At 42.4% G+C, this 107,327-nt stretch carries 77 protein-coding genes, 2 tRNA genes and 2 pseudogenes; 40 read left to right on the top strand and 41 right to left on the bottom strand.

What is annotated here, in order from left to right:
• Nucleotides 1-365: 365 nt before the first annotated feature.
• The 8 genes from ybgF to AAEZ00_RS09120 form a co-directional block, all read right to left on the bottom strand.
• The gene (gene ybgF, locus AAEZ00_RS09155; protein ID WP_351078721.1) at nt 366-1,103 is read right to left on the bottom strand and encodes a tol-pal system protein YbgF; all 738 of its coding nucleotides are present in this window, start codon (nt 1,101-1,103) and stop codon (nt 366-368) included.
• A gap of 54 nt (nt 1,104-1,157) precedes the next feature.
• On the bottom strand, nt 1,158-1,694 hold the full coding sequence (pal, locus tag AAEZ00_RS09150) for a peptidoglycan-associated lipoprotein Pal (RefSeq protein WP_101030573.1): 537 nt from the start codon (nt 1,692-1,694) through the stop codon (nt 1,158-1,160).
• 23 nt (nt 1,695-1,717) lie between these two features.
• Nucleotides 1,718-3,046, bottom strand: coding sequence for a Tol-Pal system beta propeller repeat protein TolB (gene tolB / locus AAEZ00_RS09145; RefSeq protein WP_124014095.1), 1,329 nt, complete (start codon nt 3,044-3,046; stop codon nt 1,718-1,720).
• 42 nt (nt 3,047-3,088) lie between these two features.
• A complete protein-coding gene (tolA, locus tag AAEZ00_RS09140; RefSeq protein WP_101030567.1) occupies nt 3,089-4,051 on the bottom strand; it encodes a cell envelope integrity protein TolA in 963 nt (320 codons plus the stop codon).
• Entirely contained in the window at nt 4,052-4,480 is a 429-nt protein-coding gene (gene tolR / locus AAEZ00_RS09135) for a protein TolR (protein WP_101030564.1), read from the bottom strand.
• A complete protein-coding gene (gene tolQ / locus AAEZ00_RS09130) occupies nt 4,480-5,169 on the bottom strand; it encodes a protein TolQ (RefSeq protein WP_101030561.1) in 690 nt (229 codons plus the stop codon). The genes tolR and tolQ overlap by 1 nt, the downstream gene beginning before the upstream one ends.
• A complete protein-coding gene (gene ybgC / locus AAEZ00_RS09125; protein WP_101030557.1) occupies nt 5,159-5,560 on the bottom strand; it encodes a tol-pal system-associated acyl-CoA thioesterase in 402 nt (133 codons plus the stop codon). Before ybgC ends, tolQ begins: the two co-directional genes overlap by 11 nt.
• A 1,385-nt stretch (nt 5,561-6,945) precedes the next feature.
• Nucleotides 6,946-7,815: a flagellar protein MotY gene (locus AAEZ00_RS09120; RefSeq protein WP_351078728.1), complete on the bottom strand. Its 870-nt coding sequence runs from the start codon at nt 7,813-7,815 to the stop codon at nt 6,946-6,948.
• A gap of 187 nt (nt 7,816-8,002) precedes the next feature.
• Between AAEZ00_RS09120 and rnt the strand changes: the two genes are divergently transcribed.
• Nucleotides 8,003-8,668, top strand: coding sequence for a ribonuclease T (gene rnt, locus AAEZ00_RS09115; protein WP_101030551.1), 666 nt, complete (start codon nt 8,003-8,005; stop codon nt 8,666-8,668).
• A gap of 140 nt (nt 8,669-8,808) precedes the next feature.
• On the opposite strand, the gene AAEZ00_RS09110 is transcribed toward rnt, so the two are convergent.
• Complete coding sequence (locus AAEZ00_RS09110) at nt 8,809-9,414, bottom strand: peroxiredoxin (RefSeq protein WP_101030547.1); 606 nt, start codon at nt 9,412-9,414, stop codon at nt 8,809-8,811.
• A gap of 377 nt (nt 9,415-9,791) precedes the next feature.
• Here AAEZ00_RS09110 and AAEZ00_RS09105 point away from each other — a divergent pair, with 377 nt between their 5' ends.
• A complete protein-coding gene (locus AAEZ00_RS09105; protein ID WP_124014097.1) occupies nt 9,792-11,114 on the top strand; it encodes a Na+/H+ antiporter family protein in 1,323 nt (440 codons plus the stop codon).
• Nucleotides 11,115-11,245: 131 nt separating this feature from the next.
• Here the strand turns inward: AAEZ00_RS09105 and upp are convergent, their stop codons facing one another.
• Complete coding sequence (upp, locus tag AAEZ00_RS09100; RefSeq protein ID WP_124014098.1) at nt 11,246-11,872, bottom strand: uracil phosphoribosyltransferase; 627 nt, start codon at nt 11,870-11,872, stop codon at nt 11,246-11,248.
• A gap of 240 nt (nt 11,873-12,112) precedes the next feature.
• On the opposite strand from upp, the gene purM reads away from it, so the two are divergent.
• On the top strand, nt 12,113-13,150 hold the full coding sequence (gene purM, locus AAEZ00_RS09095; protein ID WP_101030538.1) for a phosphoribosylformylglycinamidine cyclo-ligase: 1,038 nt from the start codon (nt 12,113-12,115) through the stop codon (nt 13,148-13,150).
• Entirely contained in the window at nt 13,150-13,794 is a 645-nt protein-coding gene (purN, locus tag AAEZ00_RS09090; RefSeq protein WP_124014099.1) for a phosphoribosylglycinamide formyltransferase, read from the top strand. Before purM ends, purN begins: the two co-directional genes overlap by 1 nt.
• Before the next feature lie 97 nt (nt 13,795-13,891).
• Here purN and cysB read toward each other — a convergent pair whose 3' ends face one another.
• Entirely contained in the window at nt 13,892-14,869 is a 978-nt protein-coding gene (cysB, locus tag AAEZ00_RS09085) for an HTH-type transcriptional regulator CysB (protein WP_124014100.1), read from the bottom strand.
• 388 nt (nt 14,870-15,257) lie between these two features.
• On the opposite strand from cysB, the gene AAEZ00_RS09080 reads away from it, so the two are divergent.
• Both AAEZ00_RS09080 and AAEZ00_RS09075 read left to right on the top strand, forming a co-directional pair.
• The gene (locus tag AAEZ00_RS09080) at nt 15,258-16,037 is read left to right on the top strand and encodes a hypothetical protein (RefSeq protein ID WP_124014101.1); all 780 of its coding nucleotides are present in this window, start codon (nt 15,258-15,260) and stop codon (nt 16,035-16,037) included.
• 896 nt (nt 16,038-16,933) lie between these two features.
• A complete protein-coding gene (locus AAEZ00_RS09075; RefSeq protein WP_124014102.1) occupies nt 16,934-17,389 on the top strand; it encodes a hypothetical protein in 456 nt (151 codons plus the stop codon).
• Between the two features lie 1,258 nt (nt 17,390-18,647).
• Here AAEZ00_RS09075 and hrpA read toward each other — a convergent pair.
• The 3 genes from hrpA to AAEZ00_RS09060 form a co-directional block, all read right to left on the bottom strand.
• A complete protein-coding gene (gene hrpA, locus AAEZ00_RS09070) occupies nt 18,648-22,523 on the bottom strand; it encodes an ATP-dependent RNA helicase HrpA (protein WP_351088584.1) in 3,876 nt (1,291 codons plus the stop codon).
• Nucleotides 22,524-22,600: 77 nt separating this feature from the next.
• Complete coding sequence (locus AAEZ00_RS09065; RefSeq protein WP_124014104.1) at nt 22,601-23,017, bottom strand: CBS domain-containing protein; 417 nt, start codon at nt 23,015-23,017, stop codon at nt 22,601-22,603.
• Nucleotides 23,018-23,187: 170 nt separating this feature from the next.
• Entirely contained in the window at nt 23,188-24,222 is a 1,035-nt protein-coding gene (locus AAEZ00_RS09060) for an isoaspartyl peptidase/L-asparaginase family protein (protein ID WP_351088583.1), read from the bottom strand.
• A 188-nt stretch (nt 24,223-24,410) separates the two neighbouring features.
• On the opposite strand from AAEZ00_RS09060, the gene AAEZ00_RS09055 reads away from it, so the two are divergent.
• On the top strand, nt 24,411-26,201 hold the full coding sequence (locus AAEZ00_RS09055) for an autotransporter assembly complex protein TamA (protein WP_351088585.1): 1,791 nt from the start codon (nt 24,411-24,413) through the stop codon (nt 26,199-26,201).
• Nucleotides 26,198-30,124 (top strand): autotransporter assembly complex protein TamB, encoded by a 3,927-nt coding sequence (gene tamB / locus AAEZ00_RS09050; protein WP_351088582.1) that lies wholly within the window; start codon nt 26,198-26,200, stop codon nt 30,122-30,124. Before AAEZ00_RS09055 ends, tamB begins: the two co-directional genes overlap by 4 nt.
• A gap of 102 nt (nt 30,125-30,226) precedes the next feature.
• Here tamB and rplY read toward each other — a convergent pair whose 3' ends face one another.
• From rplY to AAEZ00_RS09035, 3 genes are all read right to left on the bottom strand, one after another.
• Nucleotides 30,227-30,514: a 50S ribosomal protein L25 gene (rplY, locus tag AAEZ00_RS09045; RefSeq protein ID WP_101030500.1), complete on the bottom strand. Its 288-nt coding sequence runs from the start codon at nt 30,512-30,514 to the stop codon at nt 30,227-30,229.
• Nucleotides 30,515-30,630: 116 nt separating this feature from the next.
• Nucleotides 30,631-31,182: a peptidoglycan L,D-endopeptidase MepK gene (gene mepK / locus AAEZ00_RS09040; RefSeq protein WP_101030497.1), complete on the bottom strand. Its 552-nt coding sequence runs from the start codon at nt 31,180-31,182 to the stop codon at nt 30,631-30,633.
• 261 nt (nt 31,183-31,443) lie between these two features.
• Nucleotides 31,444-32,871 (bottom strand): L,D-transpeptidase family protein, encoded by a 1,428-nt coding sequence (locus tag AAEZ00_RS09035; RefSeq protein WP_351088581.1) that lies wholly within the window; start codon nt 32,869-32,871, stop codon nt 31,444-31,446.
• 486 nt (nt 32,872-33,357) lie between these two features.
• Between AAEZ00_RS09035 and AAEZ00_RS09030 the strand changes: the two genes are divergently transcribed.
• Nucleotides 33,358-33,633 carry an HU family DNA-binding protein gene (locus AAEZ00_RS09030; protein ID WP_101030490.1) on the top strand — a complete coding sequence of 92 codons (276 nt, stop codon included), beginning with the start codon at nt 33,358-33,360 and terminating at the stop codon, nt 33,631-33,633.
• A 334-nt stretch (nt 33,634-33,967) separates the two neighbouring features.
• Here the strand turns inward: AAEZ00_RS09030 and AAEZ00_RS09025 are convergent.
• From AAEZ00_RS09025 to rnm, 8 genes and pseudogenes are all read right to left on the bottom strand, one after another.
• Nucleotides 33,968-34,053: transfer RNA gene (locus AAEZ00_RS09025), tRNA-Leu, on the bottom strand.
• 217 nt (nt 34,054-34,270) lie between these two features.
• The gene (locus AAEZ00_RS09020) at nt 34,271-34,600 is read right to left on the bottom strand and encodes a hypothetical protein (protein ID WP_101030488.1); all 330 of its coding nucleotides are present in this window, start codon (nt 34,598-34,600) and stop codon (nt 34,271-34,273) included.
• Nucleotides 34,601-34,793: 193 nt separating this feature from the next.
• The gene (gene rluB, locus AAEZ00_RS09015; RefSeq protein WP_101030484.1) at nt 34,794-35,666 is read right to left on the bottom strand and encodes a 23S rRNA pseudouridine(2605) synthase RluB; all 873 of its coding nucleotides are present in this window, start codon (nt 35,664-35,666) and stop codon (nt 34,794-34,796) included.
• A 280-nt stretch (nt 35,667-35,946) separates the two neighbouring features.
• Nucleotides 35,947-36,382: pseudogene (locus AAEZ00_RS09010) on the bottom strand (efflux RND transporter permease subunit); the annotation flags it as partial.
• Nucleotides 36,383-36,809: 427 nt separating this feature from the next.
• The gene (scpB, locus tag AAEZ00_RS09005; RefSeq protein ID WP_351088580.1) at nt 36,810-37,565 is read right to left on the bottom strand and encodes an SMC-Scp complex subunit ScpB; all 756 of its coding nucleotides are present in this window, start codon (nt 37,563-37,565) and stop codon (nt 36,810-36,812) included.
• 22 nt (nt 37,566-37,587) lie between these two features.
• Entirely contained in the window at nt 37,588-38,376 is a 789-nt protein-coding gene (locus AAEZ00_RS09000) for a segregation and condensation protein A (RefSeq protein ID WP_101030480.1), read from the bottom strand.
• Nucleotides 38,377-38,418: 42 nt separating this feature from the next.
• Nucleotides 38,419-39,036, bottom strand: a complete 618-nt coding sequence (locus AAEZ00_RS08995) for an L-threonylcarbamoyladenylate synthase (RefSeq protein WP_101030476.1) — start codon at nt 39,034-39,036, stop codon at nt 38,419-38,421.
• Nucleotides 39,033-39,893: an RNase RNM gene (gene rnm, locus AAEZ00_RS08990; protein ID WP_124014168.1), complete on the bottom strand. Its 861-nt coding sequence runs from the start codon at nt 39,891-39,893 to the stop codon at nt 39,033-39,035. The genes AAEZ00_RS08995 and rnm overlap by 4 nt, the downstream gene beginning before the upstream one ends.
• 448 nt (nt 39,894-40,341) lie before the next feature.
• Here rnm and AAEZ00_RS08985 point away from each other — a divergent pair, with 448 nt between their 5' ends.
• From AAEZ00_RS08985 to trpA, 6 genes are read left to right on the top strand one after another with little or no spacing between them, the layout of a single operon-like run.
• Complete coding sequence (locus tag AAEZ00_RS08985; RefSeq protein WP_502959322.1) at nt 40,342-41,913, top strand: anthranilate synthase component 1; 1,572 nt, start codon at nt 40,342-40,344, stop codon at nt 41,911-41,913.
• A gap of 29 nt (nt 41,914-41,942) precedes the next feature.
• Entirely contained in the window at nt 41,943-42,545 is a 603-nt protein-coding gene (locus tag AAEZ00_RS08980; RefSeq protein ID WP_101034639.1) for an aminodeoxychorismate/anthranilate synthase component II, read from the top strand.
• Nucleotides 42,545-43,588, top strand: a complete 1,044-nt coding sequence (trpD, locus tag AAEZ00_RS08975) for an anthranilate phosphoribosyltransferase (protein WP_351088578.1) — start codon at nt 42,545-42,547, stop codon at nt 43,586-43,588. Before AAEZ00_RS08980 ends, trpD begins: the two co-directional genes overlap by 1 nt.
• The gene (gene trpCF, locus AAEZ00_RS08970) at nt 43,581-44,984 is read left to right on the top strand and encodes a bifunctional indole-3-glycerol-phosphate synthase TrpC/phosphoribosylanthranilate isomerase TrpF (RefSeq protein ID WP_351088577.1); all 1,404 of its coding nucleotides are present in this window, start codon (nt 43,581-43,583) and stop codon (nt 44,982-44,984) included. The genes trpD and trpCF overlap by 8 nt, the downstream gene beginning before the upstream one ends.
• A 57-nt stretch (nt 44,985-45,041) precedes the next feature.
• Nucleotides 45,042-46,253: a tryptophan synthase subunit beta gene (gene trpB, locus AAEZ00_RS08965; protein ID WP_101030461.1), complete on the top strand. Its 1,212-nt coding sequence runs from the start codon at nt 45,042-45,044 to the stop codon at nt 46,251-46,253.
• Nucleotides 46,246-47,049 (top strand): tryptophan synthase subunit alpha, encoded by an 804-nt coding sequence (trpA, locus tag AAEZ00_RS08960; protein WP_101030455.1) that lies wholly within the window; start codon nt 46,246-46,248, stop codon nt 47,047-47,049. The genes trpB and trpA overlap by 8 nt, the downstream gene beginning before the upstream one ends.
• 103 nt (nt 47,050-47,152) lie before the next feature.
• Here trpA and AAEZ00_RS08955 read toward each other — a convergent pair whose 3' ends face one another.
• The gene (locus tag AAEZ00_RS08955; RefSeq protein ID WP_335686303.1) at nt 47,153-49,609 is read right to left on the bottom strand and encodes a hypothetical protein; all 2,457 of its coding nucleotides are present in this window, start codon (nt 49,607-49,609) and stop codon (nt 47,153-47,155) included.
• 224 nt (nt 49,610-49,833) lie between these two features.
• On the opposite strand from AAEZ00_RS08955, the gene AAEZ00_RS08950 reads away from it, so the two are divergent.
• Both AAEZ00_RS08950 and AAEZ00_RS08945 read left to right on the top strand, forming a co-directional pair.
• On the top strand, nt 49,834-51,135 hold the full coding sequence (locus AAEZ00_RS08950) for a dicarboxylate/amino acid:cation symporter (protein WP_351088576.1): 1,302 nt from the start codon (nt 49,834-49,836) through the stop codon (nt 51,133-51,135).
• 347 nt (nt 51,136-51,482) lie between these two features.
• Entirely contained in the window at nt 51,483-52,166 is a 684-nt protein-coding gene (locus AAEZ00_RS08945) for a LysE family translocator (RefSeq protein WP_124014173.1), read from the top strand.
• A 147-nt stretch (nt 52,167-52,313) separates the two neighbouring features.
• Here the strand turns inward: AAEZ00_RS08945 and AAEZ00_RS08940 are convergent, their stop codons facing one another.
• The 4 genes from AAEZ00_RS08940 to AAEZ00_RS08920 all read right to left on the bottom strand — a co-directional run bounded on the left by AAEZ00_RS08940 (nt 52,314) and on the right by AAEZ00_RS08920 (nt 56,559).
• Entirely contained in the window at nt 52,314-53,831 is a 1,518-nt protein-coding gene (locus tag AAEZ00_RS08940) for a PhnE/PtxC family ABC transporter permease (RefSeq protein WP_351088575.1), read from the bottom strand.
• Nucleotides 53,832-53,906: 75 nt separating this feature from the next.
• The gene (locus AAEZ00_RS08935; RefSeq protein WP_351088574.1) at nt 53,907-54,584 is read right to left on the bottom strand and encodes an ATP-binding cassette domain-containing protein; all 678 of its coding nucleotides are present in this window, start codon (nt 54,582-54,584) and stop codon (nt 53,907-53,909) included.
• On the bottom strand, nt 54,584-55,438 hold the full coding sequence (locus AAEZ00_RS08930) for a putative selenate ABC transporter substrate-binding protein (protein ID WP_351074739.1): 855 nt from the start codon (nt 55,436-55,438) through the stop codon (nt 54,584-54,586). The genes AAEZ00_RS08935 and AAEZ00_RS08930 overlap by 1 nt, the downstream gene beginning before the upstream one ends.
• 425 nt (nt 55,439-55,863) lie before the next feature.
• The gene (locus AAEZ00_RS08920; protein ID WP_335686308.1) at nt 55,864-56,559 is read right to left on the bottom strand and encodes a 2OG-Fe(II) oxygenase; all 696 of its coding nucleotides are present in this window, start codon (nt 56,557-56,559) and stop codon (nt 55,864-55,866) included.
• Nucleotides 56,560-56,674: 115 nt separating this feature from the next.
• Between AAEZ00_RS08920 and AAEZ00_RS08915 the strand changes: the two genes are divergently transcribed.
• Nucleotides 56,675-57,925, top strand: coding sequence for a cyclic di-GMP phosphodiesterase (locus tag AAEZ00_RS08915; RefSeq protein ID WP_351088573.1), 1,251 nt, complete (start codon nt 56,675-56,677; stop codon nt 57,923-57,925).
• 357 nt (nt 57,926-58,282) lie between these two features.
• On the opposite strand, the gene corA is transcribed toward AAEZ00_RS08915, so the two are convergent.
• Together corA and yejK are read right to left on the bottom strand one after the other, a co-directional pair.
• On the bottom strand, nt 58,283-59,230 hold the full coding sequence (corA, locus tag AAEZ00_RS08910; protein ID WP_101030429.1) for a magnesium/cobalt transporter CorA: 948 nt from the start codon (nt 59,228-59,230) through the stop codon (nt 58,283-58,285).
• A gap of 542 nt (nt 59,231-59,772) precedes the next feature.
• The gene (yejK, locus tag AAEZ00_RS08905; protein ID WP_101030426.1) at nt 59,773-60,801 is read right to left on the bottom strand and encodes a nucleoid-associated protein YejK; all 1,029 of its coding nucleotides are present in this window, start codon (nt 60,799-60,801) and stop codon (nt 59,773-59,775) included.
• A 182-nt stretch (nt 60,802-60,983) separates the two neighbouring features.
• On the opposite strand from yejK, the gene AAEZ00_RS08900 reads away from it, so the two are divergent.
• From AAEZ00_RS08900 to AAEZ00_RS08890, 3 genes are all read left to right on the top strand, one after another.
• Nucleotides 60,984-61,196 carry a YejL family protein gene (locus AAEZ00_RS08900; RefSeq protein WP_101030423.1) on the top strand — a complete coding sequence of 71 codons (213 nt, stop codon included), beginning with the start codon at nt 60,984-60,986 and terminating at the stop codon, nt 61,194-61,196.
• An 86-nt stretch (nt 61,197-61,282) separates the two neighbouring features.
• Nucleotides 61,283-63,073: a DUF3413 domain-containing protein gene (locus tag AAEZ00_RS08895; RefSeq protein ID WP_335686310.1), complete on the top strand. Its 1,791-nt coding sequence runs from the start codon at nt 61,283-61,285 to the stop codon at nt 63,071-63,073.
• A gap of 313 nt (nt 63,074-63,386) precedes the next feature.
• Nucleotides 63,387-63,463, top strand: a tRNA-Pro gene (locus tag AAEZ00_RS08890).
• A gap of 765 nt (nt 63,464-64,228) precedes the next feature.
• Here the strand turns inward: AAEZ00_RS08890 and AAEZ00_RS08885 are convergent.
• The 3 genes and pseudogenes from AAEZ00_RS08885 to AAEZ00_RS08875 form a co-directional block, all read right to left on the bottom strand.
• Nucleotides 64,229-64,849, bottom strand: coding sequence for a hypothetical protein (locus tag AAEZ00_RS08885; protein ID WP_351088572.1), 621 nt, complete (start codon nt 64,847-64,849; stop codon nt 64,229-64,231).
• Between the two features lie 91 nt (nt 64,850-64,940).
• Nucleotides 64,941-65,321, bottom strand: a complete 381-nt coding sequence (locus AAEZ00_RS08880; protein ID WP_351088571.1) for a DUF2513 domain-containing protein — start codon at nt 65,319-65,321, stop codon at nt 64,941-64,943.
• A gap of 281 nt (nt 65,322-65,602) precedes the next feature.
• Nucleotides 65,603-66,409 (bottom strand): annotated as a pseudogene (locus tag AAEZ00_RS08875) (hypothetical protein); the annotation flags it as partial.
• A gap of 290 nt (nt 66,410-66,699) precedes the next feature.
• Here AAEZ00_RS08875 and AAEZ00_RS08870 point away from each other — a divergent pair.
• Nucleotides 66,700-68,328, top strand: a complete 1,629-nt coding sequence (locus AAEZ00_RS08870) for a methyl-accepting chemotaxis protein (protein ID WP_351088570.1) — start codon at nt 66,700-66,702, stop codon at nt 68,326-68,328.
• A gap of 83 nt (nt 68,329-68,411) precedes the next feature.
• On the opposite strand, the gene AAEZ00_RS08865 is transcribed toward AAEZ00_RS08870, so the two are convergent.
• Nucleotides 68,412-69,191, bottom strand: a complete 780-nt coding sequence (locus AAEZ00_RS08865) for a TetR/AcrR family transcriptional regulator (RefSeq protein ID WP_351088569.1) — start codon at nt 69,189-69,191, stop codon at nt 68,412-68,414.
• Between the two features lie 340 nt (nt 69,192-69,531).
• On the opposite strand from AAEZ00_RS08865, the gene AAEZ00_RS08860 reads away from it, so the two are divergent.
• The 6 genes from AAEZ00_RS08860 (at nt 69,532) to AAEZ00_RS08835 (ending at nt 77,758) form a co-directional block, all read left to right on the top strand.
• A complete protein-coding gene (locus AAEZ00_RS08860) occupies nt 69,532-71,049 on the top strand; it encodes a flavocytochrome c (RefSeq protein ID WP_351088568.1) in 1,518 nt (505 codons plus the stop codon).
• A 5-nt stretch (nt 71,050-71,054) separates the two neighbouring features.
• On the top strand, nt 71,055-71,423 hold the full coding sequence (locus AAEZ00_RS08855) for a cytochrome c3 family protein (protein WP_124014258.1): 369 nt from the start codon (nt 71,055-71,057) through the stop codon (nt 71,421-71,423).
• 54 nt (nt 71,424-71,477) lie between these two features.
• On the top strand, nt 71,478-72,611 hold the full coding sequence (locus tag AAEZ00_RS08850) for a hypothetical protein (RefSeq protein WP_351088567.1): 1,134 nt from the start codon (nt 71,478-71,480) through the stop codon (nt 72,609-72,611).
• A 218-nt stretch (nt 72,612-72,829) separates the two neighbouring features.
• Complete coding sequence (locus AAEZ00_RS08845; protein ID WP_164839556.1) at nt 72,830-73,897, top strand: DcaP family trimeric outer membrane transporter; 1,068 nt, start codon at nt 72,830-72,832, stop codon at nt 73,895-73,897.
• 199 nt (nt 73,898-74,096) lie between these two features.
• Nucleotides 74,097-74,840, top strand: coding sequence for a cupin domain-containing protein (locus tag AAEZ00_RS08840; protein ID WP_124014261.1), 744 nt, complete (start codon nt 74,097-74,099; stop codon nt 74,838-74,840).
• Nucleotides 74,841-75,877: 1,037 nt separating this feature from the next.
• Nucleotides 75,878-77,758, top strand: coding sequence for a methyl-accepting chemotaxis protein (locus AAEZ00_RS08835; RefSeq protein WP_335686325.1), 1,881 nt, complete (start codon nt 75,878-75,880; stop codon nt 77,756-77,758).
• 726 nt (nt 77,759-78,484) lie between these two features.
• On the opposite strand, the gene AAEZ00_RS08830 is transcribed toward AAEZ00_RS08835, so the two are convergent.
• Nucleotides 78,485-80,191, bottom strand: a complete 1,707-nt coding sequence (locus tag AAEZ00_RS08830; protein WP_351088566.1) for an AMP-binding protein — start codon at nt 80,189-80,191, stop codon at nt 78,485-78,487.
• 538 nt (nt 80,192-80,729) lie between these two features.
• Between AAEZ00_RS08830 and AAEZ00_RS08825 the strand changes: the two genes are divergently transcribed.
• Nucleotides 80,730-81,935 carry an MFS transporter gene (locus AAEZ00_RS08825; protein WP_351088565.1) on the top strand — a complete coding sequence of 402 codons (1,206 nt, stop codon included), beginning with the start codon at nt 80,730-80,732 and terminating at the stop codon, nt 81,933-81,935.
• 466 nt (nt 81,936-82,401) lie between these two features.
• A complete protein-coding gene (locus AAEZ00_RS08820) occupies nt 82,402-82,578 on the top strand; it encodes a DUF6435 family protein (protein ID WP_124014189.1) in 177 nt (58 codons plus the stop codon).
• 53 nt (nt 82,579-82,631) lie between these two features.
• Here AAEZ00_RS08820 and AAEZ00_RS08815 read toward each other — a convergent pair whose 3' ends face one another.
• Nucleotides 82,632-83,096 (bottom strand): lysozyme inhibitor LprI family protein, encoded by a 465-nt coding sequence (locus tag AAEZ00_RS08815; RefSeq protein WP_351074761.1) that lies wholly within the window; start codon nt 83,094-83,096, stop codon nt 82,632-82,634.
• Nucleotides 83,097-83,416: 320 nt separating this feature from the next.
• Between AAEZ00_RS08815 and AAEZ00_RS08810 the strand changes: the two genes are divergently transcribed.
• Nucleotides 83,417-83,746 (top strand): hypothetical protein, encoded by a 330-nt coding sequence (locus AAEZ00_RS08810; RefSeq protein WP_101030374.1) that lies wholly within the window; start codon nt 83,417-83,419, stop codon nt 83,744-83,746.
• A gap of 12 nt (nt 83,747-83,758) precedes the next feature.
• Here AAEZ00_RS08810 and msrQ read toward each other — a convergent pair whose 3' ends face one another.
• Together msrQ and msrP are read right to left on the bottom strand one after the other, a co-directional pair.
• Complete coding sequence (gene msrQ, locus AAEZ00_RS08805) at nt 83,759-84,364, bottom strand: protein-methionine-sulfoxide reductase heme-binding subunit MsrQ (RefSeq protein ID WP_124014191.1); 606 nt, start codon at nt 84,362-84,364, stop codon at nt 83,759-83,761.
• Entirely contained in the window at nt 84,364-85,401 is a 1,038-nt protein-coding gene (gene msrP, locus AAEZ00_RS08800) for a protein-methionine-sulfoxide reductase catalytic subunit MsrP (protein WP_124014192.1), read from the bottom strand. Before msrP ends, msrQ begins: the two co-directional genes overlap by 1 nt.
• Before the next feature lie 355 nt (nt 85,402-85,756).
• Between msrP and rmuC the strand changes: the two genes are divergently transcribed.
• The 8 genes from rmuC (at nt 85,757) to recD (ending at nt 103,422) form a co-directional block, all read left to right on the top strand.
• Complete coding sequence (gene rmuC, locus AAEZ00_RS08795) at nt 85,757-87,253, top strand: DNA recombination protein RmuC (protein WP_124014193.1); 1,497 nt, start codon at nt 85,757-85,759, stop codon at nt 87,251-87,253.
• Between the two features lie 141 nt (nt 87,254-87,394).
• Complete coding sequence (locus AAEZ00_RS08790) at nt 87,395-89,323, top strand: transglycosylase SLT domain-containing protein (protein WP_351088564.1); 1,929 nt, start codon at nt 87,395-87,397, stop codon at nt 89,321-89,323.
• A gap of 272 nt (nt 89,324-89,595) precedes the next feature.
• The gene (locus AAEZ00_RS08785) at nt 89,596-90,507 is read left to right on the top strand and encodes an AAA family ATPase (RefSeq protein ID WP_101030369.1); all 912 of its coding nucleotides are present in this window, start codon (nt 89,596-89,598) and stop codon (nt 90,505-90,507) included.
• Nucleotides 90,508-90,521: 14 nt separating this feature from the next.
• Nucleotides 90,522-91,640 (top strand): DUF58 domain-containing protein, encoded by a 1,119-nt coding sequence (locus tag AAEZ00_RS08780; protein WP_124014196.1) that lies wholly within the window; start codon nt 90,522-90,524, stop codon nt 91,638-91,640.
• Nucleotides 91,637-93,688, top strand: a complete 2,052-nt coding sequence (locus tag AAEZ00_RS08775) for a transglutaminase TgpA family protein (RefSeq protein WP_124014197.1) — start codon at nt 91,637-91,639, stop codon at nt 93,686-93,688. The genes AAEZ00_RS08780 and AAEZ00_RS08775 overlap by 4 nt, the downstream gene beginning before the upstream one ends.
• Nucleotides 93,689-93,791: 103 nt before the next feature.
• Nucleotides 93,792-97,547, top strand: coding sequence for an exodeoxyribonuclease V subunit gamma (recC, locus tag AAEZ00_RS08770; RefSeq protein ID WP_351088563.1), 3,756 nt, complete (start codon nt 93,792-93,794; stop codon nt 97,545-97,547).
• Nucleotides 97,547-101,347: a UvrD-helicase domain-containing protein gene (locus AAEZ00_RS08765; protein WP_351088562.1), complete on the top strand. Its 3,801-nt coding sequence runs from the start codon at nt 97,547-97,549 to the stop codon at nt 101,345-101,347. The genes recC and AAEZ00_RS08765 overlap by 1 nt, the downstream gene beginning before the upstream one ends.
• Nucleotides 101,341-103,422: an exodeoxyribonuclease V subunit alpha gene (recD, locus tag AAEZ00_RS08760; protein ID WP_351074774.1), complete on the top strand. Its 2,082-nt coding sequence runs from the start codon at nt 101,341-101,343 to the stop codon at nt 103,420-103,422. The genes AAEZ00_RS08765 and recD overlap by 7 nt, the downstream gene beginning before the upstream one ends.
• 384 nt (nt 103,423-103,806) lie before the next feature.
• Here the strand turns inward: recD and AAEZ00_RS08755 are convergent, their stop codons facing one another.
• Nucleotides 103,807-105,138, bottom strand: a complete 1,332-nt coding sequence (locus AAEZ00_RS08755) for a hypothetical protein (protein ID WP_351088561.1) — start codon at nt 105,136-105,138, stop codon at nt 103,807-103,809.
• Nucleotides 105,139-105,995: 857 nt separating this feature from the next.
• Here AAEZ00_RS08755 and AAEZ00_RS08750 point away from each other — a divergent pair.
• Nucleotides 105,996-106,931 carry a DUF4382 domain-containing protein gene (locus AAEZ00_RS08750; RefSeq protein WP_157822162.1) on the top strand — a complete coding sequence of 312 codons (936 nt, stop codon included), beginning with the start codon at nt 105,996-105,998 and terminating at the stop codon, nt 106,929-106,931.
• Nucleotides 106,932-107,327 lie beyond the last annotated feature (396 nt).

Raw genomic sequence — 107,327 nt, 5'->3', positions numbered from 1 at the left:
AACGACCCATCTTGGTTTTGCAAGAACTTATATTCTTACGGGAACAAAAGCCAACTGTCTCTATTTCAAGACCAACTAAACTAACGACCCATCTTGGTTTTGCAAGAACTTATATTCTTACGGGAACAAAAGCCAACTGTCTCTATTTCAAGACCAACTGAGCTAACGACCCATCTTGGTAACTAAAAGGCCATAACTTAAAACACAGAGACTGTAGACTAAGTAATTACCTTCTAACACCCCCAAAAGGCTATGCCGTTCTGAGGGCGCCTATAATACCTTTTTCAATTTCTCATGCAAGCGCAAATGTATAATTTCTTGTTGTTTGCATGAAAAACAGACTAAGAGGCGGTTTTTTGGCTTAACTAGCCTTTTAATGCTAATAATTGCTGTTGAGCTAGTCGTGCAGAGGCACTGTCGGCATACTCTTTGATAACTTTGTTATAAAGCGCTTTAGCACCTGCAAGATCATTTTCTTCTTCTGCAATCATGCCAAGTTTGACCAAACTGTCACCACGCTTATTTGAATCTGCAAATTGACTGACCACTGTGCTAAATGCTTGTTTAGCATCACTGAATTCATTTTTATTGTACAACAATTGGCCTAACCAATAGTTTGCATTAGCTGCATAATTTGATTCTGGGTATTTGGCTATGAAATTACGAAAAGCAGGGATTGCTTCATCATATTTGCGCTCTTTAAGGACCAAATTCACTGCGGCTTCATAGCTTCCTGTTTCACCCAAGGTTGAACTAGCTGCTGCGACCGAAGTGGCATCCGCTTGAACTGGCGCAGCGGGTGTTGATGACTGAGCAGTAAGATTTGCAATATCTTCATACAGCTGTCGTTGACGCTGTAACATTTGATTCATTTGATAATTTTGTTGCTCAGTAATGCCTCTTAAATCCAACACCTCATTTTGCAATACATCCATACGACGTTGCATCTCAAAATCGCCTTGTTGCTTTGCTTTCATGATGCGCTCTAACCTTGAGACTCTGTCATCATTCGAACCTCCTGCAACATCTTCAACAGGCGCTGGAGCGGCACAAGCCGTTACAGTAGTGAAGAACATTGCCGCAACTAATATGGCTTGTTTCATTTTTATCTCCTAAAAAAGGCCAACCGATAACGGTTGGCCTTGTTCTTCATACATTTAGTAAACTAACACACCACGACGGTTTTTACCAAAACCAGTATCGCTACGAGAATAATCTAATGGCTTTTCTTCGCCATAACTGACTACGCTCATTTGGCTAGGCTGTACGCCCATACTCTGCAAATACTTTGCAATCGCTTTGCCACGTCGCTCACCTAGTGCAATGTTGTATTCAGGAGTACCACGTTCATCGGCATGACCTTCGATCAAAACACGAACATTTGGGTTTCCAACTAAATAATTACCGTGTGCTTGAAGAATTTCAGCATTTTCGCTTTGAACTTCACTGCGGTCAAAATCAAAGTAAATGATATTTTGACGACGTAATTCCTGTTCTTTTAAACGCTGCTGTTCTGCAGAACTTAGCACAGGTGCTACACCACCAGTTTCAACACCACCAGCACCATATTCACTACCAGTACCACTCATAGAACCGCTAGCATCAGTTTCCGAGTCTGAAGTTGAACTACAGGCACCCAGTGCCATAAGCGGAACTGCAACCAACATAGCTTTAAACAACTTATTCAGATCCATTTTAAATCCTTATCAATATCTATTTAGAGAAACGGAGACCATGCTGGTGACTTCACCTCGCCCTGGCCGACAGGCAATCTTGCTTTAAATCTGCCATCCATAGAAACAGCAGCTAACACTTGTTTACCTTGATGGGTTGTACCGTAGATAACCATAGTGCCATTAGGGGCAACACTTGGCGATTCATCAAGTTGAGTTGATGAAAGCACCTGCATAAAGCGTGTTGCAAGATCCATTCGAGCAATATGGAACTTACCGTTAGTACGGTTTACAAAAATCATACTACGACCGTCTGGGGTAATTGAACCACCTAGGTTCCATTCTCCTTCAAAAGTCATACGCGAGACTTTATTTGTATCTAAACTTACGCGATATAACTGCGGCTTACCACCACGTTCAGAAGTAAATAAAATTGATTTGCCGTCTGGGAACCAAGAAGGTTCAGTATCAATTGCGTAATGTTCTGTAATGCGTCGAGTTGTCTTGGTAGCAATATCGACGACATAAACTTCTGGCTGACCATCCTTTGACAATGTAACCGCTAACTTTTTGCCATCGGGAGAAAATGCTGGCGCGCCATTAATGCCATCAAAACTACTCACCAGAGTACGAGTTTGGCTATAGATGTCTTGAACAAAAATTTCGGCTTTTCTATTTTCAAAACTCACATAGGCTAAACGACGTCCATCTGGAGACCAAGCCGGTGACATCAATGGCTCTGGTGAACGTAATAACATTTGTTCATTATAACCATCATAATCAGCAATCATAAGATGGTAAGGTGCTTTTTGACCTTGTTTAACCACAACATACGCAATACGAGTTAAAAACGCACCACGGATCCCCGTGAGTTTTTCATAAACAATATCACTTATACGGTGACCATATTGTCTAAATTGGTTTGCACTGATAACGGTTTCACGACTTTCAAGCAATAACTCACTGTTATTCTGAGGCCCTTTTCCCGCTTGAAGCTGTGCTTTGACTAAATCAATCAACTCAAAACTCACTAAATATTTATCAGCGCCATAGGGTTTAACCGAGCCAACAACAACTGCTTCAGCTTCTACATTAGCCCAGCTCTGAGCCGTAAAACCGTTTACTGAAGAAATAGTTGACTGTGGCAATGCACGCACATCAAGCGTTTTAAATGTACCACTGCGAGCCAAATCAGATGCGACCACATCAGAAATAGATTCTGGAGCAGGCCCTTGTCCTTGCCAAACAAAAGGAACTACGGCAATGGGTCTCGCGGCATCAACCCCTTCAGTAATCACAATCTCTAACGCTGCGCGCGCGGGAGTAGTTAACACTATCAATACCAGTGTTAGCCATTTAGCCAAATTTTTCATGGGACTCCTTTTACTCAATTCCATCATTAAATACCATTGATCTTAATTAAATTCCGGTGAAACAGTTAAATTAATTTCTTTTAATTGCTGATAAACAGCCGGTTCAGGCGATACGGGTAACCGTCCAGCTTTATTTATAGACGCTTTGGCCGCTCGACAAACTACCTGATCACCGTCCAACGTTTGGCTTGTAGTAACAAAGCCATCAGACGCTAAACGAATAAATACCCGGCAGCTTTTACCACGCATTGATTCATCAACTACTAAGTTACGTTGAATAGTGGCAATAATCATGGCTTTATACTTATCGACTTCTGACAACACTTGCCTATTACGCGTTTTAGAAAGCGAGTCTTGTTCTGCAGACATTGCCTCTGCCATTTCACGCTCTTGACGCGCTTTAGTGTCGGCTTCGGCTTTGCGTTTACGCTCAGCTTCTTCTTTGCGTTTACGTTCATCATCAGCTCGTTGACGTTCTTGTTGAGCTTTTTTCGCAGCAGCCTCTTCTTGCTTACGTTTTTCAGACGCTAGCTTGGCGGCATCTTCTGCAACTTTTTGTTCCTGCTCTTTCTGCTTACGCACAACTTCAGCTTTGTCTGCCCGATCTTTTTCAAGCCGTTGTTTTGCCTGAGCCGCTTTCGCCGCATCATTGGCCTTTTGAGTTTCCTGCTCTTTTTGTTTACGCTGGATCTCTAATGTCTTAATTTTGTCTTGCTCGCGTTCACGCTCGCGACGCGCTTCCAATGCTTTACGTTCTAACTCAGCTTGACGTACCTTTTCTTGATTAGCCACATCTTGTTTTTGCTTCTTTAATTGCTCAACTCTATCATTTACTTTCTGTTGATCAATCACAATAGCTTGCATGGCCGGCGCACTTGCCGCTGCAGTTTGCATTTGCTTGGGCTTATCATCAAAACTAATGCCTAGAGCAAGGATGACAATAAACCCAATATGAATACCGGCAGAAATAGAAACGGGTACGGTTAAATCTGATTTTCCAGCCACCTATTTCTCCTTCGGTGAATCAGTCATTAACCCAACGGCTGGCACACCAGCACCTTGCAAACTAATCATTAATTGAATAACGCTTTCATAAGGTATGGTGCGGTCAGCTTTGACTACCACGGGTCTTAATGGTTCAAGCTGAATTAATGCTCCGACTTCCGTAGAGACTTGCTCTATGTCCATCGCTTGAGAGTTAGAGCTACTACCAGTATTCAAAAAGTATTGCCCAGCAGCGTCAATTGATGCCACGATTGGAGGCTTACTATCAGGTGGTAACGATTCCGCATTACCCTGAGGTAATTCTACTTTAACCCCTTGCGAAACAATTGGCGCTGTCACCATAAAAATAATCAACAACACCAACATGACATCGATATAAGGTACAACGTTGATTTCTGCAATTGGACGATGACGTTTACGCTGATACATTAAACGGCTTCCTTCTCGCTATATGCTTGACGTTGCAATATGTTGGAGAATTCTTCCATAAAGTTAGCATAAGTCATTTCAATTTTATCAACTTGCGTTGTAAAACGGTTATAACCAATTACGGCTGGAATAGCAGCAAACAAACCCATTGCCGTTGCAATGAGTGCTTCAGCAATACCCGGTGCAACCATAGCTAACGTGGCATTTTCTACCGAACCCAGTGCGATAAAGGAATTCATAATTCCCCAAACGGTACCAAATAAACCAATGTATGGGCTGGTTGAACCAATTGTTGCCAATAGAGGCAAATTGTTTTCAAGTTTTTCCATTTCTCGCGACAAACTCACTCGCATTGCTCGAGATGTTCCATCCATAACGGCTTGTGGAGCTTTACTGTTTACTTTACTCAAACGAGTATATTCTTTGAAACCCGCCACAAACATGGCTTCTAAACCAGAGATAGCACTACCACGTGCAATCAATTCTTTATAAAGACGATTTAAATCAACACCAGACCAGAAAGTGTCTTCAAAACGTAATGATTTAACTCTTGCTGAAGTTAATAATTTATTGCGTTGAAGGATCACGGCCCATGAGGCAATCGATAATGCCAACAAGGTCAGCATAACTAACTTTACCAACACACTGGCTTCTAAAAACAAACCAATAAATGAAATTTCAGCGTGCACTGTCAAACTCCTGAACAATATTTAGGGGAATAGCGCGGGGACGCATACGTGATAAAGATATACACGCAACAACCACTGTCGCTTCACAATAGCAATCACCTTGATGATCAACTAGGCGCTGGTGAAATACCAACGACACTTTTTTTAATTCTATAACCTTGGATTCAACAACTAAATCCTGTTCAAACTTTGCCGCTTTACGAAAATCTATTTCTACATGTTTAACGACAAAAGCAATATCTTCTGCCAACAGTTCTGCTTGGCGGACACCCAGTGCTTTTAACCATTGGGTACGAGCTCGTTCAAAAAATTTTAAGTAATTCGAATGATACACAACACCACCCGCATCGGTATCTTCGTAATAGACTGAAATAGGCCAAACAAACATAATTTGAACATCAATTTTTAGGTTGTAAAAGTTGGCTTACTATACCGAGTACCAACACGCTTGTGAATAATGTACTAAGTGAAAAGCAGACTTTATTTTGCTCAAAATGCGCTTAAACACACGAAAAACCTCAGAAACTGTAAGAGATGAAGCTTTATTAATGTATTTTCCAAAAAAATTAACGACCTATTAAACAAAACATGGCATACAAATAAAACATTTATTGGTGACAACGGCCTAGTTCTAGCCACTTAAAAACCTAAAAAAGCCTTAAAAGCAACGCGGCCAAGGTGAACGTAAACCGCGCACTGCAACTTATCATCCCACGCCCTGTAAAATGTAAACATGAATAAAATATCATCTAATAATATTGGATGCTTACGTTGTCAGTAATCAAGTCTTCAGTGATTCAAGAAGGGAGATTATTCAGCGCGTTTATCACTGGATATGAACTTAGCCTCATAAAGACATTTTCGGAGTTTATTCTGTTTCAGATATAAGTAGCTTGATGATGTTCACCTTGGTTAAGAGCCATACTTATCAACATCAAGAAGATAAACATGCTTTATATCACAGCAAGATATATTCTATTTGTTAAATAATATTGTTTTAAAATTAACTAATCCGAATAATTATGCATTAAATGTATATAACAAACTAAAAAACCACTATATAAGCCGTTCAGCGTATAAAAACCATATTAAGATCACTAAAAAGCATTAGTTTTACTAATCATAATGCGTATTTTTTCTAGTTTGCCAGATAAGTGTATTCATTCTACTATGACCTTGTTTTCAGGACACATCTGATTTAGATGTTGAAAACCAAGAACGCCAAACTGATGTAACCCAATACTTCAGTTATCCTTAGTTCTTATGTTTGACTTCCTTCCTTAAATTTGTTGATTGCAAATTATTTAGCCCACTTGGATTAAGTGGGTCTTTTTTTGCCTTTTTTTCAGTATCTTCATAAACAAACTTATAAGCGAACAAATCAGAGCATTTCAATTCAAGCCATATTAATGGAGAAAAAATTGAGTCTTTTTAATCAATATGGAGGAAAACGAGACACGCTTGCATCGCTTTACTCGTTAGCCTCTAAAGGAGCAACAATCGTTTACAAATGACTCTTTTATATCAGTATTAGCTTGGTCTAACGAATGTTGAATGACCGCCGAGTGAGGCCTTATTGATGAGCGTTGATATAATGCCTTAGCGTGGAAAACCCGTTTATTGATTATTATTTATATCTCAATGGTATCGAGAAAAAGAGGCTACTGTGGCGGAATATACATACAACAACTGAATAAATAGATAGCTAATCTTGTTACGGGCTAAATAGGGTCAATACTGCGCTTAATAGTGCAGCTAATAATACATGAGGTGGGTTTATATCGGCTTGGTTATTTTAATCACAACTCTGCGGTTCATCTTACGTTCTTCAGCAAGGTCATTGCCAGTAACATGACGTTTTTCGCCATGCCCCTCGGTATGAATACGATCTTTAGTAATACCGCTAGCAATTAAAATATTTTTCACTGAGTCAGCCCGTTTATCTGACACCTTTTGGTTAACCAAGCGCCCACCGTAGCTGTCAGTGTAAGCATCAATAAGAACGAGTTCTACTTCAGAGTCATAAGACAAATAGCGCTGTATTTTTTGTAATTGGTGGGTAGAGAAACGCGTCAGATCGACCCCGCCTTCTTGGTAATGTAATACCGTAAAAGCAATATCATCAAAACTGTAAGGCAGCAAATTAGCTAAACAAGCGCGAAACTCACGATATTTACCGCCAAAATTAGCCGACGACAATCCCACTGCAATCTTAGCGTTGTGATTATACCAATCAGCATAGTAAAAAGTGGGTTCCATTCCTTGACTCAATTCATTCAACATCGACCAAGCGGCTTTTTTGGGTACTTCACCATTAAATTGCTTGTTATAAGTCAGTTGGGTGATTTCTTTGGAATTATGCCCAGGACGCCAACTCGGAGCTCGGCTAATTAATGTTGCCTTGGTCACCGCATCAGGCTTAAGCCACATATCTAAGGTGAAGTTTAAATTCAAATCTTTACCTGCCCTACTGGTAAACACCGCGCGACCATAATTAGGAATATCATGTTCAAGACGACACTCTATCGGATTACTCTCACCAATGCGCCATGCTGAGTTTTCGAGCGACGCCACGTAGTGCCTCAAATCAGCATTAGCCGTTGAGCAAAGACACAAACTTGCGAGAATTATCAGTTTTCGCCACATAAAAACACCCTATATACCTGATTACATACTTTCTATCGGCCACAAAGTCAGTTCCTTTAGTCAACAATCATGTTTAATCGATGATAAAAACCACAATCAAACATGACACTGAGCTTGAGTTTGCGCATAATACTCGGCCTACATCATTTGCACCGATGAATGATAGCTATTGAGGATAAAGACTGTAATGACTGATATTTGCGACGCTAACAAGTTTAAACACCGCTTTCGTGGTTATTTCCCTGTTGTTATCGATGTCGAAACTGCGGGTTTTAATGCCAATACCGATGCGTTGCTTGAAATTGCCGTCAGCTTATTAAAAATGAATAGTGATGGGGTCATTGAACTTGATAAAACCCTTCATTTTCATATTGAGCCTTTTGAGGGCGCGAACCTAGAGCCTGAATCTTTAGCTTTTAATGGTATCGATCCCACCAACCCACTTCGTGGTGCGGTAGACGAAAAAGTCGCTTTGTTAGAGATTTTTAAAGAAGTCAAAAAAGCCCAAAAAGCAGTAGATTGTCATCGCAGTATTATTGTCGCTCACAATGCCGCTTTTGACTTAGGGTTTGTGAACAAGGCCATAGAACGAAACGGTTTAAAACGATCTCCTTTTCATCCTTTTGCGAGCTTTGATACCGCAACACTTGCTGGCCTTGCTATTGGGCACACGGTATTGGCTAAAGCGTGTAAAATGGCTGGCATCGATTTCGACAACAAAGAAGCGCATTCAGCATTATATGATACCGAACGCACCGCCGAATTATTTTGCCTTATCGTCAATCGTTGGAAAGCATTAGGTGGTTGGCCATTAGCCGCTGTGGAAGAGAAGAGCGATCCAGCCAGCGAATAATGGATACTAGGTAACCTCCGCTCGAGATAACAATTGCATCTCAAGCAGGCTATATCGCCTTAGAACGGTCGATAAAATATTTATCTTACTCAATAAAAAAGCTGCCGAAGCAGCTTTTTTATTGTCTCTAATCCGCTAGATTATAGCTTGTCAGAGTTATCTCTTAAGTATGCTGCGACACCTTCTGTGCTAGCAGTCATGCCTTTTTCGCCTTTTGACCAGCCAGCAGGACAAACTTCACCGTGCTCTTCATGGAACTGAAGAGCGTCGATCATACGGATCATTTCGTCAACGTTACGGCCTAATGGTAAATCGTTAACCACTTGGTGACGAACTTGGCCTTCTTTGTCTACTAAGAAAGAACCACGGAAAGCCACGCCAGCTTCTGGATGCTCAACGTCGTATGCTTTACAAATTTCATGTTTAACGTCAGCAACTAGTGTGTATTTAACTTGGCCAATACCCCCCTTGTCTACTGGAGTGTTACGCCATGCGTTATGAGTGAACTGTGAGTCAATTGAAACACCAATCACTTCAACACCACGCTTGGTGAACTCTTCCATGCGGTGATCAAAAGCAATTAGCTCTGATGGGCATACAAAAGTAAAATCGAGTGGGTAGAAGAAAATAACCGCAGGCTTACCTTTAATTGCGGTAGCGAGGTTAAATGTGTCAACAATCTCACCAGAACCAAGAACGGCTGCTGCGGTAAAATCTGGGGCTGGACGGCCTACTAATACGCTCATTATCTATCTCCATTTAATGGCTTAAACATTCAACAACGGCAAAGCGTTCTTGCTAATTGTGATCTACTTAACAATTGACTATGCCGTTGGGACTTATATCAGAGGTATACCATACATCTAATTTAGCGGACTTATAAGTTATTTCAAATGAAAATGGGTTTACCTGCTGAAAAATAAAACATGCTGACCCACTAAATAATAACTGTCGAATATTACAAAAATGATTTGCTGACATGACCTAGGCAAACATTATCCACAACGGAAGGTAATATTGATTGAAAAATCGGCATAAATAAGTAAAAAGTCGATATACGCTGGACAAATATGCTGTAGACGGTCAAGAATAGCCGCCTCACTTACTTTTATGAAATATAATTATGAATGCGGTTGTTATCGCGGTTTGCTTAATGCTTTTTTTAAGCTTTATTCGAATTAACGTTGTGGTCTCGTTGACCATTAGTGCTGTTGTGGCGGGTTTAGTCGGTGGATTAGATATTCATCAAACGATAGCAGCCTTTAATGACGGACTCGGCGGCGGAGCTCAAATTGCATTAAGTTATGCATTGCTTGGCGCGTTTGCGGCAGCATTGTCACATTCGGGCTTAACAACGTTAATTTCCCATTCAATTATTAAAAAGCTCGGCAAAGAACCCAATAGTGGTAATACTCAAGTGGTACGTTGGTTGTTATTGGTCACAATACTGTTAATGGCTATTTCATCGCAAAATATTTTACCTATTCACATTGCCTTTATCCCGATCCTTATTCCACCATTATTACATGTCATTTCCAAGCTACATATCGACCGCCGTCTTATAGCCTGTATTCTAACGTTCGGCTTGGTCACCACTTATATGATATTACCTATCGGTTTTGGCGGAATTTTCCTCAATGACATCCTTTTAGCAAATTTGAACATTAATGGTTTAAATGCAGTCGGTGAACAAATTCCTAAGGCAATGTTATTACCTGCTATGGGCATGGTTGTTGGTCTACTCACGGCGATATTTATCAGTTACCGCAAACCTAGACAATATATTATTGAGCAACCTGTGATAAATGACAGCATTTCAACCACGATTAGCCGAAAAAGTCTGTTGATATCATTATCAGCAATAGTGGTGACTTTAGTGGTTCAATTACAAACTGATTCAATGATATTTGGTGCATTAAGCGGATTTATTATTTTCCGTTTTTCAGGAATTATTAAACATGAAGTGAGTAAAGACCTGTTCGACCAAGGTGTGCATATGATGGCCAACATTGGCTTTATTATGATTGCAGCAGCAGGTTTTGCCGCCGTGGTTAAGTCGACCGGGGAAGTCGGCACACTGGTGACGTCTTTAGGCGACATGATAGGTGACAACAAAGCAATAGCCGCATTATTGATGCTTATTGTTGGCTTATTGATTACCATGGGCATTGGCTCTTCGTTTTCAACCATTCCGATTATCGCCACCATTTATGTACCGTTAGCACTCAGTTTTGGTTTTTCTGTGGCGGCAACCATTGCGCTAGTCGGTACCGCTGCCGCGCTTGGTGACGCAGGTTCGCCAGCATCAGATTCGACACTAGGTCCCACAGCAGGTCTTAATGCCGATGGGCAACATGATCATATTCGCGACAGCGTGATCCCAACGTTCATTCACTATAATATTCCACTGCTTGTTTTTGGTTGGATTGCTGCGATGGTGCTTTAACATTCAACAGCTGGCTAAGGCTTATCAAGATAGAAATAAAAACGGGAGCCTCAATAAAGGCTCCCGTTTTTATGGTCTCGCACATGATGTTAATTATACCGAGCCTGGGTATCTACAATCCGTATAACGAATTATTTGGTACCAAATATCTTATCGCCCGCATCACCTAAACCTGGCAAGATATAACCTTTCTCGTTTAAGCAATCATCAATCGCTGCAGTGTACAGTTCAATATCAGGGTGAGCTAGTTCAAGGGCTTTAATGCCTTCAGGCGCAGCAACCAAAACTAAAGCTCTAATTGATGTACAACCACGTTTTTTCAGCAGGTCGATTGTCGCAATCATTGAGCCGCCAGTGGCTAACATTGGATCAACCACTAAAGCGATACGCTCGTCTACATTACTGACTATTTTTTCAAAATAAGGCACAGGCTGAAGTGTTTCTTCATCACGATAGATACCGACAACAGAAATACGTGCACTGGGAAGATGCTCAAGTACGCCATCCATCATGCCTAAACCCGCACGTAAAATAGGCACTACAGTCACTTTTTTACCTTTAAGTTGCTCAATATTGACCGGACCATTCCAACCTTCAATTGTCACCATTTCCGTTTCAAAATCAGCGGTGGCTTCATAGGTTAATAAACTGCCAACTTCTGTTGCAAGTTCACGAAATCGTTTGGTGCTGATATCCGCTTCACGCATCAAACCGACTTTATGACGAACCAGAGGATGCTTTACTTCAACGACTTTCATTTATTTCTCCTAGATTTCTGACTATTTCAGGCAAATTTGATAAATGTTAGACGATTTATCCTATCTATAAAACATAAAGTTTCAAAATTGCAGTAAATCGTGACCTAAACCAATAAAAATAGGTAATTCATCGTTTTATTTATAGGATAAAGTAAAAACATGACTTTCGACTCGGGACACAAACTGGTAGAATATCGGCGCATAAAATTCCATAAAACGATGTACCCTAGAGGATCCTCCGTGACCACTCCTACCCCCCTAAGTTACAAAGATGCCGGCGTTGATATCGATGCAGGTAATGCGTTAGTAAACAACATTAAATCAGCGGTAAAACGCACTCGTCGTCCAGAAGTTATGGGCAATTTAGGTGGTTTTGGCGCATTGTGCGAATTACCGACTAAATACAAACACCCAGTACTTGTTTCTGGCACTGATGGTGTTGGCACCAAATTAAGATTAGCCATTGATTATAAAAAGCATGACACCGTAGGCGTTGATTTAGTTGCTATGTGTGTCAACGACCTGATTGTTTCAGGTGCTGAACCGCTTTTCTTCCTCGATTACTACGCGACTGGTAAACTTGACGTTGCAACGGCGACCTCGGTTGTCAGTGGAATCGCAGAAGGTTGTTTCCAATCAGGTTGTGCATTAATCGGTGGCGAAACAGCTGAAATGCCCGGCATGTATGAAGGCGAAGATTACGATCTTGCCGGATTTTGTGTTGGTGTTGTTGAAAAAGCAGATATCATTGATGGTACAAAAGTAAAAGCGGGTGACTCACTCATTGCGCTTGGTTCAAGTGGTCCTCACTCAAACGGTTACTCGTTAATCCGTAAGGTATTAGAAGTCAGCAAAGCGGACCCGCAACAAGATCTTGCTGGTAAGCCGTTAATTGACCATTTACTCGAGCCGACAAAAATTTATGTTAAACCTTTATTGAAACTGATTGAACAATCAGATATTCACGCAATGGCGCACATTACTGGTGGTGGATTCTGGGAAAATATCCCACGAGTACTTCCTGATGATTGTAAAGCTGTGGTAAAGGGTGACTCTTGGCAATGGCCAGTGGTGTTCGATTGGTTAATGACAAACGGCAATATTGCACAACATGAAATGTTCCTCACATTTAACTGTGGTGTAGGTATGGTTATTGCGCTGCCAACAGACAAAGTGGATGCCGCATTAGCATTATTAACCGCAGAAGGCGAAAATGCATGGTTGATAGGTGAAATTGCCACGCGTCAAGGCGACGAAGAGCAAGTGGAGATCATCTAATGACCCAAAGCTGTCGTGTTGTGGTATTGATTTCCGGTAAGGGCAGTAATCTTCAAGCTATCATTGATGGTTGTGACGATAACCTAAAGGCTGACGTTGTTGGTGTGATCAGTAACAAGCCGGATGCTTATGGATTAATTCGCGCTCATCAAAGCGAAATTGATACCAGTTGCGTTATTCCTTATATCAATGAAGTACGCAGCGATTACGATGCACGTTTATTAAAAACAATAGAGAAATACCAACCAGATCTGATTATTCTTGCGGGTTTTATGCGTATTTTGACCGATGAGTTTGTTCGCCATTTCCTTGGGAAAATGATTAATGTTCATCCATCATTATTGCCTAAGTATACAGGATTACATACACATCAACGTGCTATCGATGCAGGCGACACTGAACATGGCGCTAGTGTGCATTTTGTTATCCCTGAACTCGATGCTGGACCGGTGATATTGCAAGCTAAAGTCCCTATTTACCCTGAAGATGATGCTGAAATATTAGCCAGGCGTGTTCATGAACAAGAGCATGCTATTTATCCTCTGGTGGTAAAATGGTTTAGCTTAGGTCGTTTAGCGATGACTGATGGTAAAGCCTATTTGGATAGCGAGTTAATTGGTGGATCGGGTTACGCGCCAGATTAATATCAATTAATCCGTGATTAAGCCTTTATATTGATTATAAAAAAACCTCGCCGATGAGCGAGGTTTTTTATACGATACACATTACCGATATTCAGTACTATCGTACCGGTAATACCATGTCCGCAAACATTTCATCAATCAGTTGTTGATCTCGAAGCCCGACCGCTTTTTCAACCACGTCTCGGGTTAAATGCGGTGCAAAATGTCGCATAAAGTCATACATGTAGCTGCGTAAAAAACTACCACGTCTAAAGCCGATTTTAGTTGTACTATGAGCAAACAGATGACTCGCATCAATCGCCACTAAATCTTTATCAACAGCAGGATCGATTGCCATAGAAGCGATCACCCCTACCCCAAGCCCCAGACGTACGTAAGTTTTAAGCACATCGGCACTGGTGGCACTAAACACCACACGCGGATCGAGATCAGCACGCTTAAATGACTTTTCAATTTCAGACGCTTTATCAAAACCAAAAACATAAGTCACCAATGGAAACTTGGCTAAATCTTCAATGCTAACTTTTGTTGATTGGGAAGCCAGCGGGTGATCACGAGTCACGACAATTGATCGATTCCAATGATAACAAGGCAGCATAATTAAATCGGTATATAAATGCATAGCTTCTGTCGCAATTGCAAAGTCCGAATCACCTCTAGCGGCTTGCTCACTAATTTGTGAAGGTGTGCCTTGATGCATATGTAAATTCACTTTAGGATAGCGTTTGATGAATTCACCAATAATTTGCGGCAGAGCATATCGAGCCTGAGTATCCGTAGTAGCAATATTCAATTCGCCCTGATTCGGTTTAGTATATTCTTCAGACACCTTTTTAATACTATCGACTTTGCCTAGTATATCATTTGCTATATCAATAACTTGCTGACCGGCTGGGGTTACATGAGTAAGGTGTTTACCACTACGACCAAATATTTGAATGCCCAATTCATCTTCTAACATTCTGACTTGCTTACTAATCCCAGGTTGTGAAGTATAGAGATTCTCAGCCGTTGATGACACATTTAGGTTGTGTTTCACAACCTCTGCAATATATCTAAGTTGCTGCAGTTTCATGGTTTTATCCTTGATTTATCCGTATCTCATCTGCAAAATATGTAAACAAGAACAAATCGAACGTTGTTTTACATAACAAGAACAGTCGTTCAACTATGATAAAAAGTTATATGATGAATGAAATGTAATATAAATAGGAATAACGAGCAAGTAAAATCACCTCCTATCTAATTGACTGAGCTTTTGATGAACATTGTGACTCATCTGTTTAATGAATTATCAACAAAATGACTTATTATTCAACGACAGCCGCGATAACATACGCTAAGATATAGAATCATTTTGATGATATTTTGTCAGGACTATTTATTCCAGCATCAAAATAACTTTTAGTCATAGCTACTTGGCTATATTTACCATGTAATATGAAAGATAAAATGGAACGTTTATGTCCTTAATTTTGATATTAATTCTTATTGGCGCACTATTATTGCTGATTATCGGCTTTAGTATTGTCCAACAGCAAAAAGAGCGGGCAGAAGCCGAGCGTCGAGTAGAAGTTTCTCGTCAGCGAGCCATCATAGATGAAACCGATGCCGTCTTATCTAACACTGGCATGACCCCATCTTCTAGCCATATCATGTTAGTGCTTTATCGCCGCATTCAAGATGCTTTAGAACAATCTATAGTTCGTGCATCAGGCCAATTAAAATCTGATTATGAACGTCGTCTAGCCGACATCAAAATGCAAATAGCCTCAGTGTCTAACTCACCTAGCCAAGTCCCTGCGATTGAGAGCTTTCGTTTACCTGATAATGATAGACAAATTTTAGAATTAGTAAAAACACTAAAAAAACTTAAAGCCATTTTACGTGCGGAACATAATAAGGGAAAAGTTGATCCGTCTATTTTTGCAGAAGAAGAAATACGTATCGACAACCTTCAATTAAGAATAAATGTCGACTCTATGATTAGTCGGGCGCGTGCAGCTTGCTTTATGAAGCAGTACGGTTCTAGTAAACAAATGGTCACGAAAGCCTTAAACACGCTACACATAATTAAAGCGCAAACGCCTAATGATCCTTTTATTGCCCGTAAAGTCGATGAAGCAAAACAACTACTGGATGAAATAATGGGCGCTCAAAAACGTAGTGAACCGAGTGCACCAAAACCGAAAAAAGAAGGTGATGATATTGATATGTTGTTTCAGCCGAAAAAGAAATGGTAAATATCTTTGTCGTCATCACAAAAAATAAAGCCTCGTAATGAGGCTTTATTTTTGCACGTAAATTCGATTCAAAATAAGTCTGCGCTACTTTTTAACCACACAAAAAAAACCCGCAGATACAAGGGGTTAGCAAAATAACTTAGGTTCGTCAACAAGGTTGTCCACAGAATCTGTGGATAACATTAGTGGAATTATCGATTACTTATGATAACGTAATTACCAGAAAACCAATAAGGCAAAGCAATTGCCAATCTGTATTTTTATTAAGGTTAGTGTCACTCAACCTGTGTCACTCAACATGGAGTGCATTGTTAATATATGACATACCAGTTTGACCGCGTCAAGCCATTAGCATCAAAATCATCTCATTAAGCTGCCAATCGAACAAATATTAACTTATTGGGTCTATTTCTAAAAGACGCGACTACCCAGTAGATGTTCAATTTTCGAGATGTAACGCAGCTCCGCAAAGCTACTGTATAAAATACCCTTGTCCTATGAGGGAATTCAGCACAGCCCGCCAAAGCTGAAATCTGCCTGTAAGGAGGTACCCATTGCACTTCAACATGGGCTGACAGGTAAACAAATCTGTGAATGCACATCAAGACCATTACATGGAAAAACTGTCAGGCTGCTGAGTTGGGCTTTAACGGATTAAGATCAGAATAGTCGTGTCCTGATAGTGTTATTGTTATTGTTAGTCGTGATGTGAGTGATAGCTCAATACAGCGCCATCATTTCCATAAACACGTTCTATCAGTCATAAAACAAAAAGCAAATTATGATCTGCGCTACAATTGTTCGTGGTGCCATTATTTATATGGACCTTAACCTTGTAACACTTGCCATAAACCGAGATACTGGTTAAAAATAATAATATTAGCTGTTAAAAATTTATGCTTAAAAAAATTACCTTGATAAAACTTCTCCCATTGTGCCTACTCTTCCTTCTCAGTGCATGCGGCCAATCAAATGAGCTAGGCGAACCTCAACTCACACCAGAACAGGTCTCATTAGGTTTCTTCGAAGCTATTTATGTTGATCGTGATGTTGATAAAGCTAAAAAGTTTGTCTCTCCAGATATCTGGGATGTGATTGACCATTACCATATTGCGTCGGCAGTACAACGGAATGTACTAGGTTTATCCATGAAGCAAGTCACAATGTCTATTGATGAAATTGATATCGATTTCTTCCGCAAATTTACCGACGACGTTACCGTAATAGTTAAGATGCAAGGACTAAAAGGTGGCCAAAAATGGATTGACGATCGCACCATTCGTCTCCATAAAAAAGGTAATACTTGGATTATTGTTGAAATATTACCTGAAAAGGGTCGCATTGAAGGTTAATGTTGGATCGTACCAAGTCGCACATATTGACGACTTTGGTTGAGTGGAGCCATCATCACTGTGTACTGACAATAAAACGCTATGTATTCTTGCTAAAAATTATTGATCCACATTATTGATACAAACAAACAATGAAAAATAACCAATAAAAAATAGCAGCCTAGGCTGCTATTTTTAGTTTCTGTGTCGAAGTATTTAATGCGAGAACTAAATAGCCTTAGCATTAAGATGCTCATTCAATGGTCTTATTCTTCGTCAGAAGGCAAAGACTCTAACACGTCATCTTTCACTTGATAGTAAGCGTTTTCGTATTCATGAACTTCCATAATCACTCCAATCTTTTAAGTCTTTTTGTAGGTGTAGGCATGTCTTTTTATATACAAAAACACGATGTTGAATCCTAAAAACTGACGACATCTTGTTAATGCTGGGCGGGGATGACATTTACCTTACAGAGAGAAGAGTAACAATCACTTTCTTCTTAGAACGAGTATATCAATAGTCAGATCACATTTAAACCGCAATTACGAAAAACTTTCAGTTCTGTTGCGCGAATAGTCTACATAACACCACAAAATGAAGGAAACACTCACTTTTATGAAAGTTTTTCAAGAAAGAGAACATTAAAAAGGGGGTAGATGTCTTGAACTATTGCAGCAATTGCCGACTCTTGTTTTGATAAGATTATGATTCACACCCATTGCATTAGTTGTTTAAGTAAATAGAAATACTCAGTTTTTTATGTTTCTGGCATATTTTTAAAATCATGGTTATTCCTTAAGAGATAGGTAACAAAAAAAGTGGAATGCTTGAGTTGATCCTAAAATACGAGTTTCAGGAACCACTATCTTGAAAAACACCGCTAAGTGTTCAACATTATGTTGGCCAACAACAGCATCAAGACAGGAATAGTTGTCCAGAACAATTCTTCCTACAATCATATTAGTTAAGTTCAGGATAATATACGGTTATCAAATAGCTTGTTGCCTTACTCTGTGTGTTGCATCGACTCGCTATTGACGTGGGGAAAAGCCTTGTTGTCAAAAACGGGTAAGTTTGATATTGCCGACTTGAAATAATCCCGTTTTATCGATTTATCCCATCGCTTATCCAGAGCTGAGGATAGTTACCCAGAGAGCGCCCTATGCCGACTAAGTACTAAATAATTTATCAATTTAGGATAAGCAATAAAAAACCGACATCAGCTAAGTGATCTCGGTTGTATTTATGCCGTCATGCGGAAGATCAATTCATCAGATTACACTTGATTGATATAATTCAACACACGCTTTTCTGAAATGGGATAAGCGGTGCCTAACACCTGTGCAAAACATGATACCCGATACTCTTCTATCATCCAGCGAGCTTCAATCAAGGCTTCAGGAACGGGTTGTGAGCGTGGCACTTTGGCCGATTGGGCCGTTAATGCCTGTTGTACTTTAGCAATGCTGTGCATGTGTAAGCGATCGCGCGCGGGGTCAACTGGCAGCTTTTCTAGTCTATTTTCAATAGCTTTCAGATAACGACCCACATCAGTTAACCGTTGCCAGCCACAGTCGTCCACAAAGCCTTTATAAACGAGGCTATCAAGTTGAGTTTGAATATCGCTCATCGCAAACGCGATATCCAAGCTAATTTTACCTTTCAAACGTTTTTTAATACGTTGATAAATCGTCAAAATTTGCTCTACATTTAGCGCAATAGACTCTGCAGTCGGGTTAAGCTCTTGGCGGACCCAATCTTTTGCTTGTTCAAACTGCTGCTCGTTGCGAATGTCGAGTTGTTTTTGATCTAACAACTGCTGTACAGCAGCATTAATAATATCTTCAATTAATATCTGCACTTGCCCAAACGGATTAAAGTACATCGCCAGCTTGGCCTTATTAGGCAATGCTTGTTGCAAGTGCTTCACTGGCGAAGGGATATTAATCAATAATAATCGGCGCAGTCCGACTCGATGATGGCGTTTAGCTTCATGTTCATCATCAAATAACTTAATCGACACATCGGTTTTATTATCCATTAATGCCGGATACGCTTTGACTTCGTAATTACCTTTTCGCTGTTGATATTGAACCGGTAAATCGCCAAATGACCATGTTGTTATCGCATGTTGCTCGATGCCTTTATCTGCCACTTTACGGATCGCTTTGGCCACAACGCCTTGTAACTGACCTTTTAGCGCTTCTAAATCACGTCCTTGAGCGACTAAACGACCTTGATCGTCTTCAATTTTAAAGTTTATTTTAAGGTGTTCTGCCAGTTGAGTTAACTCAAAATCATCTGCAGAAATTCTGACACCGCTCATGCGCAATAATTGTTTACACATAGTATCAAGCATCGATAACTCAAACGGTTTCATTGCTTGATAACATGCCCGGGCATAGTCCGGAGCAGGAACAAAGTTACGCCGCAGATTTTTAGGCAGTGACTTAATCAATGCAATCAGCTTTTCTTCTCGTAATCCTGGAACGAGCCAATCAAAATCACTGTCATCAATTTGATTAATCAGTGCAACAGGAATATGCACAGATACACCATCATCAACACTAGCCGGCTCAAAATGATAACTGACAGTTAAGGCTAAATTACCTTTATGCCATATTTCTGGGAAGTCGAGTGCAGATATATGGTCGGCACTTCGCTGCATTAATAAAGATTGGCTGTAATCAAGTAAGTCAGGTGTTTGTTGACGTGCTGTTTTCCACCAAGCAAAAAATAGCGGCGCGTTATAAATGCCTGGCGGGATCAAGGGTTCATAAAAATCCACCAGCACTTGTTCGTCGACTAAAATATCTCTACGACGTGACTTGTGCTCTAACGCTTCTATGTCATTCAATAGCTTTTGATTATTAACAAAAAAGGCTTCTTTCGTTTGTAACTGCCCTTCTGCTAATGCACTGTGAATAAAGATTTCTCGGGCTTCTATCGGGTCAATAGGGCCATATTGTACTCGACGTCTGTTGACTATCATCAAGCCATACAGTATTTGATTTTCGAGTGCGATCACACTGGCCGCTTTCGCTTCAAAATGGGGCTCGAGATACTGCTTTTTCACTAAATGAGACGCGAGTGATTCTAACCATTCTGGATCAATTTTGGCGCAGCAACGGGCAAACAAACGTGAGGTTTCCGTGAGCTCGGCGGCCATAATCCACTTAGGACCTTTTTTGGCTAATGGTGAACCGGGGAAAACGAAAAATTTACGGTTACGGGCCCCTAAATACTCATTATTTTCACCTTTAAAACCAACATGGCTTAACAATCCTGATAATAATGCTCTATGTAATTGCTCGTAACTGGGCGCGCTTGCATTAATACGCCATTTCAATTCATGTACTGCTTGTTTTACTTGGGTATACAGATCTTGCCATTCACGTACGCGTAAATACGCGAGATATTCATCACGGCATTGCTTTCTAAACTGACTGGCTGACAACTCAGTTTTTTGATCTTTAACGTGATCCCATAACTTCACCCAACTTGCAAAATCAGAGTCTTTATCGGCATAACGCCGATGGCACTCGTCTGCTGCTTGTTTCTTATCTGTGGGGCGTTCTCGCGGATCTTGGATCGACAAACCGGTAGTAATCACTAATGCTTCGTGTAAACATCCCAATTTATTGGCTTCAATGACCATTCGAGCCAAACGCGGATCGAGGGGAATTTTGGCTAAGTCTTTGCCTAATGGCGTTAAGATTAAGTCATCCCCAGATTTTTTAACCGCTTGTAACTCTTCAAGCAATAAAAAACCGTCTCGAATGTGTTTTTGATCCGGTGGCTGAATAAATGGAAATCCGCCAATATCGCCCAACCCAATCGACAACATATGTAAAATGACCGAGGCAAGATTGGTACGCAAAATTTCAGGATCGGTAAATTCGGGGCGCTGAATAAAATCCATTTCATCGTAAAGTCGAATACAAATACCAGGTCCGACACGGCCACAACGTCCTTGACGCTGATTTGCACTGGCTTGTGAAATGGGTTCTATCGGTAGACGTTGCACTTTAGTACGGTAACTATAACGGCTAATGCGAGCGGTACCGGGATCGATAACAAAGCGGATCCCTGGCACGGTTAATGAGGTTTCGGCAACGTTGGTGGCTAATACGATACGGCGGCCAATATGGCTTTTAAAAACTTTAGACTGTTCACCGTAAGAAAGACGAGCGTACAAAGGTAGAACTTCAGTATCGCGATACTGTTGTTTATTGAGTAAATCAGCAGTATCACGAATTTCACGCTCGCCGTTCATAAATATCAAGATGTCGCCAGGTCCTGCTGCCATCAACTCATCAACGGCACTAAAAATCCCATCACTGACATCTAAATCAACATCGGTATCACGAACTAATGGACGATAACGCGTTTCAACTTCAAAGGTACGTCCAGACACTTCAATAACAGGGGCATTGTTAAAATGTTTTGAAAAACGGTCTACATCGATGGTAGCGGAAGTAATAATGACTTTTAAGTCTGGACGTTTTTTTAATACCTGTTTCAAATACCCCAAAATAAAATCAATGTTTAAGCTTCGTTCATGCGCTTCATCAATAATAATCGCATCGTACTGGTTTAAAAATCGGTCCGAGGTGAGTTCCGCGAGCAAAATACCGTCGGTCATCAGTTTGATGTAACTCTTGTCACTCATGGCATCAGCAAAACGAACTTTAAAGCCAACGACATCGCCTAATGGGCTATTAAGTTCTTCAGCAATACGGTTCGCGACACTTCGTGCAGCAAGACGACGCGGTTGAGTATGGCCAATTAAGCCTCGAGTCCCTAAGCCCAGTTCAAGACAGATTTTAGGTAACTGAGTGGTTTTACCTGACCCAGTCTCCCCCGCCACAATCACCACTTGGTTATTGGCTATGGCAGAAGCAATATCATCTCGTTTTTGTGAAACTGGCAGCTCATCGGGATAATCAATAACCGGTCTAGACTGTAAGCGCTGTTGCGCTTTTGCGAAGGCTTGCTGCGCGGCTTCAGTCAACTGCGCTAACGTTTGGGATTTTTTTTCAGACTCGGCTTCTTTATTGACTCGATACAAACGACGACGAATTTTAGCCGCGTCGGTTTGATAACAAAGATTGAGATACGCCTTAGATAGCGGGTGAAGGTCCGAATTCAAATCTGATTCCCTTGCTTACATCAAAAAAAGCGATCCTAGCAAGGAAAACAGCAGAATGGTATTGATTTTAACAATTGTTAGACTGGAGATAAGTAACACTGTTGCATATAAATATTCATCGCCTTAAGCACATTGGTCCGATTAATGGTACCAATGACTTTCCCCGCGCTCAATACAGGGTAAATCTTGGGTTTAGGCCCTAACATTTGTTCGGCTAATGCCAATATGCTTTCATCGGGCGTAACCGACAATACAGGGCTTTTCATGCAGTCTTGTACTGTGCTGGTCATGTCACAGTGATAGCTACTTTTTAACATCACAGATAAACAATCTTGTTGAGACAAAAAGCCCACTAATAGCCCAGTATTATCAATAACAGGCGCACCATTTTTCTTACTATCAAGTAGTTTTTCTACTGCAATAGCCAGTGACATATCCGCAGTTAATAATACTGGATGCCTGTCCATATAATCTTTAATTTTTATTGAATCCATATAACCCCCTAAATGCACGCTAATTGACTACGTGCATAATAAATCTCGTCAATCAATTCATATTGAATCAACATTCAAGTACTGACTTGATTAAGTTTAGTCAATAATGGTCCAGTGGATAGAAAATAAAACCGATTGTATTAATCGGTACTTATTATCACAGCTAGAACTTACTTGTCACGCCAGATCATAATTGTTGCAGCTTGGCCTTTGCTTCGAGTTGCACGATACATACCTTCGGTATTAAATGGCGTAGCGATATTGCCACGCTGATCAATTGCTATCACGCCTCCAGTTCCACCAGCCGATATTAAGCGTTGATTAATGACTTCATCAGCCGCTTGAATAATCGATACTTGTTGGTATTTAACTTTAGCGCATATGTCACCCGCCACCTGATAACGGATAAAATACTCACCGTGCCCTGTTGCAGATACCGCACAGACGCCATTTTCAGCATAGGTTCCGGCGCCAATGACCGGAGAATCACCAATACGGCCAAAACGTTTTGCTGTCATGCCGCCGGTTGATGTCCCAGCAGCAAGGTTACCTTGCTTATCAAGTGCTACTGCACCCACTGTGCCATATTTATAATTGGCACTTAACTGTTCTACTGACGCCTGATAATCGCCACCGTTATTTTGCTCGGCTTCAATGATACTCGCTTTAGCATCAAGCAACTGTGAATAACGATGTGGGGTATCAAAATGACTGTTAGGCACTAAACTAAATTGTTGTGTTAATGCAAATTCTTCAGCCCCTTGTCCATAAAGCATTACATGAGGTGATTTTTCCATCACCTTTCTCGCTAAATCAATCGGGTTTTTAATATGTTTAACCCCAGCAACCGCACCAGCGTTCATAGTGTTACCGTCCATGACTGAGGCATCAAGCTCATGGCCACCATCAAAGGTATAAACAGCACCAACCCCAGCATTAAACAATGAACTATTTTCTAACACATTTATCGCAGCTTGCACCGCATCGAGGCTGTCGCCGCCTTTATCTAACACTTTATATCCAGCATCAACTGCCTGCTTAAGTTTGTTGCGAATGGCTTTCTCTTGCTCAGGGCTTAGACTGGCTGCTGAAATAGTGCCGGCGCCACCATGGATTGCAATAGCAAAAGGTTTATCATCTTTCGCAAAACTGGTATTGGACGTTAAGCTTAAACATAGCGCAATCGTTAAATATAATTTATTCATGTTAGAAAAATCCTTGAAGGTGGTTTATCTTTGTAACCATTTCTGCTTGTAATTTCAATCATATCCTTGCGACTTTTATACTTTGTAGCGACAATGGTCATCATCATAAATTTTGGGGAAGTTAGCTTAACTTGTCGACAAAACGCCTTAAAATTAGCCAATTCCTATTACTTTCGTTGACCTTACTGATGTCAGGCTTTGTGCTGGCCGACGAAAATTGGTTAACAATTAACGTTACCGGCGTGCCGAAAAAAATTGAAAAGAACATTGTTGCTCATTTAGGCACCTTGCCAGATAACGATGTTCAGCGGCGTGCATTTTTATTTACCGTTGACGATAACACCCATAATGCGCTTGAATCCATGGGCTACTACCATGCAATTTTAGATATTGATGTTAAAGAGAATGATAAAGGCCCTTGGGAGTTAAGCCTCAATATAACCCCAGGAGAACCGGTCATTATTCAATGGGTGGATATTCATTTTCAAGGTGACATGCTCCAAGATAATACCTTTTCACTCTGGCTAAACAGTCTAAAAATTAAGCCTGGTGATACCTTAAACCACGGTGTCTATGATTCGATAAAATCACAGTTAATCACGTTAGCGCTGGCAAGAGGATATTTTGATGGTCAATACACCAAATCAGAAATCAACATTAATCGTGACTTAAATACCGCCCAAATTAACCTACAGTTTAATTCTGGTAAGCGCTATTTATTTGGTGATGTTCACTTTGAAGGCAGTACTCTCAATGATGACATTGTTGAATCATTAATTCCTTTTGATGCTGATGTGCCTTACGCCACACAGCTATTAACTGAGTTTAATCGCAATTTATTAAACACAGGTTACTTCAGTAACATTAAAGTATTACCACAATTAGATAAAATTGATACGGGGGTAGTGCCCATTAACGTTCAGTTAAGTCCACGCCCTAGTCATCTTATTGGAGTAGGTTTAGGTGCTGATATCGGTAACAGTACTGAAAACAGTGTCGATCCTCGCGTGCGAGTCACTTGGCGCACGCCGCAAATAAATCGCTATGGCCATAATCAAGAAACCAGTGCAGAGTGGTCTCCTGAACGACCTAAAATTTTGACGACTTATACTATTCCATTAACCCACCCTTTGGATGATCAACTAAAAATAAAACTAGGAATATTACGTGACACATATGGTGTCACCCAAGATTATGACGCTGAAAAACGTCAATTTAACAATACCGGTCAACTAGAGTCTAGAAAGTACTTAGTTGGATTAACCCGTCAACGGCGCTCTAAAAGCAATTGGTTACATGGTTATTCAGTTGAGTCTATTAGAGAATTCTATAATCAACTCGATACAGATTTCGACCCACGTTTTTATTTATTGGGTTACAACCTCACAAAAACCGTTCGTGGTGATAATAGCCTCGATCCCAAGTCAGGTTATCGTCAAACTTATAGCCTTGAGTACGCTGATCCTTCCTTAGGCTCCACCATTCGGCTTGGCCGTTTACAAGCCAGATTTAAATGGGTTGATACTCTATTTGATAAGCACAGGTTTGTCGCCAGAATGGACTTAGCGGCCAATATTGTTGATAAACATGATATTAACAATATTCCACCATCGTTACGTTATTTCGCCGGTGGAGACCAAAGTATACGGGGTTACAGTTATCAAGAATTAGGGCCTTATATTGACTATACCAACAGCGAAGGAGGCTTATCTCGACAGGTCGTCGGCGGACGCTATTTAGCCATTGGTAGCGTAGAATATCAATACTATCTTACTCCAACCTGGCGCGTCGCCACCTTTGTCGATGCTGGCAATGCTTTTGATACTCAGCAATTTGAACCCGTGGTATCTGTTGGCGGTGGGGTGCACTGGATATCACCCATTGGTCCAATTAGAATGGACTTAGGTTTTGGCTTAAAAGAAACCGAGACGGTCGCACGTTCATATCGTTTCCATTTAACCATGGGAACAGATTTATGATAGATAAACATACTGAGCAAAGTCTTTTGCAAAATAATGAGCAAAATAATGAGCAAAATACTCAATCAGAGGAATCACTCAAGCCAAGTCATAAAAAAGTAAACAGATCAACCAGCCTATCGGCAAGAATTTGGCGCAGTGTTAAGCTTTATACCCGAATACTCATCTATGTCCCTTTGGTGTTATTGATGCTGTTTGCCATCATTATCGGCACCCCATTTGGCAGTAGAATGGGAGTCATACTAGTCAATCAATTTGTCAGCGATGTTGACGTTGAGTATGCCTCTGGCACCTTAAATGGTGAACTCACTTTGCATCACGTGTCATGGTCAATGCCAGGGATCAGTGTCAATGCAGAAAATTTAACATTAGGATGGCTGCCTACCTGTTTGATTAACAGACAAATTTGTGTGACAAATCTCGTTGCATCGAGCATTGATGTAAACATTGTCAGCGATAAAATTCCAGTATCTACAAACGCTAATGAAACAGGTGATATCGAAGACCCTTTTACCGAGCTTGAATTACCCTTTGACATTAGCCTTAGCCACGCCCAATTGGCACACGTTACTGTTGATGTGAATAACATGACATTTTATGCCGATAATTTAACCACTCAAGCCATCTGGAATAGCACAGGGCTTGTGGTTGAATCACTCACAAGCCAAGGGCTAATCGTCAATATTCCTGATACAACATCAGCAAGCCAAACCAATCATCAAGCAGAGAACAAAGCGACTAATCAAACTGCTGACGCCAAAGCAGTTTCATGGCCACTGGCTAATTTGCCACAAGTATTTATGCCTTTTCCTGTCAATGTTAGGCAATTTAATGCCACTGAAAGTCAGCTCATTATCGGTAAACGTGCTGACCATTTTAGCCATATCGCGTTAGCCGCCAGTTTTCGTCAATTTCAACTTGGAATAACCCAACTGGATATTCAACACAATGATGGTGATGTGAGTGTTATGGGGGAAATAGCTTTACTCGACCATTATCCACTCACATTAAAGCTCGTTGCCAATGTGGATAATCTACCTGAATTGCCGGGGCTTAAACAACAACAACTCCAGCTGGATCTCACCCAAGACTTAAGTCGGTTAAATATCAACGCTATTGCTAAGGGCGATACTCATTTTAATCTTGCCGCTGAAATGAATCTCACCACAGCAGCGCTTGATTACCAAGTAACGCTTACCGACGCCGCATTACAGTGGCCGCTAAAAAATCCGCAGTACACCAGCAATATTAGCCGTTTTACCAGTCAAGGTAATATTAAAGACCAAGTGGCGCAGTTTGAAGGGCAACTGACCACGCCTTACCACCCTGCTTTGGCTATTATTGCAGATGTCGTTAATCGTAAGCAAAAACTGACCATTAATAAACTTAATATCCAATCCGTTGCTGGCAATATAGATCTGACAGGACAGCTGTCATATCGAGATAAAATAACATGGCAAGCCAATGTGCTTACCGACGCTATTCAATTGCAATACATTGATTATATTAATCAGCAAACCTCCATCAAAAGTAAATTCGGTGGCCGTTTTAACAGCAGTGGCACCATCGCTGATAAACAATGGAAAGTGGCAGTCCAAGATGCGAACTTAACAGGATATTTAAATGGTTATCCATTGAATTTACAAGGTGATATTTCATTAAATCAAGAGCTTGCTATTAATGCGACCAATCTTCAAGCAAATGCACTGGGGGCTCAGTTAGTCATCAATGGCCAAGCCAACAAAGCTTGGAACATCGCTGCCGAACTTAGCGTGCCCGATGTTAGCCAATGGCTAAAAGGTGGCCGCGGTAATATCTTTGCCAAAGTTGATGTAACCGGCAATAGTGCAGACCCAATAGTTGATATTAATGCAAAGATCAGCCAATTCAGTTACCAAGGCAGTAAAATAGACAGCCTTGATTTACGCGCCAATTACCACCCCTATGCACAGCACAAGTATTGGATTGAACTGCATAATACTAATCTCGTATGGGACAGCTATAAACTGACGGATATCGCATTCTTCAGTGAAGGCAATCAACATCAACAACAAAGTAAGCTCAATACTCAAGGTGATGTGGTCATCAACACTCAAATGACCAGTAGTAGCAATATCGATAAACAACAGTTCAATGCCAAATTAACAGAATTCAGGATCAGTAATGCTCTTGGACAATGGCAACAAGATAAACAAATTACTGCCAGTTGGGATCAACTTAATCATCGTGGCAGCGTGGGCCGTTTTTGCTTAGTGCATCCCCACAATAAATTATGTTTAATCAATGATGTTAATTTGGGTCACACTGGCCAAGCCAATATGACATTTACCGGTAACCCAGGTAAATCATTAGCACCGATGTTGTCTAAAAAAATTACCTGGCACGGTGAAGCGGCATTAACCACTCAAGTTAATTGGGCTAAAGGTAAAAAGCCCACTGCCAATGTTCAGTTTACGCTCTTGCCAGGTAACATTAAGCTTAGCCGTACCAAAAATAATACCATTAGCATCGACTACCAGCAGTTATTATTACAAGCCTCTCTCGATGAAAAACAAATTATTACTTCATTAAGTTTTGATTCGTCCGGCATCGCCAGTTGGCAAAGTCAATTGAGTGTCAACATCACTCCTGATCGCACCATACAAGGTACGATCAATGTTAATGAACTGAATCTGGCTCCTTTTGGAGAGTTCTTCCCTAGGATCGAAACCTTAGAAGGCATTTTATCCAGTCGATTAAGCTTATCCGGCACCCTTATGGATCCTAGTGTATCGGGTAATATTAAACTCAACGACGGTGCATTTTCCTTATCAACCAATCCAACATTGATCGATAAAATCTACTTGTCACTGGCACTAGAAGGCCAACAAGGGCAACTCAATGGCCAATGGCATATGGGTGACGGACAAGTGAGCGCTCAAGGGACCCTCGATTGGCCACAAGGAAAATTTAGTGGTGATATTGATATAAAAGGCACTAATTTAGCTGTTATTCAACCACCTATAGCAATCTTAAATGTCTCTCCAGATATTAATATCACCTTTGATGAGCAACTGTTTGCGATAAAAGGCAACGTCAACGTGCCATCAGGACAAATAAAAATCTCTCAATTAGCAGAAGGAGGCGTTGCAGTATCAAACGATGTGGTATTCAACGATTCCGTTTCTGAAAAAATGGTTAGAACCAGTCCTTACGCCGTTACGGCCGATTTAAATATCAGTGTGGGTAAAAACCTTACCATCGATGGTATGGGTCTTAAGGGGAAGCTAGGAGGTGATCTTGTACTACAGCAGCAAGCTTTTAAGCCTCCCATGCTATTTGGTGATATCAAAGTCAATAAAGGTACCTATAAGTTTATGGGACAAACCTTAAGTATTGATACCGGTGAAGTCCAATTTGTTGGTCCGACAGCATTGCCAAACCTGAATATAGAAGCAACAAGAGACATTAAAGACAGCAATATAACCGCAGGAGTTCGAGTCACTGGCACACCAATGCGTCCAGTTGTCACCTTATTCTCTAACCCCGCGAAAGAGCAAGCTGAGGTGTTATCTTATATTTTGACGGGTAAAGGCTTTACCAGTACAACCAACCAACAAAGCAACTCATTAATGATGGGTGCTGCACTCAGTTTAGGCTCTCAATTTGATGGTGGAGCAATGAATAGCATTGGCAGTACTGCTACGGGGCTGGTTGAAAAATTTGGTTTTTCCAACGTACAACTTGATACCAACGATGATGGTAAAGTGGCCGTGAGTGGTTATGTTGGCGAAGACTTAATGATTAAGTATGGTGTGGGAGTATTTAACCCCGGTTATGAAATGACCGTGCGATATTATTTATTTTCACAATTGTATTTAGAAAGTGTCTCGAGTACCTTAAGTCAATCATTGGATATCTACTATAGTTTCGAAATCGATTAGCGTTTAGCGTTTAGCGTTTAGCGTTTAGCGTAATTATAGAATTTAGCGATAAAATTCAGTCACAAAAAAAGCGCCCTTAGGCGCTTTTTTTCAACTCAGCAATTAAACAAACATGAAGTCGATATGTTCAATCAATTGTTTGAATGCATGACGTTGAATAGCTTTTACACGAACGCTAACTTCTTTACCGTCTATAGAGATGGTTAAATCAGTTGTATAAAAGTCATCATTTGATTGAATATTAATGATGTCTTTGTGTGCAAACTTGATTGATATAGGCTCTTTACCTGGACCATAGATTACTGCAGGAACTTGATCTGCATGACGTAGGCGGCGGCTCGAACCTTTCCCGATTTCTGTGCGGGTTTCTGCATTGATTGTGTAAGACATTAGTCACTCACTTAATAATTAATAAAGTATGAAGGCGTCACCATTTTCGACCAACGATGACTCAAATAAAGCGCGCAGATGTTACCACAGTCACCAACAGCCCACAAGCAGATATATTAACCCCAATGCCTCACGGGGCCACAATCAACATGTACAAATCCATCGCGAGGGTAAAACCCCACCCCACCTAACTTTAGAGAAAGCGCAGCATCTCGTAAATGTTTAGTCGACACACCGGGTAAAGCAATATCCATCGCCATCCCTTTCATGTGGAAACTTTTCTTAGCAACACCGTTACTTCGCGATGCGAGCATTTGATTTGTTTTGGGTGAGCGATAAGCCGAGATAACATTAATTTCATCATGATTATCTAATGTAGTTTGTAATTTATACAAATATTCAAATAATCTTTTATCAATCGGCGCGGCGATATTTTGGCGGTGATCACGTAATACTTGATTAAATTCAATCAGTGTCTCAGATTGATATTGGCCATCAACCCAAAAACTCCCCTGACTTCTTTCACCGGTATGGAGGTTATAAAAACGTAAATCTTTAACACCATGAGTTGAACGACTTGCTTGAGCGGTATTAGGTAACAGAGTTACCACTGCGGCGCCGCTTAAGCCTAATAATAACTGCCGACGAGTTAGGCACTCTACTGTCATTTACACACCACTATAATCTACATCTTCGGGAGTTAACCATGTTATTGAACACAGTTTATGTCTAATTAATTTCTCTATAATTTAATACTGAGAATTGAACACTGATAATTGTTTGTTTTTTGCCCAACTGATGAGTAAATTAAACATTAATGACAATAATTGCAAGTCTGGTCATTTTATCTTGCACAGTAAATGTGCAAATAAAGACTAATCTGTGAGATAGGTCAATGCCTTAGCATAGTGATTAACTTTACTTCATTATTACTGCGTGATCACTTTATCGGTGAAAATAGCATGTTGGCCAATCAAACTCACAACGTCAACGGAATCGACATCATAAATATCATCCCGATACTGAGCCACATGTTCATCATCAACCCAAGCTCGCCAGTAAACCAAATGCACAGGTAAAGTAGCAGATAGCGCAAACCACTGAGTTTTATCGTAATTTAATTGCATTCGGTTCCAAATGCGCTTATCAATGATCAAATATCGTGCAAACCAATCCGCTAACAGTTGTACTTTTTCAATCCGCACACACCCCGATGACAAAGCCCGTTGAGATTGGCGATATAATTCAGGATTAGGCGTGTCATGTAGATATACATCTAGATCGTTCTTAAAATGGAATTTATATCGCCCTAGCGAATTAAATGTCCCCGGGCGTTGAACAACCCGATAAGGAAACCGCCCTACGGCAGCCTCCTGCCATTGCTGTGCACTTTTCTCAACTAGGTGACCTTCATAATCAAACACATCAAACTTTTTTTTAGCTAAATAATGGCCGTCTTTATGAATTAGAGGCAACACATCTTTGCGTAATATCTGTCTCGGTACTGTCCAAGTGGGATTAAGTACGATATTTGAAATATTACCCTGCATGACTGGTGTTTGCCTATACGACTTACCCACAATCACTTTCGATTGCAGTACCACTTGATTATCTTCTACTAACACCATGTTGAAAGCGGGAATATTGATCAATAAATATGGTTGAGATAATCGGCTTGAATAAGCGGTTTTTTCCACAAAACTTTTTGCCAATAAGTGGCCGCGCGCTAATGGTGTTTGATTTAACCAAAATAACGTTTTTGGCCCGATAACTGAATCAGGTGTTAAGCCGTGACGGGCTTGAAATCGTTTAACGCTTTGCGCTAGGTCTTCTTTATAGACCACTTCATCCGCAGCATACTCAATAGCGTCGCCTAACAACCATAACCGTTGACGAATCAGTTTAATGCTTTGATGACCATCACCTAGGCGTAACAAACCACCAGGTTCAATAGCTGGCCATGATTGTGTTTGCGATAACCATATAAGTTTACGAAGGTAATTAACAACCCAAAGATAATCATCGACTTCAGGCTCTAAACTAATATTCTTCTCAACAATACTGGCCCCTGAGTTGAGCTTATCAAAAGATAACGGCACATTTTTTTGACGCCAAAAATCAGCGACAGATAACTGAATAATATCGACAGACTCTAGTTGCTCAGATATTGTACCCGCTTGTAGCGTTGTTAAATACTGTTCACGCTCTAATGTCGGTTCTGCAAGATACTGAAGTAAAAGGTTTTGTGTTAAGTTATCAAATTGACTTCGTGCATTCGCCGACAAAAACAGCGAAATAAATAACAGTAGCCATGCTACGCACTTATATCCCCTCACAAAGCCTAAACCACTGTTCATGTTCTTCCCCATCACACTTTTATCTCTACGCTAAGGCATACTCTTATCGCAATCAGCCTATTAATAAAGTTTAAAAATCGATATAACGGACACCGACTATTACTCAATATGGTTTCTTAATCCCATGAATAATGAAAACAACCCTTGTTAACACTCATGGGCACATTTGCAAATGACCATGAGGTGTTAGCCAAACCCGTTAACGATATTACTGCATATAAACAGCATAACGTAATGACTGAGCATACTCTTAAACCACTATTCCAGTATGGCAAATGTTGAGCAGGATTGAATAACAGATACATCTGAGCAACAAAACTTAATACCAAAGCGTTACCTTAGTGTACATATATCAAGCAACATTATAAAAAATAACCAATTAGCATGCGGTTATCATCAAGTTGCTATGAAGGTTAATCCTGAGTTGTTATAAGGGACGTTAGCGTGTACTTAAGCCAGCATTAAGATAATAACTGTGAGACTCTTATGAATAAAAAACAACTCATTCAATCAATGGCAATACAATTGGCCATCCCACAAAACCAAGTTAAGCCGCAATTAGAGCAAATTTTAGCGGTGATTCATCAAGGGCTTACTGAAGGCGAGAAGATTTACATTCCCCAATTTGGCACATTCGAACTGCGTTTTTATTTACCCAAATTAGGGCGTAATCCACAAACAGGTGAAACAATAGACATTGACGGATTTAATCAACCTAGCTTTAAAGCATCACCGGCTTTAAAAACCTTAATCAACACTTAACCGTTAAATCAAGGTGCTAGAGACTATAACTGCAGCAGTAGCGGGAAGACGGTTGAATGCTGGGCTTACTGAAGCCAACGTTAGACATTCAGAGCCTAAGTACTAGAGTACTTAGCAGCTAGAGACTATAACTGCAGCATTCAGACCTCACCCGCTCTTATAGCCGCGTAGCGAACTAGCAGGACGAAGTCCGTTCTAGTACCTAGGCTTGTTCGCTTTTATCACTCTCACCGTTTCTAACGTTTATTACCATTACAACCAAATTTCAGACATAAAAAAGCCCCAACTAATGTTGAGGCTTTTTTACACCACTCTCTATTGCTAGAGATTATAATGGTACCCGAGGCCAGACTTGAACTGGCACGCTTATTCAGCGAGGGATTTTAAATCCCTTGTGTCTACCGATTCCACCACTCGGGCAAACTTAGTGTGCTTTGATAGAAAAACATCAACTCACTTAATTTGTTTTACATAAGATAAACTGAGCGGATTTCGCCTCCCGCTTAACTTGAAGCACACTTTACTGATTTTTTTTGGCCAAGCAACTAAAACATTGATCACATCGAACTGAACGCTTCAAAAAACGCCAATCCGATGTAAAATCCAACAAAACAAAGTGTTTAGCACAGACATCTGATTAGTTGGCTCTCACTGGGGTTAAGCCCTTGCTACGATTAGTCACGGCTTCTTCAATCTCAAAGCCTGCTTCGCTCCACACTTGTGCTTCATCAACATTAAATGATTCTTTAGCCCAAATGGTTGCGGTGTCTAAATTGAAGTTAGCTTTTATCCAACCATCAGATTCAGCAGGTCCAAAGCCCCTTACACGCCAGTTTTGCGCTTGGGTCGAATCAAAGCCGATGGCTTTCCATTGACTAATCTCACGCTCAGACATGCCTTGCCAGCTAGGTACTGATGCACAAGCCACTAAACATAATACTAATAAACCTGACAATAATTTTTTCATACATTCCTGATAATCAACATAAATACCACTGCACATAAATCGTCAAATTACGCATAAGAGATCGTAAATTTTGTGGATCATATCTGAGAATTTATTTTTGACAAGTAGGATAAGAAAAAATAATTGTCCGTTAAACAAACCACAAAAAAAGGCCGCATCCGCGACCTTATTCACATTAACCTAAATCAAGACATTAGCTACGCTGACGACTTGGTTTTCCATGGTTACCGACCACTTTATGCTTACGCACTGCACGGCGGATTTTAGCGCTTTTAACTTTAGAACGCGCAACACTGTGTTTGTCGGTACCTAAAATTGAACGGGTTTCAGCTTCTAAACCGGCAAGTTTACGTAAGTAGTTTACTTGGTCAATAGTCAGCTCGATCCAGCCACCACGGGGTAAGGTCTTTGGTAATTCAACCATGCCATAGCGCACGCGGATCAAACGGCTGACTTGCACTTCTTGCGATTCCCACAAACGACGGACTTCACGATTACGCCCTTCACTCAGGGTCACATGCCACCATTGGTTGATACCTTCGCCACCAGCAGGTTTGATGCTGTCAAACTTTGCTGGACCATCTTCTAAGGGCACACCATTACGTAAACGCTGTACTGCGACATCTGACACTTCACCAAAGGTACGCACAGCGTATTCACGCTCTACTTCATTCGACGGATGCATTAAACGGTTAGCTAACTCACCATCACAGGTAAATAATAGTAACCCTGAAGTGTTAATGTCTAAACGACCTACCGCAACCCAGCGAGCATCACGCACTTTAGGTAAACGTTCAAACACGGTAGTACGGCCTTCAGGATCTTTGCGCGAACAAATCTCACCTTCAGGTTTATGGTATGCCAGTACACGACAAACAATGTCATCAGCTGATTTTAATGAAATAGCGCGGCCATCGATACGTATTTTGACATCAGCCTCAACACGATCACCTAAACCAGATATTTCACCGTCAACACTAACTCGGCCTGCAGCAATCCATGCCTCCATCTCACGACGGGAGCCATGGCCTGCACGGGCCAAGACTTTCTGCAATTTTTCACTCATTAGCGGACTCTTTAAAGGATTAAATATGAAAAACAAGATGTTAATAACTCTTGTTCCATTATCTTTTTAGGATTGTACCCGCAAGGAGCGCATACAATTTAGAAAAGTACATCGATTATACGCTGAATGGAGCTGGTGAGCAAAAAATACCAGTGTTTCTCAACTATATCAGTCATGCTTACGCAAAATTGCTGCTTTAAGTGACTTATTAACGAAGAAATGCCGCTGTTAACGAGTCACTTTAATATTAAACACTAGGGCCTAGGCTATACCTGACTAGCTACACCACTAAAGTAACTCGCGACGCAAAACCTAAACCCCAAATGATGGTTATCACCATAGAGCCCAAAAAGGCATCACTGATTAATGGGATCATCCCTAACATAGTGGTGATAGCTGCCATCATCACAGGACGAACACGGCTTACACACGGATCAAGCAGTGCAAATCCAGCGTCCTTACCTTCTTCGCGTTCAAATTGATTTGAACAACCAATACAATGCCATTTTGATGACCATGCCAGATAGATTCGATAACTCAAACAACACCCTAAAGCTAAACGGCGCATCCAATATCAATAATCCTGCTGATACGCCAGTAATAGCCAATGGTACAGTGAACCGGGTAATTAGTGGTTGTCGCACCACATTAAACAGGAACAAGGTGCTTAAAAATATCGCTAAATAGCCTATTGAGATCAAGCTAGAGACAGCCGTTATAGAACAACACAATTCGATTTTATTTCGCTTCGCTAATGGTAAATCGTTTAGCGAAGTGCCACAGGCCTATGATGCTATGCGAGCGGTTAAGGATGATTATGTACTAACGAGTATTAAATGAGCTTACGAGGCTTCGCTTTTTGGACGAGGTATAGGTTATTTACCGCTGCGTATTTGTCAGCAAGAATTTAAACATGCCAAACGGGTGCGTTTGTTTGCTAAGTGACCACCATATATTAGCGTGTCATTTTTTGTGTATCCATCAAGATGATTTTTAAGCCTCATCGATCAGCGATTTATCGATTATATAGTAAATAATCTACCCGAAAGTGGCCGTTATCAATCACCATAGACACAGCAAAAAGTGTGTCTGTCGCCCACCGGCAATTGATAATAAAATATTATCAGAAGAGACAGCTATTGATTAATGTTGAGTAGCATTATCAGCATCGCGGGAGTTTGGTTCAGCTTGTGCCTCAACCGTATCGCTATTGCCATGATGCTTGTCAGTATGACTGTCCGTTGCAACATGCTTTTCACCTAGGTCCTCCATCTGGACTAGATCAACCGCTTCATTTAGATCAACCGTCTCATCAAGCTCAACAATATCATCCATGGCTAACTGGGCTTTTTTAAATAATGAATGTAAAGAATCAACATCCGTTAACGCAGGTAAATCGGCAAGTTTTGTTACATTAAAATAATCAAGAAATGCACTGGTAGTGGCATATAACGCTGGCTTACCGGGCACTTCTTTATGGCCAACCACTTTAATCCACTGGCGATCGACCAAGCTTTTAATAATCTGACTGCTAATAGCAACGCCTCTAATGTATTCAATATCACCACGAGTCACGGGTTGCCGATACGCAATAACGGCCAAGGTTTCAAGTGTAGCCCGCGAATATTTAGGGGCTTTGTCTTGCCACAGTGGTTGTAGATAAGGACTGAGTATTTCTTGAGTTTGGAAGCGATAGCCGCTAGCTACTTTAACCAGTTGTACACCACGTTCTTGATAATCTTGTTGTAATTCATCGAGCGTTTCCTGAATACGCGTCCTCGACACACTAAAATCAGCGAGTACGGTTTCTTTGATGGCTTTTACCGACAACGGCTTAGCTAAGACAAATAAACTGGCTTCTATGAGTTGTTTTAGTTGAATAGGATTAATTGGCTTCATGGATCTCTTCGAATATCGTTAATTAATACGCTTTTACATAAATTGGCGAAAACGGTTCATTTTGCACTAACTCAACTAATAATTCTTTAACCAGCTCCATTAATGCCAAAAAACTCACCACCACACCGGCTCGACCTTCACTCACATCGAACAAGCACTCAAAACCAATGTATTCCGTACTGGATAACTTGGTTAAAATTTGACTCATACGTTCGCGCGTGGATAAGTGTTCGCGCTTAACATGGTGATCTTCGTTGGCATCAATCCGTTTGAGCACTTCCCCAAAGGCACGAGCAATGTCTACAAGTGAAACCTCTGGTGGCACCGTCACCGGTTTAATATCGGGAGCTGCGCTAACAGATGCCTGAAACACATCTCGTTCAATACGCGGTAGCACATCAATATCGGCTGCCGCTTGCTTAATCACCTCATAAGCCTTTAATTGCCTAATAAGTACCACACGGGGATCTTCTTCCTCATCGTCTTCCGTCGCCATTTTGGGCAACAGCAAACGTGACTTAATTTCAGCCAACGTTGCGGCCATGACCAGGTAATCGGCTGCCAGCTCAATCCGCGCTTCGGTGAGGATCTCAATATAGAGTAAATATTGTTGGGTAATTTGTTGGATGGGTAAATCAACCACATCCAATTTTTGTTTGCGGATCAAATAGAGTAACAAATCCAGTGGGCCTTCGAAGGTTTCAAGAAACACTTCTAGGGCTTCCGGCGGAATAAACAAGTCCAATGGCATGCTATCAAGAACTTGACCACGAACCACTGCCAATGGCAGGCTTTGCTGACTGCCTTGCATGTTTATCCTTGACGATTCATCAACGGGGGTTTCCCTCGTTTATTAAAATGTGCTGGTATCGCCAGCGCCTTGACGTAAAATAACCATCTCATCTTCAGACATATCAATTACTGTCGTTTGATTTTCAGGTAAATAACCACCGTGAATAATGCCATCGACTAGATGATCTAAAATATCACGAATATGCTCAGGATCTGACTCGGCAATTTGCTCATTGGGCATCACCAAACTCGTGGTCATCATAGGTTCATCTAATGCCTCAAGCAACGCCAGCGCAATGACATTATTAGGAACACGAATACCTATGGTGCGTTTTTTGTCACATTGTAAACGACGAGGTACTTCTTTGGTCGCTTTAAAGATAAACGTGTAAGGGCCAGGCGTACAACTTTTCAATAAACGATATGCTTGATTATCAACACGGGCAAAATTGGCCAGTTCAGATAAATCACGGCACATTAATGAAAAGTTTGTATCGTTTTCAATCTGGCGAATACGCGCCATACGCGTCATGGCGTTTTTCTCACCAATCATACAACCTAATGCATAACCCGAGTCTGTTGGATAAACAATGACCCCACCTTGTTTAAGAATCGCTACCACTTGATTAATTAACCGTGCTTGTGGGTTTTCGTCATGGATATAAAAAAATTGACTCATGCTCTTTCCGTCCAATATTGTGATTGCCAAACCCATTCCACACCTTGTGGTTGGAATAAGTTTTTACCTAGCTCGATCCAATTGCTGGGGAAATGAAAGTCGCTCCCCACTGAAGCAAGTAGGTTATTTTGCTTACTTAATGCGATAAGATTATTACGGTCGTCCAACGTTTGTTGGCCTAAAATAACTTCAATCGCATCGCCACCGGCCTCTGCAAATTCACGCACTAAGCGCTTAAGCCATTTGGCCGATAATTTGTAACCGCTAGGGTGAGCTAATACAGCAACGCCACCCGCTTGATGAATATGCTCTATGGCATTGGCCATGTCGCCCCAATTATTGGGTACATAACCTGTTTTACCGCGTGCTAAGAAGCGTTTGAACACGCTCGGCATATCTGATGCGTGGCCATTGTCGGCTAACCATCGAGCATAATGGCCACGACTCAACGCCGCATCGCCAGCAATAGCTTTTGCACCGTCATAGGCGCCTTCTATCCCAGCCTTAGCTAAACGTTCGCCAATTTCTTGGGCGCGCACTTCACGCAATTGCCGTTGGTGAGTTAAAAAACCCAACAATCCAGAGTGAGTAATGTCCAAGTTTAATCCGACGATATGAATATCAAAACTATTCCAACGAGTCGAAATTTCACAACCATTAATTAATAATAATGGTGTGGCATGGCTTTGATTAGCAAGATGCGCTTCTGCTAACCCTGCGACAGTATCATGATCAGTAATTGCAAACATCTCAACGCCTTTTTCAATAGCGCGAGTGAGTAATTCTGTTGGTGTTAATTGACCGTCTGATGCGGTCGTGTGGCTGTGAAGATCGGCCAAGAGAGTCTCTGTAATCATGTGCTTATTGTACAAGAATAGCGATAAGAATACTGCTTGGATTTATGAATAAATAATACCAATTGATGAATTCTTTAAGTATAAGTTAGCTGAAGTGCTCAATAAATAAACGAGATTTATCCTGATTGTCATTTTTTGACGACTTTTGAGAAATATTCAATTGACATTAATCTCCAGTTGGGTTTTCCTATAGACATTAAACACAGTTACAACACAGCGATTAACAATGACATACTCTTTAGCTTCATTAAACATTACTTGGTGGTGGCACTTCCCAAATTAACGGGTGGTGTGAAGCTTTGAGCTCATTTTTAAGAGACAAGATTTTACCAGAAAGCCCGCAGAGATGTGGGCTTTTTTGTTATTTGGCTCATTCGATTTTATCACTCGGGTTACACAAGATTAAAGGCCAACAGATGATAAACACAATGACACAGGGAGCGGCCACATAGTGACTACAATCGTGACGACACCAAACCAACTCGCTCAGGTTACGACGCAAAAGCAGACGTTAACCTACCATACGGATCCACTAAAACTTTATCAGCAAGTGACCCATAACGCGCCGCATACCATGCTATTAGAGTCAGCTGAGGTCGAAAGTAAAGACCATTTAAAAAGTATTGTGTTAACCCATGCCGCGATGATGATCCGTTGCGATGGTTATCAACTCACCTTTAGTGCATTGACTCACAATGGCGCCGCGCTGTTAACGCCCATTGCCGGTTTTTTTGGTGATGCACAGCAACAACGCGACAATGAGACACTAATAGTCACGCTGCAAAAGGCCACCGAGTTACAAGACGAAGATGCGCGCTTAAAGTCAACATCTCCGCTTGATGGCTTAAGAATGTTTATCAAACACATTCAAACCAATAATCCGCTACAGTTTGAAGATTTATTTTTAGGGGGCGTATTAGCATATGACTTAATTGATACCGTCGAGCCACTCCCCGCGGCGCCCAACGCAAATAATGACTGTCCCGACTACTTATTCTATCTTGCGGAAACACTTATTTTAATTGACCATCAAACCCAACAAGCGGAGATTGTCAGTCATCAATTTGGTCAAGATAACATCATTGCACAACAGCTCGCTCAGCAACTGCAACACGTCATACAACAATGCGCCGAATTAGACGATATTGCTCCCTTTGCGCCAGTAGCAGCCGACGCAGAAGTCAACATCACCGACCAACAATTTAAGCAAACCGTTAATGATTTAAAAGAACACATTGTCGCCGGTGATATTTTCCAAGTAGTGCCATCTCGATGCTTTAGCTTACCTTGTCCTAATACATTAGGGGCTTATCGGGCTTTACGCTTAACCAATCCAAGTCCGTATATGTTCTATTTTAGAGGCCCAGACTTCACTTTATTTGGCGCCTCGCCAGAAAGTGCCTTGAAATATGATGCTGCCAGTAATCAAGTTGAAGTGTATCCCATAGCCGGCACTCGTCAGCGCGGTAAAAATGCCCAAGGTGAGATTGATGTTGACTTAGACAGCCGCATAGAACTTGAGCTGCGTTTAGATAAGAAAGAATTGTCAGAACATTTAATGCTGGTCGATTTAGCCCGTAATGACATCGCCCGCATCAGTCAAAGCGGAAGCCGTAAAGTCACCGAACTATTAAAAGTCGATCGTTACTCGCACGTTATGCATTTAGTTAGCCGCGTCACTGGCCAATTACGTGAGGATTTAGATGCCTTACATGCTTATCAAGCGTGTATGAACATGGGCACCTTAGTGGGTGCGCCAAAAGTGCGTGCATCACAATTAGTGCGTCAAGCAGAACAAGCTCGTCGTGGCAGTTATGGTGGCGCGGTCGGTTACCTCAATGGTCTGGGCGACATGGACACCTGCATTGTTATCCGCTCCGCCTTTGTTAAACATAATATTGCCCATATACAAGCAGGTGCCGGGGTGGTGTTTGATTCAGATCCACAAGCAGAAGCCGATGAAACGCGTCAAAAAGCCCAAGCGGTGATTTCGGCGATCAAAATGGGAGGTGGACTATGAGCACTGCAACCCCACAAGCGACTATGCGGATGAAGTTATATTTACTCGATAATTTTGACTCATTCACCTACAACTTAGTGGATCAATTCCGCAGCCTTGGCTGTGAGGTGATCATTTATCGTAATGATGTTAGTGCCGATTATGTTGCAGAAAAACTGATCAATGAAACCGGTAAAGCCGCATTAGTGCTATCGCCTGGCCCTGGCGCGCCTCACGAAGCAGGCTGCATGATGGAACTCATTGGTAAAGTCGCCGGTAAAGTCCCGATGCTTGGCATTTGTTTAGGTCATCAAGCCATGGTCGAATATTATGGCGGCAAAGTTGAACGCGCGCCGTTTGTGGTCCACGGCAAAGCCAGTCCAACCTTCCATAATGGTGAAGGCGTATTTGCTAATTTACCCTCACCTTTGCCCGTTGCCCGTTACCACAGTTTAGTGGCAACAAAGGTGCCAGACTGCTTGAAAATCATTGCTACCACCGATGAGATGCCAATGGCAATATTGCACCCACAACATCAAGCAATCGGATTTCAATTTCATCCAGAATCGATTTTAACCACTTTAGGTAGCCAGTTACTGACGCAAACATTGGCGTATTTAACCCAAGAGCATACTTTTACCGGAGGCGCATAGTGGATAACCTACAAGCTTTATTCGACCGCCTTTACCAAGGTAGCGCGTTAACTCGCGAACAAATGGCGCAAGTTTTTAGCGCTCTTATCCAAGGTGAGATGCAGCCAGCAGCTATGGCAGGTATGTTGGTGGCGCTGAAAATGCGCGGCGAAACCATTGACGAAATAGCCGGAGCCGCTGATGCTTTACGACAAGCAGCCAAACCATTCCCGCGCAGTGACGCCTCTAAACACAGCGGCATTGTTGATATTGTCGGTACCGGTGGTGATGGCCATAACACCATTAATATTTCAACCACTGCCGCTTTTGTTGCAGCAGCAGCAGGCGCTAAGGTAGCAAAACACGGTAACCGTAGCGTATCAAGTAAGTCTGGTTCATCTGACTTATTGTCCCATTGCGGTATTACGCTCACCATGGCGCCAGATGCGGCAAGCCAGTGTTTAGATAAGCTTGGCTTATGTTTCTTATTTGCGCCCCATTACCATGGCGGAGTTAAACATGCCGTGCCCGTTAGACAAGCCTTAAAAACCCGTACCATTTTTAATGTGCTCGGCCCGTTAATTAACCCTGCAAACCCAGAGTTTATGTTGCTAGGAGTTTACAAACTTGAACTGATCGAGCCTATCGCACACGTGCTTCATGCCCTAGGGGTTAAACGCGCCATGGTGGTGTATGGCAGTGGCTTAGATGAAGTCGCATTGCATGACAATACTCATGTGGCAGAACTAAAAGACGGCGTGGTGCGTACTTACCAACTTAGCCCTGAAGATCTTGGTGTTAACCGCGCAGGTATAGCGCAGTTAGCCGGTGGCGAACCGGCTGAAAATGCCTTAATCACCCAAACCATTTTACAAGGCAAGGGTCTACCCGCTCATCGAGATGCTGTCGCTATTAACGCTGGTTGTGCTTTGTACATCAGCGGCATTTGCGACTCAGTTCAAGCGGGCACTCAGCTAGCACTAGCGACACTTGCCAGTGGTGCAGCCTTTACCTTATTAATCGAACTAGCTGCCGCGAGCCAAGCTGGAGAAAACCATGAGTAAGCCAGAAAGTAATGTGTTAACCCGCATCATTGAAACTAAAGTGGCGCATATCGCCGCGCTTAAACTGCGTTTCCCAGAAGCCAGTTTACAGCCTAAAATATCTGACCGTAGTTTATATGACGCCCTCAAAGCGCCTAATGCTCAGTTCATTTTTGAATGTAAAAAGGCCAGTCCCTCAAAAGGACTGATCCGTCAAGACTTTGATGTTGAAGCCATCGCAGATATTTATACTCACTACGCCGCTGGCATCTCAGTGCTCACCGATGAACAGTTTTTCCAAGGTGACATGGACTACATTCCTAAAGTCCGCGCCAGAGTGACTCAGCCGATTATCTGTAAAGACTTCTTTGTCGACCCTTATCAAGTAAAATTGGCTGCCCACCAAGGTGCTGATGCCATTTTACTCATGCTGTCAGTGCTTGATGATGGGCAATATCGTTTATTAGCTAACGAAGCGGCAAAGTATCAATTAGATACCTTAACCGAAGTGAGTAACCAAGCTGAATTGGTCAGAGCCATTGATCTAAATGCACCGATCATTGGTATTAACAACCGTAATTTACGCGACTTAAGCACTGATCTTGCAACCACCGAATTATTAGCCCCGCAGATCCCTGCCGACAGAGTGGTGATTAGCGAATCAGGTATTTATAACCACCAACAAGTCCGCCGCCTAAATCCCTTGGTTGACGGCTACCTTGTTGGTAGTTCAATTATGGCGCAAGACGATATTGATTTAGCTTGCAGACAGCTTATTTTTGGTCACAATAAAGTCTGCGGTTTGACCCAAATTGACGATATTGAAGCAGCCGCCAAAGCAGGTGCAGTATTGGGTGGATTAATTTTTCATTCCAAATCACCAAGAGCGGTTACCCCGGCTCAAGCCAATCATTTAGTAGAACAAATGCAACAGCGTAATATTGGATTAAATATGGTGGGTGTGTTTGTTAATCATCCCATTGCTGATATCGCCTTGTTAGCTCATACACTGGGTCTTTATGCGGTGCAATTGCACGGCAATGAAACAGAACTTGAAATCAACGAGCTAAGGGTATTACTTAATCATCAGCAACTGAATACTCAAATTTGGAAAGCGGTCTCTATTGACAGTAACACCGGCGAGATGAGTGCAAAGCCTGCTGGCGCCGATCGTTATTTATACGACAGCAAGTCAGCACAACAATTTGGCGGTACAGGTCAAACATTCAATTGGCAAACCAGCATCATAGATAAACAACAGGCGATGTTGGCGGGAGGATTAACCCCAAACAATGTTTATCTCGCCAGCCAGCAAGGATTTTATGGGGTCGACCTAAATTCAGGAGTAGAATCTACCCCTGGCCATAAAGACCACCAACAACTGATTGCCGCCTTTGCACAATTACGCCTTAATTAGCGAGCAGTTGCGAACAATTTATTGACATTATTACACTATGATTCACTGGGAAATTTTATGACCAAGCTCAAGCTTAACCCTTATTTCGGCGAATATGGCGGTATGTACGTACCACAAATTTTAGTCCCTGCATTAAAACAACTTGAAACAGCCTTTATCGAAGCGCAACAAGATGAAAGCTTTATCGCTGAATTTACCGACTTGTTAAAAAACTACGCCGGACGCCCAACGGCGCTAACACTTACCCGTAACTTAAGTCCGAACCCTTTGGTGAAAATTTACCTGAAGCGTGAGGATTTGCTTCACGGTGGCGCCCATAAAACCAACCAGGTATTGGGTCAAGCGCTGTTAGCTAAGCGTATGGGCAAAAAAGAAATCATCGCTGAAACAGGCGCAGGACAACACGGCGTAGCCACTGCCCTAGCCTGTGCCCTTTTAGGCTTAAAATGTAGAGTCTATATGGGCGCCAAGGACATTGAACGTCAATCGCCGAATGTATTTCGGATGAAATTAATGGGCGCTGAAGTTATTCCGGTTACCTCAGGTTCATCAACCCTAAAAGATGCTTGCAACGAAGCCATGCGCGATTGGTCAGGCAGCTATGATAAAGCGCATTACTTGCTGGGTACTGCAGCCGGGCCGCATCCATTCCCGACAATTGTGCGAGAATTCCAACGTATGATCGGTGAAGAAACTAAAAAACAAATTCTTGAAAAAGAAGGACGCTTACCCGATGCCGTTATTGCTTGCGTCGGCGGCGGTTCAAATGCTATTGGCATGTTTGCCGATTTTATTGATGAACCGTCAGTAGAATTGATTGGTGTGGAACCCGCTGGTAAAGGTCTCGATACCGCTATGCACGGCGCGCCGCTTAAACACGGTAAAACCGGTATTTTCTTTGGGATGAAGTCACCCTTAATGCAAAACAGCGACGGTCAAGTTGAAGAGTCTTATTCTGTTTCTGCTGGGCTTGATTTCCCATCGGTTGGTCCACAACATGCACATTTGAATGCCATTGGTCGTGCACGCTATGAATCAGCAACTGATGATGAAGCACTGGATATGTTCCAAAAACTCGCGCGATGCGAAGGGATTATCCCCGCATTAGAATCTGCCCACGCTCTTGCCTATGCGGTACGCATGGCCGAAGAAGCCACTAAAGAAACGATTTTAGTGGTTAATCTATCTGGGCGTGGCGACAAGGATATATTCACTGTGGCAGATATTTTAGAGGCCAAACAAAAACAACAGGAGAGCGGCAATGAGTAACCGTTATCAAGCAACATTTGCTGCACTAAAAAAACAACACAGAGGCGCGTTTGTTCCTTTTGTCACCATTGGCGATCCGAGCCCTGAATTATCGTTGAAAATTATCCAGACCTTAGTTGATAATGGCGCTGATGCGCTTGAATTAGGCTTTCCTTTTTCAGATCCATTAGCCGATGGCCCCGTGATACAAGGCGCAAATTTACGCTCATTGGCTGCAGGCACTAAACAAAGTGATTGTTTTGACATCATCACTAAAGTGCGGGCGCAATACCCAGATCTGCCTATCGGATTATTGTTGTATGCCAACTTAGTTTTTGCCAATGGTATCGATGCATTTTATGCCAAAGCACAAGCTGCCGGTGTGGATTCAGTGTTAATTGCCGACGTGCCAGTTGAAGAATCTGAACCCTTTAGTCAAGCCGCAAAAGCACATGCTATTGCGCCAATCTTTATCGCTCCGCCAAATGCTGACTCTGACACCCTAAAGCTGGTCAGTGAACAAGGTGAAGGTTATACCTATCTATTATCACGTGCCGGCGTCACGGGTACTGAGTCAAAAGCCGGTGAGCCAATTGAAAATATTCTCACACAACTCGTCGAGTTTAATGCCCCACCGCCACTATTAGGGTTTGGTATTGCCGAACCAGAGCAAGTGCGCGCCGCCATCAAGGCTGGCGCCGCGGGGGCAATTTCAGGTTCTGCGGTGGTTAAAATCATTGCCGCTCATCAACACGATGAAGTCACATTACTAGCAAAAATGGCTGAATTTACCGTTGCAATGAAAGCGGCAACCTAGAAGTATTTATAATTGGTGTTATCAACAAAAACAAAAAAGGCGCTTTAAGCGCCTTTTTTAATGGGTGTTCCCTAACGCAATGGTTAGAGTCACTATCAATCGATTATAGAATAGTCACACCGATTGATACCACTTGGGTGATTAAACCATTTGGTGATTCCACTTCAACAATAAAGACCCCTGTATTAGGTTCATCTTCACCTTTTAGCGTTGTGCTGAACTGACGTCCACCATTGTAGTTAGAACTTGGCCAAGTAAATTCGCTGGTGCTGACAACAGAACCGGCAGAGGTCTTGAATCTCACAATCGAACCGGCGGGCATTTGCTGATTATGTAAATCAGAAATCGTGAACATTGCCGTAGCAGAACCTTTACCCTCGATAGTGATACTACCGCCAGTATGCGTTCCAGTGCTATCTGCAATGACAATGTTACTTGAGTCCGTGGCAAAAGCAGTACTACCAGACATCACCATGACTAAACTACGACGCACAAATACAGACCGAGAGTCTGATGCAGTAGCACAAGCTGAATGAACAGGTTCAGAGCAAAGCACACCATTATATTTGCGGTCTTTGAGGTCAAATACTCCATTAGCGTTAAAATCAACTAACTCTTCTAACGTACCACCATCCTGACCACCAGTCTGTTGCGGATTAAACACACCATCTTCGTTATAGTCATTAAAGGCATCATTTAAATCAAATAGCTGACCAGTTACATCTTTACCGGTTAAAAACGTATCGGCTTCAGTGGCATCAAAACGACCATTACCATTGAGGTCAGGGAATGACTCTTCACCAATAGCCGATGCAGTAATCGTTGCACGGCCACCGTATTTTTGACCGTAAATATTACCATAAACCTCAAGAGTCGAATCATATGCTAACAGCGCACTTGGATTACGGAACATTGCACCCGCACCATTGAGTAACATTTCACCTTCAGGTCGAGGAAGCTGACTTGTCCAAGAGACCGAACACGCACCTTTTACTGTTTGACATGCATCTTCAATAGAGCCACCTTCAGTGGTAAAAGATACTGTCGTCCCATCGGGTACAGGGTTGTTAAACGCATCGGCCATCCGAGCAGTAACCTTGACAATCGTCCCGTCTAGATCCCAACCTTCAGCATTAAGTACTTCAGCCGATAACGAAAAACTGTCTTGGTCAGGAATACCCGTTGATATAATTAACTGACTTGATTGGCTAGAAATAGCAGGGATTGAGCCATTATCTACCGTCGCGGTAACACGCAGTGATGTTGCAACAGTACCGGTAGTGACGACAGTTTGTACCACACCGCTGTTATCGGTTGTGGCTTGCAATGGATCAATTTTGACGCCACCAATAGTAGTGTTGAGTTTAAAAATCACATTTTGGTTGGTAACCACATTGCTATTTTTATCGAGTACTTTAAATTTAACCACTGATGATTCATCACCTCCAGTGCCTAAAATACTAATGTTTTGAGGAGCGGCTGATACAAACACAATACTACCGACATCAGCCTGCAGTACATTAATAGTCCCAGCAGCAGATAAACTTATTCCACCCGCATTGGCTGTTACATTGATTTGATCTTCACCAACACAACCTTGAGCACGATACGTTGAGGTTGCAACCCCATTGCTTGATGAAACTGGAGAACTAATCACGGCTTGCGCTGGACTTTTTGTCGCACATGTTGAAGAGAAGTTCACATCAACAGGTTGGGTAAAAGGATTGCCTTGATCATCTTGAATCAGCACTGAAATCGTTGCAGTCCCACCCGCAGAAAGATCTGTTGCACTAACCGCCGCCACACCTTGAACAAAAGGTGTTCCACTGCCCATGACAACATCGGTCGCACCAACGACAACAATTGTTGAACCGATTTCATTAGTCGAGAGCGATGCCGTGGCTTCTCCAGCGCCTAAAGAACTGCCTGCATAGATATCGACTGTCGCTTTGCCTTGTGCATTGGTGACGGCCGTTTTAACCGGTAAATCACCTATCGGGCTATCAAAGGTCACAATTACCGCCTTAGAAAGCCCACTAACGGTCGCCGTTAATTTGCCTGGTGATAATGTGTTAATCGATTGTATTGCGTTACCGTCTTCATCGGTTAGTACCAATGAGACTTGGGCACCACCACCTGCTACGCCACCGTCACCGGCCATAGTCACGTTAAGCGAATTAGTCTCGCCAGATGTAATGGTCGCACTAATGGTTGCGCCAGTGTTTATTGCCGCAGAATTTAACTGTACAGTAGCAACACCATCAGCATTAGTTGCGACTTCACCCGTACCGGGAGAAAAGGTGCCGTATTCAGCATTATTTAATGAAAAAGAAACTAAAGTGCTAATAGCTGCACCCGTTGAGTCTTTCACTATTGCGGTAATAATCGCAGGTTCAGCAACTGAAATTTGATCATTGTCGATACTTAACGCAATAGATATAGTCGGATCAGGAGTTGTCCCACCTCCGGTTCCATCATCGGTTATACCGCCACCGCCGCCACATGCGACGATAAAAAATGTACATAAAAGTGCTAAATAAACTTTATATGCTGACTTCATTGTCAGGCTCCCTGTTACATTAAGGTAAAACTTAAGAATTATTATAGTTTGTTATAGATTAACAATACGCAGACATCGTGTAACCTTAGCATAACTCTACTATTTTCTTCGCTACTTATCCGCTAAAACTTTCACTTTAAGACCATTTCCTAAGTTATCAATTCCTGCTAGTCTTTAGCGCATTAAATAAAGGCATAAAATAATATGATTAGAAGGAACACTCTGTGAGTAAACAACTTAAGCTCGGGCTCACGAGCAAAATTTTAATAGGTATGGCTGCAGGCATTATTTTAGGCCTGTTGTTAAGGAATGTGTTTCCAGATAGTCAATTCATTGAAGAATACATTACTAATGGTTTTTTACATGTGATCGGCACGATCTTTATTTCGAGTTTAAAAATGCTCGTTGTTCCATTAGTGTTCGTTTCACTAGTGTGTGGAACAAGTTCGTTAAGTGATCCCTCTAAATTAGGTCGCTTAGGAGGCAAAACCATTGCCTTTTATTTATTCACCACAGCAATCGCGCTCTCCATCGCGATTTTAGCCGCGGTAATTATTCACCCTGGTAATGCAAGTCTGGCAAATAATGCGCTAGAATTTACGGTTAAAGATGCACCTAGTTTGTCTGAGGTACTGATTAATATCGTCCCCACAAACCCAATGCGAGCCATGAGCGAAGGCAATATGCTGCAGATCATCATCTTTGCGGTAATTTTTGGATTTGCTATCGCGCATATCGGTGATAAAGGCTCTCGTGTTGCATCATTTTTTAACGATTTAAATGATGTGATCATGCGAGTCGTGACATTAATTATGCAATTGGCGCCTTATGGTGTTTTCGCATTAATGGCCAAACTGAGTTTAACCCTAGGATTAGAAACCTTCGGCAGCGTAGTCAAATACTTCTTCTTAGTGGTAGCAGTGCTATTTATACAAGGGCTTGTTGTTTACCCTACTCTACTAAAACTATTTTCAGGCCTCAGTCCGTTAATGTTTTTGCGTAAAATTCGCAATGTGCAACTGTTTGCATTTAGTACGGCAAGCTCTAATGCAACATTACCCGTTACCATTGAAACCGCCGAACACCGAATGGGTGTCGACAATAAAATTGCCTCTTTTACGTTGCCACTAGGTGCCACACTCAACATGGATGGCACCGCCATTATGCAAGGTGTTGCAACGGTATTTATTGCCCAAGTATATGGTATTGACCTTAGCATCATGGATTATGCCACGGTCGTGCTCACGGCTACACTGGCCTCTATCGGTACGGCGGGTGTGCCTGGTGTAGGCCTTATTATGCTGGCATTGGTATTAAACCAAGTAGGTTTGCCGGTTGAAGGTATTGCCTTGATTATTGGTGTCGACAGAATGCTAGACATGATCCGCACTGCGGTGAATGTAACGGGTGATGCTGTGGCTACCGTTATCATTGCTAAATCTGAGGGTGAATTTAACGAAGAAATATTCAATAATTCACAAGCAGGTAAAAAGTTTGAAGAGCAAGTGCTTAATGACAAAGATTAACGCATAGCTTTCGTTATATAAAAAAGCGCTAATTTAGCGCTTTTTTATTATCTTTTTTCAGCATAAATATGCCATTATCATCAACTTACATTGATATAACGACTAGTGTCGCCTGTTTTAGTTAACCTCAGTTCGAGATAATAGATGGGACATGAGGTAAATCAGCAAAAGCTAATTTACACCTAATCCACTCTATCAAACTTGTCATTTGTTTTACTAATAAGGCCTACTGCAAGTCAATCGCGGAGCGATTTCAAGTCAATGTCACACAAATAGCAGGACAACAAGTTGTTTGATTACCAATTATTGTCCCGAGCTAAGGCTAATTAACAACAAACGGAATAAATATGGACATGACTTTATTGGCAAGTTTAGCGGTTATTCACATTGTGGCATTAATGAGCCCTGGACCAGATTTTGCCATTATCGTCAAAATGGCCACACAGCAAACACGCTTAACCGCGCTTTATTGCGCCCTAGGCATTGCCGTCGCCATCTTAGTTCACACCTTTCTATCTTTGATGGGCATAAGTGTGATGATCCAGCAATCCCATGTTGCCTTTATGGCAGTACAACTGATCGGTAGTAGCTATTTAGCATGGATGGGGTACGGAGCACTCAAATCAGCCCTAACCAGTATCATCAGCAAACGACGTACTGCAGACATATCCATATCACCGACTCAACATAATATGGCGAAGAATACTCTGATGTCGTCGTTAACAGGATTTAAAGTAGGCCTATATACCAACCTACTGAATCCTAAGGCGCTGATCTTTTTTATTACCTTATTTTCAGTATTGATTACGCCGCAAGTCAATGACTCGACAAAAGTAGCCGCGACAATATTATTATTTATCTTGTCATTAGCATGGTTTAGTTTATTAGCGCTCATTTTATCTAAACCTCGGGTACAGCAGAAATTACTTGCAGCCAACAGCATTATTGATTTACTTGTAGGGGTTATTTTTATTGCCGTTGCAGTCACCATTGCTAATAATATTCTCCATCAAATTATTAGCCAATTTTGAACATCATATTGTCGATATAACTTGCACAAGCAGATGACATCTCACATCTAATGAGTAAACGAGTTAAGCATTCCCTACGTTACTCGCACATTCATCAGTTGTTAGCGATGACAACATCAAGCCAATCGACTTCATCATGGAATGATTTTAGCAAGCCTGTATACGATTTTGAGGATAACGCAATAATCTACGCGCCAGATAATCCACTACGACATTTAGCCCCGCAGTGAAAACCAATAATAACAAGGCTCCACTAAAGCGAATTTCAGAAAAATTACTGTCCACATAAAATCCTAACGTCATCACGCCGAGCATACCTAAAATAGCGGTTTCACGGATAATCACTTCAAAACGGTAAAACAACAATCCCATAAAATGGGGGTATATGGTAGGAATAACCAGATAACTATATTGGTCAACCCTTGGCTGATAAGTGAGCGGCACACTAACCTTGTCAGCTTGGCGCGCCATTAAAAAGACCATTAGGCCACTATTATGCAATGCCAACGCGATAATCGCTGGCAACATCGAAGGTCCTAATAACATCATAAACACAAAGGCCAACAAATATTCTGGCAGCGAACGTAATATTAAATTCACAGCACGCATGAACAGAATAACCGCTTTGGGCATCATTAATCGAGTGTTTAGAGGCAGTAATATCATGGTCAATATATGAGTTAGCCCTAAGGCACAAAAAGCCAGTACTAAGGTAGCAATCATCCCAGGAATGACTTGCTGGCTTATTAAGTTATAACTCCAGTCAAATACCTTCGACAGGTTATCAGGTGTAAACCAGCTTAAGAAGGCTTGCCCTTGCAGCATAGGCGGTAAAACATCAACACTGATAAAACGCCAAATAAGTTGCGAGTCGATAACCGGTATGGGGGGTAAGAAATACACCGCAAGCGGTAAATACAGCCAAAGCATAAACGGCTTAGCCCAGAAACGTATACTTCCGATCAATAGCACAAATAAGATTAATAACGCACCGCCTTGCTGATAATGCCCTTGGCGAAAAGCCGATTCTAAATAAAAGCCTAGTGTCGGCATGCCAATAAAACCTAATACCGCACTACTGCGAAGCGCACATTCGAAACGGTACCGGATATAATCGACAATCTGCGGATACATGTGCATCCAGCGACCATATATAAATGCCGACAGTTTATCGGTGCCCTTAGGCAGAGAAAATAAGGTATGCATTGGCGCTTGTTGTAAAATATCAGCAAACACACGGGCAAACGTAGCAGCATAAGGAAGCGCAATGGCTAAAATGCCGGTAATGGCTGAAAGACCAAATATTTGTAAAAATATCAACGCCCAAAATATCTCATGAATAGCACGGATAAATGCACACATTGCCGCAATCAAAGGATGTTGATACCACAATGCCAGTGGAAACCCCAATAGCAACCCAATCGTGATCCCAAGCAGCGCAAAACTGATGGTTTGCCACAAAGCATCAAGCAAATACTCTGTCGCAAAAAAGTCGGGATGAATAAAGCCTTGCATCATACGCCCAAGCTCAGTCCAAGGTTCGAGCGCAATGATTTCTGTATCGGCAAAAAACCAACACACAGATACCATCAATAAAAGTAACACAGTGATTTTCTGCCAGTGACCCACAAAAGAGCGGCCACTAAAAGTCATGGTTTTAGGCATAATAGAAGAGGCTGTTACAGAATGATAAAAAGTCGGTTATAAAACATGTGTTTAGCAACATCGACATGCTCATATTTATGCCACATCATGTTTTAGTACATCAGATAATGCGTAATGCTGAGACAAATAAGCCAGAGATAATTGATCGGCTTTATCATCTAGCGCCACTTTGCCATCGCTGATCACGATAATACGGTCAAAATGTGCTAACGCTAATTCGGCATCATGCAACACACAAATCACACTCTGATGTGTTTGCTTAATCAAGCTTAATAATCGTAAGCCCATTAATGGGTCTAACGCAGAAAAGGGCTCATCACCCATAAATATAGCTTGTTGTTGAAATAACGATCTGGCTAATGCCACACGTTGACGTTGGCCGCCCGACAATTCGCTGACTTTTTGTTGCAGCGGCACCGCTAACTCTAATTGCTGACAAAGAACGGCTATTTGTTGTTGTGGTTTGCTAAACGGCAACAGTAAATTAGCCAAATTATACCAACGAGAATAACGCGCTAACCCACCAATAAACACATTATGATATATCGACAAATTATCAACCAGCCCTTGTGCTTGAGAACACAAACACGTTTGCTCAGACAGTTGTTGATATAAGTAATGCAACAGCGTGGTTTTACCCACGCCAGAAGGGCCTAAAATAGCCACATGCTCATTTGCCTTAAATGACAAGTTAACCTCAGGTAAAATAATTTTCTGGCTATAACCTAAATCAACATCAGTCAACGACAACATTAATCAAGCATTCCGATTTTTTTCGCGACACGCTCAATTGGTTCATAGTCCTTGTTTTGGGCAGGTACAAACGATTGACGCGGAAAGCTGGCTAATAAATCCTTATCCGTCATCCCAATTAATACTTGGGTTAACTTTTCTTTAAAACCTTCACCAAAGGCATTATCTACACCAGCACGGACAGTCCATTGATAATCTGGATAGCTAGGGCTTTCCCAAATCACCTTAACTTTGCTGGTATCAACCTCACCTTTTTCAACGGCTGTATCCCACACTTTATAATTAACCGCACCCACTTGGTATACACCGGCTTCAACTTGGCTAATGGTACGACTATGATCACCCGAGAAGCCAATACGTTTGAAAATCTTTTCAATCGGCTTACCTAAGTTACGCTCAATAAAATACTGCGGCATTAAACGCCCTGAAGTTGAATCTTTAGAGCCAAATGTAAAGGTATAATCATTGAGTAAAGGGAAATTCTCTGAAGGGGTAATGTCAGTAGAATGATGAGCAATCAAATAACTCTTGAAAGACTGATCTTCAAATCCTTGTGCTATCGCCTCTGAACCGGGCACTAAGCGACGCGCCTGCACGCCAGATAAACCGCCAAACCATGCAAGTTGTACCTGATTATTACGAAATGCCGTAACAGCAGCTGAGTATGACTTTACCGGAATATATTTTACATCTACGCCCAATTTCTCTGTTAAATAATCAGCCACTTTATCAAACCGAGTACGAAGCTGACTTTCATCTTCATCTGGGATAGCAGTAAAGGTAAAGGTTGCACTTAATGCAAACGTCGAAAATAAGCTTAAAAAACTTGCTGATAATAAGTGTGTTAGTTTCATTTCAATCTTGGAAGGTAGTTTATCAATGCGGATATTCTACCGTACCTGATCCTTGATTACATCGAAAAGCGAATTCAATGTGACAAACATGAGCAAAAATAGCAGTTAAAATAAAGCTGGTTATTGTCACTCTCGCAACAAAACGCTATATAAAGGCCACTATAAGCCTGTTCAATACTCAACCAGACCAACTTGTCAGCTAATATCAGAACAACAAATTTCAAAATAGTGACGGTTCAACAAGGATCAATTATGCGCATATTAGTCATTAAAGAGGATCCTATTTTGTCACATCACTTACAAGTGCCGTTATCAGCTCTGGGTAATCAAATGCAAGTGGCGCTAACCGTATAAGCAACTAAGCAACTAACCGTATAAGCACCTAAGCATATAATGCTATCACTCGCTTTACCCGACAGTAATCGCTAACTTAATGGCGCATAAAGCTGCTCGGCACGATTAAACATCACCCACGAAGTGGCAATATACTTATCATTGCTAATGGGAACATTACCACGATGACTATGAGTAAAACCGGCAGGTGCTATTACCATGGTGCCTTTTTTAGGGCTTATTTTTCGTTGCTGATAGTAAAACTCCGTTTCACCCCCCTCTTCCACATCATTGAGATAAAACATATATAACACCACCCGATGAAGTGCTTCATTATGGCCCTTCTGTGGAAACTGCTCTGAATGCCAATGTGGATAGCCACCAACACCTTGCTGATAATGCTGCACATTGATGGTACCACTGCGATACAGGTACTTAGTTAACGCCGCCGCCCTTGGTTGACCCAATGTCGCAAAATTATCAGGTGTTAAGGTTTGTGGTTGACCGTTTTCATCAGTCACTTGCACTGACACCGACCCCATTAAAGTTAATGAATACTGAGTGAAATAGTTGCTGATATGAGTAAACGTCGCCGCTAATAGTTCGTTTTTTAATTCGGCTAAATCATCACAAGCATCTAACATTAAATCACGGCTGCGTTTTTTTTCGGTATCGACACCAGCACCCGTATGGCCTGGCCCTACACTCGGATGCGTTTCAAATGCCGCAATTAAGCGATCGCATAAATCATTACTTATCGCATTGGGATATACTTCAATAAAATCCATAGGGAGTAACTATTGTTAATAAATTTATAGTAGTATGCTGCCACGCAATTTAAGTGCCTGTAAAGGGCAATGCATAACATAGCTCATTGTTCTTCAAAGTAACTATCGATTGAATATGAAAAAAAACCAAAAAATCTCTGTTGAACAATTACAAGTTGGTACCTTTATCCGCTTGCCTATTTCCTGGAAAGACCACCCTTTCCTGTTTAGCAGTTTTAAAATTAAAGACGCGGCACAAATCGAACTTATCAAAGGCTTAGGTCTAAAAGATGTTTTTTTTGATCCCGAAAAAAGTGATGTTGAACCTGTAACGTCCCAGAATGCCAACATCCCAAAACCCGACGAGCAGGCCCTAAACGCACTAAAAGAACAAATGATCAGCCAGAAGTCGGCCAAAATAGATGAGCAACAAAAGCTCAAACGAGATTTAAAGAAAACCGAACAACAATTTAATCGCTCAGTGTCGATGATGCGTTCAATGGTCTCTAAAATCAGTAGCCGGCCACTCAATGCGGTCAATGAAGTGAAAGACCTCATCAGCAACATGACCAACATGCTACTTAATAGCGACAATTTAGCCTTGCATTTAATGGGCGATGCTAAAAATGATGAGCATATTTATCACCATTCACTCAACGTCGCCATGTTAAGTATGTTAACCGCAAAAGAGCTAGGCTGGAGCCGCGAAGAAGTTGAAACGATTGGTATTGGTGGGTTATTTCACGATATTGGTAAATTAAAAGTACCCAGCAGTATCCTCAATAAACGAGTGGCGCTAACCACACCTGAACAAAATTTTATTAAACAACATCCGCTGATGGGTATTAACTTTTTAAAACTGGCTGACAGTTTTCCGGATGAAGCCAAACCGTTAATCGCTAATCACCACGAGTTTTTAGATGGCAGTGGCTACCCACAAGGGCTCAAAGCCGACAAGTTAGACAAGCTGTCACAGTTGATCGCGGTGGTTAATGAATACGACAACCTGTGTAATGGAACCAACCAAATCAAGGGGAAACCGCCCAGTACCGCCTTGGGGTTGTTGTATAAAAATTATAAAGGTAAATTAAATACTGAATACATTAGTAAACTAATCAAAATATTAGGTGTTTACCCGCCTGGCAGTATTATTGAGTTATCCAGTGGCCAATTTGCGATGGTTATGTCGGTAAATTTACAGAAGCTGTTGTGCCCTAATATTGTGGTTTACGATCAACTGGTACCCAAAGATTTAGCCCCCATCATTAGCTTACAAGATGAAGGCCTGAGTATTGTCCGCAGTCTACCTGCTGCAGCATTGCCTGAAAAAATCCATAAATACTTAAATCCTAGAGAAAAAATTAGCGTAGGTATTGGCCAAAACTAGTGGGCTAGAGAAATAACGCTGTTTTTGTTAATCACTGGCTCATTTCAACGTTGCAAACTAAATAACCTCAACGTGAAATTATAAACGGTTATAAAACAGCCTATTTTAGCTCTTATTCTGAGTTGAGGTTAAGTATTACTGCTTTCCGTCAGGCCCTTATCTAACAATGAAAGATCAATATGACACCACCATAATGTTGAAGTAAGGCGTGGCTTTTGGGGGTTATTGAGTCCAATTAAACAATAATGGTCTTAAGGTCAATTCAGATAACTAAATACCCACTTCCGTTATTTTTGGGTGTAAAAAACCATCAACTGACAACAATTGATGGCGTTAATCTTGTCATATAGATTGCTGCTATAACCAACCTTTTCGTTTAAAGAAAAAATACGTTCCCGCCGCGCTGGCAAGCATTAATGCGACCGCCATCGGATAGCCAAATCGCCAATCGAGTTCAGGCAAAATATGAAAGTTCATCCCATAACTGCTGGCAATCAATGTAGGAGGAAGAAACACCACTGCCGATACCGAAAATATCTTAATAATTTTGTTTTGTTGCAAACCACTGAAGCCCATAGCCGCGTCCAGCAAGAACTGTAACTTGTCGAAAATAAACTGACTGTGTGGCATCAATGATTCAATATCCGATAACATCTCACGAATATCTTTTAAATTGTCATCCGATAAACTGTCTCGGTAATAACGTTGCATATAACGAAGTGAACGCTGAGTATCCAATAAACTTAACCGAATTTTACCGTTAGAGTCTTCTTGCAAGATGATCAGTTTAAACACGTCATCAAGCTCTTCGTCATTAAACACTTGCTCGCCGACATTTTCTAATACGCTGTACACGTCTTCAATTAAGTCAGATAGATAATCCACTTTTAAATTAAACAACTCTAACAATAACCCCTGTGGAGTCGTAATATCCAAGCGGCCTAAACGTAAGTAATTACGTAATAAACGGATAAGACCCACATCTTCTTCACGTAATGTCAGCAAGAAACGTTCACGCAAGTTGAATGACACGTTCACAGCACGTACATCTGAACTCACTCGCTGTGGAAACAACGAGTTAATATGTAAACCATCTTTGTTCTGATAAAAACGCGCTGAGGCTTCAATTTCATTTATATCTTCTTCATCAGGGACTTCTTCAGCAGAAAATAATCTCAACCATTTGCGCTCTTCGTCGTCGGGTTTTAATAAATCTAACCACAAGGTCGACTCGGGCACTTTATCGCCAACCTTCAATTCGGTGGTGATTAATTCTCTATTTTGATAGGCGTATGCAGTGATCATCGCTCCCCCAAAGTCTGTTAGGCCATACAAAGCATAACAAACATAAACACTCAAAAAGTGGCGCTAGTTTACCCAACTACCAATGAATGAAAAGTAAAATGTTCAATAGCGCCAAAAATCGTACCAATTATATAAGCAGTTACATAAATTCTAACATCACAGTGATCAGTTCAGACTGACTTACACTGTCTAACTATAAGTAACCTCAACGCTTATCCAGCGATACGGTTAAGTGTATTGAGGTAAATAGTTGGCATACTCTTTACTACTCATTAGCGTAACGCATCGCACCACTCAACGGAAACATCACTCGTGAAGTAATACCTAACATACCTAACATCAGCCTCAGTTGCTCGGACATTGAGCGGTAACATCACTCACGAAGTAATACCTAACATCAAACTCAGTCGCTCGGAAATTGAGCGAAAACATAACCCGAGTTAGACTTACATGACTTGGTGTCAGTATCTTCGCTCATAAAAAAGCGCCCAAATAGGGCGCGATTAAAATACATAAACAACATATAACTGGATAAAATTAACTTAATCGCCTTTTAAACGACGATCCAATTGGTCTTTCAAATTGGCCGGCACACCTTTAATCAAAAGAGTGTCAGATATCGGGTCATAAATAACCCGCTCACCTAAATGCCCACTATCAAAACTCAATGTCACCCCGCCGCCGGTACCTGAAAACTTCTTCAAGCTACGTAAACTGGCTTTATCTGCCGGAAACTCATCGTCTAACTCATAACTGCCGCCACAAGCAAAATCGTAAAATGAATCCATACCCGTGTCGGCTAACTCGTCGGCTAAATCTTTTACTTCAATAGCATCCCCTGAATCCGCTCGTTCAGAACAATATTCAAACACTTTATTGCGACACTCTTGGCGTTCATCTTTGGTTAACTCACTGCCCGACACAAAATCTTCAACCGCATGGATCAAGGTTTTGTTTTGCGCTTTGATGTTAACGCCTTCGACACAGCCCATAAAATCTAAAAAGAAGTCAGCCACTTTACGGCCCGCGCGGCCACGAATAAACGAAATATACTTACGAGAGCTTTTATCTGCCTGCCACTCGGTTAAATCAATTCGCGCGGCTAGTTGAATATTGTTTAAATCTAAATGGTTGTTTTGCGACAATTCCATATCATCTAACACCGTCATCGACGACTTCGCGCTTAATAGCGCCACAAACAAATAATCGCTCGTCATGCTGGTGTAGCAAGACATCAATAAAAAACCGCCTTGGCTAAAATCGTACTTGGCCAGTTCTTGCTGTAACAATTGGCTCGCTTGGCCGCTAAATTCAACAAAGCCTAAATCGCCACTGCGATATCCTGTCAGAGCATTAGAAAAAGCATCATTGGCTTCGCCATCATCACCACTGGTACCAAAAAAACCAAACCCCTTACCCGCTTTACCCGTAAAGGTTTGATGTAACTCTTCTAACATGGTTTCAACAGCGTGAGTATTAAACAACGGTTGCGGGCGTAAACGACAGCGCATTTCCCCCTGACTGTCTTGAGAGATTTCGTGAATAATTGCTTGCTCAATCCTAATGCTCATAAGCCTTGTTAATCCTAGTCTGTCGCAGATGATAATTTATGAAAGAATGATATCAGACCAAGCGTGTAAATCGAACAGGGTTTACGATATTCCTTACATAGACCGAATAAAACTTGAGGCGAGCGACGACTAAATCCGTTATTATGTGCAGCTAATTCATTCTTTATTGACGTTTTCTGACTATGGCAATTCAATCTAAATATACAAACACTCAAGTTGAAGCACTTATCAGCGAGCTGCTTGCAGTTCTCGCTAAGCATCAAGCCCCCACCGATTTAAGCCTAATGGTATTAGGTAACTGCGTGACGCATTTACTCGAGCAAAAAGTCCCAGGTGAATCACGTCAAAAAGTCGCGGAACAATTTGCCAAAGCCCTAACACAGTCGGTTAAGTAATCGACTCAACAAATTTTTATCGCTAAGGCTAACAATCAGTTACACTGAGAATAGTCTTTGATAATAATGTAGGAATACGAGTTAACATGATCGAGCGTAAAAAGCAGCAAATGACGCGTGATAAAGTGTCACGCTTAGTTAATTGGGGTCACTGGTTTGCCTTCTTTAATGGCATATTGGCGATGTTAATTGGCGCTCGATATATTGGCAGTGTGGGCTACCCAGAATCCGTTATTGGTTGGTCATATCTTGCCATCAGTACCATTGGTCACTTTACGTTTTTAGCCTTTATCGTTTACTTAATTTTTATCTTCCCGATTACCTTATTACTCCCTTATTCTAAAATTTTACGCGGTTTTGCTGCATTTATCGCCTCAATGGGATTATATGCTCTGCTGTATGACACCATTATTTATGATGACTACGGCATCCACTTAAGCCCCTTTGCCTTCGATTTAGCCTGGCAAGACCTCAACGCCCTATTACACAGTACCTCATACATTATTACCCCTATTGTTATCGTGGTTGTTGAACTCACGGTTGCCAATTTTTTGTGGAAACGCATCGACAAAATTCAGAAAAAACAATGGGGCAACAAAGTCGTACTGTTTGTTGGTATCTGCTTTGTCAGCAGCCATTTATTGCATATTTGGGCCGATGCTACAAACATAACCGAAATCACCCGTTTTGACGATGCATACCCAGTGTCATACCCTGCAACAGCACGATCATTTATGGAAAACCATGGCATTGACAGCAGCATGCAGTCAACTGAATATCGCAATACTAAATCACGCAATCTGAGCTATCCCATCAGCCCGATGCAATGTACTGCAGACAGCCAGCCAAATATTCTGGTCATTAGCATAGACAGCCTTCGTGCAGACATGGTCGACAAGGTCACCATGCCGTTTTTAAGCCAATACCGTATTCAAAATCAGCGCTTTATGGATCATTATACTGGTGGCACTGACTTTGAAACCAGCATGTTTACCTTAATGTATGGTTTACAAGGCAATTATAGCGATCGTAAAGAGTTTGATAGCACCAGCCCGATCTTAACCAACATTCTTACGCAGCAAGGCTATCAATTGGCCATGTTTGCGCCTAAAAGTGATGAATATATTGCCAATAGTGCCATGTTTAACGATATACACATGCACACCAGTGAAGGTAGAAATGGCAGCGCCGATGCCGACATCAACACTATTAATGCAGTAAATGCATGGCAACTTAACCAAACACAACCGTGGTTTACCCTAGTGAACCTTACTGCACCAAAAGACTACGACACCCCCGTTGGTTTTCTAGGCGTGCAAACCGTTAAACCTCACGTGGCATTAAAGCCGGCACAAAAAGTGTTGTTTAATCAATATCGTCAATCACTTAACTTTATTGACCAACAGCTGGCTACTCTACTCGATAACGTCAGTGATGATACCGTCGTGCTGATCACCGGCACTTACGGCCAAGTATTTACCAGCAACACTAATGATGCTCGCAGTAATTTATCGCCAGATAATGTCAACGTGCCACTCATCATTCATTGGCCAAATAGTCACAGTAATAAAATCAACTACCGCACCAGCCATTATGGCATCGCGCCAACCTTGCTTAGCCATGTTTTAGGCTGCACGAACCCAAGCACAGATTACAGCTCAGGCCGCGGTTTACTTGAGCCCAACAATGAAACCTGGGTATATATTGGCGACAGTCGGCGCTTTGCCATTTATCAAAAATCAGAGATAACCGTATTAGATCGTTTTGGCAAATACCGCATCTACGATTTAGACTATAACAAACGCTTGGATAAAAAGTTGAGTGCGCCAGAATTGATCCAAGTGATGCGCGAAGGCCGTAGGCTCTTCAATCAATAGTTAACACTATTGATTGTGTGCAATAACCTCAGTGGTCGCATTCACAATCTATAGTCACTTCATTATCGACCAGATCCTTAATCTTAATGGTATATTTCGATAATGAGTAATCTAGGCTTTTCAGCAAATGGATATTTTATAATCAATTGATAAATGGCTGATAATTAACTACTTGCACTAGTTAATTACAGTTGATAAAGTGCTTATTCACTTAGTCACCCCAAAGCTAATAGACTAACTAAGTGATGTTTTACAAATCTTGCTGAAGATGAATATTGGACGCATTACCATTGTGAAACACTAGCAAGAAATTCGGTATGTAGCGCAGCCCGGTAGCGCACTGTCATGGGGTGTCAGGGGTCAGGAGTTCAAATCTCCTCATACCGACCAAATCTAAAATAGAAAAGCCTGTATTCATCAACTGTTTACAGGCTTTTTTGTGTCTAAAGACAACTCATGAATACTATTGTTACTTTCAAAATCAGGTCAAAATCAGGTCAAAATCAGGTCAAACCATCAACTCAACAATTACAACTTACGTTATTATTCATAATAAGGTTTTCTAACGTCTAAAGTGTAATCTTATTAGGTTAGGTGGCACTTTTAGCTTTTACTAGGCGGCTGGATTAAGCACAATATGGGTTAACGACTTTTGCACTTGTCCGCAAAGTTAAATGCGTGGCGATTGCAATCTGGCCCTGCGATATAAACCTTTTTACGGATCATGTGTTCACCAAATAACGAGCAAAAAAATGGGCTCCAATACAGGAGCCCAGCGGCGAGGATGTAACGAGAGAGAACGCAAAGAGAAACGAGAGAGGAAGCAAAGCCAGTTACGTAGTCGTATCAAGCATATATAAATATACCCTGTTTTTAAGGGCCGCAAACACGCCACATATGGCGTTTGGGTTTTCGTGATATATAAAACCGATATTTTCTAGATTTGATTTAGAAGTTATCGGTTAAGTGATTTGCCACATATAAGCATAGGGGCAATAAGTTATCTATCAACTTGCTTATGGACTAAAAAGGGTTGTTTCTTAGGATTTAGCACTCTGGAGTCACATTATGCTTACTATAGTGAATTGAGATTAATGCCTTGCTCAGCGAAAAAATGCGAGCGGGAGCGAGTAGTTTTTCCAATGAAGTAACTTGTTATATTCTCGTTTCATATAGTTGATTAATGATCTCAGCACTATCTTTTAATGCTGTGTATGCCCAGGGATAAATATTTGTACTTCCGTGTGCGTAATCGTTTCTAAAATAAGGGATATTTTTTACAATAACATCTAAATAATTCCAGTATTCAGGTGGCTTTGGTCCCTCAATGTCAAGATCTTGAGCCAATTCAATTCTTTCTTGATATTGGTGTTCTCTTTGTTCAGTGACATGTTTCCATCGACTAAATTTTTCATTGCTCAGAATTTTGTTTTCAATTGCTTTTTCAAATAGTTTCTTGAAAGGACGCTTTTTATCTCCTGTTATATCTCGAAGTGCTAGCTCTATTGATATGTATGCATATAATTCTGCGACTGGTGTAAAGCGATAAACATTCCATGCATAAAGAGCTAGATTTTTTGCTGTTTCAAAGTGAATTACAACTAACTCTGGCACTGAAGTGTTTAACTTTATTTTTTGAATAGGCTCTGCGTACCGTTCAATGGTGATCGGTTCATGTATACCATCTATATTTAAGCCCCCAAACCCAGACCACCGTGGATCAGGTGAAGCCATATATTCAAGAGGTCTTAAATGTTCAGCATTAAATTTTGGCATATAATCACTCAAGGAATATAACGCTTAACATATGGAGATTTTAGGAGCGATTTTTCAGCGCGTAAAATTCCCACCATGATGTTTTTGTTAGCTAACCTTTAACTGCGTCCTTTACGGCTTCTTTGCATAAACCTATAAGAACCGCTTTTAAAACATCAAAAGGTAAGCCACTTAATTTCGATGAAACAGTATCTTTAGCTTTATTCCAAATACTGTCGTTTTTTATTGAATTAGTAAAATCATGACCTGCCCAAGTTAAACCGAAAGGTATGACTTTTATCACTCGTTCAGGAGTAGTTGTTGAACAGATGGTTTCTCCGCGAACTAAACCAGCCTCAAAAATTAAGTGGTAATGTTCAAGAAGTGTAATCTCGTCATACCCATCAAATGGAGCATCAATTATCGGATGGTCATCTTCTTTTCCCTCGATATAAAGAAGAATTTTTCGGACTAAATCCATATCACGTTGCACTGAACTCTCCTTGGTTAGCTAACGTTTTAGTATTTGTGCGTTGCGCTGTTTACATGGCACCAAAATACATAGCCACCCATTTTTTGAAGTAACAACATAACCCCTTTCTATTTGAGTTGCGATCACTTTGTATAATTTTATCATCGAGCAAATTCAACAGGATGGTTTAACAAATTAGCACTCGATGGCCAATCCATCAGTAATGTGGTCAATTTAACACAGCAGGAAAGCTTGATATCAATCAAGCCTAAAGTGATGTTATGGGATTAAAAAGTTAGCGTTTAGGCACACAACCAGAGCTGGCAGTTTGATGCACCTTGTCGTCGCTTTCGGTCCAAATGTTCGCAATATTCCGTTAATGCAGGTAACGCCCCTACAGCACCTTTAAATAATGAACCAAACTCTGTAGTGATTTTTAACCAGTTTTCAGCGGGTATGTTCAGCCTATTAAGAATAGCTTGGCTGCTTGAACTAATTGCACCCCGTTTATCCTCTCGTATAATTCGCCCAGTATCTTCAACAAGCACAATGTAATCCTTCACACTGAACATCAGCCCATTTGGCATGTTTAGGCGTTCATTACCCACAAAAGGCAATAACTCTGTTGGTTGTTCACCTTTTATCGCTGAGTGTATTCGGCGTTGAATGCTGGTGTAGTCTGAGGTTTCGGGGGGGGGCATTTTGGCGCGGATAGGCCTTTCTATTAATAAATAATGGTCGACATAGGCCATACAGCTCAGAACGACTGCTTTGTCTAATAATGCTTGGCTATTTATAAAAGAAAAGGTAAACCGCCCTTCCCACAAATTCATCGGGAATGAATTTGAACAGCTTTAGCTGGCCCGAAGGGTGAGCTCCATGGATGACGGAGAATAAAACCTGCCTGTGCACTTATCTTCTTTATTGGCCATTCGAGCAATCGGCTCACTTAAGGTACGCATAAACCAACTGATATCAACTAAGCGTTGTCGGTATTGGGTTATACAATCATTCACTGTTTTACGTTCAAATTCGTTTAGGTCTTCACCTTTTACAAACTTGTGTGACAGTAAGGTACCTTTAAAACCTTTATGCCATTGCATAAGCAGTTAGGATGGGTGGCCATGTTATTTGTTAAGACGCTACAAGATTTAATCAAGGATCCACAAGCATGCTATTAAATTCGTGGGGATCCCTCAGACTCTGACCCCATTTATCTTCGACGTAACTCGAAGGCTTTTCCCTAGCATAAACAAAACTTTGTGCAAACACACAAGCCAAGAACACCGGAAAAGTTATTCGCGGTAATCATCACAACACAAAACATGCAAATGAAAAAAAATATAAAAACAAAATTTAGCACGAACTAAATTATCTTCAATTACCACTGGAAAAAAAAATGCTAAATCAGCTCTCTATCGTTCAAAGGATCTGGCTGCTATTAATCTTTGTAGTGCTGGCGTTTATCGTCAGCTCCGGATACGAGGCCTTTAACCAAAAATCAAAAATGTTGAAACAACGACAAGCTGAAATCAGCAGTGTAGTTAATTCCGCACTGTCCCTTTTCAAGCGAGCACAAGCGTCGGTCGAGCGTGGTGAGATGAGCCTTTTTGAGGCTCAGGACATGGTCATATCTGAAATTACTGCAATGCGTTACCGAGGGCAGAACTACCTGTGGATTTTTGATACCGACGCCAAACAATTGGCCCATGGCACCAGCCAGAAAGATGTAGGCAATAACCTGATAAATTTTTCCGACCCCACGGGCAAAAAAGTCTATGTTGCCTTCCTCGATGCAGTACGCAAAGGAGGCGAAGGTTATGTCGATTATGTATGGACTAAAGCTGGCTCCTCTGCTCTGGAGCCCAAGGTGACGTTTGTTAAGTTATACCGTCCTTGGGGGTGGATATTAGCAACTGGCGTCTATACCGATGATATTGATGCTGAGTTTGCTCAGCTCATTAAAGAGAAAGTAATATTTTTCAGCCTGCTATTAACGATGATCTTTATCGCATCCATGCTGGTTATTCGCTCAATTACCCAGCCACTAAATGCGACGACGTCTGCGATGGAAGAAATTGCTCAGGGCGATGGCGACCTGACCGTCAGGCTCGCGATATCGAGTAAAGATGAGCTGGCTCAATTGGCCATCGGATTTAATCAGTTTGCCGAGAAAGTCCGACAGATCGTCATTGAAATGCAACAGAGTCAAACCGTATTAGATAGTGCTACTGGTGAGATGTCGGTGATCACCAGCCGTTCACGAGAACTGCTTACCCAGCATCAACATGAAAATCATCAAGTGGCAACGGCTATCCAGGAGATGAGCGCGACCATAACTGATGTCGCCCGCAACGCCGCCGATGCAGCAAAATCAGTACTAACGGTTCAAGACAGAGCATTGAAAGGCAAAGTATTAGTGGAGGATAACATCACCTTCATCAATGAGCTGTCCGACACAGTCCATCAGATTGTCAGCGCAATGAATGGCCTGAAACAGGAGGCCCAAGATATCAACAGTATCTTAGATGTGATCAAGTCGATTGCCGATCAAACCAACCTATTGGCACTCAATGCCGCCATCGAAGCCGCCAGAGCGGGCGAACATGGCCGCGGCTTTGCGGTTGTCGCCGATGAGGTGCGCACCTTAGCGATGCGAACCCAACAGTCGACGCAAGATATAGAACGAATGATCCTGGGCATGCAAAATCAAGTCGAGGAGGCGGTACACACTATTGACTTAGGCAGACAAAAAGCGGATGCGAGTGTTAAGCAGGCAAAACTCACCTCCGTGGCATTTGGTGACATCAGTGCCGATATCGACGTGGTTGCCGATATGAATACCCAGATAGCCTCGGCGACAGAGCAGCAGAGTGTGGTGGTCGATGCCCTGCATCAAAATATTGAGAACATCAGAGAGGCATCCGATGAGTCGGCCCAGGGAGCTCAGCAGATAGAGATAGCCGGACAGCAACTGCAGGCGTTAGCCACTGATATATCATCGACACTAGGCCAGTTCAAGGTATAGGTTCAACGATTAGTTCAAATAGATAGTGAAAAAAGTCTTCGATTTAGCTCGAAGGCTTTTTTTGAAACAGCTTAACTCGCTAATCATTCTAACCGACTGCATTGAGTCACACTATTTTCACGTGCGTTAGCCAGTGCACTACACGCCGCACACGTCATATGGTCACGGTAGTGTTTATTGAAAAATTGAGTCGTTTGCGCTTCTAGCGAATCAAACAGCGCCTGATTAAACGGCTTTTTCCATCGGTATTGCGCCATCAACCTTGAAAGATGTCGGTAGCAGGTCTCACGATGATTGGACATATATTCGGGCGCAATTAATTCACTCTCAAACTGGGTCAGAGAGCCTGTAAGATAAAATACGATTCCCTGTACCAATTCTTTAATCTGCAATGGTGTTGCTTCAAGTTCTCCATTGTCGACCGCCTGATGAAGAGAGGCGGTAAACCACTCCCAGAATGCATTGATACGTTTCTTAAATCGCTTCACCTTCTCATCACTGGCTAGCTGCCAAACCATGGTATTGACCGACACAGATCGCAAGGTAAAGAAACTCTTGCTGCGCTTGATGGTTTCGAATGTAAACAAGATTGGCAATAAGACTTTCTCTTGGGCCGTCAGTTCCGGGTACTTATCGATAAAGATTTGGAGGTGATTTGAGGTTGCACTTCGAAGAAACAGGCAGACTAAAACATCCTCTTTCCGCTCAAAATACTTATACAGAGTTCCCGTAGAGCAGCCCACTTCCTTCGCGAGTTGAGAAAACCTAAAAGATACCACTCCCTGTGATTCAATCAGATACTCTGCAGCATCTAAAATTTGATTACACCTTAGTGTAGGTAGTGCATCTGTCGGGCATTTCATTTTACATACTCTCTGTCTCTAAATGGTATGAGTATGGTCTCAACTCTAGCGGATGTTATAGCGACACCATTAACAATCGGGAGATATCTCACGTAAATGAATAGTTATTCATGGCCTTTGTGAATCACGTCAAATAAACATTCCGGCAAAGTTTAATAACACTCTATCAAATTCCTCCAACATTTTTACAGGCCGTTAAATATGGAGTTGCTCGTGAGTAAATTTATTCGAGACATGACTCACGAATAAGTTTGTCGCTTAAAAAACCCCGTGATTTAGTTCACCTTTACTGCCCCTAGTTCCCTTTATCTTAGTGTCATTCCTAGTTGAGGGTACACAAATGCAAAATAGAAGAAATTTTTTAAAACTGGGTGCTGGTGCGGCACTGGGCGGGCTGGCATCGACTATGCCGGGTACTGTCATGGCCAGTGAGTGCGGCGAAATAAAGTGGAACGAGTCGGCCGATGTGATCGTTGTTGGCTCAGGTTTTGCGGGACTTTCTGCGGCGTTAAACGCTAAGCGTAGTGGTGTCGGCTCAGTGCTGGTGCTGGAAAAAATGCAGGTTATCGGTGGTAACTCGGCTATCAATGGCGGCTGGCTGGCGATCCCTAAAAATCCAATCCAACTCGCCCAGGGGATAACCGATGACAGCCCTGCAGAGTTAGTCTCGGATCAGATGATTTCGGGGCGAGGCATGGCCAATGAGGCCATACTGAGCAATATTGCCAACCATGCTCTGGACGTTTACCAGCTGTGTATCGAAACAGGTGTTAAGTTCCGTGAAGGCTTTAACATTCAGGTCGGTGGCCATAATAAGGCTCGCGCAATAAGAACTCAACATGGCACTGGCGGTGACATCACCACCAAGCTCTATGAAACAGGTGTAAAAGAGGGGATCGATTATCGCCTCCAACATTACATCGAAGATTTCATCATGGATGGACAGGAAATCATCGGCCTTAAGGTACGTCAAAACTACCGTTTCCCAGATCTTACAACCGGTAAGAGCATCTTTATCAAGGCAAACAAGGCAGTAGTTCTCGCCAATGGCGGTTTTGCCCGCAATATGGAGCTGCGCGCCGCTGTCGATCCCTCTCTTGATCCATCACTCGATTGTACTAATGCCCTAGGCGCAACAGGTGAAGTCACCCTAACAGCCATGGCCCAAGGAGCGCTTCCTGTTCATATGAACATGATCCAAACCGGTCATTGGGGCTCACCCGATGAAGGAGGCTTCGGCTGGTCAAATGCCCTACTCTCTATCGGCTGGCATGAAGGCATTTCAGTCAGCGTACTGAATGGTAAGCGTTACATGAATGAAAGAGCCGATCGTAAGACTTGCTCGGCAGCTATCATGAAGAACCGCTACCAAGATGGTTCTCCAGCCTACCCCGTCGTTTTCTTTAACCACAAAGATCATCCGGATGATGACCGAGTTGTTCGCGCACTTCGTGATGAGATGGCATGGAAGGTTGATAGTTTCGAGCAATTGGCCGAAAAATTCAATATCCCTCTGACTCAGTTAAAACAGACAGTGAAAGAGTTTAATGCTCAAGTCAGCACACGTCAGGATCCTCTCTTCGGTCGTAAGATGGATACGGCTGTCGAGCTAAAGCCGCCGTTCGTCGTATCTCGAGTCTGGCCTAAGGTGCACTACTGCATGGGTGGCTTAAAGACAGATATCGGGGCTCGGGTTATCGATGGTCGCTCCATGAAGCCAATCAAAAAGCTCTATGCCATAGGTGAAGTCACAGGTGGAGTCCATGGTGAGGCTCGATTGAGTTCGACCTCCTGTCTGGAATGTATGGCGATGGGTATCGTTGTATCTGAAACTATTAAAAGCGACCTGCAGGGGTGATCAACATGAGCAAATTACTATTGGCTTTACTCGTAGGACTCTCCCTGTCAACGAGCGCATTTGCCGGCGATTTAGTGAAAATGATGGGCAATACTGAAGGCCGAACCAATCATGAGTTTATCTATGAGGATGGCTGTCAGAGCTGCCATCAAGGTTCAGGAAAAAAGAATGCGACCGATAGCGCCTGCGTCGAATGTCATGGCGACATCAACAGTATTGAGATCGACAAGTCAAAGCTTGCTATCGAAGAAGCCAATCCTCATAAATCATTCCACTACAACCAGGGCGCCAGCTGTTTAGCTTGTCACGGCGAACACGAGAAAAAAGCCCCCGTCTGCGCCGAGTGTCACCGTACCTGGTTCGATGTGATGTAACGAGTTCGAAAAATTAAACATAAACATAAATATAAACATACTAAATGGGTAATGATGATGAAAAAATCCACCAAGTTCATGTTGTCGATGGTGGCAACCGCGGTAGCACTAACTGGCTTTAGCGCCAGTGCAGAAGAGCAAGAAGACGGTATCAACGTAGGCGGCGCGGTACGTGTTAACTATGGTTACAAAGATTACAGTGAAGCGTCTAAAGACAAGGCTGGCGATCTGACCTTCGATATGGCCGCTATCAAGTTTAACGGTAAGAAAGGCGACTGGGGATTAGCCGCTGAGTACCGTTTCACCTCAAGCACTGACTACATCAAATACGGATACGGTATCTACAATATCGAGCCTGAATGGCAGCTACAGTTTGGTATCAACAAGGTGCCATTTGGTAACCGTGGCTTTATCTCTAACAGCTGGTGGTTTGGTCTACCTTACTACTTAGGTTTCGAAGATGACCATGATGTTGGGGTTAAGGCCGTTTATAACAGCAATGGCTGGCATACAGATTTAGCCTTCTACAAGAATGCTGAATATGGTCCAACCGAGAATAAGCGTTACGCGACCGATCTCTATACTGGCACCATCAATGGCAACGAGTATAACAACGAAGAGACAAACCAAGTTAACGTGCGTCAGACCTACACAGCAGAACATAAAGGCGGTTCAACAACCTTCGGTGGTTCTGTTCAGTATGGTCAGATCTACAACAATAAAACGGGTAATACCGGTGATAGCTACGCCGCGGCGCTTCATTTAGACAGCAGCTACAATAGCTGGAACCTACAACTTCAAGCGATGCAGTATGAATATGATGCCGCTGATGCGGTCGATTCAAATAAGATTGGTGTATCTGTAGTTAGCTGGCAATACGAGATCGCTTCTAAAGGCCAAGCCTATAACGCCAATATCGCTAAGACCTTCAAAACAGACTGGGGTAGCGTAAAGTGCTATAACGATTTTGGCATTATGACGCCTGACGTCGATGACAGCAGCTACGACAACAGTATGCAGAACGTCACAGGTTGCGCAGTATCTGCAGGCCCAACTTATACTATGTTTGATTTCGTCATGGGTAAAAACATGACCTTCTCAACCGCCAACAATGATCACGTCGGTCTGCCTGAAGCGGGCAATGATTGGGACAAGCGCGTCAACATCAACTTTGGTTATTACTTCTAGTCACCAAAAGCTAAGTCATCTCAGGTTCAATGCCGCTCCCGCATCTGAACCTGATTTTTAGTGCCAGCATAGTAGCTCAAACTTCTGATTTAAATACGGATCATGTTTCATATCAGTCCATGACTTTTACTTACTGATTTCCCCATAAATTATTGAAAAAAGCCCTATTTGATAGGGCTTTTTTTTAGTTCCATCCCTTCATGTAGAAGATTATGAACATAAAAATATCTTTACCTCTCACCCTATTACTGACTTTCCTCCCCACCCCAACAGTTATTGCAACTGAGTATGAATTAGGTGGTTTTATCAAGACCAATGCCCGCTACGTCGACGGCACCATTGCATTTCAACCCAGCTGGAATGGAGATGGATCGATTCAGGATGAGGCGAAACGTACCCAGTTTGGCGCTCAGGAGAGTCGATTTAACCTCAAGCTGACACAGGGAGACGTCAGTGGTTTTGTCGAGATTGATTTTGTCGGTTCCTCCCAAGGCAACCCGGTGATATCGAACTCTTACAGCCCGAGAGTCAGACATGCGATGATCCAATATGAGGCGTTTACGGCCGGCCAAACCTGGTCAACATTAGTTAACACCAGCACCTTCGCCGAAACGGCAGATCTTGGCGGTCCCTTAGTAGGGCAAGCGATGGTGAGACAAGCCCTACTGAGATACCAGACGGGTCACTGGCAGGTCGCATTGGAAAACCCTTACACCTATGGCACACAGGTCAGCAATAGCCCGGAACAAACCAACTGGATAGAGACCAGCAATGACTATGTCCCCGATGCCATCATCCGCTATGACCAGCAAGGCCACTGGGGAAATGTATCACTGTCAGGCTTAGTCAGGTACCTCGACCCCAGCGAGACGGCCCAACTAGGTCTGGGCGGTTCACTGGCGGCTAAAATAAATACCTTTGGTAAAGACGATCTGAGACTTCAGCTACACTATGGCAATCTGGGCCGTTATGTCGGAACTGATGCAGCTAAAGATATCATTCAAGGTGAAATAGAAACCACAAGTTCGGCGATGCTCGCCTATCGGCACTTCTGGAGTGAGACCACCCGCTCAACCATTTTTTATGGTCATACCCGAACTCAAGTTGAACAAACCGATCGGAGCCACTTCGGTGTAAACCTGTTCACCAACTTAACCCCGGCCTTAAAAGTGGGTGTTGAGCTTGGTCATTATCAGATCAGCGACAACCAATACTCATGGTCAAACACGCAGACACAAACGGGGCAATCTCACTATGCCCAGTTCACCCTGCAGTTCCATATTTAATGGTCATGTGAAAAAACGTCATAAACTCAGCCGATAGGTAAGATTATTCGCGAGCTGTGTCACGAATAAGTTTGCTGCTAAAAAGGGCGCGTGATCCAATTCACCTTTACAGTACCATTATCACTTTATTGTTAGTTCAAGCCCAAAAGAACAAGCACAATATCGCAGCTTTCGGGCATCAAGCCATAACAGGATATGAATGATGAAACTAAAAATTATGTTCGGCCTTGCCGCACTCGCTTCAACCACGGCATTGGCTGCGGGTCCACAGTGTAACCACGTACAACTACCATTCCAGCAGATAACGCCGGTTCCTTATGACAGCACGCCATATTCGCCACAAGATACTATGCCTTCCCAGTGTAGCGACCCAATGGTTGAAGCCTATATTGCCGACTGGGAAGCGGGCAAAATTGATTTTAACAGCATCCAGTCAAATGCCAGCATTGCCTTAGATCAGCGCTTCTGCAAGACCATGGACGACGAAGGCAACATAATGGAAGCCAAGAACTGTGAACTTAAAAATGCGCCAGTTGGATATCTGTGGAAAGAGCTTTCAGACAGCCCAACGGTAATGGGTATCACCAATGGTGGTAAATCAGATCACGCACCACACTTCCATGGTCAACCTGAGTGTTATTACGTGGTTAACGGCGAAGGCAAGACCCTTGCCGACAACAAATTCCAAACCTTGGGAACGGGCCAGTACTTCTACATTCCAGGCGCCACCATTCACAATACACCAATCATGAGCGATAAAGGTTTAGGTGTGATGTACTGGTATCCAAAGAATGCTCACTTCGATGGCTTCAAGTACTACTGGCGTAAAGACGTGAAGAACCTTCATGTTGCAGAAGAAGCATTCGATCGTGTGGATAAAATTCGTAAGCGCGATCTAAACTTAGGTCCATATGGCACTAACAAAGCGTTCTTCAAAAAATAACTGATTTTAACGTTTGCGGCCGAGAATAATCGGCCGTAATATCTGCAAGTAAACACCCTATACACTATCTGCTCGCCGCACAGTAAGCCCCCCCTTAAATAGTCACATCATTCAAACTCCAGTCCCACTATATTAATCCAATTCTGAGCATAATATATTGGATAGATTCTCTGAACTACCTAGTTTCATTGTTCATATTAAGCTAATTAACAGATACAGAACAAATACCCAGCTCAAACGAGACAAACCAGAATTAATTTCATAACACTATAATAAAAATATATTTTGTATGTTGAAGATAATATTTAACATAGCCAGCCACACCTAATGACTAAATGTTAGCCATTCAACTACGCTTTATTTACCATTTCAAAATAGTATTTTAAGATGGGTGTCCATGTTATTTTTATTTTATTTTATTAAAAACAGCAAGAATTGACATCCATATCGATAAATTTAGATTATATTTTTGTACTTAAAAAAGCGGTTTTTATTTGTGTTACACACAAAAATATCAACGAATGTTATTATTATGATACAGAAAAAACATCGTGTTTAGTTTATATTAAAAATGTATTATATAAACATTAAATATATCCAGAATTGAATAGCTAATTTAGCGAATTAATAAATAAACTTTATTTTCCGGGGTTTCATACGGTTTGTTATCTTTATTTTATTTATTTCACCTGTCTATTCTCATTTAACGTTGTTTCATAGACTCCTTCCTTGTTACACGCTATCGAGTGGGTTGACGCCAAATGGATCGGACCGATTATTCTGCTTAGGCTCTAAAAAGTGACTATTTTATAGACCACTGCATATTGATTTATTTGGAATTAATTCCATAAGTGGATATAGATTACACATGCTCCCCCTGTTGCTGAAGGCTTCAAAAGTCTGGCGTAAATAAGTTGCTAATTATAAAGATTATTTGTATCTTGCCTTCAATTAAAATCACGATTTCCTGGTCTCGTCTGTAATGATTAGCTGAAACCTCTTTGATTTTTTATTTTCATATTATGGGTTGAATATTTATGTTGTTGAAATACAAAATAACGGGGCTATTTACCTCGTTATCTTTTTTTATGGTGTTGCTGGTATCCATCGTTGCTTATCAAAACTTTGCAGAATTCAGCCGCGCGAGTTATCAAGATAAAGTTGAAACACAATCTAAACTGGTGGCTCAGGCATTAGATGAAAAATTAATGCGCTTTTTCGATGTGATTGATTCTGGCACATTCTTTTTCGATGAATATGGCGAACTCGACCTTGAACGAGCAAACCTTACCGTTGAGGAAATAGCCCAGACGATTAATGGTGAAGCGGGGATCTATTTAGGTTTGAAGGATGGCACCCTAATTAGTGACGGTAAGGCTGTCGCTAATTTTAATGCAATCACAGCTAAGCGTGAATGGTTCATAAATATTTTTGCAGGTGAGCGCTACGTCGTGAGCACGTCTTTTGTCGATGTCACTAAAAACGTCGAAGTGTTTGGTCTTTCTGTGCCTATCATGCACCAAGGGAAAATTTCTGGGGTGGTGTTAATCAATATCCCAGTTAAGTTATTCAGTGATTTTGCCGCTTCTCTTAGCAATAACAATCAAATGTTCGTCTACCGCAGCGATGGCTACATAGTATCGAGTGAGGTAAAAGACCATATTGGCAAGAACATATTTGAATTACGCCCACAATACCGAGCGATATCTGACTCAAATAAGTCGATGACATACTCGGCTCCCGGTTTGGGCGATTACTTTGTAACAAGTCATAAGATGAAAGTCCGTAATTGGACTGTGGCTAGCTATGAAGCAATAGATGTCATCGAAGCTGCTAGCATGAATAACCTACATGACGTTCTTGTGTTGATTGTGATCTCCCTGATTGTACTCATGATCGTTATTTACCAGATGGTTATTCGGCTTATTTACAAACCTATTGGCGGGGAGCCACTGGAAATATCAAACATGGTTAAGCAAGTGGCTGAGGGAGATTTGAGTATGAATTTATCCTCTTCCGGGCAGGAGGAAGGTATTTATGGCAATGTGATCGCCATGGCACAGAATCTTAGGGCCATTGTCGCCAATATTAATAACACAACAAATGATCTTAATCGCTCTTCTGCCTCGCTTTCATCGTCTGCCCAAACGATGAGTGATGGCTCGAAGGCACAAACAGTCCAGCTTGAGCAGACTTCGACGGCGATGAACGAAATGACCTCCACCGTCGATGAAGTAGCACGAAGTGCACTGCAAGCGGCAGAGTCGGCCCAGGGCGCTAGCGAATATTCTGAGGTTGGAATGAAAGTGGTCGAGGATATGAATGCTAATATCCGTTTACTGGTCAATGAGATGAACGGTGTCACCCATGTCATCGAAAACGTTGAGGCAGAAACGGTCAATATTGGTAGCATTCTCGATGTGATTAAAGGCATTGCCGATCAGACTAATCTTTTGGCTTTAAATGCTGCCATTGAAGCGGCACGTGCCGGTGAACAAGGTCGCGGATTCGCGGTAGTCGCAGATGAAGTTCGAAACCTTGCAAGCCGAACACAAGATAGCGCCAATGAGATCACTATGATGATTGAAAAGCTTCAAACAGAGGCTAAAAAAGCGGTAGATCAAATGGGCAAGAGTACGCTGCTCGCTCGACAAACGTCGACCAAGACAGAGGAAGCAAACCTATCCCTGACACAAATCACCACTTCTGTTTCTGTTATTCTTAATATGAATGACCAGATCGCCACAGCATCAGAGCAGCAGACTCAGGTCGCCGCGGAAATTAACCAGAGTGTGCTGGAGATCAATGATTCGGCAAAAGAAACCAATAAGCACGCCGATAGCACTACCGAACTTGCAAATGAGCTGGGCGGAATGGCGAATACTCTAAATGGTATTGTGAGCAAATTTAAGCTTTAAGGCAGACTTAAGTATTCCTCAATATCATCGAAAGATCATTACTTTTGGTGATATTGAGGGCTATGACATGCTGCCAATATAAGCGTTCACCGAGATTGACTTGACACCATTTTGATGATCAACAAAGCGTTAGCATTTAACTATTGAACGATGCTTTTTCGGCCACTTCTGGTGTACATAAAAAATAATTTACATAAGTACCGTCGACACTTTCACATATCAGCGAAGCTAACCTGCTCATTCAAGCGCTTTGGGCTGAACCTCGTCAGTAGGAAGACCGATTGGCGACGAGTGCCAGACCCCATCAACATCAATTCGCGCAATCATGAAGCCTCAATTTATCGTTTGATGCCGCTCTCGGTGTATCAATTGGCGCATTTAAAATTACTGCGTTTTGACGCTAACGTTCTGAGCCATTAGACAAAATAAGTTGCCAATGGTATCACTCACCATGCGCTATCGAGAAAACATCATTTATTTACAGCTGTGTTTAATTCAAACTCAAACTCAAACTCAAATTCAAACTCAAATTCAAATTTTTTGTCGAAAGTCAGGCTGTGTCAATTAGGTCAATGTTATGACTGTTATGACGGTTATGACTTGCCATTTAATGCTGTACTCGTCCGCCGCGTGTAGTCTCTAGTTCACTTTGAAATAGATTGCCCTTCAACATAAAAGCCCAGTGCGATAACTCAACACTGGGCTTAAATGATTACACGTAAAATATCAATTTATCGCTTTATGTAACTCCTCATACATTAACTCACGCATTTTAAATTTCTGAATTTTGCCAGTGACGGTCATGGGGTATTGGTCGACAAACTTGATGTAGCGCGGCACTTTAAAATAGGCGAATTTTTCAGTTAGAAAATGACGAATATCGTCTTCGGTAATGTCGGCATTGGCGCGAACTTTAATCCAGGCGCACACCTCCTCACCATATTTGTCACTTTGCACGCCAAACACGGCGGCGTCTTGCACGTCCTTATGGCTGTAGAGCTTTTCTTCAATTTCTCGTGGGTAAATATTCTCGCCGCCGCGGATGATCATGTCTTTAATACGACCCACAATTTGCACATAACCAAGCTCGTCCATTTGACCGATATCGCCCGAATGTAACCAGCCAGCACTGTCGATGGTTGCAGCTGTTTTAGCGGGGTCATTCCAATAACCTTGCATAATGCAGTAGCCTCGACTGCACACTTCACCGGGTTGACCAATAGCAACCACGTCGCCAAATTCATTGATAATTTTCACTTCGGTGTGTGGCAATGCTCGGCCAACGGTGAGCACTTGTTTTTCGATGGGAGAATCTATTTCAGTAATGTGGTTTAACGGGCTGCACTCGGTTTGTCCGTAACCAATCAGCACCTCTTTCATGTACATCAGTTCTTGTACTCGGCGCATGACTTCTTCAGGGCAAGTGGCGCCAGCCATAATGCCAGTGCGCAGTGAGCTAAGGTCAAACTGGTTAAATTGTGGGTGTTCTAATTCGGCAATAAACATAGTCGGCACACCATGTAATGCGGTGCAGCGCTCTTGTGCGATGACTTGCAAGGTGGTTAGTGGATCAAAAGACTCACTAGGATACACTGCCGCTGAAGCGTAAATAATAGAAGATAAGCTGCCTAATACCATACCAAAACAATGATATAGCGGCACAGGAATACACAGTTTATCGGCAGGAGTAAGCTTCATTGCCTCTGCCACTAAGTAGGCATTATTTAAAATATTATGATGCGATAGCGTCGCGCCTTTAGGGCTACCTGTGGTGCCTGAGGTAAATTGAATATTAATCGAATCATGGCTGTTGAGTGTATCAGCAATAGTGGCTAACGCCTGTTGGTCATCACGGCTAACATCAACCAGCAAATCGTTAAAATTAAGCATGCCTGGTGTCTTGTCTGTTCCCATGCGGATCACAAACTCAAGTTCGGGTAATGCGCGAGCAGATAAGTGACCTAGATTGTCGCTTAATTCTGGCACTAGCTCATTCAACATCTTCAGGTAATTACTCGACTTAAATTTATCGGCACAAATCACGGCACGGCAACCAACATTACTGAGGGAATATGCTAACTCTTCTGTTCGATAGGCCGGATTAATGCACACCATTACGGCACCAATTTTAGCGGTAGCAAATTGAGTTAAACACCATTCAATATTATTGGGTGACCAGATCCCTACTCTATCCCCAGGTTGAATACCTAGTTTCAATAAGCCTGTGGCAAGTGCGTCAACCTTGGCTTGATACTGGCGATAGTTCCAGCGGATATCTTGATGATGAACGACGACGGCAAGATTATCTGGATAGGTATTAGCAATATCATCAAAATATTGGCCAATGGTGTTTTCAATCAGCGTCGTTGAAGTGGCACCATGATATTCACTTAACGTTAGTGGAAATGTTGCTTGATTTGGCGGGATAAACATTGAAGCCTCCATGGCATTTATTATTATAATGAATATTATGATTAGTCTTATTCAAACTAACCAATACATGGGGTCACTCACAAGTAAAAAACGGCGGTATTAGACTAAAGATTGATGCCGACGGAAGGGATTTGTTACACTGTAGAACGTGAATATTTCAATAATCCATTTTAAACAGCATTAACCGCTTTAATTAACTACATGATTACATTACAGCCACTGATTAGATCAAAAAAATCACAAAAAAACAATCATAACCACTTGTTTAAATGAATAATTAATTTATAAAACATTTGATTAAATATCGAATAAACGCCCATATTTTTTCACCTTACCGTCGATAATCTAAAACAATCAATCGCGACATTACTATTATTGCGACGATGTTTAGCTCGATTCGGACACTTTTTGCGTGACAGATAAAGCTTATTGTTTGTCTGCAACATTCAAGCCCAAATGGTGCTTGTCTCTATCGCCATGTACTCAGTAGTGAAGTCGTACTTATCACTATTTATCTCTTATCACTAACAGGATTTTTATGGCATCGGCGGCAACGTTACCAAGTCAACTTAATACTCGCGCCATTTTGCTGGTATTAGCCTTAGGCACATTTATATTGGGATTATCGGAGTTTTCGATGATGCCAATGCTGCCCTTAATCAGCGAAACATTTTCCTCAACACCGTCACAGAGCGGTTATGCCATTAGTGCTTACGCGATAGGGGTTGTTGTCGGGGCGCCGATTTTAATGCTGACGACGGCCAATATGAAAAAACGCCATGCCTTGGCTATTTTTCTGACATTAATGTTTATCGCCAATGGCTTAAGTGCCATGGCAACCTCACTTGAACAGCTTATTGTATTCCGTTTTTTAAGTGGCCTGCCCCATGGCGCTTACTTTGGCGCGGCCATATTATTAGCCGCCGATATTGCCCCACAAGATAAACGCGCCAGCTATATATCCAAAGTGTTTATGGGCATAACCATAGCCACTATCGTCGGGGTGCCAATTGTCACTTTAGTTGGGCAAAATTTAAGCTGGCGCTATTGCTTGGCGGGGGCATCAGCTCTGGCCTTAGTTGCACTGGCGTGCGTGTATGTAGTGATCCCTAAAATAGAAAACAGCCAGCCGTCAAATTTAATCAATGAATTTGGCGTGTTGAAAAATAAATTGGTCTGGTCAATTCTAGGTATTGTGATTATTGGCTTTGGCGGCGTATTTTGTATTTACACTTATATTGCCGACACCATTTTAGTGGTCACCCAAACGCCGGCATACACAATTTCAATCGCGATGGTGATGTTTGGTATTGGTTGTACATTGGGTAACTATGTATTAGGCAAAGCGGCCGATCGTGCGGCTTTATACACCACAGGCATAGCCTTAATTTGTATGATTATATTTTCGCTTGCCTACGTCGGTGCCAGCCATAACATTTGGCTATTGTATGCGGTGATTTTCTTTATTGGCTGCAGTTTAGGCTTAGCCACCTTAATTCAAACCTTACTGATGGATGTATCACCAAACGGCCACGCCATGATAGGTGCCTTGGTGCAGTGTTCATTTAACATCGCCAATGCCATCGGCCCTTGGGTAGGCGGCATGGTTATCGCACAAGGTGCATTACCCAACGAGACGGGTTATGTTGCGGCGGTGCTATTTACTGGCGGCTTCATAATGTGGCTGTTAAGTTATCTGCAAATGAGCAAGAAAAATTCCCAATTGCAGCAATGCCCTGCTTAATCACCTTGTTGCTGACATTGTAGATCACATTGTAGATCACATTGTAGATGACAGTGTAGATGACATTATAGATGACCTTGTAGATGACATTATCTACTTCATTGGCGATAACATTGTAGATGAAAATGTCATCGCCAACATGCTGAATGGGCCAATATAATCCCATTAGAAAATGATTTACCTTGGCGGCTGAATACTCACGCCAAGGTAGAATAATACAACAATGAGAAAGCTTACATTAGCCACTAAAAGCAGTTGAAAAGTGTTGTGTTGAAAAAAGTTGCGTTCATAATGCATGTCATCAGTCTCCCACAGCTTGGCTAATTATGGGGAATTTATTGACCGAACAAACAGCAAACCATCTTTGCATAAATAGCAAAATCCAGTAGAAAACCGTTAATTATAATGGGCTATAACCTCAGTTACTTCGTATCTGATGCTATTAGCCATCACAAAGAGCCAAACAATGTTTTCATTTTTAAAGCCAGATCCAGTCAAAAAATTACGTAAAAGCTATGATTCAATACTGGAGCAAGCCATGCAAGCACAGCGTAAAGGCGATATAAAGACCTATTCTCTGCTAACCGCAGAATCGGAACAGATTTGGGCTAAAATAGTCACACTAGAGGCTGCAAGTAAATAATCGTCACAGTTATTATCTGAATTCGGGAGCCATTACCCACTTATTGGAGATCATTATTTTGGCTCGGGTAATATAGGCTCACTGGAGTCCATATACGTTAAATAATGTTGCCAAATATTATGAGTGCGCTGCACAGTAAGTTGCAGCATACATCCATGGTACATTGCACCTCTTATAGTCCCATCTCGCCATAACTCATAGATAGCATGACAATAAGACTCTCGATATGGCAGCCAGTCTCGTTGAGACAGATGTAGTGCTTCAAGCGCCTTTGGATAATCATGATATTGCTCATTGGCTTTAGCCATATACTTGTCCAATCTTACTTGTGCATCATCGGCTTGCTGCCTAGCACAGTCATTAATTTCAAGGGTGTTAATCGGATTACTACAGTCAACCGCTACTTCATGGCCTGTTTCTTGATGCACACTTGCTTGATAGTCAGTTTCTTGCGCCCAACCCCCGCCACTTAACACCATAGTGCAACCCAGTAATACTAGGATGATATATTGTTTCATTGATAATACTCCTTACAGTCTTTCAACCTATGTCATATCAAACTTAGCATTTTTTTACTCACAAGGTACATTGACGCGTCAATAGCGTGCCGCTTGCAAATCAACGCAGATAGCAGGACAAAGAGCGGTTTGATGGTCCTTTATTACCCCGAGCAGAGGTAATTAAGTGATCTGTGAACCACAATCAAGAATAGCCATTCATTTAACGTTATGCTGCACAGGTCAACGTCAGCTGTTGCGCTAGTGATTTTCTTAATGATTGCGCGAGTTGTTACGTTAATAATTACATTTGTTATTACGCGTTATTGAGGAGAATTGGCATGTGGTGGCGAGTAACCATTATCAGCTTGGCTTACCTATTATTGGGCGCCCATTTTTTACGCTTTGATCAGCATATATTGGCCATTATCGCCATAAGTTTGCCCTTGTTGATGTTTATTAAACATTCATTTGTATACACATTACTCAAGATAGGCTTACTGATCAGCGTGATATTTGTGTGGGCAGTAACCACGTTCAATTTCATCGATATGCGCATTGCACTCGAACAGCCTTGGTTAAGATTGGCCATTATCATGGTATCAGTCATGATATTTACGGTGTTTGCGGCATTTTCAACCAACGGCCTCAATCAAAAATTGCGCCGTTAGTAATAACGTAGGTTATTTATTCGGTTTCAACCATTTATAAATACTGTCTTTGCGGTAAACCAATAGCGCGGCAAATAAAACAATATAGATGCTGGGTTCAATAATCTCTGACTTTACCGACCAATAAAAATGGATCGGTGCCAATATGGCAGCCAGATAAACCCAATTGTGCAATGACTGCCAGCGCTTTCCCAAACGTCGTTTGATAGCATTAGGCGAGGTTAACGCCAGTGATACAATAATAATTAATGTTGCTGCGCCGACTAAGATATAAGGCCGCTTGATCACCTCCTCAAACAATAATCCCCACGCAAACAGCAAATCTAAGCTAATAAAAGCACTAATATGCAATAGTGCGTAAGCACACACATACAAGCCCACCAAACGGCGAGTTTGCATTAGCGCCGCTATCTTAAAACGTTTGGCGATGGGTGAAATCAATAACGTGGCTAATAAACTATTAATCGCGCCCATACCGGTATAATGAATAATATACTGCACCGGATCGCCACCCGCATTGTCAGTTAACACTAATGTCACCAGATAAAAGGCGGGCAATAAAAAGCTAATATGCAATAACACCTTTAACCAAAACAGTCCTCGAGGACTTATGCGCATTAGTAAAACTTCCTCAGATCGATATTTTTATATAAATCGGCCACTGAATCAGCATAACCATTGAACATTTGGGTCGGAATACGCTTAGCAGAGAATAAGCCGCCTTCTCCGATGCTGCGCTCAGAGGCTTGCGACCAACGAGGATGATCCACCTCTGGGTTTACATTAGCGTAAAAACCATACTCACTTGAGGCCAATTGATTCCAGCTTGTCGGAGGTTGTTTATCCATCACCCGAATACGCACAATAGACTTGATACTTTTAAAACCATATTTCCAAGGCACGACTAAGCGGATTGGAGCACCATTTTGTGGCGGCAACGTTTTACCGTACAAGCCTACCGCTAAAAACGATAAATCATTCATCGCTTCGGCAACCGTTAAGCCTTCAACATACGGATAATGGATCCCGCCCCCCATTAAGCGACTCTTTTGCCCTGGCATTTGCTCAGGATCAAACAAGGTCTCAAAAGCGATATGAGTTGCATTACTTTGCACGCCGGCTTGTTTGAGTAAACTGGCTAACGAAAAACCCACCCAAGGGACTACCATAGACCACGCTTCAACACAGCGTAGGCGATAAGTGCGTTCTTCCAGAGCAAAACGTGTCGTCAGTTCATTTAAATCTAAGGTGATGGGTTTATCGACCAAGCCGTCAATGGTTAACGTCCAAGGATCAACCTTAAAACCTTGGGCATTGTCATAAGGATCCGACTTACTATTACCAAATTCATAGAAATTATTATGACGAGTGATTTTATCTTCTGGTGTTTTAGGACTTGGCAATACAAACTTTGCCGGTGTTGCGTATTGTAGGCCTTGAGTAGTAAAGGGATTTTTGGCTTGTTGTTCACCAAATAGATCAAAAATACCCGCCTGAACTTGCCCCGGCAAACTGGCCCCTAACGCCCCTAAACCTAAGGCTTTAACGATATTACGGCGATCATTAAATACCGATTCAGGTGTAACTTGATTATCGGCAAGATGCCAAGGAGCCCGTTTAAGTATGCCTTTAGTAAAGCGTTTATTACCCGCCATAAATCACCTCTTATAAATGTTTGTCGACAGCCTATCGAGACCAAAATCTGCTCTTCATCTCTCAATAGACAGGTTACATTGGTTTTTTATTTCAACGTATTGCTGTTTTTAATTCAACGTATTGATCTTGTTAATTCAACATACTATTAAAAACCGCCAAAAGCAGATTTGGTCATAATTTGTCAGTAAAATAGCACAATAACCGCCGCCATAATGACAGTTGATACGAACTCAAGTTACAGGTAGATTTAAATTTAATCATTAACAACAATATTTCATCCAATCCTTGTTTTGCCCCTTGCAGGCGTTTATTAGCCGTGCGACCCTTAACCATTATCTTCTATCGGTTATTGTTATGCCTTTTGCAGTGTCGTTAACTCCCCCTCAAATTGCAGCTCTGATTGCTGTCGCGTTCCTTGCCTTTTTAATTGGCGCCCTCATCAATCAACGATTAACTCGTAAACGATGGGAGCAGCTAAAACTTCAACATGAACAACAAACACTTCAACAACTTAATGAAGTGCATATTGAGATGTCGAGGTTACAAGATAAGCTCGATGATAAAATCGATCACAGTAATCATCTGCAACATAAGATAGAAGAACTGATTGCTCAACTGTCTCGCGCAGAAACCAAAGCCGATCGGGTTAATGTCGTCGAGCAACAAATGGTCGATAGCCAGCATCGTTTAATGGAATCCCAACTCAATTTAGCCAAGTCGAACGCTGTGCAACAAACCATTTTGGTCAAAGCAGAAACAGAGCAAAAGTCATTACAAGATAAAATTGTTCTACTCGAGTCAGCAGAAGAGCGCCTTAAACTGCAATTTGAAAACCTGGCCAATCGAATTTTTGAAGAGCGCAGTGAAAGCTTTAAACAACAAAATGTCTCACAAATAGACGGCGTAATCGGGCCGTTAAAGCAGCAATTAGAAGGCTTCAGACGTCAAATTCAAGAGTCATATACTCATGAACAATCTGAACGTAGCGCGTTAAAACATCAATTAGATAATTTACGTGATCTTAATTTAAAAATGAGCCAAGACGCCATTAACCTGACTAATGCACTTAAAGGTGACAACAAGCAGCAAGGTAATTGGGGCGAAGTCATTTTAGATCGCGTATTACAAGAAAGTGGTTTGCGCGAAGGCCATGAGTACCAAACACAACAAGATTTAAAAGACGACAATGGTAAGCGCTTTAAACCCGATGTTATCGTGCATTTACCCGAGCAAAAAGACGTAGTGATCGATGCAAAAATGTCGCTAGTCAGCTATGAACGTTACTTTAATAGCGAAGATAAAGACATTCGAGATCAAGCCATAAAAGAACACGCACTGTCGATTAGGCAGCACATTAAAGGCCTAAGCCAAAAAGATTATCATAAGCTGCACGGCCTCAAGAGTTTGGACTATGTGCTTATGTTTATCCCAATTGAGCCCGCCTTTTTACTGGCCATTGAATACGATCCAAGCTTAGTCAATTTCGCGCTTGAACAAAATATTATGCTCGTCAGTCCTACCAATTTACTGGTGGCCTTACGCACTATCAATAATATATGGCGTTATGAATATCAAAATCAAAATGCACAAAATATTGCCAAGCAAGCAAGCCGCATTTATGACAAATTATGTGGTTATCTTGAAGATATGGAAAAGCTCGGTCGCGCCTTAGATACGGCAGATAAAAGCTATCAAAGTGCCATGGCAAAATTATCGTCAGGCAAAGGCAATGTCATTAGACAAGCGCATCAGATGCAGCAATTTGGAGTCGACACCAGCAAACAGTTAGACAAACAATTGCTTAACCGTGCACTAGATGAGTCAGCCGAAACCCATCAACAAAATATTTAACGGCTAGCAGGAGTAATTATTAATCTTTATTTAATCAACAAGCCTAATAGTGACAAAACACGTACAACAAACTCTTAACGCAAACACTTATCACAAACACTTAGTAGCAAATGAAATACTGAGGCGGAGATTCACATTTAAATGCGTAACACTTGGGCAAACACTTTTATTACTGGCGCATTATTACTCTGTACATCATTGGCCTTTTTCGGCCAAGCTCATGCATTGACATCGCAACAGCAAAACTATCTCGATGCTCGTCAAGCACTGGATAACAATCAACTCGACAAGTATCAAGCATTACGTCAAAAATTAGCCGATTATCCGTTAACGGTTTACCTCGATTACCACGCTAATATCGATAGCATAGTGCGATCTTCTGGGCAAACGGCACTGAATTCAATTAACCAATTTGATACCACCCCGTTATACAATAACGCCCGTTATCGATACCTGCTCCATGCGGGGAACAAACAACATTGGCAAGACTTTCTGGTGATATCCCCAGACACGCCTAATGATGTACGTCTACAGTGTTATTATTACCAAGCACAACTTGATGCAGGTAATAACACTATGGCATACAAGGGGATAGAACGTTTATGGGTTCATGGTTACTCACGTCCAAAAGAATGTGATGCCGTGATTAACCAATGGACTAAAGCGGGCTACCGCACACAAGAACTCCTCTGGGCCCGTATGCTGCTGAGTTTTAATGCAGGGCAATCTAGTTTGCTGAGTTATTTATCGCAAAAAGTCACCCAACATGATGACGAAGCCAAGTTATTATTGTCTGTTTATCGCGATCCCAATCGTTTGCGTCATATGAAAAAATTTGCCAGTTCTAAACCGATCATAGGTGATATTGTCGATGCCGGATTGCGTAAACTGGCACTCAAAGATTTACATCAAGCGATTAAATTATATGTTAAATACCAAAAAACCAATCGTTTCACCGACGTTGAAGGGCGCCAACTTAATCGCTATTTAGTCCGCCGAGCATTAATTAAGCAAGATGAAAAACTGGTGTCACACATTGATACCATGCTGCCCTTAATTAAATCTGATGACCTATACGAAATTCGCTTACGTTGGGCCATTGGTGAGCAAGACTTTACTACCGTAGAGAAGTATTTAGCCTTGCTGAGCGATCAAGGTAAAGCCGATCCGCGCTGGCAATATTGGCAAGCTAAGATGACCTCTCGCCACGACAAAACAGCGGCGATAAAATTACAGTCAAGCTTAAGTGGCCAACGTAATTTTTACGGTTTTAATGCCGCTGAAGCCTTAGGTAAACCCCTGGCGATGAATGATGATAATTTGGCACCCAACCCCGAGTTGCAAGCCAGGTTACACCAAGACCCAGGGCTTGCTCGCGTGATTGAATTAATGGCCTTAGATAAACAGATTGATGCCCGTAACGAATGGCTCTATTTAATGCGCCGCCACAACAGCGAAATGAAGGCACAATATGGCCTATTGGCCTTAAATAACGGCTGGCATGCGTTTAGTGTCGAATCGAGCATTCAAGGGCAATTATGGAATTCATTAGCCTTACGTTTTCCAGAAGCCGCCAATGATGAATTTGTCAAAGCCAGTAAAAAGTTCACGGTAAACATTGACGAGATCCGGGCGATTTCTCGTCGAGAAAGTGCATTCTATCCTTATGCGACTTCAGGTGTGGGTGCCAGAGGGTTAATGCAATTAATGCCCGCCACCGCCAAGCAAACCGCTACAAAGAACAAAATACGATTTAATGGCATAAAAGACCTGTACGACCCTAAAGTGAACATTATGTTGGGCAGTGCGTATTACAGTGAATTACTTAAACAGTTTGATCAAAATAGGGTGCTCGCAACGGCAGCTTATAATGCCGGTCCCGGGAGTGTTCGACGCTGGTTAAAAGTCTCTAAAGGAAGCTTAGATGTGATGAGCTTTATTGAAACAATTCCATACACTGAAACCCGTGAATATGTGCAAGCGGTGCTCAGTTACAGAATGATTTTTCAACACAAAGATAATCCAAGTTTGGGGATGTTTAGCTCAAAAGAGTTCAGCCATCGTTATTAATAATGACCAGTTTACTCGTCGTTAGTAATAATAGCCGCCACAACGTGGCGGCTATTATTACTTAACACAAGTCGCAGGGGTAACGTATGATCACCATTCTCTGCTGACTCAATAATTGTTGATAATCATTTGCGATTTAACCCATTACGCTTATGCTGATCCGGTAACGACAAACCATAACGCTAAGCGATAACGACAAACCATCACTAGATACAGTAATCGATAATCAATAATCAACCGATAATGGTTCATGACTAAAAGTTGGAGTTTTCGTGTCGCAATCAAATATCCAAACATTACTCAATCAACTGAGCCAAGTTTTGCTAGGTAAACCTGAGCAAATCAAACTTGCCGTCGCTTGTATCCTCGCCAAAGGTCACTTACTGATTGAAGATTTACCTGGCATGGGTAAAACCAGTTTATCCCAAGGCATTGCCAGCAGTTTAGGCATGAGTTATCAGCGGATCCAATTTACCAGTGATATGTTACCTGCTGATATTCTTGGAGTATCCATCTACAGTAAAGAGCAACAACAGTTTATATTTCACAAAGGCCCGGTGTTTAATCAAATGTTACTGGCTGATGAAATTAACCGCGCTAGCCCTAAAACCCAAAGTGCTTTACTCGAAGCCATGGCAGAACAACAAATTACCATTGATGGGATCACCCACCCACTAAGCTCACCGTTTTTTGTTATTGCGACCCAAAATCCGGTTGATCAAGCGGGTACTTTCCCTTTACCCGAGTCGCAACTTGACCGGTTTATGATGCGGATCTCCATCGGCTATCCCAGCGCCGAAGCCGAGTTAGCCATGTTAAAGTCGCACACCCAAGCCAGTAAACCGGCATCATTATCACAATGTTTAACCCCGCAAGAGCTGATGCTGTTGCAACAACAAGTGGCCCAAGTGTCAGCTTCTGATGCGGTACTTAATTATTTAATTGCCTTGGTGGATTTTTCTCGTCAACACAATACCGCCAACGGTTTATCGCCACGAGCCAGTATTGCCCTATTACAAGCAGCCAAAGCATGGGCCTTTATTCATCAGCGCCAGTACGTGGTACCCGAAGATATTCAGGCGGTATTTGCCTCGGTTGCCGAACATCGCATTCGCAGCAGTAGTCAATTTCAAGGCCAAGCTTTGTCTGACACCATACTCGCCAGCGTCAACCCCATACGTTAACGGTACTGGCTCTCATGGCTAAATCGACAACAGCAAAAAAGCATGCTTCACCACATGATGCTAGTGGCGCGTTCAAGCCATCTCGATTAAGTCGCCTAACACCCTCATGGTTGACACAACGCTGGTCAAGATGGATAAGTAAACGTCTGCCACCGCAAAAACAAGTTACCCTCAGCCATAAAGGCATTTTTATCTTACCCAGTGGTTTTGGTCTGTTTTGGCTTGGATTGATCGTCTTACTGTATTTATTTGGCACCAATTATCAAAACAACTTAGTGATTGGCTTAAGCTTATTACTCGCCAGTGTGTTCCATACCTGCATTATTTACAGTTACAAAAATTTAGCAGGATTAACCTTCAAGGCCGTCACGCCGCCACATGCCTACGCTGATGACAGTATGCCATTCCCGATCATGTTAACCGGCCATACTCGACAAGATAATCCCGATACCACCCACCAGCAGATTTGCTTGCAATTTAGCCATCAGCGCCATGCTCGCGTGAAGAGAATGCAAGAACAAACCATTGCAACCGTAGTGTTTGAACACACCAAACGCGGTCGATTAAATCCGGGACGGATCAAAGTCTCATCGTACTTCCCGTTAGGATTATGCCGCGCCTGGTCCTATGTCGACTTAGACATTCATCATGTTATTTTCGCCAAACCAGAAGTGTGTGATATCAAACTGGCAAGCCACATCAGCGACAATGACACACAATATGAACACGGCAAATTGCATCCAGGCGTTGACGACTACAAAGGCTTACGCAGCTATATTCCAGGCGAATCACTCAAACAAGTCGCGTGGAAACAATGGGCTCAAGACAAAGGGATGTTAACCAAAGAATTTGCTGAACCTGAAGGGCTACCTGTGTGGTTAACATTAGCCAATACGTCGGGGAATAACATTGAACACAAGCTCAGTAAATTAGCATGGCAAGTCGATAAGCTAAGCCAATCCCAACAAATATTTGGCTTAATACTGGATGAACATATCATCAACCAGCAAACAGGCGAAGCACACCGAGTGGCCTGCCAAACAGCCATTGGGACTTATCATTTACCCGCGAATATGAATCCAGATTTTAGTCCAAGTCATGTGACAAACTCGTCAGTAGGTGAGCCATTATGACCGATAACTTTGATACTATTATTAGTCGTAATACCTTATTTTGGTTATTAATCACCAATGTCGCCATCCTCAGTCCCTTGCATGAACAAGCTACGTTATGGAGTCTTGGCATTTGTGCCATTTGTTTTATTTGGCGAGTCGGGATTTTTCTCGGTAAAGTGGCCGCACCACCCAAAATACTGGTGACCTCCTTAGCTATTGGCGCCGCCATTACCCTCGCATTGGTGTCCAGTGAAATAGGGTTACTCAATGCGCTGGTTAACTTATTAATCCTAGGTTATGCGTTAAAATACATTGAAATGCGGGAACTCCGAGACGTTAAAGCCATTGTCTTAGTGGGCTATTTTCTAATCGCGCTGACCTTGCTTGATCAGCAAAGCATGCTTAATACCTTGCACTTGTTGGCGGTAACAGTACTCAATACCGGGGTGTTAATCAGTGTTTACCAAGATAAGTCGAATAAAGCCGCCAACCTCAGTTTTAGCCTTAAATTGGTGCTGCAGAGTTTGCCATTAGCCATCTTACTATTTGTGGTATTTCCACGATTAAGCCCACTGTGGTTAGTACCGAACATGAAAGCCGCCACAACGGGTTTATCCGATGAAGTATCCTTTGGTGACATTAGCAAGTTAACCCGCTCTGCTGAATTAGCTTTTCGAGCCGGTTTTGAAAACCCAGACGGCAGTACCTTAGGTCCGGCCAATAAAGATCTCTACTGGCGCACCTTGGTGATGGAAAATTATGATGGCAAAACCTGGCGCCAAGACCCCAGTATTCAGCAGGTACAGCATCAGGCCTATTTTCAACAGCCCGAACGTCAAGCACCTAGCGCTAATGATATGAGTAGGAAAATTAACTACGTGGTCATTAGCGAACCCAGTCATCAAAAATGGTTGTATGGTTTAGATGAAGCGTTTAGCCAAAATGATCTCGTGGTTGAATTAGCGGATTATCGTTTGTTTTCATTAAGACCTGTCGATCAACGTATGAGCTATCGGGTGACGTCATATCCAGATCTCATTATGGACCCCAAACTCGACCGCAATACCAAACTGATAAACCTCACGTTGCCGTCCAATAGCAACCCGAAAACGCGCAAACTCGGCTTACAATTTGCCAAAGATTATCCCGACCCACAGGCGCGCATCAATGCCATGATGAATTACTTTTCCGTGCAAGCCTATTACTACACGTTAAGTCCACCCAGTGTCGGTGGGCAGCAAATAGATGATTTTATGTTTGAAAACCGGGCCGGATTTTGTGCCCATTACGCCTCTGCAATGGTATTTATGGCGCGTGCCAGTGGTATTCCAACCAGGATGGTAACGGGTTATCAAGGCGGCGAGTACAATGCTAAAGCGGGTTACTATAGCGTTTATCAATACATGGCCCATGCTTGGACCGAAGTCTGGTTTGAAGGCCTAGGTTGGCAACGCTTTGATCCTACCGCGATGATCGCACCGCAACGGATACTCGATGGTTTTGATGCCACTTTTGACAGCCAAAGCAGCTACTTACAAGACAGTCCTTTTAGTTCTCTGCACATGAAGCAATACCCATGGTTAAACGAGTTGCGTCAACAGCTTGCCAGTGTCGATTATTATTGGAGCGTGTGGGTGCTAGGCTTTGACGAACAACGAAAACAGCAAGTGTTAGCAAGATTATTGGGTGATGTGAGTAGCAGTAAAATCGCTTTATTGATGATTTTCAGCTTTATGATCATCGCGCTGATGATTGCTTACTACGCGGGGTTATTCAATGTTGACCGCCAACAAGACCCGCTTAATAAACGTTATCAGATCATTTGTCAGCGCTTAGCTCAAAAAGGCATCGCCCGCCAACAAGGCCAAGCCTCGTCTGATTACGCCGCAGCGGTTAACGCACATTTAAGCGCCCTATCACCTCAGATAGCCTCTGACTTTACTGCCTTGAGCAATGCCTTTGTGGCACTTAAATACCAACCGCTCACGGTGCAACAAGCACAGCAACGGCAGCAACAATTTAAGCAGTTATACCGTCGATTACGGCTGCGACTTCTGCGCCGCTGATGTTGGGCACAACATCAGCAATCATTCTGATTATTAACGGTTTTGATTGATGAATTCAGACAGAGTCCATAGAATGAATTAATCTCAAATTAGCGGGTTGCCCATGCTTACTTTAATTCAATCTAATCAGATGGAAGTGTTATCTGAACAACTGGCCAAACTATTGGCCATTCCCTTAGATAACGTCAGTTTATTAGCCAGTGAGCATGTGTTAGTTCAAAGTCCAGGAATGTCGACTTGGCTGCGCTTAGAGATTGCTAAACACAATGGTATCGCTGCCGCATTATCGTTCCCTTTGCCATCAAGTTTTACCTGGCAGTTGTGCCATGACTTGCTGCCTAATGTGCCAAAAGATAACGCCTTTACCAAAGCCGCCATGACGTGGAAATTGATGGACTTATTACCCAGTCTGTTAGATAACCCAGACTTTAGCCCACTTAAACAGTATTTATCACCTCAAGTTAATAGCACTATTGCCACATCAACTGATGTTGCTGATACAGATGTAGGTGTAGACGCGAATACTGATACCGAAGTTAATACAGCAAATACCCACGCCTTATTGCAACTCAATCAGTCACATGACGCGATTAAGCTGTTTCAATTGTGTGGCCGTATTGCCGATATTTTTGACCAATACTTAGTCTATCGCCCCGAGTGGATTTTAGCGTGGGAGCAAAACCAGCCATTATCGAGCCTAGACAATCGCCTTACATTAGATGAAAACCAACAATGGCAACCGATCCTGTGGCGGGCATTAATCGACTATAACCAACACCATTTACACGCCAGCCATTATCATCGCGCCAATTTGCATGCCGACTTAATCGCAACCTTAGCCAATCCAGACACTGACTTATCCATGCTACCCGCACGATTATACGTGTTTGGTATTTCCTCCATGCCGCCGCAAACTCTGGATGTCTTGTATCACTTGGCCAGTCGTATTGACGTTATTATGTTATCACTCAGCCCTTGCCAGCATTATTGGGGCGACATTATTGAACCCAAAACCCGCGCTCGCATGGCACTGCAATACGCCAACAAAAAACAACTCGACCAAGACTGGGAAGACAAGCTAGAAGTGGGTAACCCGATATTGGCCAATAATGGTCAAATGGGCCGTGAGCTACTCGATTTAATGCTTGGCCTACCGCCAGAACATACCGACTTTGGTTACGATTGTTATGTGGAACCCGAGCCCAACAACCTGCTACACGGGGTGCAATACGATATCCTACAAATGGAAACTCTTGGGCAACCATTAGGGCCAAATGCAGATTTATACCAAGATATTCATGCTCGCCGTGAATTATTACCCAGCGATGATTCGATTACGCTGCGCAGTTGCCACAGTGCCCTGCGAGAAGTAGAAACCTTACATGATCACCTTTTAGCGTTACTGTCTAACAATAGTGAATTAACCCCGAAAGACATCGTGATCATGATGCCCGATGTGGCCGCTTATGCCCCCTATATTGATGCGGTATTTGGCACCGCTAACAGTCAGTATTTTGCCGATAAAAACCCGCAAAAAGGCGACTACTATATTCCCTATGCCATTGCCGACCGAGGCGCGGCGCAAGAGTCACCATTAATTAATAGCTTTTTAAGCCTGTTAAACATCAATCAAAGTCGCTTTGGCCTAACGGACATTATCGGTATTTTAGAAGTGCCAGCCATTTTGCGCCGCTTCCAACTCGATGATGACGAATTGTCATTGATCCGCCGCTGGTTAGATGATGCCAATGTGCGTTGGGGACGCAGTGAACAAACTCGCAGCCAATTAGGCGTGCAACCTTTTGCACAAAACTCATGGGCATTTGGCATTAAGCGTTTAATCCTAGGTTACGCCTTTAACGACGAGGCCGACATTTACCGCGACACCTTAATGGTACAAGGCATTGAAGGTCAGTCATCACAGGCATTAGGTAAACTGCTCAACTTTTTAGAAACCATTGACCGCTATTTTACGTTATTTGCCAGCGACTTCAGTACGACTGAACGCCTCGAGCAATTACAGCAGTTACTAGCCGATTGTTACGACACCGACGATGATGAACGCGAGCAGATTCAAGCCATTCGCGACGCCTTGGTTACCCTCGACACCGAACTTGACAGTGCCGGTCATCAAGGCCAAGTGAATATCGAAGTGTTGAAACAATGGTTTAATCAACGCTTAACGGAATCCCGAGTCGGCCAACGTTATCTTGCCGGCAGCGTCAATTTTTGTACTTTAATGCCCATGCGCTCTATTCCCTTTAAGGTGGTGTGTTTGCTGGGCATGAATGACGGCGTCTATCCACGGGTACAACATCCTGTCGGGTTTGATTTAATGGCCCATTTTGGCCCTAAAAAAGGTGACCGTTCGCGCCGATTAGACGACCGATACCTGTTTTTAGAGGCGTTATTGTCAGCCAGAGAGCAACTGTATATTAGTTATATTGGCCACAGTGAACGCGATAACGCTGAGCGTATTGCGTCGATGTTAGTCTCTGAGTTAGTGGAATATTGCCAACTAAGCTACCTGCCGCAAAAAATGGTGCAGCAGCTTGAACAGCAAGCTGATATCAACCTTGATGACGCCGACAAAGCCGTATTAACCCAGCTCATTCAAGCACAACCATTACAACCTTTTGACGCTAAACTGTTTCGCGACACACAACAAACTGTCGATAGCTTAAGCAAATTACAACACAGTTTTAATGCCCAATGGTGCCCGCCACCAGCCAATGCGACCATCAATAATCACTTTTTCCAGCAAGCATTACCTTTATCGGTCGAACAAGCCGATGAGGTATTTGCCCACACTCAAATCAATAGTGAAGGGATTAAAGTGGTCGAGCTTGAGTTATCGTCATTAATCCGTTTTTATCGTAATCCGGCGCAATTTTTCTTTAACCGCAGTTTAAAAGTGGATTTGTCGCTCAATATTCAAGCCGATGACAACGACGAACCCTTCAGCTTAAATGCACTCGAGCGCTATTTACTGCAATCAAGAATGCTCGACAATGCCATTGAACACCAACTCGACAGCCCTGATAATGAGTTGCTCAGCAAGCTCAAAACCAGTGGTGAACTGCCGATGGCGCCGTTTGATGACTTGTTAATCAGCCAATATTTACGCGATATATCGCCATTGATTAATCGGGTGCAGTTTTTACAAGATCAACAAGCCATGCACACTTTACATGTGGATGTTAACTTTGATCTACTGGTGCAGGATTTACCAGCACAAGAGCATGCACCAAAGGTGCGAGTGAATCTTGTCGGGCGTATTGACGATATTTTGCCTAAAGGTTTAGTTAATTACCGCCCAGGCACAGCCCACGGACGGGATTTTATTCGAGTATACTTACGCCATTTGTGCATCAATGCTATGGCCAATTCGTCAACGTCGGGCTTAGGTAAAAATCAATTTAGTTACCTACTCGACATTGGTCATTTTCATGCCTTTGCACCAATTACTGCCGAGCAAGCCAAAGCGCAATTGATGCGCTTTATCACTGGTTTTATTCAAGGCCAAGCTCAACCCTTGTGTTTTATGCCTAAAACAGCTTTTACCTATGTTGAAACCGAAGGCGATCATGATGAAAAGCTGCTCAAAGCCCAGCAAAAATGGGATGATGGCCAAAATAAATTTGGTGAAGGCCACGATCCACATAACCAGCGGTTATTTCATTTCCCAGACGACTTTGGTGAAGCGACATTTGGCGCGTTAGCCAACCAATTGCTGCAGCCCATGTTAAGCCAATATCACAAAGATAAACTGGCGGAATTAGAACCCTTTGTCAGTGGCACAGCGGTAGACATTCAAGCGCAATTCATTTCCAGCGCAGCCCAACAAGGAGCGCAATAATGGAGCCTATTAACGTCGCACCGCTAAATGCCCTCACCTTACCTTTTTCCGGCTCCAGCTTAATTGAAGCCAGTGCGGGGACCGGCAAAACCTATACTATTTCAGGTTTATATTTACGCTTGTTACTCGGTCACGGTGAGCAATCGCCGTTAAGTTGTGAGCAAATTTTGGTAGTCACCTTCACCAACGCCGCAACCGAAGAGCTGCGAGACCGTATTCGCAAACGGATTAACTTAGCGTTTAAGCGTTTTTTAGGCTTAGCCGTTAATGATGACTTTATTGAACAACTTTACCAAGACACCTCAGAGGCTGAGCGCCCAATAGCCTTAAGACGCTTAGATTTAGCCTTAAAGTCGTTAGATGAAGCGGCTATTTTCACCATTCATGCCTTTTGCCAACGGGTGTTGTCCGACATGGCATTTGAATCATCATTGTTATTTGAGTCAGAGTTTACTCTCGATGACAGTGAGTTTTTACACCATGCGGTGCGCGATTTCTGGCGTGAAGTCTGTTATCCATTGCCACCCTTTTTGGCCCAAGCCATTAGTGATGTGTTTGCAGAACCCGATGTTTTAGCCCAAAAGCTGCGACCATTATTAGGTGCCAGCCAAGCTGTGCTATCAAAACAACCACCAGCCTTTGAAAAACTGCAACAACAGCTAAGCCAAAGCATCAGCCGCTTTACCTTACTTTGGCAAAGCCTGCACGACAACACGCTGGAATTATTACAATCGTTACCCTTAAACGGCCAACGTTTTGGTAAAGCCGCCGACGGCTACCCTAAGCTTAGCCAACTGTTTGACAGCGTGACTAACTGGGTTAAATTTGGCCAGGGATTACCGCCATTAAAAGCGCTTGAACAGTTAGCATTGTCCGAGCTAAAGCTCAACAAAGGTGGCGTGATCCCGACGGCAACTGAAGCGCCATTACTGGATCATATTGAGCGTTTACTGGAACTGATTAACGAGCTGATCCCGTCGTTTTTAGTGCGTGCCCGTGAGGGAATACGTCAGCGTTTTGCCGGCCAAAAACAGCAACGCAACTTAATGACCCCAGATGATTTGTTGCTCAGCTTAGCCATGGCGCTAAGCCAAAATCCAATCACCCTCGCCCATGCCATTGCTAAGCGGTTTCCGGTGGCGTTAATTGATGAATTCCAAGACACCGATCCACTGCAATTTACTATTTTCAATCAGGTGTATCAGCAGCCGTTAGCCTCACAACTTGAGTTAACCCCAGATACATCTGCTAAGGCTCAACAAAATGATACGCCTAAAGGTCACTTAAGCTTATTAATGATTGGCGATCCCAAACAGGCTATTTATGCTTTTCGTGGCGCTGACATTTATACCTATATTGCCGCGCGCCAACAAACTCAAGCGCATTATAATCTTGATACTAATTACCGCTCATCGACTCAGTTAGTTAATGGGGTTAATCAGTTATTCAGCCAACATGACGATCCTTTTATTAGCCAAGCCATTCCTTATGATAGTGTCAAAACACCCTCATCGGCGGCCAATAAACACCTTAGCGAAGCTAAGCCAAATCCCGCAGCACTACGGATCCGCTTATTAGCAGAAGACGATGTTAACGGCCTAAATAAAACCACCGCAAGGCAGCGCTTAGCCGCTGATGCGGCCAGTGAAATAAAGCGCTTACTCACCGAAGCACAACAAGGGTTATGTAAAGTCCATGCAAGCCTAGATCGTCCAGGCGAGCCGTTAATCGCTAAAGATATTGCTATATTAGTGCGCGACCGTAATGAAGCCGCAATAATGAAAGCCGCGTTATCAGCCCGTAAAATTGGCGCAGTATTTTTAAGCCGGGACAGTGTATTTAACACCATTGAAGCCCGTGAAATGGCGATTCTACTGTACGCATTAGCCACGCCCAAAGATGAACGCGCTATCCGCGCCGCACTCGCCACCGAACTGGTCGGTTTTAATGCCCAACGCATTCATCAATTTAATCAGAATGAAGAGCAACGTCAGCACGTATTAGATCAATTTCTACATTGGCATCAGTTGTGGCAACAGCGCGGCGTAATGCCAGCGCTGCTTAACTTTGCCAGCGAAACCCAACTGATCCACCGCTATTTGTCGCAATCATTAACCTCCGAGGCCATCGATGTTGATGACCATTACACTAGCATTGACAGTAACTTCAATGATGCTGATGAAGACAACGCAGCAGATTTAAAAGCATCGGGTGAAAGACGCTTAACCGACTTTAGGCATTTAGCCGAATTACTGCAGCAAAAAGCCACTGAACTCGATGGCAGCAGCGCGCTTATTAACTGGTACGAGCAACAACTGATTGGTAACAATGGTGGTGATGAGCAGCAACTACGCTTAGAAAGTGAACAGAACTTGGTGCAAATTGTCACCATTCATAAGAGTAAGGGCCTAGAGTATCCAGTGTGCTTTGTGCCGTTTGTCAGCTTAGCCCGTGGCAATAAAAAACGCCCAGCACCGATGATGTACCATAAAAATGAGCAGCTTATTTGGGATGTCGACGCCACCGACGAAGGCTGGGAGCAACTGAAACAAGAAACCCTCGCCGAAGATTTACGCCTGCTGTATGTGGCGTTAACTCGACCGGTTTACGTGTGTTATGTGTATATTGCCAACCAAAGCCGCCAGTTAAAGGCTGGGATCAGCAGCCAGTTGCATGAAACCGGTATCGGTTATTTATTGGGTATTACCGACAAGAAAACTGACTTTGCCCTTATTCAAGCCAGAGTGAATGCGATTGCGACCTTACCGGCGATGAGTGTGCAATGTTTAACCAGCGATATTGACGATTCAGTACTCGCAGATATCAATGATAATAATGACGCCTTAATGGCCAAAAAAGTGACTCGAGCAAAGAGCCTAGCTTGGCGGGTCGGCAGTTATTCAGGCTTAGTCAAACATTTGCCACATGAAAGAGTCGCGCCCGGCGCCGATGATGAAGATTTCAGTGATGAGTTAATTCAATTACAGTTGCAAGATGACGTTATCACCGAACCGGTACTGGATCGCTTTAGTTTCGAGCGTGGCGCCAATGCCGGTAGTTTTATGCATCTAGTGTTAGAACTGTTTGATTTCACCCAAGCCGACACAGAACTGCCACCAGCACTGGCTAAAGCCATGAAACAATATGGTTTTGATGAAACCCTTTGGCAACAACCGTTAACCACTTGGTATCAGCAAATATTAACCGCGCCGCTGTTTGACGCCGCACCATTGGCTGCTATAGATAATAGCCAAGCTCAACCCACTTCGGCGGTGACATTGAGCCAATTAGGCATGCAGCAAAAAATGGTCGAAATGGAGTTTTACTTACCGATTTCAACCTTACCGGCAGCGAAACTAAATCACCTTTTGCAGCAGCACGGTTATGTCGGCGGACTCGACTTTGACACCTTAAAAGGCATGCTAAAAGGCTTTATCGATTTAACCTTTGAACACCAAGGACAATTTTATATTGCCGATTATAAGTCCAATCATTTGGGTGATAAATATAGCGATTACACTCACTCGGCAATGGCTAAAGCCATTGATAGTCATCGCTACAATTTACAATACATCCTCTATACCTTGGCGCTGCATCGCTACTTGTCGCTCAGATTACCAGACTATAATTATCAGCAGCATATTGGCGGCTGTTATTATCTGTTTTTACGCGGTATGCATCCACAGCACCCAGGTGCTGGAGTATTTTACGACAAACCACCGCAAGCATTAATCGAACAACTCGACCGCTTATTTTCAGATCAGACAGACAATCGAGCCCCGGAGACATCATCATGTTAATGCTCAGCCACCCGATCACGCAGTTACTCGACCTTTGGCAACAGCAGCGACTCATTACTGCGCTCGATAGGCATTTTGCGCTAGAGCTGGCCAACATTGAAACCATCAATAACGACCCAAGCATTACCGAAGCACAATCGCAGCTGTTTTTACTCATTTGCGCCTTGCTCAGCCAGCAATTGTCTAATCAGCACAGTTGTTTAGTCGTTGATCAAATTGATTTAGGCAACCCCATGGCAGAAGATAGCCATCGTCACGCTGAGATCAATTGCGCTATCAAACTCAACCATCAACAATTGATTGAGCAAATATGTTTATTCGACGCTGTAGGTCAGCCGGGCGATAACACCCCGATGATTTTTGAGCATGGGCGCTTATATTTAAACAAGTACCATTTCTTTGAAACTCAAGTGGCCGCTAAGTTAACCCAACTGGCCAATCAACCGATTGACATCAACGTTAATAACAGCACCGTCGATAACACCAACCTGCCGCAACTGATCGAGTGCTTATTTACCGCAGAAAACAGCCATAACAGTCAATTTAACTGGCAAAAAATCGCCACTGCCACTGCATTAGTCAAGGCATTAGCGGTGATCACTGGCGGCCCGGGAACCGGTAAAACCACCACAGTGACTAAATTATTACTGTTACTGTTGACCCAATCGGCGCTAACAATCCGTTTGGTCGCGCCCACAGGCAAAGCAGCAGCAAGGCTGAGTGAGTCTATCAAGGCGTCAAAACAGCGTTTATTGCAAGAGCTAACCCAAGTCACCTACCCAGCATTGGCGAAGATATTAATCGATTCGCTAAAACAAATTCCAGAAGACGCCTCAACATTGCATCGATTACTGGGAGTGATCCCCAACTCGCATCAATTTAGGCATCATCAACATAATCCACTGCGGTTAGATTTATTGGTTGTCGATGAGGCATCAATGGTCGACTTACCTATGATGTATAAACTACTTAGTGCCCTGCCGCCTCATGGCCGCTTGATATTACTAGGCGACCAAGACCAATTAGCATCAGTAGAAGCTGGCGCAGTGTTAGCCGATATTTGTGTTGGCTTAAAACAACATTCTAACCAAGCAAACTCATCACCGTGGTCAATGCGCTACAGCGCAGCGCAAGCCAAACTAATTGAGCAATTAACCCAACAAGATGTTAGCCAGTTTATTGATCCACAACCTAAGATTGGTGATAGTTTATGCATGCTGATGCACAGCCATCGTTTTAAAGGCGATCGGGGGATTGGGCTATTAGCGAGTGCGGTCAATCAATCTAATGTGAATGCAATTCGCCAAGTATGGCTACAAAAACATGCCGAATTAAACTGGTTTGAGCATCAACATAACGCCCTGGGCGATAACAGCGGCAAACAAGCGTTATTGACCTTATCGGTACAAGCTTATGGTGAGTATCTAAGTTTGGTGCAAGAAAATCAGCAAAGGATAAATCAGCAGACGATGTTGGATCAAGCGGATGTACAAGACAGTGTCATAACATTGCCCCATTCAGAACAAACCATCATCGACAGCTTCAATCACTATCGGGTGTTGTGCGCCATGCGCGCGGGTGAGTTTGGTGTCGAAGGGATGAACATCGCCATCACCGACAGCCTTAAACAGACCAAACTGATTAATCCACACCATGAATTCTATTTAGGTCGACCAATCATTATTCAAAGTAACGATTACAACTTAGGCTTATTTAATGGCGATATTGGCTTAATCTTGCAAGACAGCACTAAGCCGAGTCGCTTAATGGCCCACTTTGTGATGGCTGATGGCAGCTTGCTCAAAGTATTACCGGCACGCTTACCGAGCCACGACACTTGCTATGCCATGACAGTACATAAGAGCCAAGGCAGCGAGTTTGATAAGGTCAGTTTTGTGTTACCCCATAAGCCCAGCCCAGCCCAATGGCAGTTACTCAGTAAAGAACTGCTTTACACCGCCATCACCCGCGCAAAGAACCATTTCTATTGTTTAGGCACTAACATGATATTTGAAAAAGCCAGCAAACAAGCCACATCGCGAGCATCGGGGTTAGCTTGGAGATTGTGGGGCTGATTGTGTGGAGAGCGTTTGCGGGAGTAATTTGGGGGAAGAGTAATGCTACAACGCGTGTTGTTGGGCTAACACGCAGGTTTACTATTCAGACTGGGTTTTTCGTCATACAATCAATCTTTGTAGCGGCAAGTCAAACCGAATGACGGATAACAGCACTTAGACCTACAAAAATAATGGTCGACAACTGAATGATTGAACATCGCTAATCGATTTTATATTAAGTTGATTATTCTACTGTTTATTAGTTTTTGTCGGGCTTGGCCACGATTTGACTCAATTTATTCCACTTCTATTAAAAAAGGGGCGATTTCCAACCCCTTTTTTTTCATTTTCTAACGGTTGTAGCTCGGATAAGTGTGGTTTGCAGCAAATCACGTTGATTGATTACTTTCTGCCACCCCCTTGTGTCACTTTTATGCTGGTGGTTGCGGTAACGTCGTTGTTGTTGGGGTTTGCATCATCTGCGCTAGCCACTGTGGCCGTCCAGTTAATGGTAGTAGCATAACCAAGGTCAATAATGAAGATTTGAGTGAACGACTCACTTCTGTTGGCACCTAGATCAGTGAATTCAAAAATCCATGGTGAGCCATTGATAGGGCGTCCATTTGTCTCTTCGGCGCTTACCGTAACGGTACCGGAAGCAGCGTCTGGCCCTGCATTGGCGATGGACACAATAAATTCTCTGCCCTCTTCCATGCCGTCTATCATGCGCACGGGTACCTGTAGACCGGATTCATTACTGATCGATAAGTCATAGGTGATATTGCTCGAGGCCACGCAAGATACAGGGGTGGCATAATCGAGCGGCATCGGCCAGTTGTGCATGAAATTAATCACGGCGCGAGTATCATCAGCTGATTGGGCAAACCCACCGATATTACCGCCAGTGAAACCAGCAGCAATACCCTCTCCAGTAGTTGAATCGGCCATATCGGCAACACAATGCCCATTTTCATCAAAATTATTACAGAACACCGCCTCTAGGATAGAGCCCTTTTTGATGAAGAATCGATCTAAATTATCAGGAGTGACGGCCAAATACTCGAAGAAGCCAAAGCTTGTATCGCCAAGTATATAAGCGGGTCTGGGCAGTGATTTAGTCTCACTTGAGAAGTTTTCTAAGCGAGCATACCTATAATCTCCAAAGTCCAAGAAGACTTTAGTGACAGTTTCCATATTACCTTTTACTTCTTCCCTGTAATCCTCATATAGTTTGCCAAGGATAGTGTCATCCACTTCCGTCAGACCAAATATCTGATTGAGATAGACAATCAGATCCACATTAACTTCGCCAGACTTTCCAGACGCTGTACCGATCCCCCTTGCTGCGGTGTTAAGTACATCAACACCTTCAGGTAAACCAACACCTTCAGGTAAACCAACACCTATGTCACCCGTCAGCATCAGTTGCCTGTAGATAGCTAGATTCTGTATTGGCGAGTCGATAGTGCTGGTCACTACTATTGGCGTAGTCGGATCAATGCCATTTTCGACCGTGTTAGCAACTAAACGTCCGGCGGGATCGAGAGTGACACAATCTGCGGTGGACAAGCTCACAATCACGTCGTCTAATTGAGATTCAAATACTGATGAACCCGATCTAGCAACATTTATACGACCAAAATCAACCTCCTGTGTACAGCCCGTGCATTCAGCGGCGACTGCGCAGGAGTATTGATCGATGCTACTAACAACATCTTTTCCACCTATTTTCACCGCGCAACTCGTTGGACACATAGTATCGAAGTCGTTGGACACATTAAAAGCGATGGGTTGTCTACATAATCCCCCCCAGACCTCTAAACCAGTCTCGGGATCGATTACAAGCTGTGGTTCTGTTGGGATGGGAACACCGTTTTCATCCCGATAGAGAATAACTAGCTCCTTATAGTCAGGTGTATCTCCACTTTCACCGTCACTTCCACCTCCTCCACCGCCCCTTCCACCACTGGGGGCAGCACTGATATTAGCAGTAATGATTAAGCAGGTAATCAGAAGCAGTGCAATGTAACTTTTCAAGGCAAAAATATATTTTTTCATTTTATAACTCCCTGTCATTTAGATGTATAACAACGATTTGCAAAATACGCATTGGTCCAAACTTATAAGATAATTACGTAATAATATTGTTGTTCAGGAATCATCCACTTAGTGCTGTCTGCGACCCAATGAGTTAGCGGTAATTATTAAGAATTCGCTCATACCTCTGAGATTACGGCTAAGTTAAAAATATTTGAATCTTGGCTTATAATTCTCAGAATATAATATTTACCGCACATGATAAGATTAGACTGCGTTAAACCGATAAACTAAAAAATAATACCCCAACTTGCTCAAATATTGACCAAGATCAATTTGTGTCCGGTTCGCAAGCGTATCTTGAAACTAGGGTGAAATCGCGAACGTTTTTTGAACAGTATTAGTTTGTTTAATGAGCTGCCATAGTTCATCAAGTCTTCATAGCTTGAACGATTTCTTGTTTTTTGTTTGCAGGTTAAGCGTAGCGTTCAAAAAGCAAGCTCTCATGCGATAGCCCTAACCTTGGAGTGTGTTAAATGGCGAGGGAGGTTAAAATGAATAAGATTAAGTTTGCAATGACTTTGACAGCAGCATTGATCCTATGTGCTTGTAATAGCGATGATGCTACAGACAAAGGTGAGTTGACTATCGCGATATCAGACGCACCAATGTCAGGTGTTAACGAAGTAGGCATGGTGTTAGATCAGCTTGTTGTGAAAAATCAACAAGGTGAAGAGCAGCGTATTACGTTGCAAAATCGTGAGTTTAATTTACTACAGTATCAAGGAATGGAACGTAATTTGGTGCTGAATAAATTTCAACTCAAAGCAGGTCAATATAATGATGCATATATCAGCATCGTACAAGGTGATGGTAATCAAGGCTCATATATTAATAATGCCCAAGGGCGCTTTGCTCTAGAAGCCGAAGAGGGAAAGTTACCACTTCGAAATTTCCAAGTAACCGCGAACAAGAACTTGGAAATGACAATGGAGATTAATCTCTATAAAGCGTTAACCCAGCAGCAAGATAAATTCCAATTGCGACACCGAGGCGTGTGGTCTGTCGATAATGCAGATATGGGGCATTTACGTGGTGATGTTGATGCTCAGTGGATTGCAGATTGTGAAACTACCTATGTCGATTTGGCTGACAATGGTATTTTTGAGCATCTAGCCTATCTATATCCAGCAAAAGTGACTGAATTATCCATGATGGCCGATATGGGATCGACTCCGCCTGACGGGTTAACTGAGCCGATTTCAGTGGGTCCTGTTTTTCAGGACAACCTAGGTGATTGGCACTTTACAATGGGTTACTTACCGGCTGGCGATTATCATGTGGGATATACGTGCCTAGGTCATCTTGATGATCCTGAAGCAGATAATATTACAGATGGGCCATTTGTAATATTTAAAGATGCTGGCGCAGTTACCGTCGAGGCGGGCACGACAGGGGGACATCTAAATATTATGGATTGCAAAGATTAGTGGCCTGAACCTAAGGACCTATTTATTCATGAATGGGTCCTTTTTAGTTTTAGTTTTGTCAATCCTTATAATCGTGCCACCCATTTTTCTACCCTTGAAACGTTCACCCAAAACACTAGATTAAGTAGCCCAAGACGTTACCAAAAAATGGGTTGTCGACTGCCAGCACGTCACTGGGTTACCTGCACTACTATTACCGTTCCATTTTTATCGCTATATCACCTAACAACACTCAAAACCACTAAATCAATATGATGAATTGGGCGTGCTCTCAGGGTTGATTTCACCGTAAACCTCTTCAGGATCAACATCATTAATCAACATGCCTATGCAGTTGGCTCAGTAAGAATGTATTGGCGTGTGAATTATTGCCAAATTTAACAATCTGTTAGGTAT

The sequence above is a fragment of the Shewanella sp. S1-49-MNA-CIBAN-0167 genome (assembly GCF_040310145.1).
GTDB lineage: Bacteria > Pseudomonadota > Gammaproteobacteria > Enterobacterales > Shewanellaceae > Shewanella > Shewanella psychromarinicola.
The sequence above is the reverse complement of the archived record's forward strand: the minus strand, read 5'-3'. Positions and strand labels throughout refer to the sequence as shown.

What these genes read in the sequence shown, in the direction of transcription:
- AAEZ00_RS09120 (WP_351078728.1), bottom strand. Translation starts at nt 7,815, where the DNA reads ATGTGGCGAAAACTGATAATTCTCGCAAGTTTGTGTCTTTGCTCAACG.
- rluB (WP_101030484.1), bottom strand. Translation starts at nt 35,666, where the DNA reads ATGAGTGAAAAATTGCAGAAAGTCTTGGCCCGTGCAGGCCATGGCTCC.
- recD (WP_351074774.1), top strand. Translation starts at nt 101,341, where the DNA reads ATGTTAATGCTCAGCCACCCGATCACGCAGTTACTCGACCTTTGGCAA.
- rnt (WP_101030551.1), top strand. Translation starts at nt 8,003, where the DNA reads ATGACTGATATTTGCGACGCTAACAAGTTTAAACACCGCTTTCGTGGT.
- tolR (WP_101030564.1), bottom strand. Translation starts at nt 4,480, where the DNA reads ATGTATCAGCGTAAACGTCATCGTCCAATTGCAGAAATCAACGTTGTA.
- AAEZ00_RS09020 (WP_101030488.1), bottom strand. Translation starts at nt 34,600, where the DNA reads ATGAAAAAATTATTGTCAGGTTTATTAGTATTATGTTTAGTGGCTTGT.
- ybgF (WP_351078721.1), bottom strand. Translation starts at nt 1,103, where the DNA reads ATGAAACAAGCCATATTAGTTGCGGCAATGTTCTTCACTACTGTAACG.
- rnm (WP_124014168.1), bottom strand. Translation starts at nt 39,893, where the DNA reads ATGATTACAGAGACTCTCTTGGCCGATCTTCACAGCCACACGACCGCA.
- trpA (WP_101030455.1), top strand. Translation starts at nt 46,246, where the DNA reads ATGAGTAACCGTTATCAAGCAACATTTGCTGCACTAAAAAAACAACAC.
- trpB (WP_101030461.1), top strand. Translation starts at nt 45,042, where the DNA reads ATGACCAAGCTCAAGCTTAACCCTTATTTCGGCGAATATGGCGGTATG.
- AAEZ00_RS08945 (WP_124014173.1), top strand. Translation starts at nt 51,483, where the DNA reads ATGGACATGACTTTATTGGCAAGTTTAGCGGTTATTCACATTGTGGCA.
- AAEZ00_RS08815 (WP_351074761.1), bottom strand. Translation starts at nt 83,096, where the DNA reads ATGAAACAATATATCATCCTAGTATTACTGGGTTGCACTATGGTGTTA.
- pal (WP_101030573.1), bottom strand. Translation starts at nt 1,694, where the DNA reads ATGGATCTGAATAAGTTGTTTAAAGCTATGTTGGTTGCAGTTCCGCTT.
- AAEZ00_RS08895 (WP_335686310.1), top strand. Translation starts at nt 61,283, where the DNA reads ATGATCGAGCGTAAAAAGCAGCAAATGACGCGTGATAAAGTGTCACGC.
- scpB (WP_351088580.1), bottom strand. Translation starts at nt 37,565, where the DNA reads ATGAAGCCAATTAATCCTATTCAACTAAAACAACTCATAGAAGCCAGT.
- AAEZ00_RS08870 (WP_351088570.1), top strand. Translation starts at nt 66,700, where the DNA reads ATGCTAAATCAGCTCTCTATCGTTCAAAGGATCTGGCTGCTATTAATC.
- AAEZ00_RS08750 (WP_157822162.1), top strand. Translation starts at nt 105,996, where the DNA reads ATGAATAAGATTAAGTTTGCAATGACTTTGACAGCAGCATTGATCCTA.
- AAEZ00_RS09035 (WP_351088581.1), bottom strand. Translation starts at nt 32,871, where the DNA reads ATGAACAGTGGTTTAGGCTTTGTGAGGGGATATAAGTGCGTAGCATGG.
- AAEZ00_RS08995 (WP_101030476.1), bottom strand. Translation starts at nt 39,036, where the DNA reads ATGAGTCAATTTTTTTATATCCATGACGAAAACCCACAAGCACGGTTA.
- mepK (WP_101030497.1), bottom strand. Translation starts at nt 31,182, where the DNA reads ATGACAGTAGAGTGCCTAACTCGTCGGCAGTTATTATTAGGCTTAAGC.
- rmuC (WP_124014193.1), top strand. Translation starts at nt 85,757, where the DNA reads ATGCCTTTTGCAGTGTCGTTAACTCCCCCTCAAATTGCAGCTCTGATT.
- AAEZ00_RS08865 (WP_351088569.1), bottom strand. Translation starts at nt 69,191, where the DNA reads ATGAAATGCCCGACAGATGCACTACCTACACTAAGGTGTAATCAAATT.
- AAEZ00_RS08830 (WP_351088566.1), bottom strand. Translation starts at nt 80,191, where the DNA reads ATGTTTATCCCGCCAAATCAAGCAACATTTCCACTAACGTTAAGTGAA.
- AAEZ00_RS08915 (WP_351088573.1), top strand. Translation starts at nt 56,675, where the DNA reads ATGAAAAAAAACCAAAAAATCTCTGTTGAACAATTACAAGTTGGTACC.
- AAEZ00_RS09060 (WP_351088583.1), bottom strand. Translation starts at nt 24,222, where the DNA reads ATGAATAAATTATATTTAACGATTGCGCTATGTTTAAGCTTAACGTCC.
- AAEZ00_RS08940 (WP_351088575.1), bottom strand. Translation starts at nt 53,831, where the DNA reads ATGCCTAAAACCATGACTTTTAGTGGCCGCTCTTTTGTGGGTCACTGG.
- AAEZ00_RS08980 (WP_101034639.1), top strand. Translation starts at nt 41,943, where the DNA reads ATGAAGTTATATTTACTCGATAATTTTGACTCATTCACCTACAACTTA.
- AAEZ00_RS09030 (WP_101030490.1), top strand. Translation starts at nt 33,358, where the DNA reads ATGAATAAAAAACAACTCATTCAATCAATGGCAATACAATTGGCCATC.
- AAEZ00_RS09110 (WP_101030547.1), bottom strand. Translation starts at nt 9,414, where the DNA reads ATGAGCGTATTAGTAGGCCGTCCAGCCCCAGATTTTACCGCAGCAGCC.
- recC (WP_351088563.1), top strand. Translation starts at nt 93,792, where the DNA reads ATGCTTACTTTAATTCAATCTAATCAGATGGAAGTGTTATCTGAACAA.
- msrQ (WP_124014191.1), bottom strand. Translation starts at nt 84,364, where the DNA reads ATGCGCATAAGTCCTCGAGGACTGTTTTGGTTAAAGGTGTTATTGCAT.
- msrP (WP_124014192.1), bottom strand. Translation starts at nt 85,401, where the DNA reads ATGGCGGGTAATAAACGCTTTACTAAAGGCATACTTAAACGGGCTCCT.
- AAEZ00_RS09080 (WP_124014101.1), top strand. Translation starts at nt 15,258, where the DNA reads ATGTCCTTAATTTTGATATTAATTCTTATTGGCGCACTATTATTGCTG.
- AAEZ00_RS09055 (WP_351088585.1), top strand. Translation starts at nt 24,411, where the DNA reads ATGTCAGGCTTTGTGCTGGCCGACGAAAATTGGTTAACAATTAACGTT.
- AAEZ00_RS08885 (WP_351088572.1), bottom strand. Translation starts at nt 64,849, where the DNA reads ATGCCAAAATTTAATGCTGAACATTTAAGACCTCTTGAATATATGGCT.
- AAEZ00_RS08840 (WP_124014261.1), top strand. Translation starts at nt 74,097, where the DNA reads ATGATGAAACTAAAAATTATGTTCGGCCTTGCCGCACTCGCTTCAACC.
- AAEZ00_RS08775 (WP_124014197.1), top strand. Translation starts at nt 91,637, where the DNA reads ATGACCGATAACTTTGATACTATTATTAGTCGTAATACCTTATTTTGG.
- corA (WP_101030429.1), bottom strand. Translation starts at nt 59,230, where the DNA reads ATGATCACTGCATACGCCTATCAAAATAGAGAATTAATCACCACCGAA.
- AAEZ00_RS09065 (WP_124014104.1), bottom strand. Translation starts at nt 23,017, where the DNA reads ATGGATTCAATAAAAATTAAAGATTATATGGACAGGCATCCAGTATTA.
- yejK (WP_101030426.1), bottom strand. Translation starts at nt 60,801, where the DNA reads ATGAGCATTAGGATTGAGCAAGCAATTATTCACGAAATCTCTCAAGAC.
- AAEZ00_RS08855 (WP_124014258.1), top strand. Translation starts at nt 71,055, where the DNA reads ATGAGCAAATTACTATTGGCTTTACTCGTAGGACTCTCCCTGTCAACG.
- AAEZ00_RS08920 (WP_335686308.1), bottom strand. Translation starts at nt 56,559, where the DNA reads ATGGATTTTATTGAAGTATATCCCAATGCGATAAGTAATGATTTATGC.
- AAEZ00_RS08860 (WP_351088568.1), top strand. Translation starts at nt 69,532, where the DNA reads ATGCAAAATAGAAGAAATTTTTTAAAACTGGGTGCTGGTGCGGCACTG.
- AAEZ00_RS08955 (WP_335686303.1), bottom strand. Translation starts at nt 49,609, where the DNA reads ATGAAGTCAGCATATAAAGTTTATTTAGCACTTTTATGTACATTTTTT.
- AAEZ00_RS08850 (WP_351088567.1), top strand. Translation starts at nt 71,478, where the DNA reads ATGATGAAAAAATCCACCAAGTTCATGTTGTCGATGGTGGCAACCGCG.
- trpCF (WP_351088577.1), top strand. Translation starts at nt 43,581, where the DNA reads ATGAGTAAGCCAGAAAGTAATGTGTTAACCCGCATCATTGAAACTAAA.
- AAEZ00_RS08825 (WP_351088565.1), top strand. Translation starts at nt 80,730, where the DNA reads ATGGCATCGGCGGCAACGTTACCAAGTCAACTTAATACTCGCGCCATT.
- tamB (WP_351088582.1), top strand. Translation starts at nt 26,198, where the DNA reads ATGATAGATAAACATACTGAGCAAAGTCTTTTGCAAAATAATGAGCAA.
- AAEZ00_RS09000 (WP_101030480.1), bottom strand. Translation starts at nt 38,376, where the DNA reads ATGCAAGGCAGTCAGCAAAGCCTGCCATTGGCAGTGGTTCGTGGTCAA.
- AAEZ00_RS08935 (WP_351088574.1), bottom strand. Translation starts at nt 54,584, where the DNA reads ATGTTGTCGTTGACTGATGTTGATTTAGGTTATAGCCAGAAAATTATT.
- upp (WP_124014098.1), bottom strand. Translation starts at nt 11,872, where the DNA reads ATGAAAGTCGTTGAAGTAAAGCATCCTCTGGTTCGTCATAAAGTCGGT.
- AAEZ00_RS08810 (WP_101030374.1), top strand. Translation starts at nt 83,417, where the DNA reads ATGTGGTGGCGAGTAACCATTATCAGCTTGGCTTACCTATTATTGGGC.
- AAEZ00_RS08835 (WP_335686325.1), top strand. Translation starts at nt 75,878, where the DNA reads ATGTTGTTGAAATACAAAATAACGGGGCTATTTACCTCGTTATCTTTT.
- tolB (WP_124014095.1), bottom strand. Translation starts at nt 3,046, where the DNA reads ATGAAAAATTTGGCTAAATGGCTAACACTGGTATTGATAGTGTTAACT.
- purN (WP_124014099.1), top strand. Translation starts at nt 13,150, where the DNA reads ATGACCCAAAGCTGTCGTGTTGTGGTATTGATTTCCGGTAAGGGCAGT.
- AAEZ00_RS09105 (WP_124014097.1), top strand. Translation starts at nt 9,792, where the DNA reads ATGAATGCGGTTGTTATCGCGGTTTGCTTAATGCTTTTTTTAAGCTTT.
- AAEZ00_RS09075 (WP_124014102.1), top strand. Translation starts at nt 16,934, where the DNA reads ATGCTTAAAAAAATTACCTTGATAAAACTTCTCCCATTGTGCCTACTC.
- rplY (WP_101030500.1), bottom strand. Translation starts at nt 30,514, where the DNA reads ATGTCTTACACAATCAATGCAGAAACCCGCACAGAAATCGGGAAAGGT.
- AAEZ00_RS08780 (WP_124014196.1), top strand. Translation starts at nt 90,522, where the DNA reads ATGGCTAAATCGACAACAGCAAAAAAGCATGCTTCACCACATGATGCT.
- AAEZ00_RS08930 (WP_351074739.1), bottom strand. Translation starts at nt 55,438, where the DNA reads ATGAAACTAACACACTTATTATCAGCAAGTTTTTTAAGCTTATTTTCG.
- AAEZ00_RS08820 (WP_124014189.1), top strand. Translation starts at nt 82,402, where the DNA reads ATGTTTTCATTTTTAAAGCCAGATCCAGTCAAAAAATTACGTAAAAGC.
- cysB (WP_124014100.1), bottom strand. Translation starts at nt 14,869, where the DNA reads ATGAAACTGCAGCAACTTAGATATATTGCAGAGGTTGTGAAACACAAC.
- AAEZ00_RS08900 (WP_101030423.1), top strand. Translation starts at nt 60,984, where the DNA reads ATGGCAATTCAATCTAAATATACAAACACTCAAGTTGAAGCACTTATC.
- AAEZ00_RS08790 (WP_351088564.1), top strand. Translation starts at nt 87,395, where the DNA reads ATGCGTAACACTTGGGCAAACACTTTTATTACTGGCGCATTATTACTC.
- AAEZ00_RS08765 (WP_351088562.1), top strand. Translation starts at nt 97,547, where the DNA reads ATGGAGCCTATTAACGTCGCACCGCTAAATGCCCTCACCTTACCTTTT.